This window comes from Streptomyces sp. NPDC001219 (assembly GCF_053597915.1).
Window position 1 is genome coordinate 1 of record NZ_JBSFJF010000002.1, and the last position, 113,609, is coordinate 113,609.

Genomic DNA, 113,609 nt, shown 5'->3' on the forward strand with positions numbered 1-113,609 from the left:
ATGATGCCGAAGAACGGCAGCGCGATGATGTACACCTCGGGATGGCCGAAGAACCAGAAGAGGTGCTGCCACAACAGGGCACCGCCGTTGGCGGCGTCGAAGACATGCGCACCGAACTTCCGGTCCGCCTCCAGCGCGAACAGCGCCGCCGCCAGCACCGGGAAGGCCAGCAGGACCAGCACACCGGTCAGCAGCACGTTCCAGGTGAAGATCGGCATCCGGAACATCGTCATGCCAGGCGCCCGCATGCAGATGATCGTCGTGATGAAGTTGACCGAACCGAGGATCGTGCCGAAGCCCGAGAAGGCCAGACCCATGATCCACATGTCGCCGCCGATTCCCGGGGAATGCACCGAGTCGGAGAGCGGCGCATAGGCGAACCAGCCGAAATCGGCGGCCCCCTGCGGTGTCAGAAAGCCGCCGACCGCGATCAGGGAGCCGAAGAGGTAGAGCCAGTACGCGAGCATGTTCAGCCGGGGAAAGGCGACATCGGGCGCGCCGATCTGCAGCGGCATGATCCAGTTCGCGAATCCGGCGAACAGCGGCGTCGCGAACATCAGCAGCATGATCGTGCCGTGCATCGTGAACGCCTGGTTGAACTGCTCGTTCGACATGATCTGGTGGCCGGGCCGGGCCAGTTCGGCGCGCATCACCAAGGCCATCAGTCCGCCGAGGCAGAAGAAGGCGAAGGCGGTGACCAGGTAGAGCGTGCCGATCGTCTTGTGGTCGGTGGTCGTCAGCCACCTCACGGGAAACTTCATGCCCGGTAGGTGTCCGCAGCCGCCGCGATCTTCACTGCCCGCGCGCCGAAAGGCCCGCCAAGGGGGGTGGCAAGTCTCACCCAAGAGGGTGTGAAGATCGGGGCCATGCCGGACACCAAGGGTTCATGAGCACGGACGACGCCTTCGCCGAGGCCTATCGCGCGCACTACTGGGCGGTCAGCCGCTTCGTGGCGCGGCGGCTGGACGGGCAGGCACACGAGGTCGAGGAAGTGGTGGCGGAGGTCTTCTCCATAGCCTGGAGACGCCGCGCCGAGCTTCCCGAGGCGCCGCTGCCCTGGCTGTACGGGGTGGCCCGGAACTGCCTGGCCAACACGGTGCGGGGGAGGGGCCGTTACCGGCGGCTGCTGCACCGGCTCGGCAACCACGAGGCGGCGCACCGCCGGCAGACCGTGGACAGCCCGGACGCCGAGGGGCCCGGCTCCTGGGTGCACGAGGCGCTGGCCCGGCTCTCCGCCGCCGACCAGGAGGTGCTGCGGCTGACCGCCTGGGAGGAACTGACCGTCGAGGAGCTGGCGGTGACCCTCGGGTGCGGCCGGAGCGCGGCGGCCATGCGGCTGCACCGGGCGCGCGGCCGGCTGCGTACCCAGATCGAGCGGATGCGTCCGCGCGGCACCGTCCCCTCCGACGCGCCTCCCCCACGGCCCGACGCACCCCCTTCGCCGCCGGCCCCCCGCCCGGCCGCTCCCCGTCCCCTCTCCCCCCAGCCCGTCACGACCCGCGCGGGAGGCCGCAGCCATGACTGAGGAACTGGAGCTGCTGCGCCAGGCCGACCCCGTCTCCGCCGACGAGGGGCCCTGGCGCGACCGCCCCCTGACCGCGCGGGCGGAAGCCGGGCTGGCGGCGCTGACGTCCGGTGCCGCACCGCCCGGCCGTCCGCGCCCGGTGCGCCGGCGCCGTCTGCTGATGGGCCTGGCCGCCGCCTCGTCGGCCGCGGCCGCCGCCCTGGTGCTCACCTTCTCCGGCGCCACCACCAGCCCCGCCGTCGCCGCGCCCGCCGCCCTCCCGGTGAAGGCCGGTGCGCCGTCCGTGTCACTGGACGTGCTCGCCCGCAGGGCGGAGGCCAGGGCGCGGGCGGCGAGTGCCCAGGACGGGCCACGACGGGGCAGCCATCTCCAGAGCTGGTACATGAGCATGGAGGCGGGCCCGGACGCCGCGCCCCCCGTGACCGTGCCCGAGGAGCGCATCACCAGCTGGAACGACGACGGCAGCGGCTCGGAACTGGTGGTGGCCACCGACCCGCGGCACCCGGGCCGTCCGGTGATCCACGACAACGACGGCGAGTGGCAGACCGTGAGCGACGGCAAGGTCCTGCACCGCAGGACCTATCCGGCGGGCTCGGAGGCCCTGCACAGCGGGCTGGCCGGCCGTACGAGGCCCGCGACGGACGCCGGGGCGCTGCGCGAACAGCTGTCGTGGCTGTACGGCGGGGCGAGCGGCACCCGCACGACGCCGGAGCTTCTCTCGGCGCTGTCCTCGTTCCGCCAGGAGTGGACGCCCGGGCCGCGGGAGACGGCCGCCGTCGTCCGGATGCTGGCCGGGGCGGACGGTCTGCAGCAGGCGGGGGTGGTCACCGACCGGCTGGGCCGGCGCGGGCAGGCGTATGTGTACGACGGCCCGGACGGCGCGACGAACTCCACCCGCCAGATGGTGATCCTCGATCCGCGGACCGGTGATCTCCTCGGCCTGGAGATCACCTTCACCAGGGACGAGCCGGAGTTCAGGATCACGTCGGGGGAGGTCATGTCGTACGAGGCGTGGATGCCGTGAGGTGACGGCGGGCCGGGGCGCCGGGCCGGGCCGCTCCCGAGTGGCGGGGCGGCCGGTCATGGCTGATCCTTGAGGGACGCGACGATCCACCTCGGCGCGGCGGTGCAGTGCGCCCGCCGCGCCGTTCCTCTGCCCGGCCGACCGCCCTCCGGCGCGTGGCACACCTCACAACCGGCCGATGGTTGCAGCAGAACTTCGCGATATGGATCACAGCAAGAGGTGCCGCGGAGTCTTTTACGAAATGACGTTTGCCCAGCCAGGAGCGGGTATACGGACGACTGCGCGGTCGTCCGCGCACTGTCCGTGATGATCCGGTCTGCCCCTATGGTCGACCTTTGCCCGTCGCGTCATGACGGGCCGTGCCCGCCTCCCACGGCGGGCGGTGTCATGTTGTCGTCCAAGAGAGCGCAGGCGAGCGAGCACGTGCCGACGCAGTCCCCCGTCGCACCCGGTCCCGATCATCCCGTCGGCAGTCGTGCCGACGCCGCATCCGGCCCCTCACAGGACCACGCGGCGGATTCCGCGCAGCACGCGCCGACCGAGGTGACCGTCGTCGATCCCGCGATGGTCAAGCGCGCGGTGTCGGCCGCTGCGCTCGGCAACGCGATGGAGTGGTTCGACTTCGGCGTGTACAGCTACATCGCGGTCACCCTCGGACATGTCTTCTTCCCGTCCGGGAACCCGACCGCGCAGTTGCTGTCGACGTTCGGGGCGTTCGCGGCGGCGTTCCTGGTACGCCCCATCGGCGGCATGGTCTTCGGGCCGCTGGGTGACCGGATCGGCCGTCAGAAGATCCTCGCGATCACCATGATCATGATGGCGGCGGGCACCTTCGCCATCGGTCTGATCCCGTCCTACGCCTCCATCGGCGTCGGCGCACCGATCCTGCTGCTCGTCGCCCGCCTGGTACAGGGCTTCTCCACCGGTGGCGAATACGGCGGCGCCTCCACCTTCATCGCCGAGTACGCGCCGGACAAGAAGCGCGGATTCCTGGGCAGCTGGCTGGAGTTCGGCACCCTGGCCGGCTACGTCGGCGGCGCCGGCCTGGTCACGCTGATGACCGCGCTGCTGTCCACCGAGGACCTGACCTCCTGGGGCTGGCGCATCCCGTTCCTGATCGCCGGACCGATGGGCATCATCGGCCTCTACCTGCGGATGCGGCTGGAGGAGACCCCGGCCTTCGCGCAGCTGGAGAAGGAGGCGCGGACGAAGGAGAAGGCGCGCCGCGAGGCCGAGAAGCGGATCGGCATCCGCGAGATGATCTTCGGTCAGTGGCGGGCGCTGCTGCTGTGCGTCGGACTGGTCCTGGTCTTCAACGTCACGGACTACATGCTGCTGTCCTACATGCCGAGCTACCTGACCTCGGAGCTGAAGTACGACGAGACGCACGGGCTGCTGGTCGTGCTGGCGGTGATGGTCCTGATGATGGCCGTCCAGCCGTTCGCGGGCCGGCTCACCGACCGCTTCGGCCGCCGCCCCATCATCGGCGCGGGCTGCCTCGGCTTCCTGCTGCTGTCCGTCCCGGCGCTGCTGCTGATCCGGCAGGGTTCGCTGGCCGCCATCGCCCTGGGCATGGCCGCGCTGGGGCTGCTGCTGGTCACCTTCACCGCGGCGATGCCGTCCACGCTGCCCGCGCTGTTCCCGACCAAGGTGCGCTACGGCTCGCTGTCGATCGGCTTCAACGTCTCCGTGTCGCTCTTCGGCGGTACGACGCCGCTGGTGGTCACCGCCCTGATCGGCGCGACCGGCAACAAGATGATGCCCGCCTACTACATGATGGCGGCGGCCGTGATCGGCGGTATCGCCGTCCTGCTGATGTCGGAGAGCGCCCGCAAGCCGCTCCCCGGCTCCCCGCCGGCCGTCGAGACCGAGGCCGAGGCGAAGGAGCTGCGGCGCGCGGCATGACGCGGACCTGCGCGGCGGTCTGACCCACGCACCGCCCGCACCCGGACTCCACGAGGGCCCGGCCGGACACTTCCGGCCGGGCCCTCGGCATGTGCGTATGCCTGCCGGTCGGCGGCCCCGCAGGAGCGCCACGCGACCTCAACGGCCGTGGCTCCGGGCCCTGGACTGCGTCCCTCCGGCACCGTGCGGCACGATGGTCGACATGAGCATCGTGAAGATCAATGTACTGACCGTCCCCACCGAGCAGCGCGAGGTCCTGGAGAAGCGCTTCGCGGCGCGGGCCGGGACCGTGGACTCCTCGGACGGCTTCGAATGGTTCGAGCTGCTGCGCCCCGTCGAGGGCACCGACCAGTACCTCGTCTACACCCGGTGGCGGGACGAGGAGTCGTTCCAGGCCTGGATGGAGGGGCCGATGAAGGCCGCGCACCAGCAGGGCGGCGGTGCCGAGGGCGGGGAGCGGCCCAAGCCCGCGGCGTCCGGTTCCACGCTGTGGTCCTTCGAGGTGGTACAGCAGGCCGCGCCGAAGCAGGGCTGACGGACGGCGGCGTCACCCGAAATGCGTTGCGCGGCCCGCCGGACCGGCCGCGACAATGGCGCCATGAGTGACGCCGCCACCCTCCGTCTCCCCTGGGCCGTCGCCGCCGAGCCGGCCGGTTCGGCGGATGCCGCAGCGCTGCTGCGCGAGTACTACACGGAGGTAGCCGACCGCTACTTCGCGCTCCACGAGAACCGCCGCGCCACACCGGAGGAGATCGCGGAGGGGGTGGCGGAGTACCCCAGCGCCGAGCTGGCGCCGCCGGGCGGTGTGCTGCTGGTGGCGCGCTACGGCGGTGAGGTGGCGGGCTGTGCCGGGGTGCGGTTGCTGGACGCGCGCACCGCGGAGCTGAAGCAGTTGTTCGTCCGGGCCGCCGTGCGCGGGCTGGGCGGTGCGGGCGCGCTGCTGTCGGCCGCCGAGGAGGCCGCGGTGCGGCTCGGCGCCGGGTGGCTGCGGCTCGACACCCGGCGGGACCTGGTGGAGGCCGTCGCGCTGTACCGGCGGCACGGCTTCGGGGAGATCGAGCGCTACCACGACGATCCGTACGCGGAGGTCTTCTTCGAGAAGCGGCTGACCGGGGGCCGTTGACCGGTGGGGGGACCCCTCCCCCGGCCCCACCGCCCCGCGCGCCGTGCTCACTTCGCCAGGTCCGGCGGCTGCGGCGTGGGCGGATGGGTGCGGGGCAGCGGCCGCCGGGCGTCGCCGTTGTGCGGCTCCTCCGCGTCCGAGCCGCACAGCTCCGCCGTCAGTTCGTGGACGAGTTCGGTGAGGTCGGTGGGCCGGTCCCGGGTCCACCAGTCGCCCAGCATCTCCGCGAGCGACTGTTGACGGGCCGCCGAGAGCCGCGCCGCGGTGTCCCGTCCGTGGTCGGTGAGCAGCAGCAACAGCCCGTCGCGGGTGGCGAGTCCGCGTACCTCGATCTGGCGGACGCCCTCGGAGATCACTCCCAGCGGCACGGTGCTGCGTTCGGCGAGCAGCCCCGGTTCCACCGAGCCGTAGCGGTGGATGCGCAGGATCAGCCAGGCGGCGGCCGGTTTGAGGTCCAGCCCGGCCCCCGCGACGATCTTCTCGTAGATGTGTCGGCGGCCTTCCCGGCTGCCGAGGATGGACAGGGCGCGGGCGACCTCGTCGCGGGAGGACCGTTCGACGGGGTTGGAGGAGAGCACCTCGCTGGTGTCGGGCGCGGTGACACTGCTGCGCAGCGGCTCCTCCCTGAGGAACCAGGCCAGCGCGAAGGCCACCAGGACCACGGGGACGGCGTAGAGGAAGACGTCGGTGATGGAGACGGCGTAGGCGTCGAGGACGGCGGTGCGCTGGCCGGGCGGCAGCCGGTCGACGGTCCGCGGGTCCTCGGCGATCCGGGCGGGGTCGATACCGGGCGGCAGTCGCTGTCCGGCGAGGGCGTCGGCGATCCGCGGGCCGAGGTGGCCGGCGAAGACCGTGCCGAAGAGGGAGACGCCGAACGAGCCGCCGATGGAGCGGAAGAACGTGGCGCCGGAGGTGGCCACGCCCAGGTCCTGGTAGGGCACCGCGTTCTGCACGATGAGCACCAGCACCTGCATGACCAGGCCGAGCCCGAAGCCGAAGACGAAGAAGCAGGCGCTCATCTCGGCGAGGCCGCTGGACCGGTCGAGATGGTGCAACAGCAGCAGCCCGAGCGCCACGACACCGGTGCCGGCGATCGGGAAGACCTTGTAGTGGCCGGTGCGGCTGACGATCTGCCCGGAGCCGGTGGAGGCCAGCAGCATGCCGAACACCATCGGCAGCATGTGCACCCCGGACACGGTCGGGCTGACGCCCTGTACGACCTGGAGGAACGTCGGCAGATAGGTCATCGACCCGAACATCGCGAAGCCGACGACGAAGCCGATGACGGCGGTGAGCGAGAAGGTGCGCAGCCGGAACAGGCGCAGCGGCAGCACGGGTTCGGCGGCCCGGCGCTCGATGAACAGGAAGGCGCCCAGCAGGACGACACCGAGCGCGCCGCACCCCACGATCTGCCAGGAGGCCCACGGGTAGGTGACGCCGCCGAACGAGGTCATCAGCACGAAGCAGGCGGCGACCGCGGCGATCGTGGCGGTGCCCAGGTAGTCGATCCGGTGCGGGGTGCGGCGGCGCGGGATGTGCAGCACGGTGGCGATGACGGCGAGCGCGACGATGCCGACGGGAACGTTGATGTAGAACACCCAGCGCCAGCTGAGATGGTCCACGAACAGCCCGCCGAGCAGCGGGCCGAGGACGCTGCTGGCGCCGAAGACGCCACCGAACAGGCCCTGGTATTTGCCCCGTTCGCGGGGCGGCACGATATCGCCGACGATCGCCATGGACAGCACGATCAGCCCGCCGCCGCCCAGCCCCTGGAGGGCCCGGAAGCCGATCAGCTCACCCATGTTCTGCGCGATGCCGCACAGCACCGAGCCGATCAGGAAGATCACGATGGCGGTCTGGAAGAGCTTCTTGCGGCCGTACAGGTCACCGAGCTTGCCCCACAGGGGCGTCGCGGCCGTCGAGGCCAGGAGGTAGGCGGTGACGACCCAGGAGAGGTGGTTGAGGCCGCCGAGGTCGCTGACGATGGTGGGCAGCGCGGTGGCGACGATGGTCTGGTCGAGCGCCGCGATGAGCAGGCCGAGCAGCAGCGCGCCGATCGCGACGAGGACCGTCCGCCGGGACCGGTCCTCGCCGGGGACGGGCGGCGCACCGGTGTCCTGCGCCATGAGCCTCTCCTCCGTTCCGGAGCGTCCCGTGCGGTGCCGGGCCCGGGTCGTCCCGTACGGAGCCGGGCCGTCCGTCCCGTCCCCGGGCCGCCGCCGGCCACGCTGCCGTTGTGCCCTCCTTCGGACTTCCATCCTGGGTGGTTCCGCCGGATATGGCCCGCCGAGTGGTGCGCCCCGGCAGGGGCCACTCGGGGCATGCCGGGCGGATGTCGTCGAGCGCCTGCGGGGACCGCGCGGCGTCTGGATAATCGCTGCCGGTTCGCTGCCTCCAGGGAGGGGAACACCCGTGACGGCACAGCCCTGTCCGCACTGCCACGCCCCCGTACGCGGCGACGGCCGGCCCGGCTGCCTGTGTGCGGCGGCCGAGGCGGACGACTTTGATCCGCTGCGCGTTCGGCCGTACGTGTCACTGCCCGACGCGGACGGGGACGAGGAGGAGCCCCACAGCGCCGGGGACGAGCCCGGAGGCACCGGCTTCGCCGGCCCCCTGGCGCCCCGTATGCGGCACCGACGCCCTCTCCGGTGGCCGGCGGACCCGGGCGACGGCACCCGACCACGGCACCACAACCCCCGGCGCCGCCCGCCCCACCCGCAGCGCCTCCTCCCCCGCGCCGACCGGCGCCGCCTCCCCGACCGCGCCCCGCTCCCCGTCGCCGGACGCGACCGCCCCCGAGGCCACCGCGCGGCCCCACCGAACCCCGGACCCGCGTCCCCCCGCCCCCACCCGGGCCGCCGGACAGGTCTCGGACGTCCCCGCCACCCACGGCCCCGGCACCCCGCCCACCGGGCCGATCGTGCTGCGCGAAGGGGCCGGAGGGCCCGAAGTGGCGGAGCTGCAGGCGCGGCTGCGCCGGCTGGCGGTGTATCCCGGCCCGGAGGACGGCCGCTACGACGCGGACGTACGGGAGGCCGTGTCGCGCTACCAGCGGGCCTACGGAGTGGCGGGCGATCCGGACGGCGTCTACGGGGCGCCGACCCGGGCGTCCCTGGAGTCCCGGACGGAGGAGCCCTGACCTGGCCGGCAGGGCTCTGACCAGGCTGGTTGTCGTCAGGCGCCGCGTTTTGTATCGTGAAGGAACAAAGTGGTTCCGCCCGCACTCCCTGACCGGCGGGCGGGACCGCTCTGTTTCTTCCGGGGTGCCCTCCGCACCGTCCGTCCGTAGCGCCCAGGAGCCCGCCGATGACGGCCGTCACCACGCTCACCGCCCGCGCCCTGCTGCTGGACATGGACAGCACACTGGTGAACTCCGAGGCCGTCGTCGAGCGCTGCTGGCGCCGCTGGGCCGCCGAACACGGGCTGGACGGCGACGAGATCCTCCAGGTCGTGCACGGCCGGCAGGGCTGGGCCACCATGGCCGCGCTGCTCCCGGACCGCCCGATGGAGCTCAACCTCGCGGACAACCGCCGGATGCTGGCGCAGGAGACCGCCGACATGGACGGCGTGGTGCCGGTCTCCGGCGCACCCGCCTTCCTGGCCGCCCTCGCCGCCCTCCCGCACGCCCTGGTGACCTCTGCGGACGTCGCGCTCTCCGACGCCCGGATGGGCGCGGCCGGGCTGCCGATGCCGGACGTGCGGATCACGGCGGAGAGCGTGAGCGCCAGCAAGCCCGATCCGGAGGGCTTCCTCAAGGGCGCCGCCGAGCTGGGCTTCGCCCCCGAGGACTGCGTGGTGTTCGAGGACTCCGAGGCGGGCATAGAAGCGGGCCGGGCGGCCGGGATGCGAGTGGTCGGCGTCGGTGACCGGGCCGCCGCGTTCGCGCCCACCGTGCAGGTCCCCGACCTCACCCGGGTCCGCGTCGAGGCGCTGGCGGACGGCGGCATCGCGGTCCACATCGAGGGCTGAGCACCGCCCCCGCACCCGCACGGCCCGAAGGGGCCGCGCCGCACGCCCAGAAGAAGGCACTGCCGCACGCCCCGAACGGGCCGCGCCGCACCCTTTCCTCCCCTCTCCACCCGCCCACCCCCCGAAGGGGGGTGGGCGGCGGGGAAAAAACTGCTACCCCGCGATCGCCTCATACAGGCTGAAGCCCGCCAGCAGCAGCATCACGCCCGCCGCGATCCTGGTGATGAGCCGGAGCGGCACGTACTTCATCAGCGTGCGGCCGCCCAGGATGCCCAGGCCGGCCACCGCCCACAGTGCCAGGACGGCGCCGACGCCGACCGAGAGCGGGTCGTCGTAACGGGCCGCGAGGTTGGCGGTCATGATCTGGGTCAGATCGCCGAACTCGGCGACCAGGATCATCATGAAGCCCGCCCCGGAGACCTTCCAGAAGCTCTGGTCGGCGGGCTTGCGCACCTCCTCCTCGTCGTCCCCCTTCCGGAACAGCAGCACTGCGGCGCCCGCCAGGAAGAGGACCCCGACCACGCCCTGTACCAGGCGGTGCGGGAGCAGGGTCAGCACGCTGCCCGCGGCGATGGCCAGGGCGACATGCACCAGGAAGGCGGCGGCGACTCCGGCGAAGACATAGGAGGCGCGGTAGCGGGTACCGAGCATCAGCCCGGCGAGGGCGGTCTTGTCGGGCAGTTCGGCGAGGAAGACGACGCCGAAGACGACGGCGGCGACGGTGAAGCTGAACACGGGGTGGGATACCTCGATCGGTCGGGCCGCACCAAAGGGGCCCGGGAAAGGGGTCGCTTCGGCACGGCAGCGTCAGACACTGCGGCCGAAGGTCTCGCTGGCGCGGTATGGCTACCTACCGCGCTCCGGGCGCCGGCTCACCACGTCGTCACAACGCGATGAACGCGCTCCACCAGGGGTGGTGGTCGGGCGACGGGCGGGCAGTATGTCGACGGTCCGGCAGAGAGCTACTCCCCTTCTGCTGCCGTCAAGGGTACGCGGTGCAGCCTTCCGCGCGCGACCAGCTCCAGCACCACCGCACAGGCCGTCGCCTGCACCGTCAGCAGGGCCACCAGCACGAACAGCTGCACCGCACCGGCCTGTACGGGCGAGGCCCCGCCCAGCAGCATGCCGACGAACGCGCCGGGGAGTGTGACCAACCCCACGGTCCGGGTCTGGTCCAGCCCCGGCAGCAGCGCGTCCGACGCGGCCGGGCGGGCGACCTCCATGCGTGCGTCGCGGTCGGGCAGCCCCAGCGCGAGGCCCGCCTCGAACTCACCGTGCCGGGTCTCCAGCTCGTCGAGCGCCCGCCGCCCGGCCAGCACGGTGGCGGTCAGCGCGCCGCCGATCAGGATGCCGGTGACGGGGATCAGGGTGAGTCCGCGCGGGGGCACCAGACCGGTGAGCAGCAGCAGCCCGACGACCGGGACGACCGCGACGGCGATCGGTACGGCGGCCCACCACCAGCTGCGGTTCTGCGTGATCCGGCGCCCGGCGGTCCGCACCGCCACCGCGAACATCAGCAGCAGGAAACCCAGCAGCCGGGGCAGGGCGTGCACCACCCAGCCGATGAGGTAGGAGACGGCGGCGAGTTGGGCGGCGGCGCGCAGGCCGGCGACGGCGACGGCCCGGGAGTGGCCGAGGCGGGCCAGTGCGGCGACGGCCACGGCGGCGGCCAGAAGGACGGCGAGGACGACCCCGAGAGTGGCGTTGACCGGCAGCAGCACGCGCTCACTGTAGGGGCGCCCGGGGCGCGGATACGTCCGGAGCGCCACAACCGGAGCGCCGTTGTGCATTTATGGCGCCCCGTCAGCCCTTGAACTGACGTGGGCATGTCGTCACTCTGTTACCTGGTGCCCATCTCAAGGAAACCCCACAGCGACACCATGAGCCGCGCACCGCACGTCAACTTCCCCCCACATCACGGGAGTTTCGATGAAAAAGGTCTACGCGCGTCGAGTTTCCGTCGCCGCGGGTTCGGCCGCGGCCCTGGTCTGCACACTGGCGCTCAGCGGCCAGTCCGCCCAGGCCGCACCGCCCAGCCCGCCGGACGCCGCCACCGCCCGCAAGTACCTCGCCGAGATCAAGGAACAGGCCGAGGGCCCGCAGGACGGCTACAGCCGTGACAAGTTCCCGCACTGGATCGACCAGGGCAAGAACTGCAACACCCGCGAAGTGGTGCTCAAGCGCGACGGCACGGACGTGAAGCAGGACGGCAGCTGCGCGGCGGTCAGCGGCAAGTGGGTCTCGGCCTACGACGGCAAGACCTGGACCCAGCCGGCCGACCTCGACATCGACCATGTCATCCCGCTGTCCGAGGCCTGGAAGTCGGGCGCCGCGAAGTGGACCACCGAGCGCCGCAAGGACCTGGCCAACGACCTCACCCACTCCCAGCTGATCGCCGTCACCGACAACCTCAACCAGGAGAAGGGCGACAAGGACCCGGCGAAGTGGCTGCCGCCGAAGACCTCGTACCAGTGCGAGTACGCCCGGATGTGGGTGTCGGTGAAGCATGAGTACGGCATGACCGCGGACTCCGCCGAGAAGGCCGCGCTGAAGAAGATCCTCGACGGCTGCTGAGCCCCGCTCCCCGGGCCGCCGCCCCGCGCCCGCCGGCCGGAACGCCACCGTCCGGCGGGCGCGCCGTCACCCCACCCGCCGTCGCGCCCGTTGTGCTCCTATCCTCTGACCACGACGAGGGGAGGCACCCGATGACCGGACTGCGCCTGGGGCCGCTGCTGCGGTATGCCGACGCGGACAGCGCGACGGTGTGGGTGGAGACCGACCGGCCGTGCGTGGTGCACGTCCGCTGCGAGGACGGGGCGGCCGGCGCACAGCACACCTGGCAGGTCGCCGGGCACCACTACGCGCTGGTCCCGGTGACCGGTCTGACGCCCGGCAGCGAGACGGCCTACCGGGTCCTGCTCGACGACGAGCAGGAGGTCTGGCCGCTGCCCGGCAGCCGCTTCCCCGCGAGCACCATCCGCACCCTCCCCGCCTCCCCGCAGGAGCCGCTGGAGTTCGCCTTCGGCTCCTGCCGCTGGTCCGCGACGCCCTCGAAGGCCGCGCACGACCCGGTCGGCCCGGACGCCCTGGACACCCTCGCCGCCACCCTGGCCGCCGGCTCCGGGCGGCGGCGCCCCGACGTGCTGCTCCTGCTGGGCGACCAGGTCTACGCCGACCAGACCTCGGAGGCGACCGCGCAGGTGCTGGCCGGGCGCCGCGACCTCACCGAGCCGCCGTGGAAGCAGGTCGCCGACTTCGAGGAGTACACCTACCTCTACTACGAGTCCTGGCTCGACCCCGAGGTCCGCTGGCTGCTGTCCACGGTCCCCAGCTGCATGATCTTCGACGACCACGACGTCATCGACGACTGGAACACCTCGGCGTCCTGGCTGGCCCGGATGCGGGCGACCCCCTGGTGGCGCGAGCGGATACTCGGCGGCCTGATGTCGTACTGGGTGCACCAGCACCTGGGCAATCTCTCGCCCGCCGAACTGGCCGCCGACGAGCTGTATGCGCGGGTGCGGTCGGTACCGGACGCGACGGACCTGGTGCGGGAGTTCGCGGCCGGTGCGGACGCCGATCCGGCGCACGCCCGCTGGAGCTACCGCCGCGACTTCGGCCGGGTGCGGCTGGTCATGATCGACACCCGGGCCACCCGTGTCCTGGACGAGGGCCGTCGCGCGATGCTCGACAAGACGGAGGGCGAATGGCTGCGGCATGCGGTGCTGGACGGGCGCGAGGGCTACGACCATCTGCTGCTCGGCAGTTCGCTGCCCTGGCTGCTGCCGCATCTCATCCATGCCGGGGAGGGCTGGAACGCCGCGCTGTGCGCCGGTGAACGGGGCCCGCGCTGGGCCCGCCGCAGCGAGTTCCTGCGCCAGCGCGCCGACTTGGAGCACTGGGCGGCGTTCCCCGGCTCGTTCACCGCGCTCACCGAGCTGATCGCCGAGGCCGGGTCCGGTGACCGGGCCCCGGCGACGGTCTGTGTGCTGTCCGGGGACGTGCACCACGCGTACGTCGCCGAGCCGCACTGGCGCGGCGCCGGTCCGCACCCCGCGAGCCGGGTGCTCCAGCTGACCTGCTCCCCCGTCCACAACAGCATTCCCGGCTCGCTGCGGGCCGGTTTCCGCTTCGGGTGGAGCCGGTCCGGCCGGTGGCTGGGCAAGCTGCTGGCGCGGCACGGGCGGCTGCCCCGGCCGGCGGTGAAGTGGCGGCGCACGGGCGGTCCCTGGTTCGGCAACCAGCTGATGACGCTGACGCTGGCGGGCCGTGCGGCGCGGCTCGCCCTGGACCAGACCCGCCGGGAGAAGAACGGCGGCGTCCGGCTCGTCACGGTCTGGCGTGCCGCGTTGACCGATGCGCGGGTTGGCGGCGAAAGCGGCGGTAAGGGCGGTCCGGCAGCGGGCACCTGACGGGCCACGTCCGGCTGAGGCGGGCGCCCCGGCGCCTGTAAACCTCCCACCGGGCACCGGAAGCCAGGATTCCGATCTGCGGTTTCCAGCGTATTTTTTGCCCACCCGGGTGCTCCGCGACGGGCCCGGGCGGTGATGATGGGGCGCACCTTCGTCGCCCGCCTTCCCGGGCGGCCGGGCCCGCCGGGCCGGCCGTCCGCCGCCCCAGGGAGAGCCCCTCTTGGCCGCCGACCACATCGCCGACCGCCGCCCCCGGCCCGCCCTCGCCCTCGTCGGGGCCGGGCCGCGCGGGACGAGCGTGCTGGAGCGGATCTGCGCCTCGGCCGCCGAACTGGCCCCGGGCTCGCGGCTGACCGTCCATGTCATCGACCCCGCCCCGCCCGGCGCGGGCCAGGTGTGGCGCACCGCCCAGCCGCCCGAACTCCTGATGAACACCGTGGCCTCACAGGTCACCCTGTTCACCGACGACAGCGTCGCGTGCGCCGGCCCGATACGCACCGGGCCGAGCCTGTACGACTGGGAGGGGTGCGAGGTCGGCCCGGACGACTATCCGGGGCGCGCGCTCTACGGGCGTTATCTGGAGTGGTTCTTCCGCCGCACGGTGCGCACCGCGCCCGAGGAGGTGACGGTCGTGACGCACCCGGCCCGCGCGGTGCGGCTGGCCGAGGCCCCCGACGGCACGCAGTCCCTGACCCTCGACGACGGCCGGACGCTGCACGGTCTGGGGGCGGTGGTCCTCGCCCAGGGCCATCTGCCGGCCGTCGCGGACGCGGAGCAGCGGCGCCTGGCCGACTACGCCGCCGGGCACGGGCTGCACTATCTGCCGCCCGCCAACCCCGCCGATCTCTCCGCCGCCCTGGAGGCGCTGGCGCCGGGCCGTCCGGTACTGCTGCGCGGTCTGGGCCTCAACTTCTTCGATCACATGGCGCTGCTGACGACGGCCCGGGGCGGCCGGTTCGTCCGCGGCTCCGACGGGGCGCTGACGTATCTGCCGTCCGGCCGCGAACCCCGGCTGTACGCGGGCTCCCGGCGCGGCGTTCCGTACCACGCGCGCGGTGACAACGCGAAGGGCGCGCACGGCCGTCATCTGCCGCTGCTGCTCACCGCGGACGTGATAGCGGCGTTCCGCAAGCGCGCGGACTCCGGTGAACTGCCCGACTTCCTGGCGGAGGTCTGGCCCCTGGTGGCCAAGGAGGTGGAGACGGTCCACTACGAGGCGCTGCTGGCGCGGCGGGGTGCCGGCGCGCCGGACCCCCTTTTCCGGGAGCGTTTCCGGCAGCGCTTCCTGGACAGCGCGCACCGCAGCCCCGAAGAGGCCGCCGTCCTGGACGCCTTCGGGATCGCACCGGCCGAGCGCTGGGACTGGGAACGGGTCTCCCGGCCGCACGGGGAGCGGTCGTTCGCCGGCCGTGCCGCCTTCCGGGGCTGGCTGCTGGACCATCTGCGGACGGATGTCGCGCACGCCCGCCAGGACAACGTGTCCGGCCCGGTCAAGGCGGCGCTGGACGTGCTGCGGGATCTGCGCAACGAGCTGCGGCAGATCGTCGATCACGGCGGGCTGGCCGGCGCGTCCCGCCGCGACCATGTGGACCGCTGGTACACCCCGCTCAATGCCTTCCTGTCCATCGGGCCGCCGCGGCGCCGGATCGAGGAGATGGCCGCGCTGGTCGAGGCCGGGGTGCTGGAGGTGGTCGGCCCCCGGATGACGGTGCGGCCCGGCGCGGCCGACGGCGGCGCGCCCGGTTTCACGGCGCACTCACCGGACGTGCCGGGCTCGGCGGTGACGGCGACGGCGCTGATCGAGGCGCGGCTGCCGGAACCGGATGTCCGGCGCACCACGGACCCGTTGCTGGCCCGGCTGCTGGCCGAGGGCGGCGGCCGGCCGCACACCGTGGACGGCTACGAAACGGGCGGGCTCGATGTGTCGCCGAGCCCGTACCACCTCGTCGGGGCCGACGGGCGGCGCCATCCGCGGCGGTTCGCGGTCGGGGTGCCGACGGAGGGGGTGCACTGGGTGACGGCGGCCGGGGCGCGCCCAGGGGTGGGATCGGTCACATTGGCCGACACGGACGCGGTGGCGCGGGCGGCGCTGCGGGCGGCGGCCCAGGGCACGGCCCCGGGTGCGAACGGGGGCGTGGGGGCAGGCGTGGCCCCGGCGAACGGCGTGGTTCCGGCGGCAGGTGCGGTTTCGGCGATGGGTGCGCCTTCTTCCGGCCAAAGGTCGCGTTTGGCCAGAGGTTGAACTTGCAAGTACAGATTAGGCGTCCCTAACCTGTCCCCTTCACGGTTCCCTCGTCCCCAGAAACCGTAGGAGTCCCCGCATGTCCGCACCGCTCACGACGTCCCTCCAGAGATCCACGCCGCACGCGCTCGCGCTCTTCCGCATCGTCATCGGCCTGCTCTTCGCCTGCCACGGCGCGTCCTCGCTCTTCGGCGTCCTCGGCGGCGCCATGGGCCAGGGCGGCACCGTCCCCACCGGCAGCTGGCCGGGCTGGTACGCCGCCGTGATCCAGCTGGCCGGCGGCCTGTTGGTGATGTTCGGCCTGGGCACCCGCGCCGCCGCGTTCATCAGCTCCGGCTCGATGGCGTTCGCGTACTTCACCGCGCACCAGGGCTCGGCGCTCTGGCCCATACAGAACGGCGGGGAGGCCTCCGCGATGTACTGCTGGGCGTTCCTGCTGCTCGTCTTCGCCGGCCCCGGCTCGTGGGCGCTCGACCGGGTGTTCTTCGGCGACCGCAGCCAGGAGGCGGCCCCGGCCGTCGAGCGGCAGCCCTCCGTCGCCTGACACCCCGCTGCCCGGCGGAGCCCGGGACCCCCCGGCTCCGCCTTCACGGCCCGTACGGCACCTCGCCGTACGGGCCGTGCCGCGTCCAGGGGCGCCGGACACCCCGGACGACGACCCGACACGCCCTTTCCGGTGCGCAGGGCATATCGCCTGCACTGGGCATATCGCTCATACACAGCGGAGGGTGCGCAGTGCCCCTATCCCTCGCATCCCACCCCCACCCTTTCGGCCACCCCTGCCAGGCGTACGCTGTATGGCTGTAGAGCCGCCCCTGCCGCACCGAGCGACGTCGCGGCGGGGTTCGGACCGGGAGAAGGACGTTGCTGGAAAGCCTGGGGTCCCTCAGCGGCACCCCTTGGGTGTATGTGATCGTCAGCCTCTCGATCGTTCTCGACGTGTTCGTCCCGATCCTGCCCAGCGGGGTCCTGGTGATCGCCGCGGCCACGACGGCGGCCGGCAGCGGCCCGGCGGCGGACGCGGTCGGTGCCGTCGAGGCCACCGCCGCCGCCGGCACCGGCGGCCACCTGGCCGAAATGTGCTCCCTGATGCTCTGTGCGGCCACCGCCTCCGTGCTCGGCGACATGGTCGCCTACCGGCTCGCCCGGCGCGGCGGCGACCGCTTCGACCGCGCCATCGGCCGCTCCCGCCGACTGACCACGGCGCAGCAGCGGCTCGGTACGGCGCTGACGCGGGGCGGCGGCGGCATCGTCGTCCTGGCCCGCTTCGCCCCGGCCGGGCGCTCCGTGGTCAGCCTGGGCGCCGGTGTCGCGCACCGTACGGTCCGCGAGTTCCTCCCGTGGTCCGCGCTGGCCGGTGTGGCCTGGGCGGCCTACAGCGTGAGCCTCGGCTACTTCGGCGGGCACTGGCTCGGCACCTCCTGGATGAGCACCGCCCTCAGCGTCGTCGCCCTGTTCGCCGCCGGATCGGCCGCCGTCTTCCTGATGCGCCGCCCGGACCGGCACACCGCGCACTGACCGGCCGGGCACGGACCGCCGCGGAGGATCATCCGCCGGACGCCGACGGCCCGTTGGCGACCGGCCGTTGGTGACCGCCTGTTGGCGACCGCTCGTTGACGACCGCTCGTTGTGGCGGCGGAGCGGAAAAGCCCTGGCCGTTCACCGGAGCCGGTGCGACGATGACGGACATGAGCGGTATCCACGCATCCCATGGCCCGCACGGGACCGGCGACAGCGGCGCCGGAGACCCGGCCGGGCCCGCCGGCGCCTGGCACCCCCGCCCCGAGACCGCCGCGGACACCGCGGCCGTCCGCCGGATCCACCTCGCCGCCTTCGAGACGTCCGAGGAGGCCGACCTCGTCGACGCCCTGCGCCGCGACCCGTCGGCCTGGCTGCCGGGCCTGTCCTACGTGGCCGACGCCCCGGACGGCACCCCGGCCGCCCATGCGCTGCTGACCCGCTGTCATGTCGACGAGGTCCCCGCCGTGGCGCTCGCGCCGTGCGCGGTGCTGCCCGCGCACCAGAAGTCCGGTGCGGGCGGTGCGGTGATCCGGGCGCTCCTGGAGGCGGCGCGGGCGGCCGGTGAGCGGACCGCGATCGTGCTCGGCCATCCGCCGTATTACCCGCGCTTCGGCTTCACCCCGGCCGCTTCCCGGTTCGGCATCCTGCCGCCGCAGCCCTGGCCGGACGAGGCCTTCCTCGCGCTGTCCCTGGACGGCTCCACACCCCCGCGCGGCACGGTGCGCTACGCCCGCGCCTTCGGCATCGACTGACCTCGGGCGCGGGCGCCGCCGCCGGCGGCCCGGTGAGCGGCCGGGGGCGACACCGAGACCGAGTAAAGTCAACGGTCACACCACCCGCCCACCGTCTCCTGCGAGCGCAGCACCGCTCCCCCGGCGCCGGACCGGCGCCGCCTCACGGGCGGCTCCCCTGGGAGGGCTCCCACCACACACACGAGGCACACTGCGGTGAACCACCCGCCGGTCGTCGAATGGACCGAGGCCGACCAGCCCCGCTCCGCCCGTTGGCGCTCCGAGAACGACGCCCCGCCGCCGCGCCGTATCGTCATCGCGGACGACCGGACGAAGGCCGACGACGCCTACAAGCTCGCCTGCGAGGGCACCGCGCTGTTGTGGCGCGGCGATTTCCACAACGCCCGTCAGCTGCTGACGGCGATGGCCCGCCGTATCGACCGCCGCCCGCGCAAGAAGCCGCCCACCGATGTCACCCAGGCGTTCCATGTGCACCGGGCCGCGCAGAACCACCGGGCCCGCATCCTGGGCATGCTGCTGGTCCCCCTCGACGACAGCTACGCCGTCCCGCTGCACCGCGCCCCCGACGTCCGCGAGGCCTGCACCCGGGCGTACGGCCCCGGTGAGCCCGCCCGGGGCGAGGCGTCCGGCGCCACGGACCCGACCGCCGCCCTCGTCTCCCTGCGCGAGCTCCTCGCCCTGATCGGCGCCAATGAGTGGCGCAGGAAGGGCGTCGAGATCCCGGCGCTCGGCGGCGACCGCATCCATCCGCACTACGGCGTCTTCTCCCCGGCCCGCGGCGAATACGTCGACCTGGTGGCGGAGGCACCGCTGCCCGCCGAGGAGCTGGCCTTCGACATCGGCACCGGCACCGGCGTGCTGGCCGCGGTGCTCGCCCGGCGCGGAGTGCGCCGGGTCGTGGCCACCGACCAGGACCCGCGGGCGCTGGCCTGCGCCCGCGAGAACACCGAACGCCTGGGCGTCGCCGGGCAGGTGGAGATCATCGAGGCCGATCTGTTCCCGGCCGGCCGCGCCCCACTGGTCGTCTGCAACCCCCCATGGGTGCCCGCGAAACCGACCTCCCCCGTGGAGCACGCGGTGTACGACCCGGGCAACCGGATGCTGTACGGCTTCCTGAACGGCCTCGCGGACCATCTGACCCCGGAGGGCGAGGGCTGGCTGATCCTCTCCGACTTCGCGGAGCACCTCGGCCTGCGTCCGCACACCGTGCTCGTCGACGCCTTCGCCGCGGCCGGCCTCACGGTCCTGGACCGGCTCGACATCACCCCGCGCCATCCGCGTGCCCGCGACACCTCCGATCCGCTCCATGTGGCCCGCGCGGCCGAGGTCACGTCCCTGTGGCGCCTGGGCCTCGCGAACCGGACCGCGTCCGCCCGCGGTTGAAGGGTCCCCGGCCGGCCACCCCATACGGCCGGGGAGCGCTGCCCCGGGCCCGTCCGGCCGAGGGGCCGCCGATCGGGCACGATGGACGCACCATGAACCCCCGGCACCTCCTCTCCCGCGCCCGGCGGCTCGCCGATACCGCGACTCCCGGCCGGCGTCGGCTGCTCGGTATCACCGGCCCGCCCGGCGCCGGCAAGTCCACCCTCGCCGCCCACCTCGTGGCGGAGCTGGCCGGGCAAGCGGCGCTCGTCCCGATGGACGGCTTCCACCTCGCCGGGGCGGAGTTGCGCCGCCTGGGCCGGACGGACCGCAAGGGCGCACCGGACACCTTCGATCCGGCCGGATACGCGGCGCTGCTGGCCCGCCTGCGCGCACCGGAGCCGGACTGCGCCGTCTACGCCCCGGCGTTCGACCGCCGTATCGAGGAGCCGGTGGCCGGCAGCATCGCCGTGGCACCGCACCTCCCGCTCGTCGTGACCGAGGGTAACTACCTCCTCCTCGACACCGGCCCCTGGGCGCGGGTCCGGGCGCTGCTCGACGAGGTCTGGTACGTGGACCTGGACACCCCGGAGCGGCTCCGGCGGCTGGTCGACCGCCATGAGCACTTCGGGCGTCCGCGCGCCGACGCCGAACGCTTCGTCCACACCTCCGACGAGGCCAACGCCCGTGTCGTGGCGGCCACTCGCGACCGCGCCGACCTCGTCCTCACCTTCACCCCCGACGAGGCCCCGCCGCCGACGGGCTTCTGACCTCCCGCCGCCCGCCGGCGAGCAGCCCGGCCACCGACAGCGCGCCCCACCCCACGGACACCGCCACCGCCGCGAGCTTCCGGTCGCGGCCGGGCAGCGTCGCACCGAGCAGGACCGCGTCCCCGAAGTCGGCCGCGATCCGTACATACGCGGCGGTACGCAGCGCCGGGCCCTCCGGAGCCGTCGCCAGGGCCAGCCCGCTCACCGCGTCCCGCCAGGCCAGCGGACGCAGCGAGAGGCGCGTCGCCCACACGGTGTGCCCCTCCTCGTCGACCAGCCCCGAGGGCCGTGCCAGCAGATCGGGCACCGCGGCCACCGCCGCCCCGTACACCGCCGTGGCGACCCCGACCGCACGCAACAGACCGACCTTCATCGCCGTCCACCTTCCTCGCCCACCGACCGCTCCGGCACTGACCACAGCTGACCACACACGTCTCATTCCTCCCCTCCGCCTCCTCAACTCCATTCCGCGGCAGACCTCTTCCCAAACGACATCAGCAGCGTCATCATGACATCACAAGTGTCATCGAGGAGGGGGTAGAGATGGGCGCCGAGAGGGATACGGACCGGGGTGCCGTGCGGGATGCCGAGCAGGACGCCGAGAGGACCCCGGAGTGGGACGCCGGCGCGGGAGAAGCGGCGGCCGCCGAGGATCTGCTGTACGGCGTCATCCGTCGCCTGTGGCCGCTGCACCGCACAGTCGTGCGCGCGGTGGAGCGCGAACTGGCGGACACCGGCCTGACCGCCGGTGAACACGCGTTGCTGGACGCGCTGCACACCGAAGGCCCGCGTACCGTCCCGCAGTTGGCGCGCGGAATGGGGCTCGACCGCCAGCCGGTGCAGCGCCGGGTGAACCACGCGGCGGAGCTGGGCCTGGTCGTCACGGCCCCGAATCCCGCCCACCGCCGCTCGTCGCTGATCCGGCTCACCGCCGAGGGCACGGCGGCGATACGCGGCATCCAGCAGTTCGAGGCGACGGAGCTGCGGCAGCGGCTGGCCGATCTGCCCGCCGCCGACGTCCGCACCGCGCTGCACGTACTCGACCGGCTCGGCGAGGAATTCCGGCACCTGGCGAACGGCTCGCGCGTTCCACGGGAGGAAACCGACAGTCAGGGCAGCCAGGACAGTCGTGATAGTCGTATCAATGAAGGCAGTAACGACGGTAACGGCAGTATCGGTAACGACGGTACGTCGGACGGCCGCGGTGGCAGACCCGCCCCGGCCCCTCTCATGCACGAAGGACGGTCAGGGGAATGACGCGGAGAATCACCGCCTGGTCCGAGATCGACAACGGCATCGTGCCGGTCGACGAGGGCGAGCTGTTCTACGAGACGGCCGGCTCGGGCCCCGCGGTGGTGCTGCTGCACGGCGGCATGCTCGACCAGCACATGTGGGACGAGCAGTTCACCTGGCTGGTCAACTCCGGCCTGCGCGCGATCCGTTACGACTTCCGCGGGCACGGCCTGTCCTCCACCGTGACCGGGGACTACGCCAACCACGACGACCTGTGCGCCCTGCTGGACTCACTCGACGTCTCCAGCGCCGTTCTCGTCGGCCTCTCCCACGGCGCACGGGTCGCGCTCGACACCGCCCTCGCCCACCCCGGCCGGGTGACGGCCCTCGCGCTGGCCTCACCGGGGATCAGTGGCCGGGCCTTCACCGACCCCTTCGTGCTGGAGCACATCAAGGAGCAGGTGGCGGCGATCGGCACACCGGACGGCGCGGAGTGGTATGTCGAGCACTTCCTGCGGATGTGGGTGGACGGGCCGCATCGTGAGCCGTCCGCGGTGCACCCGGGCTTCCGCGAACGGATGCGCGCCTCGGCAGCGGCCAATGTGGAGGTCCATGCCGACGGTATGGGTGCCGGTATACCCCTGGAGGTCGGCGCCGCCGACCGCCTCGGCGAGATCCGGGTGCCGACGGTCGTGCTCGACGGCGATCTCGACAGCAGGGACATCTCCGCCAACGCCCACGCGATAGCCCTGACCGTCCCCGGCGCCCGAAGAGTCCGCATACCGGGGGCGGCCCATATGGTCAATCTGGAGAACACCCCGCTCTTCGATCACGAACTGCACGCCTTCCTGTCGTCCCTGGACTACTGACCCACGGCGCACCGCTGCCCTCCGGAGGCGGCGAACCCCCACACCCCTCGTGCCTCCGGGGTGGCCGCTAGAGTGGCCGGGCCGTGGTGCTCGGGAATCCGGTGACGGACCTTGTGGTCCCAGTCCGGAGCGGCCCTCGCCACTGTGATCGGGAAGTTTCCACCCCTTCCGCGGGCGCCTGACGCGTCCGCGGCGCCACTGACCGCAGCCCGCGGCCGGGAAGGCGGGGGTGGAGACGGGCACCCTCCCCCAGGCTGCAAAGGGGCAGGGTGGTAACCCCAAGCCAGGAGACCGGCCACGGCATCTCACGAAGTGATCCACGAGGTGCTGGAGCGTGACCGTCCGGATGGCCCTGCCCACCAATACTCCCAAGTCCCCTGCCCCCGCCGCGTTCCGCTGGCGCCGGCAGGACACCCTCCGCACCGCGGGCCTGATGGCCGTCATAGCCGGGCTGCACGTCGTCGCCTTCGGCGTGCTCTTCCTGCTCGTGGTCCCGAACCACTACGCCGTCGGCAGCCAGGTCTTCGGCGTCGGGCTCGGCGTCACCGCGTACACCCTCGGCATGCGGCACGCCTTCGACGCCGACCACATCGCCGCGATCGACAACACCACCCGCAAGCTGATGGCCGACGGCAAGCGTCCGGTCTCGGTCGGCTTCTGGTTCGCCCTCGGCCACTCCAGCGTGGTCGTGGCGATGGCGGCCCTGGTGGCCGGCGGCGCCCAGCTCGCCGGCACCCTGCTCAACGACGAGTCCCGTACGCACCAGATCCTGGGCACCGTCGGCACCACGGTCTCGGGCACGTTCCTCTACCTCATCGCCGCCCTCAACCTCATCGCGCTGGCCGGGATCTGGCGGGTCTTCCGCGGGCTGCGCGACGGCCGCTACGACGAGGCCGAGCTGGAGCAGCGCCTCGACGCGCGCGGCTTCATGAACCGCTTCCTGGGGCGGTTCACCCGCTCCATCTCCCGGCCCGGCCAGATGTTCCCGCTCGGCTTCCTCTTCGGGCTCGGCTTCGACACCGCGACCGAGGTGACCCTGATGGTGATGGCGGGCAGCGGCGCCGCGGCGGGCCTGCCCTGGTACGCGATCCTGTGCCTGCCGCTGCTGTTCGCCGCCGGCATGAGCCTGTTCGACACCCTGGACGGCACCTTCATGAACTTCGCCTACCAGTGGGCGTTCGCCAACCCGGTGCGCAAGGTCTACTACAACCTCACCATCACCGGCCTGTCGATCGCCGTCGCCTTCTTCATCGGCACCATCGAGCTGGTGACCGTGCTGCACGACAAGCTCGGCCTCAACGACGCGCTGACCGGCTGGATTTCGGGCCTCGACCTCGACAACGTCGGCTTCATCATCGTCGGCCTGTTCGTGGTGGTGTGGGCCGCGGCGCTGGCGTACTGGCGGCTGACCGGCGTCGAACAGCGCTGGGCCGAGCGGGCGGAGCGGGCCGGGCAGGCGGAGCGGGCCGGGCAGACGACCGAGTCGGCGGAGCAGACCGCGCCGGGCGCCTGAGGCGGGGCGGACCGCGCCCAGTCCCTGAGGCGGAGCCCCACCCCGGCCCCGCCAGCCCCACAGGCTCCGCCTCCTCAGCGTCCGGGCCGGCCCGGCGTTCTCACGTGGCGGAGCCGGCCGCGGCGCCCGTCTCCCGGTCCGGCCCCCAGCGCTCCAGCGCCGCCGCCAGATCGAGGGGCAGCAGCCGGTCCGGCAGGTCCGGGCCCGGCCAGTCCTCCCGCGGCACCCGCCACATCACCTCGAACTCGTTGCCGTCCGGGTCCTTGGCGTACAGCGACTTGGCGACGAGATGATCGCTGGAACCCACCAGGGCGCCCCGCTCGGTGAGCCGGGTCCGGGCCTCGACGAGTGCGCGGAGCGTGCCGACCTCCCAGGCCAGGTGGTACAGCCCGACCTGCCCGGCCGCCGGCCCCGGCGCGTCCGGCGCCACCGCGAACAGCCCCAGATCATGGTCGTTGAGTGAACCGGGGGCGCTGAGAAAAGCGGCCCGCCCCGGCACCTCGACGTCCACCGTCAGCCCGAGGGTGTCGGTGTAGAAGGCCACCGACCGCGCCACATCGCGGACGTTGAGCACCGCGTGGTTCAGACGTCGTACGGACATGGAGCCCCTTCTCCCGTCTCCCGGCCGCGACACCGCCGTGGCGCCGCCGCCCTCCCCTGTCTCTGCTGTACCCCGCACACCCCGCCTCTGCCCAGGGCCGGCCGGCCCGGTATGCGGCCGCCGGACGTCCCGTCCGTGGCCCCCGGTGCGCGCGGGGCGAGGCGGCCACCCCCGGGGCCCGTGGTCACTTCCGGACCAGCAGCACCCCGCCGGCCAGCACCACCCCCAGCAGCAGCGCGAGCACTCCGTGCAGCGGCCGGGCGGACCGCAGACCGGGCAGCAGGCGGTCGACGGCGTAGCGGCCGGGCCCGGTCAGCGTCAGGGCCGCCGCACCGGCCGTCAGCAGCAACTCGTACTCGACCCCCTTGGGCGCGAAGAAGCCGCCGCCCCACTTCACGGCCAGCGCGTTGATCATCGTGCCGACGACGGCCGCCCCGGCCAGCGGCGTGAGCAGTCCGGCCACCAGCCCGAGCCCGCCGAGCGTCTCGCTCAGACCGGCGACGACGGCCATCGTCCGGCCCGCCGGGTAGCCGCTCATCGTGAAGAACTGCCCGGTCCCGTCCAGCCCCGGTCCGCCGAACCAGCCGAACAGCTTCTGGGCCCCATGAGCCGCCATGGTCAGTCCGAGCGCGAGGCGCAGCAGCAGGAGCCCGGCGTCGTAGCCGTGCGGAGAGGCGTCACGACGGGCGGGGAGGTCGATACGGGAGGACGCGAGAGTGCCGAGGGGGGACGTCATACAGGAGCCGCTCTTTCGCATGTCGGGTCCGGCCACACGAGGCCGCGAACAACTACTTGAAACTTCAAGTCACCCTCCCGACGATACACAGCACCCCCACCACGAACAACAACGCGCACGCCGGACTCCCCCGGGGCGCCCGGCGCCATGGCGACACCCGCCCTCCCCTCGCGGCACAGCCCCGGCCGTCAACTCCCCTCATCTACATGCGAGTTCGACAGAGGGGGCGCAGGGGACACCGACCTGCGCCCCACGCCGCGCGCCGCTCAGGCTTCGGCCGGGATGTGCCACAGCGGAGCCTGGTACTGCTCCGGGCGTCGGCTGAGCAACAGCGCTCTGAGCTCCTGACGTTGGCCGCCGCCGAGACCACAGCCTTCGGCGAGCCGCCGGAATGTGGTGTGGGTAATTCCGCGCGCCCGCGCACCGGCCTCGAATTCATCGAGCCGCCGGAGCACGAGTTCCGGGGTGAACTCCCCCGTGGGCTGCCGGCCGGCGTGGTGCCGTTCGTCGTCGATTTCCGAGAAGCCGCAGATCTCGCGGCTGTACCGCTCGACCTGGTGCAGGTTCTCCGTCGCGAGGACGGCGCCGGCGAGCTGGTTGCGGTCGAGGGCTGCGTCCAGGTCCGCCTCGTACACGACGGGACTCTCGTCGGTGAGCGGCACCGGCACCCCGCCACCTCCCCCTTCGCACCGGCCGCGCACGCCGCGCGCTGCGGCGGCCAGCATCGCCGTGGCCTCGGAGGGATGCCACTCCAGAACCGGGCCGACCGGGGCGACATGCCCGGCGTCAAGAGTCAGGACCACGGGCCCCAGACGGTCACGCAGGACGTCGGCGGGGAGTTCGCCGTCGAGGCCGGGTCCCGCGACCAGAAGCCGTACGGGGAAGTTGAGTTCGCAGCACGCCGCGAGGGTGAGGGCATCGGCGAGCGGGCTGCGGAGAGTGGGTTCGCCGCCTTGGGCGAGGATGTCGCCGCCGACATCCAGGAGGTCGACGGATTCCGGCTCCACGTATTGGACGAGTTCTTCGAGCTGGCGCACCATGCCCTCGGCGCCGTGATGCGGATCGATGAGCGCGAAGCTCTGCGGAAGCTCCGCGGCCAGCCCCGGAAGCGTCGAACCGGCGGGAGCGATCGCCGCCGCGTCGGCGGGGACCGTCCAGACACTGCGGGTGAGCGCGCGAAGCCCCGTGAAGTTGGCCGGCCCTCTGGGCCCCGGGACGGGATCGGTCACCGTCCGGTCCCACGCGTAGGTGAACACCACCGCAGGCGTCCCGCCACCGTGGAGAGCGCCGTCCAGCATCGCAGCGGCGACAGCATCACCGCCTCCGCCCGCTGCCACGATCACGCGCGTCATGCAGGCCAGCGTACGAGTACGTGGGCATACGGGGCAGAACCGGCGACCGAAGCGGGACCCGCGCCTGCCCCCGCCGCCTCGCCTCACTGCGCCGCAGAAAATGATCAAGGCCCAGGAATCCGAATTCACCTCGGATGACCTGGGCCTTTGTCGTTTCACGCAAGGAGTGGGCACAACAGGATTTGAACCTGTGACATCTGCTTTGTAAGAGCAGCGCTCTACCGCTGAGCTATGCGCCCTTGCCGAGCCGACAGACTACCTTGCCTCCGGGCCTGAACTGCAAACCAGTGCGCGAAGTGCGAACTTACCGGCCGGTGTGTTCGTTTCCGGTGAGTGGGAGAATGACATTCGGTCCTGGGGCGATCCGATCGGGAGAGGGAAGTGACGGCGACAGAGACTCAGCCGCATGAGCAGCGAGAACGCCGTCGCGCCCGTGGGGGCCCGGTCCGCGATGTGGTGGCGCTCATGTTGCTGCCGTTGCCGCTGATGGCGGCGATGGCGCCGTTGTCGTTCGCGGGCGGGGGGACCCGTCGCTGGTTCGGGCGCGGGGAGGGCCAGCGGGCCGATGCGCAGGCCGCGAAGGATGCCGCCGCGGCGGCGTTCTACGAGCTGGACACCGCCCACCGTGATCTGCGGATCTCGATAGAGACCATCACCGCCGTCGACACCTCGCCGCCCGCGCGGAAGGCCGCGGAGGAGTACGAGGGATTCGGCCGGCGGATCGACGAGGTCAGCCAGGGGTACATCACCGCGGTCGACTCCCACGATCTGGACCGTGACGACCTCGACGGCGCCGCGGTGGCGCGGGCGCGGGCCGATCTGACCCAGGCGAAGCAGGAGCTGGAGCGGGTCAAGGGCGAGCTGGACCGGTTCGCGCAGGGGCTGACGCCGCTGTTGCAGTCCGCCGAGACACAGCTGGCGCGGCTGGCGCCGGCCGTGGAGCGGGCCCGGCAGGGGCTGCTGGCGGCGAGCAACGCGCTGGACGCGGTCCGTGCGCAGGGCCTGCGGGCCGATGACCTCGCGGCCCGGCTGGCGGCGCTCGCGCCGGAGCTGACCAAGCTCAATCAGGGCGCGGGGCAGCACGGTGTGCAGGAGACGATCCGGCGGGCCGACGACATGCTGCGCCAGGCCGAGGGCGTACGGGCCGAGGCCGAGCGGCTGCCGGGGAAGGCCGCGGAGATCGACAAGCGGCTGGTGTCGCTGCGGACCCGGGCGCAGGCGATCACGACGCGGGCCGGCAAGGTCGACCCGGTCCTCAGCGAGCTGCGGCGGCGGTACAGCGCGGCGTGCTGGCAGGACCTCCAGCAGGTACCGGAGCAGGCCACGCAGTCCGTCCAGCAGGCCGAGGTCAAGCTGCGGGAGGCACAGCAGGCGCGGGACGAGCAGCGCTGGGCGGATGCCACGAGCCGGCTGGCGACCGCACGGGCGCTGCTGGACACCACCGATGAGGCGGTGTCGGCGGCCGGTGACCGGCTGCGGCGGCTCGACGCGGTGTCGTTCGACCGGCAGAAGGAGGTCGAGCGGACCCGTTTCGCCGTACGGGACGCGCAGCGGCTGGCGATGACCGGGCGCAGCACCCCCGATCCGCGGCACGCCGGCCCCCTGGACGAGGCGGTGGCGCGGCTGGACCGTGCGGTCGCGGGCCTGGAGGGGCGCCATCCGGACTGGTGGCACTTCCTGATGGAGACCGAGGCGGTACGGGAGACGGCGGCCCGGGTGGTGCAGGAGATCCGGGACGCCAGGGGCGGGACCGGCGGCTGAGGCCGCTGCGGCGGGGCGGCCCCGGGGTGTGGCGTGCCGGGGCCCGGCCGGGGTGCGGCCCGAAGCGTGGCCGGGTCGGTCCGGCCGCCCGGCCGGGAATCCTGCGGTGCGGTGGGAGCCCCTTCGTGCTCCCGCGTCCCTGGGTGCGATGGCGTGAACTGGCACCTGGGCGGATGCTGGAGGGAAGTACGGCCCAGTCGGCACCTGCGCGAAGGAGGCCGGACATGGCAACTGGGGCTACTGGCCAGACCCTGCACGGGCCCGCGAACCCGTTCCACCGGGCGAAGAGGAAGCACCGCACACGGCTCGACGAGCATCTGCCCGTGGACCACCGGCTCAGCAGGGTCTACCGCATCGGCGCCGGGCTGATGGGCCTGGTACTGATCGCGTTCGGCGTCCTCGGGCTGACCCACCACATCGGCTACTTCGACACCGGCGGCGACACCGTGGCCGGGCTCAACACCAACGGCACGCTGAGCGTGCTCTCGATCGTCGTCGGAGCCGTCCTCGTCGCCGGCATGGTGATCGGCGGGAACCTCGCCTCGACCCTCAACATCGTGCTCGGCGGCCTCTTCCTCCTGAGCGGATTCGTGAACCTGGCGCTGCTAGACACCGGCGCGAACTTCCTCGCCTTCCAGATCCAGAACGTCCTGTTCAGCTTCCTGGTCGGGCTGATGCTGCTGGTCTTCGGGATGTACGGGCGGGTCAGCGGCGGCCTCCCCCATGACAATCCGTACTGGCGCGCCCGGCACCCGGAGGAGGCCGAGCAGTTCGACCGCGGACAGTTGCGGCCCGTCTCCGGTATGACGGCCGCGCGACAGGCGGCGCGGGTCAAGATGCAGGGCGCCTCCCACGCCGGGCGCGGTTCGTTCGGCGCCGGGACCAGCGGGAGCAGAAGGCGCACCACCGCCCTCGGCTCCGGCACCCGCACCGGTGGCGACAGCAAGCAGCCCTGAGCCGGGGTGGACCCAGGGCGCGAGGGGGCCAGAAACGTCAGGGCGTACCGAGGTGGGAATGGGGTGCTCGGTACGCCCTGACGGCTGGGGTGGGGGCGAGTGAACGGGGGCCGTGGTTCCGTCGCCCCCACCGCGACCTGAGTGGGCGAGGCCGGACAGCGGGTTCGGATCAGCGGGTGCCGGCCGGACAGCAGGGGTACCGGGCGGGGAGCAGGGAGCAGCACGATGAGCGGTTCGGGGCACGCCGCCTCCTCCGGGCACGGGGCCCACCATGCGGCGGTCGAGAGGCTCGCCCAGCGGATCTTGAAGGGGACGTACGGGGAGGGCGAGAGCCTGGCGGTCCCGGAGGTGATGGCGGAGCTGGACGTGAGCCAGACCGTGCTGCGGGAGGCGGTCAAGGTGCTGACCACCAAGGGCCTCCTCGGGAGCGACCGCAAGCGTGGCACCTTCGTCCGCCCCCGGGAGGACTGGAACCTCCTGGACACGGACGTACTGCGGTGGAAGCTGGCGGCCGGCGTCTCCTCCGACTTCTTCGCCGACGTGCTCGAACTGCGCCGTTCCATCGAGCCCGCGGCGGCCGGGCTCGCCGCGGAACGCCGGACCGACGAGGATCTGGCGGCCCTGGACGCCGCGTTGAGCGCGATGGCCGCGGCCGAGGACGACCCGGTGCTGCTCGTACGCGCCGACGCGTCCTTCCACACGGCGATGCTGATCGCCTCGAACAACCGCTTCTACGCGCAGATGCACCGGGTGATCGTGCCGGTGCTGGTCCAGCGCGACCGGGCGGTGCTGGCCGCGGCCGGGACCTTCGAGGACCCTCATGCGCTGCATGCCACGGTCGTCGAGGCGGTACGGAACCGGGACGTCGACGGGGCGTACATGGCGATGCTCGAACTGCTCGATGTGTCCGCGCGCGAGCATCCGTAGTGGTGGCCGGGCGCCCTGGCGGGCCGGGAATCCGTGGCACCGGGGCATCAGGGGTAGCTGGGTATTCGTAGTGGCCGGTATCCGTGGGGGCCGGGCTCAGTGGAGAGCCGGTATCCGTGGGAGGCCGGAGCGAGCGGCGCTGCCACGTTCCGGGCTCGGTGCTCGGTGTCGGTTCGGGTGACGAGGTGGGTGGGCAGGACCTCGCGCACGAGCCCGGCACACGGGTGGCCGGGGACGCCCGGTCGGCACGGCCGCACGCCGAAAGGACGGACCGGTCCATGAAGATCAGCCGCATCGAGACCTTCCTCGCGCCGCCGCGCTGGCTGTTCGTACGGGTGGAGACCGATGAGGGCGTCGTCGGCTGGGGTGAGCCGGTGGTCGAGGGGCGGGCCGAGCCGGTCCGGGCGGCCGTGGAGGTGCTGTCCGAGTACCTCCTGGGGCAGGATGCGGCGCGTATCGAGGACCACTGGCAGGTCATGACCAAGGGCGGTTTCTATCGCGGCGGGCCCGTCCTGTCGTCCGCAGTCGCCGGGCTGGACCAAGCGCTGTGGGACATCAAGGGGAAGCGCCACGGAGTCCCCGTGCACCAGCTGCTCGGCGGGCCGGTCCGCGAGAAGATCCGCGCCTACGCCTGGGTGGGCGGCGACGAACCGCATGCCATCCGTGACGCGGTCACCGCACAGACCGAGGCGGGTTTCACCGCCGTCAAGATGAACGGCTGCGGCAGGATGACGCCGGTGGCGACCCGCGCCGAAGTACGCGCATGCCTGCTGCGCGCCGAGACCGCGCGCGAAGTCCTGGGCGACGAACGGGATTTCGGCCTGGACTTCCACGGCCGGGTCTCGCCTGCCAACGCCCGCAGGCTCCTCCCCCTGCTGGCCGACTACGCACCGATGTTCGTCGAGGAGCCCGTCCTCTGCGACTACATGGATGCCCTCCCCGGTCTCGTGAACGCCTCTTCCATCCCCCTCGCACTCGGTGAACGTCTCTTCACCCGGCGAGAGTTCCTGGCTCCCCTGCAAGCCGGGGTGGCGATTCTCCAGCCCGACATCTCGCATGCGGGCGGCATCTCCGAGCTGCGCCGGATCGCCGCCCTCGCGGAGGTGTACGGGGCGCAGCTCGCCCCGCACTGCCCCCTCGGCCCGGTCGCCCTGGCCGCCAGCCTCCAAGTCGCCTTCACCACACCGAACTTCCTCATCCAGGAACAGTCCCTCGGCATCCACTACCACCAGGGCGCCGAGCTGCTGGACTATGTCGCGGACCCGGAGCCGTTCCGCTTCCACGGCGGCTCGCTGCTGCGGACCGAGCGCCCCGGCCTCGGCGTGGAGGTGGACGAGGCCGCCGTGCGGGCGGCGGATCAGCGGGGGCACGTGTGGCGGAATCCGGTATGGCGCCATGAGGACGGGGCGTTCGCCGAGTGGTAACAGGTCCCATGCTCCACACCCCTCACGCCCGCCCATCCGGCCCGGAATAATCAGAGGTGTTACCCGTGCGCCCGAACGGCCCGGTCGCGCAGTACGCACGCGGCGGGGAGCAGGAGAAAGCAGGAACGCCATGGACTTCAGCACAGCGCTCCGGACCGAACGGCTGGTCGCCATCATCCGGGGCAGGGATGCGGAGGCATCCTTCCGTACGGTCATGGCGCTCGCGGAGGCGGACCTTCCGTTGATCGAGGTCTCGCTCAGCGGACACGACGCCCTGACCGTCATCCAGCGGGCCCGTGCCGAGCTGGGCGATGCGGCCTGGCTCGGCGCCGGCACCGTCCTGACCGCCGCTGACGCCCGGCGCGCCGCCGAGGCCGGGGCCAACCTCATCGTCACACCCGGGCTGGGGCCCGGTCTGGAGGAGTCCGTACGGCAGGGGCTCCCGACACTCGCCGGCGTGCTCACACCGTCCGAGGTGATCGCCGCCGACGCGCTGGGCGTCTCGGCCCTGAAGCTGTTCCCGGCGTCCGTCGGCGGGCCCGCGTACCTGCAGGCGCTCCGCGGTCCCTTCCCCGATCCGGCGTTCGTGCCGGTCGGCGGGGTGGACGCGGCCACCGCGCCGGCGTACTTCGCCGCCGGAGCGGTGGCGGTGGGCGTCGGCTCCCCGCTGATCGGGGACGCGGCGGACGGCGGCGACCTGGACGGGCTGCGCAAGCGGGCGGCGGAGTTCAAGGCAGCGTGCGCACAGTGACGGGGCAGCCGACTGCCTCGCGCGGCACGGACCGGCAAGGCACCGCCGCCGCCCGTCCCGGGGCGGCGCCCGGCCGACCGCTGCTCCCGGGGCGGCCCGGCCGCCCGGACGTCCTCACCTTCGGCGAGACGATGATCGCCCTACGGGGCAGCGGCCCGCTGAAGCTCGGCGGCACGATGAACGTCTCCGTCGCCGGGGCGGAGAGCAATGTCGCGATCGGCCTGGCCCGGCTCGGGCACGAGGTCCGCTGGGCGGGCGCGGTCGGCGACGACGAGGCCGGACAGCTGGTGCTGCGTACGCTGCGTGCCGAGGGCGTCGAGGTGTCCGGCGCCTCGGCCGATCCGGGCGCCCCGACCGGGCTGCTCGTCTTCGAGCCGCGGCTGCCCGAGGTCACCCGGGTGCACTACTACCGCGCGGGATCGGCCGGCTCCCGGCTCACCCCCGACGTGATCCAGCACGCCTTCGCGGCCGCCCCGCCCCGCGTCCTGCACCTGACGGGCATCACCCCGGCCCTGAGCCCCACGGCCCGCTCGGCGGCCCTGCGCGCCCTCCAACTGGCGCGGGAGCACGGCACTCTGGTCTGCCTCGATGTCAACTTCCGCGCCCGCCTGTGGACCGCCGAAGAGGCCGCCGAGGTACTTCGCGAGTGGCTTCCCGCCGTGGACGTCCTGATCGCCTCCGACGACGAGCTGCCGTTGTGTCTGCCGGGAGGAGGCGGCGGCCGGGACGGGGACCAGGGCGGGGAGGGCTCGCCAGGTGGGGACGACGGGAGCCAAGGGGCTGAAGGAGCGGAGGGGGTTGAGGAGCGAGAGGGGGTTGAGGAGCGAGAGGGACCCACGGCGGCCGGCGCCCGTGCATGGGGTGATGCCGTGCCCCTGCCGTCAGAGGAGGGCGCGGGCGACCCCGCGGCCGCCGTGGCGACGCAGGCCGGGCTCCTGCTGGACCAAGGCATCGGCGAGGTCGTGGTCAAACTCGGGGCGGCGGGGGCGACGGCCTTCACCGGCAGCGGCGCCCTCCACCGGCCCGCCAAGCCCGTACGGGCCGTGGATGCCGTGGGCGCCGGCGATGCCTTCGTGGCGGGCTATCTGTCGGCGCTGCTGGACGGTGAAGGGCTAGCCGGACGTCTGGAGCGCGCCGTCACCACCGGAGCGTTCGCGGTCGCGTCGCCGGGCGACTGGGAGGGCGCGCCGACCCGCTCGGAGCTGGGCATGCTGGGCGCGCCGCCCGGCACCGTCGTGCGCTGATCGGCGCCGCGGCTAACCTGTGCCCATGCCTCGTTACGAATACCGGTGCCGCCCCTGCGACTCCACCTTCGAGCTGAACCGGCCGATGGCCGAGTCCTCCGCCCCGGCCGTGTGCCCCGAGGGCCACGAGGACACCGTGAAGCTGCTCTCCACGGTCGCCGTCGGCGGCTCCGCCACCGCCCCCGCCCGCGCCCCGAGCGGTGGCGGTGGCGGCGGCGGTTGCTGTGGAGGCGGCTGCTGCGGCTAGCGCCTGCCGGGCGTCACCACGTCACGGAGCCGGGTCAGAGCGGGGGGCCGGTGGCCGGTCCGGTGGCCGGTCCGGTGGCCGGTGAACGCTATTGCTTGCGCGCCAGCGTCACACCGTCCGCCACGGTGAGGATCACCGCCTCCATACGGGGGTCCGCCAGCACATGGTCGTTGAAGGCCCTGATGGCCAAGGCGGACCCGGTGGCTGCCGGGTCGGCGACCTCCCCGTGGTACAGGACGTTGTCCGCGATGATCAGGCCGCCCGGCCGCAGCCGGGGCACCAGCTCCTCCCAGTAGGCGATGTAGCCGCCCTTGTCCGCGTCGAGATAGGCGAGATCGATATGCGGCTCGGCCGGCATCGACCGCAGCGTCTCCAGCGCGGGCGCGATACGGAGATCGATACGGTCCGCGACCCCGGCCTTGGCCCAGCACTCCCGGCCGTAGGCGGTCCACTCCTCGGACACGTCGCAGGCGATCAGCGTGCCGCCCTCGGGCAGCGCCTGAGCCATGGAGAGCGTCGAGAAGCCGGTGAACGTCCCCACCTCGACGACATGCCGAGCCCCGGTCAGCCGGACCAGGAACGCCAGCAGCGGCCCCTGCTCCTCCGCCGACTGCATCCCCGCCGCTTCGGGGAACTGTTGGTGCGTGAGCTCCACGATGTCCCGCTGCGCGGCGTTCAGCGGCGGATTGTGGGCGAGGACGTAGGCGTACATCTCCGCTGTGATCGGCGTGCTCTTGGACTCAGCCACTGGCTCTCCTCTTGGTCAAGGATCGTGGTCCCGGCGGATCACCGGACAGTGCGGCCAACCGCCTCGGCGACACTAGTCGAGCCCGTCGCCCACCGTTCGCAGATATTCCACTCCCCCGACGAGCCGTCACTCGGACGTTGCCCCTGGGCTGCCCAGCGGCGGGGGCCTCCCCACACGACGTTGCCACGCCGAGTGGCCCCCTGTCCCCGTCACCTCCACCCCGTCCGTTCCGCCCGTCACCTCCTTCCCTCCCTCTCCTGGCCTCTCGCCGCACCAGCCACCTCCCGGTCCGGTCTCGTGCTCCCGCCCTTGTGTGGCCGCCTTGTTGTGACCGGTCTGGTGTACCGGATCTTGTGTACCGGACCTCGTGCCATAGACCTCAGGTCCCCAAGTACCGCAATACCGCCAGGACCCGGCGGGAGTATCCGGAGGTGCCGGTCAGGCCGAGTTTCTCGAAGATCGCGTTGATGTGCTTCTCCACGGCACTCTGCGAGATGTGCAGCCGGACCGCGATGGCCGCGTTGGTGTGGCCCTGCGCCATCTCCCGGAGCACCTCCTGTTCACGTGTGGTCAGTGTGCCCAGCGGGTCCGAGCGGCGGCTGCGCATCAGCAGCTGCCGTACGACCTCGGAGTCGAAGGCGGCCTGGCCGGCACTCACCCGTTCCAGCGCGTCCAGGAACTCGTCCACCTGGACCACCCGGTCCTTGAGCAGATAGCCCACCCCCTCACTGTCATCGGTCAGCAGCTCGGTCGCATAGCGGCGCTCGACATACTGCGAGAGCACCAGCACGCCGATATCGGGCCAGCGTTCCCGGATCTGCACTGCGGCGCGCAGACCCTCATCGGTGTGCGTGGGCGGCATCCGGACATCCACGACCACCGAGTCCGGCTTCTTCCCCTGCTCCTCCGCCTGCTCCAGCACGGCGATCAGCTGCTCGGCGTCGCCGACCGCGGCCGCCACCTCGTGCCCCTCCTCGGCGAGGAGCCGTACCAGGCCCTCGCGCAGCAGGGTCGAATCGTCGGCCAGTACTACGCGCACGGCAGCTCCGCGGTGATGATGGTCGGTCCGCCGGCCGGGCTGTCCACCCGGAACCGGCCGTCGAGGGCGGCGACCCGGCGGGCCAGGCCGAACAGGCCACTGCCGGTGGAATCCGCGCCGCCCGGTCCGTCGTCCTCGATGCGCACGAGCACGGCGTCCTCGCCAGGGGCGACGCGGACCGATATCCGTCCGGCACCGGAGTGCTTGACGGCGTTGGTGACGGCTTCGGAGACCACGAAGTAGGCGACCGTTGCCAGGGCGGTGTCGGGTTCGGCGGCGAGGTCGTAGTCGAGGCGTACGGGGATGGCCGAGCGTTCGGCCACCGTTTCCAAAGCGGCGCGCAGCCCCGCTTCGTCCAGCACGGTCGGGTAGACCCGCCAGGCCACTTCGCGCAGCTCGGTCAGGGCCCGGCCGCTCTCTTCATGGGCCTGGCGCAGGAGTTGTTCCGCCCGCTGCACGTCCTGGCTGCGCAGCGCGCGGCCGAGCAGCATCCCCAGGGCCACCAGCCGTTGCTGCACACCGTCGTGCAGATCGCGTTCGATACGGCGGCGCTCATCGCTGACCGCGGCGATCACGCCGGCGCGGCTGGCGGCCAGTTGCTCGATGCGGCGCTCCAGCGCTTCCTGATGGCTGGGGCCGAGGTAGTACCGCGCGAGCCTGATCTCCAGCCCGGCGACCCCGAAGGTGCCCTGCAGGCTGAGGAACAGGAGGAAGAGGCCGCCGACGCTCGAGAGCACGACGGTGCCGGGATAACGGACGTCGGTGAGCGGCAGGATGAAGATCCAGGAGATGCCGTACGCCGTTCCGATCAGCGCCGCGCCCAGCACGAGGGCGCCCAGGAGGCCCAACCCCCAGCGCAGGGAGAGATATTGCAGGGCACGGTGGTCCGCGTACGCGTCCGACGTGTCGGCCGCGACATAGCTGCGGAGACGGCGTCGATGGGTCTCGGTCAGGGCCCGTGCGGTGGCGACCACGGGTTTGAGGACCGCGCGGCGGCCACGCGGCCAGGCGACAACGCACAGCAGGGAGAGGCCGGAGAGCACGACGAAGGGGAGCTCGGCCGCCGCGATCACGGCACCGACCACCAGACCTGTCACGAGGCGCAATCCGCGCCGTGCAATCCCCCACATGATCAAAACGCTAGCGGCACCGCGCGTCCGCGCACACTGCGGAAAACCGCACTCTTTCGTGCGGTGTACCGCAATGTGCCGCGAGCCGAGAATTCATAGCGTTGAAAACATGATCGAGAGCATCGAAAGCACCGCACCCGGCTGGATCACCGACCTCATGGACACGCTCGGCGCGCCCGGCGCGGCTGTGGCCATCGCCGCAGAAAACCTCTTCCCGCCGCTGCCGAGCGAGGTGATCCTGCCGCTGGCGGGCTTCGCCTCCGCCCGCGGCAGCATGCCTCTGGTATCCGCGCTCGCGTGGACCACACTCGGCTCCGTGACCGGCGCCCTGGCGCTGTACGGCGCGGGCGCGTTGCTCGGGCGCGAACGTACGCTCGCGATCGCGTCGAAGCTGCCGCTGGTCAAGGCCCCGGACATCGAGAAGACGGAACGCTGGTTCCGGCGGCACGGGACGAAGGCGGTGTTCTTCGGCCGGATGATTCCCCTCTTCCGCAGCTTCGTCTCCATACCCGCCGGAATCGAGCGCATGCCGATACCGGTCTTTCTCGCCCTGACCACACTCGGCAGCCTCATCTGGAACGCGATCTTCGTCTTCGCGGGCTATCTGCTCGGCGACAACTGGGAGGAGGTGACGGGGTATGTGGACGTCTATTCGAAGGTGGTCCTTGTGTCAACTGCGCTGGCGGTGGCGGTCTTTGTCGCTCTCCGGGTCAGCCGGCGTGGCTCGGGGGCACGGCGCCGCGGATGAAGGCCCGCACGATTTCCTCGCCCGCGGCGACACCCCGCTCGTCGAGCGCGGTGACGTGGGACGCCTGCCAGCCGGAGTCCGCCAGCTCGCCGTGTCCGGGCCGCCATCCGCGGTTCGCGGCCATGAGCAGATCGGCGTCGAGGAGGGAATCACCGGCCGCGAGGATCTCGGACGCCCCGGTGCGGCGCGCCACCTCCGCCACGGCCGCACTCTTCGTCAGCGGCTGCGGCACGGCATAGATCTTGCGGCCCTGCAGCGAGACGGTCCAGCCGCGCTCGTGCGCCCAGCCGGTGAGGTCCTGCACCCAGGTGTCCGGCAGCAGCGGTCGCTCCACGACGAGATAGGCGAAGAGGTCCTCCGCGACCCGCTCCTTGAGCAGCCAGGCCGGGTCGGCGGCACGGACGAGGTGAGCGCGGACCTCGTCCAGGGGCGCGCACTGCGCGGCGAGCCGCTCGGCGACGGTGCGCTGCCAGTCCGGGTCCGGCTCTCCGCGGACGAGCAGCTGGCCACCGTTGGCGCAGATGGCGAACTCCGGTGCCGGTCCGGGGAGATGAATGCGGTGGTACTGCTCGCGGGTGCGGGTGGTGGCCGGCACGAAGGTGGTCTTGCCGGCCAGTTCGGCGAGCAGGCCGGCGGCCGTCTCCGTCATGTAGGAGAGCGGCTTGCGCTCGTAGGTCTCCACGCACAGGAGCCGGGGCGCCTCGGCGTCGGGCATGGCGAGGCCCAGGGCCGCCGCCGAATAGATCAGGGTGCGGTCGAGGTCGCTGGCGACCAAAAGAGGGGCAGCGCGCAGCGCTTCCGGGGAAGGGTGGTGGTGGGCGAGGGGCCGGCCGCTCATCAGAAGGCCACCGCCTTGCCGTCGGCACCCGTCGCCCCGCGAGTGAAGCGGGGGTGGATCAACCCCACACAGGTGTAGGGCAGTTCGTCGACCTCTTCGACGGGCACGCCCCGTTGTTCCGCCAGGAGGCGCACATGATCGAGGTCGGTACCGGCCCCCCGCCGGGCCAGGATCTTCCAGGGGACCCGCCGCAGCAGTACCCGGGTGGTCTCCCCGACACCGGGCTTCACGAGGTTCACATCGTGGATGCCGTACTCCTCGCTGATCCGCTCGACGGCCGCCCAGCCTTCCCAGGTGGGGGCCCGGTCGGCGGTGCCCAGGGCCTTCACCTCGTCGGCGACGTCCGCGGCGACCTCGTCGAAGCGCGCGCTGATCGCGTCGAGGAAGGCACGCGACAGATCGGTGGGGGCCAGCTCGCGGTAGAACTTCGCGCCGTGGAAGTCGTCCGGGCCCACGAGGTCGTCGCGCAGGACGGTGCGCGATATCAGGCCGGAGACGGTGGAGTTGAGGCAGGCGGACGGAATGAGGAAGTCGTCGCGGGTGCCATAGGTCTCGACGCAGCCGCCGGGGTCGGCGAGCACGGCGATCCTCGGGTCGAAGCCCGGGAAGTCCTCCAGGGCCTGGGCGAGTTCGCGGGTGATGGCGCCCTTGCCGGTCCAGCCGTCCACGAAGACGACATCCGCCGGGTCGTGATGGGCGGCCAGCCACCGGAGCGCCGTGGTGTCGATGCCCCGGCCGCGGACGATCGAGACCGCGTAGTGCGGCAGCTCCAGACCGTGCGCATGCTGCACCCAGCGGCGCATCAGCACCCCGACGGGTGTGCCCGCCCGTGCCAGCGAGACCAGCACGGGGCGGGGACCGCGTTCGGCGAGCACGGACTCGGTGACGGTCCCGACCGCCCGCGCGATCCGGCTCGCGGAGGTCTCCAGCGCCTGGTGGAACAGCGCCTGGTACGCCTCGCTCGGCTGGTATTCGACGGGCAGCGACTCAGCGTAGTGGGCGCCGCCGCGCTGAATCGCCTCCTCGCGTTCCTCGGTCGGCGCTTCCAGGGTGACGTCGGAGAGATCCTGCAGCAGCCAGCCGACCTCGTCGGCGGTGTAGGAGGAGAAGGCGGGGCCGCGCAGCGGCTCGGGGAGGGGCATGGGTCCGGCCTGTGGTTGCGGGGCGTAGGAGGGGATGACGGCGAGCAGCAGGCGGTCGGTGTGCCGGGCGAGCCGGTTCAGCAGACCGTCGGCGGCGTGCAGTTCGGGGAGGTCGCCGTGCGAGTCCACGACGGCCACGATGGCGTCGAAGCGGCGTTCCGGGTCGGCGCCGGCCGCGACGTTGTAGGCGTACCGCTCCCCCGGCCCGTCGGCGGGATCGTCGTGGGCGGGGAAGGAGAGCCGGGTCCGGATCGCGTAACCGGGGTCGTCGACGGCGAGCACCGGCGACCGGGTGGTGGTGGAGAAGAAGGCACCCGCACCTCCGGCCGGCGCGGACAGCTGACCGCCCCCTGGCGCGAAGGCAGCGTCCCGTGGTGCCGGAGATCCCCCGGGAGATCCGTCCCCCGCTCCGATGCCGTCGTGGGCCGGCCTCGTCTCGGCACCGCCCTCTTCCCGGGCGACAAGAGCGTCCAGGGCCTCCGCTATCCGCAGCGGCGCGTACATCAACTCCTCGTTGCCGAGGACGAGAACGCGGCGGGCACCGTCCAGGCGCTGCGCGAGACGGGCCGCCATGCCCGGCAGCCCGGCTTCCAGCCGCTCCCGGTGCGCCGGGGTGAAGCCGTGGCGGCCGCCGTCCGGCAGGCCAGCGGGCCAGCCGAGGTCGACCCGTATGACGTCCGCGCCGTCACCGCCGGGCACCGGGGCGGCCCCCGGTACCTGTGCCGCGGTGGCCTCCTGTGCGGCGACGAGTTCCTGGCCGCGGGTCAGCACGTCCTCGGGCAGGCGTACGCCGCCCGCGGCCAGCGCGACGAGGTCGATGCGGGCGCCCAGTTCCGCCGCGAACTTCTCCAGACGGCTGCGGTCAGCGTCGGAGCGCATATCGACCAGGGCGACGACCACGTACCGCTCGCGCGGGAAGCGCGCATGCAGCGCCTTGATGGTGTTCAGGACGGTCCTGCCGGTGGAGAACTCGTCATCGACGAGCACCAGCGGTCCGTCTCCGGCGAGCAGTTCCCGGTCCTCGGGGAGCAGCAGGTGGGAGGTGGCGTGGCTGTGCTCCTCCTCGAACCCGCCCACCTGCGCCACGCCCGCGACGGGACGGCGGGTGGAGTGCAGATACGGCGCGAGGGCGAGTCCGTCGGCCACCGAATGCCCCAGGCCGGTGGCGGTCTCGGCGTACCCCAGGACGACGGACCGGGCAGCGGCCTCGTCACCCAGCAGCTCCCGCACCCGGCGCCCCAGCCCGAGGCCGGCGCCATGGACCACGCCCGGTCGCTGCGGCACATGCTTGCCGAGCACGTTCGACACGAGCAGATGGGCCCGCTTGGGATTGCGCCGCAGCGCCAGCCCGAGCAGTTCCGGCAGCTCGTCCCCGCCGCTCAGCGAGACCCCGAGCCGGCCGGCGACCCATTCCCCTGTCCAGACCACGCGTTCCGTCTCCTCCGTCGTACCGTCCATACCGATCACCGCAGATCAGGTCTGCGGCACGCTCGCTGTCAGCAGCTCCACGAATCCGACGCCCTCCCGGGCGACCCCGAAGGCCTCGGCCCGCAGCAGGGTCCGCTCGGCCCAGGCGCGATGCGGCTTCACCTCGTTCATCTTGTTCGTGTACGAGGAGCGCAGCACACCGCCGTCGCCCTGCTCGGGACGCAGGATGTCGATCGCGTCGCTGAACTCCTCGTGGCTGACGACCGAGAGGGCGTGCACCGGCGCGACGTGCGAGGGGTGGATGCAGGTCTTGCCCTGGAGGCCGTTGGCGCGGTCGAGTTCGATCTCGCGCAGCAGGCCGTCCATGTCGTGCTCGATCAGGGCCGTCCGCAGGTCCTCGGCGCGTCCGAGGAACGGGCTGCGCCGCAGCTGCGGCTTGAACATCCGCTCGTGCTGCCGGAAGTACTCCCACACCGGCCCGGTGACGGTGAAGCCCGTGCCGTCGGCCCGGCCGAGCACATTCACCACGTCGGCGATCACGGAGGCGACGATCTGGACGTCGTAAGCCGTCATATCGGGCGGTCTGCGCAGTCCATAGGCGGAGCAGAAGTCCGTGACGCCGAGCCGCAGGGCCAGCACCCGGTCCCGGTATTTGTCGACGGTCCTGGCGATGCCCTGCAGGGTCTCGGCGCGGCTCTCCAGATGCAGCAGCTCGGGGGACTCCAGCACCGGCATCGCGAAGAGCCGGCGCGAGCAGACGGACTCGGCCGTCGTCAGCGCCTCAAGGAACGGGATGCCACGCTCCTCGGCGAATTTCGGAAGTACAAATCCAGACAGTCTGTGGACGGCGGAGCCCATCCGGCGCACCAGGTCCGGAATCTGACCGGGGGCGCGGACGCGGACGAACAGCAGCGGGAGAACAGTTCCGGCGGCCGCCGCCTCGTCGAGGAGGCCGAGCTGCCGCACGAGATTCTCCTCGCCGGCCTCGACATCCGCGTCCCCTATGGAGTCCTCCAGACAGAGCACCATGGACATCACGCCACGCCCGGCCTGTTTGATCACGTCGGCGGCGAGGCGCGGGCGGGTGGCGGGGCTGTAGAGGGTGGCACCCAGAGCGACCGCGAGCGTGCGCGCCGGAGAATCGGCGGTGAACTCCACCGGCTCCTGATGGAACAGCGTCCTCCGGATATCGGGCGCAAGATGCCCAAAATGCCGCATATATCCCCCCGTCTACCTGCGGGTCTCGGGCACCCCCGCTGCGCCTCGCTGTCTCGATCCAGCCGGTAATCGTACGTGCGCGGGGGTGTGGTTAGTTCCCGCGTGCATGAAAATCACGTAACCCCCACGAGTCACCCAGGAGTCCCCGGAAAGCCCGCTGCACCCCACCGGGCCCCCGCGTTGTCCCTGCGACCTCAGGGAAGGCAGGATTACGGCATGACGCACGCGATGCCGAAAGGGTCGAACGTACCCCTCGATGCCACGGCTGTCCGGGCCGTCCTGCGCTGGACGGCCGGCACAGGTGTTCCCGATGTCGACGCCTCGGCCCTGCTGGTGGGGCCCGACGGAAGCGTGCGCTCCGACGAGGACTTCGTCTTCTACAACCAACCACGCCACCCCAGCGGCCTGGTACGGCATCTCCCCAAGAGCCAGGCCGGCGACCAGCTGACCGACACCATCGAGGCGGATCTGGCGGCGCTGGAGCCGTCGGTGGACCGGGTCGTGCTGGCCGCGTCCTCGGACGGCGGCGCGTTCGCGGGCGTCACGGATCTGCAGGTCCGGCTGTACGACGCGGCGGCGAGCGACGGTGAGCCGCTCGCGGTCTTCGACGTGGTGCCGGAGACGGGCGATGAGACGGCCCTGATCTGCGGGGAGTTGTACCGCCGCGCGGAGTCCTGGAAGTTCCGTGCGCTGGGGCAGGGTTACGAGACCGGACTGGTCGGCCTGGCGACCGAGTTCGGGATCTCGGTGGACGAGAACGATCCGGACACCGCACAGGCCGACGCGTCGGCCACGGAGGCCACGGTGGCCTCGCCCGGCCCGGAGCCCGCGACGGCCAACGCCCCGTCCCCGCAGGCCGAGCCCGGCCCCGCCGGCTCCCCCGTGACCCCGCCGCCCAGCACCTGGCCGGAAGAGGCCTCGGGCCCGCCCTCCGCGGCCGACCCGCAGGCCTACCCGGCGTCGGACCCCGATGCCGTCACCCAGCACGTGGCCGACGCTCCGCCGGAGCAGGCCCCGCCCACGCCGCAGCCCGCCGCCGCGGCGGTTTCCGCGGCACCCCCGCCCACCAGCGGCGGCTACGGCTACCCGCAGAACGTTCCGCCACCGCCGGCCCAGCCCCCGGCCCAGCCCGCCTACGGCTACCCGGGACCGCCGTCCCAGTACCAGCCCCCGCAGCAGCCGGCCCCGTACGGCGCCCCGCAGTCCCAGCCGCACCCGGCCTCGACGTACGGCTATCCGGTGCAGCAGCCCTTCGTGCCGGACCCGTCCTTCGTCCTGCCGCCCCAGGGACCGCAGTTCCAGCGCCGGTAACGGACCACCGGCGGGTGCCCTGACCACCACGGCACAGCCCCGCGGCGCCCACCCCGTACCACGCCGGGTGGTGCGCCGCACCGGGCGGCTCACACCTTGGACTTGTAGCCCCGCCCCCACTGGAGCCCCCAGCCGTACAGCCGGTCGAGCTCCGCCTGGAAGCCGTAGACGTACTTCACCTCGCGGCGCACCGTCAGCTCGCCCTTGACGTTCTCGAGCATGAAGACGGCGCAGGAGCGCGCCTGTGGCGCCCGCTCGTCCAGCTTGACCTCCACCCGCGGTCCGCTGCTCGGGTAGAGCGTCACGACCGCATGCGTACGGTCGAAGGCCGGCGTCCCGTCGTAGATGTAGACGAAGATCAGCATGCGCTTGATCTCGTCGCGGTGGTCCAGGTTGATGTAGAGCGTCTCGCCGGACCCCGAACCGAAGCGGTCGTCACCGCTGAGCTTGACGAAGGGCGGCCCGTTGAGGTCGCCCAGGAAGTTGCCCAGCGGCTGCGCCACGCCCCGGGTGCCGTCCTTGAGCTCGTACAGACAGGCCAGGTCCAGGTCGACGTTGACCACGGCCGGCCCCTGCGCCTGTACGACTTCGGGCTTGAACAGCTTGCCCGGATGCCGCAGCAGGCTGCCCTTGCCCCCGCTCCGCTCATGCAGGTCCGACGTCCTCATCTGCCAGTGCAGATTGACCCGCAGATGCCCGGTGGCGGCCCCCTGCTTGGTCAGTGAGACGACCGGATTCCGCTTCGTCAGCTCGACGACGTACGACGCGCCTCCGCTGTCGAAGTCCATCTTCTGCGCGCCACCGCGCCACAGGTTCCCCAGGAACGACACCTTGCCCACCCCATCGCTCGGCCCCAACTACCAACGGGGCGGCCCGAGGTCCGCACCTCAGGCCGCCCCGCAGAGAGCGTTCCTCAATCAGCGTCGCGTCACACTCCGGACGCGACTTCCGCCTTGTCGTCCGAGGTGGCCCCGGGCCTGCCCTCGCGCCGGTTCCGGATCACGGAGGAGGCGAACGAGAGGGCGATCAGCACGATGCCGACCAGGCCGGTGATGACCTCGTTGATCTCGTACTTGATCGTGATCAGCAGGATGACGGCCAGCGCGCCGATCGCGTAGTGGGCGCCGTGCTCCAGGTAGACGTAGTCGTCCAGGGTCCCCTTGCGGACCAGGAAGACCGTCAGCGACCGGATGTACATCGCGCCGATGCCCAGGCCCAGCGCCATCATGAAGATGTCGTTGGTGATCGCGAAGGCACCGATGACGCCGTCGAAGGAGAAGGACGCGTCGATGACCTCGAGGTAGAGGAACATGAAGAACGCGGCCTTGCCGGCCAGGCCCACGGCCGAGCCGTTGCCCTTCGTGGCGGGCGCCGCAGCGGCCTCGCCGTCCTCCGCGTCGTCCTCTTCGTCCTCGTCCTCCAGCTTGCCTTCGAAGTAGCCGGAGATACCGCCGACGACGAGGTAGGTGATGAGGCCCGCGACGCCGGACAGCAGCACCGTGGCGCTCTTGTCACCGCCGCCGTGCCCGACGCTGGTGGCCACCGTCATCGCGGTCACCAGCAGGACGGCCAGCGCGATGATGATCGACAGGGTGTCCAGCTTGCCCATCTTGGCCATGGGCTTTTCGATCCAGGACAGCCACTTGTAATCGCGCTCCTCGAATATGAAGTCGAGGAAGATCATCAGCAGGAAGATCCCGCCGAAGGCCGCGATGGCCGGATGGGCGCTGGTGACCAGTTCCTGGTATTGCGCCTTGTCATTGATGGCGAGGCTGACCGCCTCGATCGGCCCCAGCTTCGCGGTGATCGCGACAATGACGACCGGGAACACCAGCCGCATGCCGAACACGGCGATGAGGATGCCGAGGGTGAGGAAGATCTTCTGCCAGAAGGCGTTCATCTTGCGCAGGATGCCCGCGTTGATGACGGCGTTGTCGAACGAGACGGAGATCTCCAGGACGGACAGGATTCCGACAATCGCCAGCCCCTGCCACCCCCAGAGCACGCCCGCCAAGGCGAGGCCGAGCGCCGTGACGGCGAACGACCAGCCAAAGGTTTTCAGGAGCACTGCCTACCCAATCCCTCGCTGTGTGGGTCCCCCGCGCGCAGCGCGCGGCGCTTTACGAAACGTTGACCCCGAAGTCTAGAGCGATGCCCCGGAGACCCGACGCGTACCCCTGCCCTACTGCCCGGAACTTCCATTCGCCCTTGTAGCGATACACCTCGCCGAAGATCATCGCGGTTTCGCCGGAGGCGTCCTCGCTGAGGTCGTAGCGGGCGAGCTCGCTGCCGTCGGCCTGGTTGACGATGCGGATAAAGGCATTGCTGACCTGGCCGAAGCTCTGGCCACGCAGATCGGCGTCATGAATGGAGACCGGAAAAACGATCTTGTCGACCTGCTCGGGCACCTGGGAAAGATCGACCAGAATCGACTCGTCGTCGCCCTCACCCTCGCCGGTGAGGTTGTCCCCGGTGTGCTCGACGGAGCCCTCCGGGCTCTTGAGGTTGTTGTAGAAGACGAAGTACTCGTCCCCCAGCACCCGACCCGACTGGCACAGCAGTGCGCTGGCGTCCAGGTCGAACGGCGCGCCGGTCGTGGACCGCGCGTCCCAGCCGAGGCCCACCATGATCTGTGTCAGATTCGGAGCGGCCTTGGACAGGGAGACATTGCCCCCCTTGGCAAGCGTGACGCTCATCGTTCGCTTCCTCCCCGGTGTCGGTGCGGACCCGCCCGGCCCGCCCCCTCGTTCACGCGCGTCCGGCGCCGCACTCCCCGGGCAGGGACGTACGGCGCCGGACGCGGTCGTTCTGGGCTCGGGCGGCCGCCGCTATGGCGCCGCCCGGCCGGTTGCCGACGATCGGACCTCGAATCCGGCCGGTCAGACGTTGACGCCGAAGTCCTGCGCGATGCCGCGCAGGCCGGAGGCGTAGCCCTGGCCGATGGCCCGGAACTTCCACTCCGCGCCGTTGCGGTACAGCTCGCCGAAGACCATGGCGGTCTCGGTCGAGGCGTCCTCGCTCAGGTCGTAGCGCGCCAGCTCATTGTTGTCGGCCTGGTTGACCACCCGGATGAAGGCGTTGCGGACCTGGCCGAAGCTCTGCTGGCGGGTCTCGGCGTCATAGATCGACACCGGGAAGACGATCTTGGAGACATCGGCCGGCACGGAGGCCAGGTTCACCTTGATCTGCTCGTCGTCGCCCTCGCCCTCACCGGTGATGTTGTCACCGGTGTGCTCGACCGAACCGTCCGGGCTCTTCAGGTTGTTGAAGAACACGAAGTTCTGGTCGTTGCCCACCTTGCCCTGGTCGTTCGTCAGCAGGGCGCTGGCGTCCAGGTCGAAGTCCGTACCGGTGGTGGTACGCGCGTCCCAGCCCAGACCGACGATGACGGCGGTCAGATTGGGGGCTTCCTTCGTCAGCGAGACGTTGCCGCCCTTGCTGAGGCTGACTCCCACGAGTCCTCCCATAGATTCGAGGGGTACCTGCGCCCCCATCGTGCATGGCATCGGATCAACGAATTGATCCTAGTGACCGGTTCCCACCGATTGCAGATATCGCACCTGGATCATGCGGATGTCGGCCCGGTGGGCGCAGCGGTACCCGGGAGTGCGCCGGCTCAGAGGGTGCCGAGCGCCTTGAGGTAGTCGTTCAGGTCGCGGGCGTCGGGCAGGCCGTTGACGACCGTCCAGCGCACCACGCCCTCCTTGTCGATGACGAACGTGCCGCGCACCGCGCAGCCCTTCTCCTCGTCGAAGACGCCGTACGCCCGCGAGGCCTCGCCGTGCGGCCAGAAGTCGGACAGCAGCGGGTACTCCAGGCCCTCCTGCTCGGCGAAGACGCGCAGCGAGAACGGGGAGTCGTTGGAGACGGCCAGCAGCTGGACGTCGTCGTTGACGAACTTCGGCAGCTCGTCACGGAGCGCGCAGAGCTCGCCGGTGCACACCCCGGTGAAGGCGAAGGGGTAGAAGAGGAGGACGACGGCCTTCTCGCCGCGGAAGTCGGAGAGCTTGACCAGTTCGCCGTGCTGGTTCTTCAGCTCGAAATCCGGAGCCTTCGTGCCGACCTCGATCGCCATGGGGTGCTTCCCTTCCGCTCACTCTCAACAGGACGCGACCAACCCTACGCGCCGGGGTGCACCTCCGGGGAACCCGTCCTGAACAGGGCCGAGCCCCCTCCGGAACAGGCGGAGGGGGCTCGGTGGCGAACGTCGGGTCGGTGTGGCTCAGCGCTTGCCGGACTTGGGGGTGACCAGGCGGCTGCCGGTCCAGTCCTTGGCCGCGTTGATGCTCTTGGTCTGGGACAGACCCGCGGTCTGCGCGGCCTCATTGATGTCGCTCGGCTCGACGTAGCCCTCACGGCCGGTCTTCGGGGTCAGCAGCCAGATCTGCCCGCCCTCGTCGATCAGGCCGATGGCGTCCACCAGCGCGTCCGTGAGGTCGCCGTCCTCGTCGCGGAACCACAGCACCACGACGTCACTGACGTCGTCGTAGTCCTCGTCGACGAGATCCTGGCCGATCACGGTCTCAATGCCTTCGCGGAGATCCTGATCGACGTCGTCGTCGTAACCGATCTCCTGGACCACCTGTCCGGGCTCGAACCCCAGCCTGGCGGCAGGGTTGGTCCGCTCCTCCGCGTGGTCCGCGGTCGCGCTCACGGATTGCCTCCTGTCATGTTTCGGAAATGCTCGGGGACCCCGCGCGTGCGCGGAGCATTGGGCGTAGTCCACACGGGCCGGGCGGATCGCGCAAGTACCCGGCGGTCCAGACCGCCGAAACGGTGACGTTTGGCGGCGTCTCGCCGCAACCGCGACCCCGCCGGGACAGGCTGAAGTGATTCACGACACAGCTTTCTGCAGGGTTTATCGGTCATCTGCGCACGACTGGTCCCTTCGGGGGGCGGCCGTGGCTCGCGGACCTGATTTCGGGGTCCGTACGTCCGTACGCGAAGCACTTTCGACATGGGCGTATGGTTGCGATTTGGCCGACGCGAGAAATCGGCCTTTTCAGCGCCATCTCTCTACGGACGGGTTACCCATCAGTAGAGGTGACGTATCCCTGTGGCTCGGTACACGATGGAAGACGGCGCGACACCAAGGCAGAGACAGCATTCGTCCCGTGCGCAGCAGCAATCCCTTGCAGGGCACGACACGAACCGAACACGAAGGAACAGCGTGGCTTCCGGATCAGATCGAAACCCGATCATCATTGGCGGCCTTCCCAGCCAGGTCCCGGACTTCGATCCCGAAGAGACCCAGGAATGGCTCGACTCGCTCGACGCGGCCGTCGACGAGCGCGGCCGGGAACGTGCCCGCTACCTCATGCTCCGCCTGATCGAGCGCGCCCGCGAGAAGCGTGTGGCCGTGCCCGAGATGCGCAGCACGGACTACGTCAACACCATCGCGACCAAGGACGAGCCGTTCTTCCCGGGCAACGAGGAGATCGAGCGCAAGGTCCTGAACGCGACCCGGTGGAACGCCGCCGTGATGGTCTCGCGGGCACAGCGTCCGGGCATCGGCGTCGGCGGGCACATCGCCACCTTCGCCTCCTCCGCCTCCCTCTACGACGTGGGCTTCAACCACTTCTTCCGGGGCAAGGACGAGGGCGACGGCGGCGACCAGATCTTCTTCCAGGGCCACGCCTCTCCCGGTGTCTACGCCCGCGCCTACCTCCTGGACCGGCTGAGCGAGAACCAGCTCGACGCCTTCCGCCAGGAGAAGTCCAAGGCCCCCAACGGTCTGTCCAGCTACCCGCACCCGCGGCTGATGCCGGACTTCTGGGAGTTCCCGACCGTCTCGATGGGTCTCGGCCCGCTCGGCGCGATCTACCAGGCGCGGATGAACCGCTACATGGAGGCGCGCGGTATCGCCGACACCTCCAAGTCGCACGTCTGGGCGTACCTCGGCGACGGTGAGATGGACGAGCCCGAGTCGCTCGGCCAGCTGTCCATCGCCGCGCGCGAGGGCCTGGACAACCTGACCTTCGTCGTGAACTGCAACCTGCAGCGCCTCGACGGCCCGGTCCGCGGCAACGGCAAGATCATGCAGGAGCTGGAGTCGCAGTTCCGCGGCGCCGGCTGGAACGTCATCAAGCTCGTGTGGGACCGCAGCTGGGACCCGCTGCTCGCGCAGGACCGCGACGGCATCCTGGTCAACAAGCTCAACACCACCCCCGACGGCCAGTTCCAGACGTACGCCACCGAGACCGGTGCGTACATCCGTGACCACTTCTTCGGTGACGACCAGCGCCTGCGCGCGATGGTCGAGGGCATGACCGACGACCAGATCCTGCACCTGGGACGCGGCGGTCACGACCACAAGAAGATCTACGCGGCGTACGCGGCGGCCAAGGCGCACAAGGGCCAGCCGACGGTGATCCTCGCCCAGACCGTCAAGGGCTGGACGCTCGGTCCGAACTTCGAGGGCCGCAACGCGACCCACCAGATGAAGAAGCTGACGGTCGAGGACCTCAAGGGCTTCCGTGACCGGCTGCACCTGCCGATCCCGGACAAGGACCTGGAGGACGGCGTACCGCCCTACTACCACCCGGGCCGGAACTCCGAAGAGATCCAGTACATGCACGACCGCCGCAAGGGCCTGGGCGGTTATGTGCCCACCCGTGTCGTGCGTGCCGAGCCGCTGAAGCTGCCGGACGACAAGGCCTACGCGGGCGCCAAGAAGGGCTCGGGACAGCAGAAGATCGCCACGACCATGGCGTTCGTCCGCATCCTGAAGGACCTCATGCGGGACAAGGAGATCGGCAAGCGCTTCGTGCCGATCGCGCCCGACGAGTACCGCACCTTCGGCATGGACGCGTTCTTCCCGTCGGCCAAGATCTACAACCCGCTGGGCCAGCAGTACGAGTCGGTCGACCGCGAACTGCTCCTGGCCTACAAGGAGTCGCCGACCGGCCAGATGCTGCACGACGGCATCACCGAGGCGGGCTGCACGGCCTCGCTGATCGCGGCGGGTTCCGCCTATGCGACGCACGGCGAGCCGCTGATCCCGGTCTACGTCTTCTACTCGATGTTCGGGTTCCAGCGCACCGGTGACCAGTTCTGGCAGATGGCCGACCAGCTCTCCCGCGGCTTCGTGCTCGGCGCCACCGCCGGCCGCACCACCCTGACCGGTGAGGGTCTGCAGCACGCGGACGGCCACTCGCAGCTGCTCGCCTCGACCAACCCGGCCTGTGTCTCCTACGACCCGGCCTACGGCTACGAGATCGCGCACATCGTCAAGGACGGTCTGCGCCGGATGTACGGCGAGAACTCCGAGGACGTCTTCTACTACCTCACCGTCTACAACGAGCCGATCCAGCACCCCGCGGAGCCGGCCGAGGCCGACGTCGAGGGCATCCTCAAGGGTCTGCACCGGGTCAGGCCCGGCGAGAAGGGCGAGCACAGCGCCCAGATCCTCGCCTCGGGTGTCGCGGTGCCGTGGGCGATCGAGGCCCAGCAGATCCTCGCGGACGAGTGGAACGTCAAGGCCGATGTCTGGTCGGCGACGTCCTGGAACGAGCTGCGCCGCGACGCGGTGGACGCCGAGGAGCACAACCTGCTCCACCCGGAGGAGGAGCAGCGCGTCCCGTACGTGACGCAGAAGCTCCAGGGTGCCGAGGGCCCGAAGGTCGCGGTCTCGGACTGGATGCGGGCCGTTCCGGACCAGATCGCCCGCTGGGTTCCCGGCACGTACCAGTCGCTGGGTGCCGACGGCTTCGGCTTCGCGGACACCCGTGGCGCGGCCCGTCGCTTCTTCCACATCGACGCGCAGTCCATCGTCCTCGGCGTGCTCACCGAGCTCGCCAAGGAGGGCAAGGTCGACCGGTCGCTGCTGAAGCAGGCGATCGACCGCTACCAGCTCCTGGACGTGGCGGCCGCCGACGCGGGCGAGGCCGGCGGCGACGCCTGACCTCCCCGCGGCCTGCCGCCGCACCGCTTCCACCGCGCCCCCCGACCCGCGTCTCACGCCGGTCGGGGGGCGCGGTGCTGTGCGCCGGAGGCCATGGGCACGCGGCGGCGCGTCCGTGGGCGGCCGGTTCAGCGTTCCCACACCTTGAACGCCCGGACCCGGTACGGGGACCGGGGCACCCAGCTGCCGCCGCCCGGGTAGGTGTCGAACTCGGCGGTCTCGGCGCATTCCCCGCTCTGGTAGGTGGTGACCGGCCGGCCCGTGCGGTTGGCGAGGGCAGCGGCGCCGCTCCCCTTGGGCAGCGGGACACAGCTCTCGATGTCGGTGCCGGACAGTTCGTAGGTCCGCCGGACGCCGCCGAAGCCGGCCTTGGCCCAGAGGCAGAGCTGGCCCGCGTCGCAGGCTCCGGAGGCGGCGGTGCGGCCGCCGGCCGCGTGTGCTGCCGGGGTGCCGAGGGTGGGCGGGACGGCGAGGGCGGTGGTCAGGACGGCCAGGAGGCCGGTGAGGAGCACGGTGGTCCGGGATGTACGCAGGCGCATGGGAATCTCCCCCGTGGAGTACGACGCTGAGGTCCCGCCGCGTGCCGGTCGGCCGCGGCGGTTCGTCATCGAGCTTCGCGAGGGCGGTGCGCGGCTGCCAAGCCCGTGGCGGCACTGCCACCCGGATCAGGTATGTGGACAGCCGTCCGCGCCGGGGCGAGGCGGCCGGTGCGCGAGGTTGACGCGGGCCGGGACGGCGCGGGCGGGCTGCGGAAACCGTTCCTCCCGGTGTCCGCCGGGTGCGGTGCCCGCGGGTGGTGCGCCATGGCCGTAGGGGAGGCGGCCGGGTTCCCGGGCCGGCTCATCCGGATGAGGGATTCGGCCCGCCGGGCCGGACCAACTGCCGCAAGGGACAAGGCGGATGGGGCCCGGCGAGGGGCCGGGACGGGTGGTTGACGGCGGAGCACGGTCCGTACGGCCGATGGGCGGGGTGCGGTGACGCCGTGCTGGGGGCGACACACGACGGCGCGCGGCCGGACGAGGGGACCTCGTGCGGCCGCGCGCCGGGCGCTGCGGGCAGGCGGGGAGGGCCGGCCGGTCGTACGGCGCTCCGCGGGGCGGGTGCCGTACGGCCGCGCCGGTCAGATGTGGCCGACGCCGGCGCCCGCCTCGGCGTTCTCGCCGCGCTTGGTGAAGATCGCGACGACCGCCGCGACGACCGCCACCCCGCAGGCGACCGTGAAGGCCTCGCCCATGCCGGAGACGAAGGTGTCATGGGCGGCGGAGGTGATCTTCTGGGCGATCTCCGGCGGGGTGCCCTTCGGGACCGGGGAGATACCGGCCGAGACGGCGTCGGAGAGCTGGGACGCCTGCGCGGGCGGGACCGGCGGGAGGCCGGCCGACCGCCAGTTGTCCGGGAGGTCGCTGTCGACGCGGGAGGCCATCACCGCGCCGAGCACGGCCGTACCGAGGCTGCCGCCGACCTGCATCGCGGCCTGCTGGAGGCCGCCGGCGACGCCGGAGAGCTCCAGCGGGGCGTTGCCGACGATGACCTCGGTGGCGCCGACCATGACGGGCGCGAGGCCCAGGCCGAGCAGCGCGAACCAGAGGGACATCGGGCCGGTGCCGGTGCCGGTGTCGAGGCCGGACATGCCGTACATGGCGACGGCGGTCAGGACCATGCCGCCGACGAGCGGGATGCGCGGGCCGAACTTGGTGATCAGGGCGCCGGCGAGCGGCGAGCCGACGATCATCATGCCGGTGAGCGGCAGCAGGTGGAGTCCGCTGTCGACGGGCGTCATGCCGTGCACGTTCTGCAGGTAGAACGTCACGAAGAACAGGCCGCCCATGAAGGCGAAGGCCATCAGCACCATCAGGATCGTGCCGGCGGTCAGCGGCAGCGAGCGGAACATCCGCAGCGGGATGAGCGGTTCGCGGACCTTGCTCTCCAGGAGGGCGAAGAGGGCGAAGAGCACCACGGAGGCGATCAGGAAGCCCCAGGTCTTCATGCTGTCCCAGTGCCACTCCCCGGCCTTGATCAGCGGCCAGATGAGGCAGAACATCGCGCTGGAGAGCAGCACGATGCCCGGGATGTCGAACGAGCGGGGGGCGTTCTCCGCGCGGTGGTCCTTGAGGATCACCAGGCCGAGGACCAGGGCCAGCACGCCGACCGGGACGTTGATGAAGAACACGGACTGCCAGTTGACGTGCTCGACCAGCAGTCCGCCGACTATCGGGCCGCCGGCGGTGGAGGCGCCGATGACCATGCCCCAGATGCCGATCGCCATGTTGAGCTTCTCGGCCGGGAAGGTGGCCCGCAGCAGCCCCAGCGCGGCGGGCATCAGCAGCGCGCCGAACAGGCCCTGGAGCACCCGGAAGGTGATCACCAGCGCGACCTCGTGGGAGAAGCCGATGGCCGCGGAGGCGGCGGCGAAGCCGAGGATGCCGATCAGGAAGGTCTGGCGGTGGCCGAAGCGGTCACCGAGCTTGCCCGCCGTGATCAGCGCGATGGCCAGCGCGAGCATGTAGCCGTTGGTGATCCACTGCACGTCGGCGAGGGAGGCGCCGAGGTCCTGCTTGATGGCCGGGTTGGCGATGGCGACGATCGTGCCGTCCAGGGCGACCATCATCACGCCGATGGCGACGGAGAAGAGGGTCAGCCACGGATGACCGCGCAGCCCCTTGGGGGCGTCCGGTACGGGAACTTCCGGCGCGGCTTCGGCGACCGGGGTGTGAGAACTCATACCGGGAGGCTAATGTCAGCCACTGACAATTGACAAAGGGATTCATGAGTCGGTAACTGTCATCTCGCTCACAGGTAACCTGAGCAGCGAGAACACCATGGAAAGGCGGCTCAGGATGGCGACCCCGACGCCGCAGACAGCCCTCGCGGGCCTGCGGGAACGCAAGAAGCGGCGCACCCGCGACGCCCTGATCCGCGCGGCGCTGGAACTGTTCACGGAGCAGGGGTACGAGGCGACGACGATCGACGAGATCGCGGAGGCGGTGGACGTCTCCCAGCGGACGTACTTCCGCTACTTCGCGAACAAGGAGGACGTCGCCTTCGCCGTCCAGGAGATGGTCGAGGCCCGCTTCGTCGAGGAACTGCTCGCGCGGCCCGCGGCGGAGGCGCCGCTGACCGCCCTGCGCACCGCCGTGACGAGGGCCTGGGACGGCATCGCCGGCACCATCGAGTCGGTGATCCCGGTGGAGCTGTACATGCGCTCGTTCCGGATGATCGAGTCGACGCCCGCGCTGATCGCCGCACATCTGCGGCGGTCCTCCGGGCTGGAGGAGCAGATAGCGCGGCTGATCGCCCGGCGCGAGGGGCTGGACGTGGACACCGACCCCCGGCCGCGGGTGCTGGTCGCCGCGTTCGGCGGGGTGATGCGGGTGGCCGGCCAGGTGTGGGGCGAGGGCCAGGAGTGCAGCGTGGCCTCGATCCGCGAGATGACCCAGTCCTACATGGACCACATCGGGCCGGCGATGGAGGACGACTGGGGGACGCGCTGACCCCGGGTCCGCGCCTCACCCGGCCCGGCGGAGCGGCTCGCTCCGGTCCGGCCTCCACACGGGCACCCTTGCCGCGAAATCGCCACCCTGCGTGACGAAAGCGCACCTCTAAGCGATCATGAAGGGCACCCCCTGAGATCGAGCCTGCACGGCTGAGCACCGGAAACCGATGACAGGTGTCCGTTTTGGTCGAAATACCCACCGGGAAACGTGAGATCACTCACGGTCACAGCGGACGCCCCGTCATGTCTCCTAGGGTGGCTCGCGGTGAATTCGTTCTCGGGCCTCGGCCCCTCCTCCGGTTTCCTTCAGTCCACGGCCTGGCGTGCCGCTCTCGCTCTGGCGGTGGTCTTCGTCATGCTCGCCATAACCGGCTGGACGGCGGTCAGAGGCACCAACGAGGACGCCAACCCCTTGGCCACCGCCAGGACGTCCTGGCAGCACGCCACCTTCCTCGGACGCCCGCTGCCCGACCCCCAGGGGCCGCCGGCCGCGCTCCGGGCCTTCTTCGCCAAGCTCAGCCGGGCCGAGAAGCAGCAGCTCGCCGCCCGCTACCCGCTGGTCGTCGGCAACATGGGCGGCGCCCCCGTGAAGCTGCGCTACAAGGCCAACCGGATGGCCATCGACGACGCCCGCCACATCGAGAAGCGCCGGATGAACGACCAGCGGCTCACGCCCGTCGGCCGCCAGGAGGCGGGCCGGCTGATGCACCGCCTCTCATCGATGAGGTCGCCGGGCCGGCAGATCCTGGCCTTCGATCCGGCCGGCGGCGGCCGGGCCGCCGAGGTCTTCGGCAACCTCCCCGCGGCCCAGCGGGTGTCCGTCGTGGTGCCCGGCGTGGACACCAACCTGTCGACGTTCGAGCGCACCGCGCGGGCGACCACCGCCCCGGTCGGTATGGCCCGCGCCCTCTACGGCGCCGAGCGGTCGGCCCGGCCGAGCGCCCGTACGGCCGTGATCGCCTGGGCCGACTACACCTCGCCGTCCGGCGTCGGCGTCGAGGCCGCCACCGGGCAGCTCGCCGCGGCCGGTGCGGACCGGCTGCGCGCCCTGGTCGACTCGCTGCCCTCCTCCGACGCCGTCTCGCTGTTCTGCCACAGCTACGGCTCCGTGGTGTGCGGTGTCGCGGCCCGGGACCTGCCGTCCAACGTCGAGGACATCGCGGTGGCCGGGAGCCCCGGCATGCGGGCCAACAGCCGCTCGGGGCTGGGCACCCAGGCCCGGGTCTGGGCGATGCGGGACGCCGACGACTGGATTCAGGACATCCCGAACCTGGAGGTCGGCGGGCTCGGGCACGGCGCCGACCCGGTCGACCCGTCCTTCGGCTCGCGCATCCTGTCGGCCGACGGCGCCGTCGGGCACGCCGGATACTTCGCGCCGGGCACCGGCAGTCTGCGCAACTTCGCGCTCGTCGGGGTCGGCGCGGCGCACACCGTCAACTGCGCGTCCGACGACCCGCAGTGCGGCACCCGTCCGGTCTGAGGGCCACGGGGCCACAGGTCGGCGGGCACGGCCCGGCGCCCGGGGACGGGCCGTGCCCGCCAACCGCACCCGTCCGCCGCGACGCCCACGAGACGGGAGGCGGCGCAGGTGACCGGAGTGACAGGCACCGCTTCGGCGCGCGCTCCCGAGGTACCCGGAAGGGGGACGGGCGGGCGACCGCCCGCATACGATGAGCCGCATGGGTGATGTGCTGGCCGGTTTTCATGCCGTCTGGGAGTTCGACACGGACTCCGTACTCATCCGCTTCGAACGGGGGATACGCAGGCCGAAGCTGTTCCAGGCGCTCGGTGAGCGACGCATTCCGTACGAGGCGCTGAGCTCCGTGGAGGTGACCGAGGGCAGACGTGGCACGGTGGTGCTGCACGCCGTGCCCCGACATGGCGCCGATCCCCTGATGGAGGCGGCGAACGGGCAGCTCAAGGAGGACTCCGACCCCTATCGGCTGGTGCTGCCGGCCGACCGCGAGACGCTGGCCGAGTACTACGCCGACGAGCTGCGCACGGCGCTCGGCCCCGACGCCAAGGAGCCCGCCGACCGCCATCTGGTGGCCGCGCCGGAGCCCCCGCTGCACTTCAAGGCGTATGACGGCAAGGCGTCCTTCGACGGGCGTGCGGTCGCCTTCCGGTGGTTCTGGACCGGCGCCTCCTCGGCCAAGTGGAAGTGCGGCGACCAGACCTTCTCCGTCGGCGAGTTGGCCGGGGTCGAATGGCGCTCGCCGGAGATCCTCAACGGCTATCTGCGGCTGCTGGAGCGCGGGGCGCGCGAGCCCGGGACGGGCGAGGCGGACCAGGACCCGGCCGCCGTGGTGTTCGGGCTGGGCTACGGCCCCGTGCACGAGTCGCTGCCGTTCGCGGCCTCGGTGCTGCAGGCCGTACGCTCCGCCGAGTCGGCGCAGGAGACGGCGGACGGTGCGCCGGTACGCCACCGGACCGGCGAGACGCGCCGCGATCCGGCGGACATCGCGGACCGGATACGCCACCTCGGCGAGCTGCACGGTGCCGGACTGCTGACCGACGACGAGTTCAGCACGAAGAAGGCCGAGCTGCTGGCGGAACTCTGAAGCGCCCGCCGGTTCACGCGGACCGGGGCGGGAGCGCGGGCCGTTGACCGGGCCGGGACTCATACCGTGGTACGGGGCGAAAGCCCGGCCCCAGGTATGACGCACCCGCCCGCGTGCTCCGCTTAGATAGAGGCGCGATGAGTGGACGAGGTGCCGAAACCGAACACGAGCCGGCGCACGGGCCCGTGCGTGAGACGGCCGGGCAACGGGCGCTGCGCGCCGCACGGCAGGCGCTGCGCCTCCTGGCCGTGGAACTCGGCACCCCGACCGAGCCCGGCACCCCGCTGCTGGGCAGCGTCCGCAGTCCCTGGCTGCGCCGGCTGCCCTACGTCCTCGCCTTCGGCTTCGCGGTCTCCCTGCTGCCGACGACCATCACCGTGCTCAGCAACGACTACGGCCTCACCGGCCGGCTGGCCGGCGCGCTCGCCACCGCGCAGACCGTGCCGCTGCTGCTCGCGGTGACCCGGCCGCTGCAGGCCTGGTGGGTGATCTTCACGGCGGATGTCGTCGGTGCCGTGGCACTGGCCGGTGCCGACGGGGTCGCGGGGCGCGCCTGGCCCTGGCCGCCGATGGAGATCGTCGGCTATCTCGCCCTGATGCTGGCGCTGTCGCTGCGCGAGCGCCGCCGCACCCTGACCGCCGTCTGGCTGACGACCGGAGTGGCAGGCCTGCTCTCCGAGCCGTTCAGTCCCGACGGCGGCGACAACACCTGGGTGCTGCTGTTCGTCCTCACCGGTGTGGTGCTGATGATGGGCGCCACGCTGCGCGAACGCGGCGACGCCCAGCGCAAGTTGATCGAGCAGGAGACCATCAGCGAGGCCGAGCGCGCACACCGGACGCTGCTGGAGGAGCGCGCCCGGATCGCCCGTGAGCTGCATGACGTCGTCGCCCACCACATGTCGGTGATCACGGTCCAGGCGGCCAGCGCCCCGTACCGCATCAGCGGGATGCCCCGGGAGGCCGAGGACGAGTTCGGCGCGATCGCGGCGACCGCCCGGGAGTCGCTGGCGGAGATGCGCCGGCTGCTCGGGGTGCTGCGCAGCGAGGAGGCGGAGCAGCACAGCGGCCCGGAGAAGACCCCGCAGCCCGGGATCGGCATGCTGCCGAAGCTGGTCGAGGGGACCGTACGGGCGGGTGTGCCGGTCGAGTTGGCGCTGCCGGAGGAGCCGGTGGCGCTGGAACCGGCGGTGGACCTGTCCGCGTACCGCATCGTGCAGGAGGCGCTGGCCAATGTGGTGCGGCACGCCCCGGGGGCGCCGACCCGGGTGTCGGTGACGCTGGCCGCGGACGGCGCGCGGCTGACCGTGCTGGTCGTCAACTCCCCGCCGTCCGCGCCGTCCGCGCCGCTGGAGACCAGCGGCACCGGCCACGGCCTGGTCGGGATGCGCGAGCGGGTCCGGCTGGTGGACGGTTCGCTCGACACCGGGCCGCTGCCCGACGGCGGATTCCGGGTCGCCGCCCAGCTCCCCCTCGCACCACCGCCCTCCCCGGCCTCATCCCTCTCCGCAAAGGACTCCCACTCCGTATGACCACGCGCGTGATCATCGTCGACGACCAGGCCATGGTGCGTGCGGGCTTCGCCGCGCTGCTCGCCGCGCAGAGCGACATCGATGTGGTGGGCGACGCCCCGGACGGGGTGCAGGGCGTGGCCCTGAGCCGCCGGACGCACCCCGACGTGGTGCTGATGGATGTGCGGATGCCGGAGATGGACGGCCTGGAGGCGGCCCGTCAGCTGCTCGAACCGCCCGCCGGGGTCACCCACCGTCCGAAGGTGCTGATGCTGACCACCTTCGACGTCGACGACTACGTCTACGAGGCGCTGCGCGCCGGGGCGTCCGGCTTTCTCCTCAAGGACGCGCCGCCGGCCGATCTGATCTCCGCGGTCCGGGTCGTGGCGGCCGGTGAGGCGCTGCTCGCGCCGTCCGTGACCCGGCGGCTGATCGCCGACTTCGCCCGCTCGGGGCCGGTGGCCCGGAAGGGCCGCCCCGCGCTGCGGCTGAACGGGCTGACCCCGCGCGAGACGGAGGTCCTGGAGCTGATCGCCCGCGGGCTGTCCAACCAGGAGATCGCCGATGCCCTGATCGTCGCCGAGCAGACAGTGAAGACCCATGTCAGCCGGGTGCTGGCCAAGTTGGCGCTGCGGGACCGCGCGCAGGCCGTGATCTTCGCGTACGAGTCGGGGCTGGTCTCGCCCGGCGAGCGGTAGCGCCCGGCTCCCCGGGTGTCTCTCCTCCGGGAGGAGGAGCGCGGCGCGAGCCCCCTACCCCCGTAGCCCCCGGGAGTCGGCTCCCCGGGGTGACGCCTCGTCATATCCCCTCTTCCTAGGTTTCCCTCCGGCGCATCCACGGGAGAGGGAGACCCCACCATGTCCAGGCTGTGCACCAACGCCCGCGGCAGACGCACGCGCACCGGCGCCGCCCTGGCGGCCGTGGCGGCGCGCACGCCCCCGGACCGCGACCGCGCGCTCGACGGTCTGCGGGCGCTGGCGCTGCTCGCCGTCCCCACCGGCCACTGGCTGGTGGGCGGCTTCACCCTCGACGCCGTGGGCGCGCTGCACAACGCCAGTCTGCTGACCTCCGTCGGCCAACTCGCCCCGGCCAGCTGGGTCCTGCAACTGCTCGGCATCTTCTTCCTGGTCGGCGGGCACGCGTCGGTGCTGTCCCTGCGGCGTGCCACCGCACGGGGCGAGTCCACCGGGACCTGGCTGCGCGGCCGGCTGGTGCGGCTGGGCCGTCCGGTGCTGGGGGTGACGGCCGTATGGGCACTGCTGCTGCCCCTCCTGTACGGACTGGGCGTGCCCGAGGCGACGCTGCGGACCGGGGCGACGCTGGTGATCCAGCCGCTGTGGTTCGTCGGCGTCTACGCGGTGATCACCGCGCTGACGCCGTTCTGCCGTCGCGCCGCCGGGTGGCTGGGCGTCTGGGCCGCGGCCCCTCTGGCGGTGTCGGTGGCCGTGGTGGACTTCCTGCGCTACGGGCCGTACGCCGACGCCGTTCCGCCGTGGCTGAGCCTGCTCAACCTGCTGCCCGGCTGGATGTTCGCCTATCAGCTCGGCGTCTCCTGGGGCGAGCGGCGGCTCGGCCGACGGGCCGCCTGGTCGCTGCTGCTGGGCGGCGCCGCGGTGTTCGCCGCGCTGCTGCTGTGCTTCCACTACCCGGCGAGCATGGTCGGCGTTCCCGGGCAGGACCGGACGAACTCCCACCCGCCGTCGCTGCTGGTCCTGGCGCTGGCCGCCGCCCAGTCCGGCGCCGCGGTGCTGCTCCGTGACCGGCTCGCCCGGCTGCTGCGCCGGCCCGCCCTGTGGGCGCCGGTGGCGCTCGTCAACCTCTCCGCGCTGACCGTCCTGTGCTGGCACCAGACGGCGATGCTCTCGCTGGCCGTACCGGCGTCCTTCCTGGGGCAGGTCCCCGGGCTGACGACGGCCCCGGACGCCCTCGGCTGGCTGCCGCTCCGGCTCGCCTGGCTGCCGGTCTTCGCCGTCGCGCTGCTCCTCATCGGCCGCACCACCCACCGCTTCGAGGCCCCCTGGACCGGCGCCACCCGCCTCCGCCGCATCGCCACGGCACTCCTGGCCGCCGGGTTCGGGGCCTTCGCGCTGGGGCTGGCCTAGTTGGGGCAGGGCCTCCCGGCCCTGCCCCAACGGCACTACTCCCGTCCGGCCGAGGTGAGCGTCATGTCCGCGTACCGCTCCCCCGCGACCTGCCCGGCGATCGGCTCCAGCCGGGCCAGGTCCTGCTCGGTCAGCCGGATGCGGGTCGCCCCGGTGTTCTCCTCGATCCGGCTGCGCTTGCGGGTGCCGGGGATCGGGACGACGGCCAGGCCGCGCGCCGTGGCCTGATGGTGCAGCCAGGCCAGCGCGATCTGGCCGGGCGTGGCGCCATGGGCGTCGGCGATCGCGCGGACCGGCTCCAGCAGCGCGGCGTTGGCGGCCGCGTTGTCGCCGGTGAAGCGGGGCTGCGTCCGCCGGAAGTCGTCCGCCGCCAGCTCCTTGTCGGCGCTCACGAACGCACCGGTCAGGAAGCCCCGGCCGAGCGGGGAGTACGGCACGAGGCCGACACCCAGCTCGGCCGCGGTCTGCACCACCCCGTCCTCGATGTCCCGGCTGAACAGCGACCACTCGGACTGCACCGCCGCGATCGGGTGCACGGCCTGCGCCGCGCGCAGTTCGCTGCCGGTCACCTCGCTCAGCCCCAGGTGCTTGACCTTGCCCTCGGCGACGAGTTCGGCCATGGCGCCGACCGACTCCTCGACGGGGACGTTCACATCGCGCCGGTGCATGTAGTACAGGTCGATCTCGTCGACGCCCAGGCGCTTCAGGCTGCTCTCGACGGCCTGGCGGATGTACGGCCGGTCGTTGCGGATGACGCGCTTGTACGGGTCGTCCGGGTGGTCCGGGTCGGGCGAGATCGCGAACTTGGTGGCCAGCACGACCTCGTCGCGGTGGGCCCGGACGAAGGGGCCGATGAACTTCTCGTTCTCCCCCATGCCGTACATGTCGGCGGTGTCGAAGAGCGTCACACCCAGTTCCCTGGCCCGCTCCAGCGTGGCCAGCGCCTCGTCGGCGTCCGTCGGGCCGTAGGCGAAGCTCATGCCCATACAGCCCAGACCCTGCACCCCGACACGCGGTCCGCCGGTGCCCAGCTCGACCGTCTCGATCTTCTCGCTACCCATGGAGACCTCAGAACCTCTCGGACGCCCGCCGGGCGTCGGCATAGATGTCGATCTTGTAGTCGAGTACGTCCAGCGTGCTCCGCAGCTCGGCTATCCGCTGCCGGACGTCCTCGCGGTGTGCGGTCAGCAGCTGCTCCCGCTCGGCGAAGGTGCACTCCCCGGCCCGCACCAGCTCGGCGTAGCGGACCATGTCCGCGACCGGCATACCGGTCAGCCGCAGCTTGGTCACCAGGCCCAGCCAGTCCAGATCGCGGTTGGTGAAGCGCCGCTGCCCGGTGTGGGTGCGGTCCACGTGCGGCATCAGGCCGATGCGCTCGTACCAGCGCAGGGTGTGGGCGCTGAGGCCGGTGTGCTCCGCGACCTCGCTGATCGTGTACCGGTCGCGGCCCGCCGGCCGTGGATGCGGGGGCGCGGCGCGGCATTCGTGCACCGCCGCCGGCAGCTCCCTGGTCGCGGTCGCGCCGCTCACCGCCGGTCCGCTCTGCATCACCGTCATGCCCCGTCTCCCCTGTCGCGCCGGACGTCTGCCGGCGGTGTCGCCGGATGCCTCTCGACGGCTTCAACGCTAGAGAGTTCGAGTGCACTCCAGGCAAGCGCCGATCAAGGGAAGACTTGACCGGATTTTGGGGCGCCGGGGCCGGACCGGGGGATCGGGGCCCCGGCCGGGCGCTTGGGGGCAGGCCCTAAGCTCGTGGGCATGCAGAGCCTGCGGATGATCGAGAACTGGCCGGTACCGACCGCTGCGGCCGCCGTCGTGCGCGCCGACGGATCGGTGGCCGGCGCCTACGGCCCCCTGGAGCAGCGCTTTCCGCTGGCGTCCGTGACCAAGCCGCTGGCCGCGTACGCCGCGCTGCTGGCCGTCGAGGAGGGTGCCGTCGAGCTGGACGAGCCGGCCGGGCCCGAGGGGTCCACGGTGCGTCATCTCCTCGCCCACACCTCGGGGCTGGCCTTCGACGAGCCGCGCCCGATGGCCGCGCCGGGCACCCGCCGGATCTACTCCAACGCCGGTTTCGAGGCGCTGGGCGACCACATAGCCAAGGCCACCGACATCCCCTTCGCGCAGTACCTGCACGAGGCGGTGCTCGCGCCGCTCGGGATGACCGCGACGGAGCTGCCCGGTTCGCCCGCCAAGGACGGGGTCTCCACGGTCGCCGACCTGGTCCGTTTCGCGGCCGAGCTGCAGGCGCCACGGCTGCTCGCGCCGGAGACCCTGGCGGCGGCGACCCAGGTCGTCTTCCCCGGTCTGACCGGTGTGCTGCCGGGCTACGGGCACCAGAAGCCCAACGACTGGGGGCTGGGCTTCGAGATCCGTGACGGCAAGTCCCCGCACTGGACAGGCGCCGCGTCCTCGCCCCGCACCTTCGGGCACTTCGGACAGTCCGGGACGTTCCTGTGGGTGGACCCGGACGCCCGCGCGGCCTGTGTGGCGCTCGCCGACCGGGCCTTCGGGCCGTGGGCGGTCGAGGCCTGGCCGCCGCTGACCGACGCGGTGCTGGCCGAGCTGGCACAGACGGCCTGACCCGGCGGGGCCGCGCCGGACGGCTCCAGGCCGGACCGGCCGCCCGCCCCGCACCGGCTCACCCGTACGCCGGTTCCGGCCCCATCTCCCACACCAGGCACTCCGCCGCCGCCAGCCCCCGCAGCTCCAGCCCCGCCGCGTCGGTGATCCGCGCCGCGTCACCGGCCTCCAGCCGCTCGTCGCCGAGCCGTACGGCACCGCGCACCACCTGCACATACGCCCGCGCGGCATCCGGGACCGCGGTCCGTTCGCCGTCGGCGAGGCGGCGCACGTGCAGCAGGGCACCGGCCCGCGGCACCGCGTACGGGGTGCCGTCGGCGATCCCGCGCACCACCTCGTACGACGGCTCCCCGCCGGCGTCCTGCGGCGTCAGCCACATCTGGACGAAGCACAGCGGCCGGTCGCCGTCGTTGCGCTCCACGTGCCGGACGCCGCCCGCCGCGCTGAGCCGCTGGAGATCCCCCGGGCGGACGGTGGTCTCGTGGCCGGCCGAGTCGCGGTGGGTCAGCTCCCCCTCGACCACCCAGGTCACGATCTCCGTGTCGCGGTGCGGGTGCTCGTCGAATCCGGAGCCCGCCGCCAGCCGCTCCTCGTTGCAGGCGATCAGCGGGCCGAAGCGCAGATTGTCCGGGTCGAAATGAGGCCCGAAGGAGAACGCGTGCAGCGACTCGATCCCGGCCTCCGCGTCCCCGCCCGGATACCGTTCATGGCCTCTGCGCACCTGAATCATGGGCCCACCGTAGCCCCGCCCCCGCACCTCCCCGCCCCGATAGTGCAGGCTTGTCCCGTGTCTGAACCCGCATCGCGCGACGCGCACCCGCACTCCGCCACCCTCCGGCGCCTGGAGAACTCCTCCGGCAAACTGGCGGCCGCGGCCATCGCCCGCATGGACGCCACGCTGCCGTGGTACCGCGCGATGCCCCCGGAGAACCGCTCCTGGATCGGCCTGGTGGCACAGGCCGGTATCGCCGCTTTCACCGAGTGGTTCCGGCATCCGGAGACCCCGCAGGCGATCAGTACCGATGTCTTCGGCACGGCGCCGCGCGAACTGACCCGGGCGATCACCCTGCGGCAGACCGTGGAGATGGTGCGCACCACCATCGAGGTCATGGAGTCCGCGATCGACGAGGTCGCGGCGCCGGGCGACGAGTCCGTGCTGCGCGAGGCGCTGCTGGTCTACGCCCGGGAGATCGCCTTCGCCACCGCCCAGGTCTACGCCCAGGCCGCCGAGGCCCGCGGCGCCTGGGACGCCCGGCTGGAGTCGCTGGTGGTCAACGCGGTGCTGTCGGGCGAGGCCGACGAGGGCGCGGTCTCCCGTGCGGCGGCGCTGGGCTGGAACTCCCCCGAGCATGTGTGCGTGGTGCTGGGCACCGCGCCGGACGGGGACAGCGAACTGACCGTGGAGGCCATCCGGCGCGCCGCCCGGCACGCCAAGCTCCAGGTGCTGACCGGTGTGCTGGGCTCCCGCCTGGTGGTGATCGCGGGCGGCTCGGACAATCCGCTGAAGACCGCGAAGGCGCTGATCGGCCCGTATGCCGCCGGTCCCGTGGTGGCCGGTCCGGTGGTCGCCGACCTGCTGGCCGCGACCCGCTCGGCGCAGGCCGCGGCCGCCGGGCTACGGGCCTGTGCCGCCTGGCCGGACGCCCCGCGGCCGGTGCTCGCGGACGATCTGCTGCCGGAGCGCGCGATGGCCTCGGACCCGGTCGCGCGCGAGCAGCTGGTGGAGGAGATCTACAGACCGCTGGAGGAGGCCGGGTCGGCGCTGCTGGAGACACTGAGCGTCTATCTGGAGCAGGCGAGCAGTCTGGAGGGGGCCGCCAGGATGCTCTTCGTGCACCCCAACACCGTGCGCTATCGGCTTCGACGTGTGACCGACGTCACCGGCTGGTCACCCTCCGATGTGCGCTCGGCGTTCACCCTCCGTATCGCGTTGATCCTGGGGCGCCTGGCTGACGGTGAGGCACAACCCTAGACTTTTGTCGGACACCAACAATTCCCCCGATGGTTCTTCGTCCCTGTCCCCACGGGCGGGCGGAACCACCCACAAGAGAGAGTGTGAGGGTGCTCGTACTCGTCGCTCCCGGCCAAGGCGCTCAGACGCCCGGCTTCCTGACTCCCTGGCTCGACCTTCCCGGTGTCGAGGACCGGCTCCGTGCCTGGTCGGACGCCATCGACCTGGACCTGGTCCACTACGGCACCAAGGCGGACGAGGAGGAGATCCGCGACACCTCGGTGGCGCAGCCGCTGCTGGTGGCCTCCGCCCTGCTCTCCGCCCGGCAGCTGTTCCCGCAGGCCGACGCCGTCGCCGCACAGGCCGGCGCGGTGGCCGGCCACAGCGTCGGTGAGCTGGCCGCCGCCGCGCTGGCCGGCACGCTGTCCGACGAGGACGCGATGGTGCTGGTGCGCCGCCGCGGTCTGGCGATGGCCGAGGCCGCCGCCGTCACCGAGACCGGTATGGCCGCGCTGCTGGGCGGCGACGAGGCCGTCGTCATCCCGCACCTGGAGCAGCTGGGCCTGACTCCGGCGAACGTGAACGGCGCCGGCCAGATCGTCGCCGCGGGCACCGCCGAGCAGATCGCCGCGCTGGTCGAGAACAAGCCGGAGGGCACTCGCCGGGTCGTACCGCTGAAGGTGGCCGGCGCGTTCCATACTCACCACATGGCTCCCGCCGTCTCCGCCCTGGAATCCGCGACCGCCCAGCTGCCGGTCGCCGATCCGCACACCCGTTACGTCTCCAACAAGGACGGCGCGCTGGTCTCCTCCGGCCAGGAGCTGGTGCAGCGGCTGGTGGGCCAGGTGGCCAACCCCGTGCGCTGGGACCTGTGCATGGAGACCTTCAAGGAGCTGGGGGTCACCACCCTCATCGAGGCGGCCCCCGGCGGCACGCTCACCGGCCTGGCCAAGCGCGCACTGCCCGGCGTGCGGACCCTCGCCCTCAAGACGCCCGATGACCTCGACGCGGCCCGCACGCTGATCGCCGAGCAATCCGCACCGGCCGAATAGGAGTCCGCAGCGCATGACCTCGAAGATCAAGCCCTCGAAGGGCGCCCCGTACGCGCGGATCATGGGCGTCGGCGGCTACCGCCCGACCCGTGTCGTGCCGAACGAGGAGATCCTCAAGCACATCGACTCGTCCGACGAGTGGATTCGTTCGCGGTCCGGTATCGCGACCCGCCACTGGGCGGGCCCCGAGGAGACCGTGGCGACCATGTCGGTCGAGGCGTCCGGCAAGGCCATCGCCGACGCGGGGATCACGCCCGAGCAGATCGGCGCCGTGATCGTCTCCACCGTCTCGCACTTCAAGCAGACCCCGGCGGTCGCGACGGAGATCGCGCACCGGATCGGCGCCGGCAAGCCGGCCGCGTTCGACATCTCGGCGGGCTGTGCGGGCTTCGGCTACGGCCTGACCCTGGCCAAGGGTCTGGTGACCGAGGGCTCGGCGGAGTACGTGCTGGTCCTCGGTGTGGAGCGGCTCTCGGACCTGACCGATCTGGAGGACCGTGCGACGGCCTTCCTCTTCGGTGACGGGGCCGGCGCGGTGATCGTCGGTCCGGCCGACGAGCCCGCCATCGGCCCGACAGTCTGGGGGTCGGAGGGCGACAAGTCCGAGACCATCAAGCAGACCCTCGGCTGGGACGTCTACCGCCCCACCCCGGTGCCCGGAGGGGACGCCCCCGAGGGCCGTCCGGCTCCGGAGGAGATCCGCTACCCCGCCATCACCCAGGAGGGCCAGGCGGTCTTCCGGTGGGCGGTGTTCGAGATGGCGAAGGTCGCCCAGCAGGCGCTGGACGCGGCCGGCATCAGCCCGGACGACCTGGACGTCTTCATTCCGCACCAGGCCAACATGCGGATCATCGACTCGATGGTGAAGACTCTGAAGCTGCCGGAGAGCGTGACGGTCGCCCGCGACGTGGAGACCACCGGCAACACCTCGGCCGCCTCCATCCCGCTCGCCATGGAGCGGCTGTTGGCGACCGGACAGGCCAAGAGCGGCGACACCGCGCTGGTCATCGGCTTCGGGGCGGGTCTCGTGTACGCCGCTACGGTCGTTACCCTCCCCTAGGCAGATCTGCGCAGCACCGTACGTCTCCGGACGTCTCGGCCGTCGCAAGGATCTTCACCGCAAGTAACGCAGTTTCCCCATAAAATGACCGAAGGAGCGCCATCATGGCCGCCACTCAGGAAGAGATCGTCGCCGGTCTCGCCGAGATTGTGAACGAGATCGCCGGGATTCCCACCGAGGACGTCCAGGTGGACAAGTCCTTCACCGACGACCTGGACGTCGACTCGCTGTCCATGGTCGAGGTCGTCGTCGCCGCCGAAGAGCGCTTCGACGTGAAGATCCCGGACGACGACGTCAAGAACCTCAAGACGGTCGGCGACGCGACCGACTACATCCTCAAGCACCAGAGCTGATCCAGCTTCTGCGCAGTCGCCACCCCGCGGTGGCGCCGTCGATTCAGACCCCTCTACCCGTGGAGTAAGAATTCCCGTGAACGCGACCAATCGCACCGTGGTCGTCACCGGTATCGGCGCAACCACACCGCTGGGTGGCGACACCGCTTCGACCTGGGAGGGCCTGCTGGCCGGACGCTCCGGCATCAGCACCCTCGAACAGGAGTGGGCCACCGATCTGCCGGTCCGTATCGCCGGTCAGATCGCCGTCGAGCCCTCCGAGATCATTCCGCGCCCGCAGGCCCGCAAGCTGGACCGCTCGGCGCAGTTCGCGCTCGTCGCGGCCCAGGAGGCCTGGAAGGACGCGGGCTTCACCGCCAAGGCGGGCGAGGACACCGCGGTCAACCCCGACCGCCTGGGCGCCGTCATCGCCTCCGGCATCGGCGGCGTGACGACCCTGCTCGACCAGTACGACGTGCTCAAGGAGAAGGGCGTCCGCCGCGTCTCCCCGCACACCGTGCCGATGCTGATGCCGAACTCGCCGTCCGCGAACGTCGGTATCGAGTTCAACGCCCGCGCCGGTGTGCACACGCCGGTCTCGGCCTGTGCGTCGGGCGCGGAGGCCATCGGCTACGCGATCGAGATGATCCGCTCCGGCCGCGCCGACGTCGTCGTCGCGGGAGGCACGGAGGCCGCCATCCACCCGCTGCCGATCGTCGCGTTCGGCAACATGATGGCGATGTCCAAGAACAACGACGACCCGCAGGGCGCCTCGCGCCCCTGGGACGTCGACCGCAACGGCTTCGTGCTCGGCGAGGGCGCGGGCGTGATCGTCCTGGAATCCGAGGAGCACGCCAGGGCCCGCGGCGCCAAGATCTACGCGGAGGCCGTCGGCCAGGGCATCTCGGCCGACGCGCACCACATCACGCAGCCCGAGCCGTCCGGCAACGGCATCGCGGCCGCGCTGCAGAACCTCCTCGACAACACCGACCTCCAGCCCGCCGAGATCGTGCACGTGAACGCGCACGCGACCTCGACGCCGGCCGGTGACGTCGGTGAGCTCCGGGCGCTGCGCAAGGCGTTCGGTGACGACGTCGACCACATGGCCATCACCAGCACGAAGTCGATGACCGGTCACCTCCTGGGTGGCGCGGGCGGTGTCGAGACGGTGGCCACGGTCCTCGCGCTCAAGAACCGCGTCGCCCCGCCGACGATCAACATCGACCAGCTCGACCCGGAGGCCGACGCCGACATCGTCCGCGGCGAGCCCCGGCAGCTGCCGGCCGAGGGCCGGATCGCGGCCCTGAACGACTCGTTCGGCTTCGGCGGCCACAACGTGGTCCTGGCCTTCCGTACGGTCTGAGGCACGTTCGGCACACCCTGAGGGCCCGCCCGGTGGACACCCACCGGGCGGGCCCTCGGGCGTGTCAGCCGTCTGCGCCGCCGAAGCTCGCGAAGTACGCCGCCACGGCGTCCTCTTGGCCGTGCCCCTGCTCCTCGGCCCGGCGGAGGCGTTCCGCGCCGGCGGCCACCAGATCCATCCGTACGCCGGCCTCCCGGGCGGCCTCGGTGCTGAGCACCGTCAACTCGCCCTTCTCCGCAGGCGCCTTGGTGCCCAGTACGGGGGCGTCCACGAAGCGCAGGCGGTGCGCGTCGGCGAAGCGGGCGAGCGCGGCCGGCCCCTCGGCCCCGACGGCGCCCATGATTCCGGTGCCGAGCACCGCTACGGAGAGAGTGTCGGAAGACGTGTTGTCGGCCATGACGGCACGCTAAGGGCTGTCGCGCAGTCCCTGGAGCGGGCGCGAAGGCGAGCGCCGCCCGCGTGTCGGGGCGCGCCGGGTCCGGTCCGAACGGCGGGCCCTAGACGACCTGGTGGAGCCAGCGGACGGGGGCGCCCTCGCCCGCGTACCGGAAGGGTTCCAGTTCGTCGTCCCAGGGTTTGCCGAGGAGCTTGGCGACCTCGGCGGCGAGTTCGGTCTCGCCGCCGGCCGCGCGGACGACCGCGGCGCGCAGCCGGTCCTCGGGGATGAGGATGTCGCCGTGGATGCCGGTGACGGCGTGGAAGATCCCCAGTTCGGGGGTGGAGCTGTAGCGCTCGCCCTCGGCGGTGGAGCAGGGTTCCGCGGTCACCTCGAAGCGCAGCAGGTGCCAGCCGCGCAGCGCGGAGGCCAGCTTGGACGCCGTGCCGGCCTCGCCCTGCCAGGAGAACTCGGCTCTCCACGTGCCGGGGGCCGCCGGCTGGCGAATCCAGTCGAGGTTGACGCGCACGCCGAGGACGCCCGCCACGGCCCATTCGACGTGCGGGCACAGCGCGCGCGGAGCGGAGTGGACGTACAGAACTCCACGTGTCGTCACCGGGACCTCCAGTGCGGTTCGAGGTTCGCCTTCCCCAGCGGCCTCGTGCCCGTTCCGGTTGCGGCCGGGACAGTTGTCATTCTGCCCCGGTGATCGCTTCGGCACCAGCATGCTGGTGACCTACAGTAAACACCATTGGGCGGAATTTGCCGCAAATGGGACAGGAAATGACGTGATGCAATTTGTCTGTGCCGACTGCACTCGCCACTTCGGGTCACCGCCCGGCAAGCACGGGGCAAAGCTATCGCGCGGTGCCGGTCGAGGGGGTGACGTACCGTCGGTACCCGAAGAGATATCACTCGCACGCCGGAGGGGACAGGGGATGACGCGGATCGATCGGCCCTTTCGCCCGTGGCGGAGCCGCTTCGGCCGCCGTTCCTCACGTACCGTCGCCCTCGGTTCCGCACTGGTGATCGCCCTCACCGCCTGTAGTGGTGGCGGCTCCGCTCCGCAGTCCGGCGCGGCGGGCAAGCGGAAGGCCGCGAAGGCACCCGTCTGGCGCACCCACCCCCGCTCGATCGCGGCCCTCGGCGACTCCATCACCGTCGGCTTCGACGCCTGTACGGTCCTCTCCGACTGCCCGCAGGTCTCCTGGTCCACGGGCACCAGCCCCAAGGTCGACAGCCTGGCCCGACGGCTCGTCAAGAACCCCGCCAGGCAGAGCTGGAACCTCGCGCGCGCCGGTGCGCTGATGACCGATCTGCCGGACCAGGTCACCGCGGCCGCCGACCGGAAGCCGGAGCTGGTCACGGTGCTGATCGGCGCCAACGACGCCTGCCGGCGCGAGGTGCGCTCGATGACGCCGACGGACGCCTTCCACGCCGACTTCGCGCGCTCCATGAAGTACCTGCGGCGCGCGCTGCCGCACACCCAGGTGTATGTCGCGGCGGTGCCGGATCTGCTGCGGCTGTGGTCGGAGGGGCGCAAGAACCCGCTCGGCAAGCAGGTGTGGAAGCTGGGGATCTGCGGGTCCATGCTGCGCGATCCGGACGATCTGACGCAGGCGGCACAGGACCGGCGGGAGCAGGTCCAGGACCGGGTGCGGGACTACAACTCGGCGCTGGCGGAGGTGTGCGGCAAGGACCCGCTGTGCCGGTTCGACAGGTCGGTCTTCGACTACCGCTTCACGGGGCGGCAGTTGAGCACCTGGGACTGGTTCCACCCGGGCACCGGCGGCCAGAAGCAGCTGGCGGAGCTGGCGTTCCGCACCATCACCCGGCCCGGCCGCGGCGGTTGACCGCGCTCCCCGGGCTCCGTCCCGGCGGCCGGCGGGCATAGGGTCGCTGCCATGACGACGCAGGTCAGCAGGGAAGCCTTCGGCGCACTGGACGACGGAACGCGGGTCGACCGCTGGACCCTGGATTCGGGGCCGGGCGGGGTGCGGGTCCGTGTCCTGACCTACGGCGGCATCATCCAGACGGTGGAGGCACCGGACCGGGACGGGGAGCGGGCGCAGCTGGCGCTGGGGTTCGCGGACCTCGGCTCGTATGTCGCGCACGGCGGGTCGCACTTCGGGGCGCTGGTCGGGCGGTATGCGAACCGGATCGCCGGGGCCGCGTTCCGGCTCGACGGCCGGACCTGGCCGCTGACGCCCAACGACGGGCGCAACAGCCTGCACGGCGGGGCGCGGAACTTCTCCCGGGTGGTGTGGGACGCCCGGCCGGTCGACGGCGGGGTGCAGCTGCGCCGGGTCAGCCCGGACGGGGAGGAGGGCTTCCCGGGCGCGCTGGACGTGCGGGTGGCGTACGCCCTCTCCCGCGATGGCGCGCTGCGGATCGTCTCCCGTGCGCGGACCGACGCACCGACCGTCGTCAACCTCACCAACCACACGTACCTCAACCTGGGCGGGGACGGCAGCGGTAGTGCCGCCGGCCACCGGCTGCGGCTGGCGGCGTCCCGGTACACGCCCTGCGACGACAGCGGCATTCCGCTGCCCGGCGCGCCGGCCGAGGTCGCCGGTACCCGCTTCGACTTCCGGGCGGCGCGCGCGGTGGACGGGGCCTACGACCACAACTTCGCGCTGGACGGCGGGGTGTGCCACGCGCTGCGCACGGTCGCGGAGTTGCACGACCCCGTTTCCGGCCGCGCCCTGGAACTGGCCACCACCGAGCCCGGACTGCAGCTCTACACCGCCGGCCATCTCGACGGCACCCTGACCGGCGCCTCCGGCGTCCCCTACGGGCCGGCGGCCGGACTGGCCCTGGAAACCCAGCACTTCCCGGACTCGCCGAACCGGCCGGACTTCCCCAGCACGGTGCTGCGGCCCGGAGAGACCTACCGGTCGGAGACCGTGTACCGCTTCTCGGTGCGGGCGGGGAGTGCGGGAGCCCCCTAAGGGCACGGCCGTGTGAGGTCATCCTGTGCGGCGACGCCGTGGGGCGGGGCGGCGCGGAACGATGTCGGTGATCGGTTGTCCGGTCCGTTCCGTTTCCGTCCGTTGCCTGTCCGGGAGACCTCTCACCATGGCCCGCCTGCGTACCCCTCATCTCGTACTGTCCTGTGCGGCGTTGGCCGTCATCGCGGCCGGCTGTTCGCTGGCGGACCACGGCCCGGTGAAGAAGGCGGAGCGCACGTACACCGTGGACGGCAGGATCGCCGCACTGTCGGCGACGACGCACGGAGGGAACATAGAGGTCGTCCCGGTCGGCGCGGGCGGCCCGGTCAGGGTGACGGAGAAGTACGTCTACAACGACAGCAAGCCGAGCCCCGAACACCGCGTCGAGAACGGCACGCTGAAGCTCACGGCCGAGGAGTGCGGCATGGGGCGCCGGTGCGAGGTGGCCTACCGGGTGCTGCTGCCGCGCGATGCCCGGGTCGACCTGCGGACCAGCGGCGGGGACATCACCGTCCGCGGCGCCACGGGCGGCATCGCCGCGGAGACCAGCGGCGGCGACATCACCGTCAAGGACTCCACGGCCCGCGCGATGAAGGCGAGGACCAGCGGCGGCAACGTGGATCTCGCGCTGTCCACGGCCCCGGACGAGGTGTCGGGCCGCACCAGCGGAGGCAATGTCACCATCCGTCTGCCGAAGGGCACCTACGCCGTGGAGGCCACCACGAGCGGCGGCAACCGCAAGGTCTCCGTCGCGACGGACGAGAACTCCGCGCACAAGGTCACGGCACACACGAGCGGCGGTGATGTGACGGTGGTGCCCTCATGAAGCGACGGCGGGACCGGCGGGGGCGTCCCTGGGGAGGAGCGCCCCCGCCCATGGCCCGGTCAGCCGACGGTGACCTCCGCGGTCAGCCTGCGGTCGTCGACGCTGTGCGCCGCCTCGACGAGGTAGACGCCCTTGACCCGGTGCCAGCCGTCGCCCTCCGCGTCCCAGACGGCGAACGCCCGGTCCGGCAGCGGGATCTCGGCCTCGGCGCTCTCACCGGGACCGGCCTCGACGACGGAGAAGCCGGCCAGCCAGCGCTCCGGGCGCTCCGGAGCATCCGGGGCGGCGTCCGCGGTGGGCGCCAGATAGATCTGGACGACCTCGCGTCCGGGCCGGTCCCCCGCGTTGCGGACCCGCACCCGCACCGAGTCCGGGGTGGTGTCCAGCGACTCGTACTCCCAGTCGGTGTAGCCGAGGCCGTGCCCGAAGGGGTAGGCGGGGGCGGCAGCGGACCGCTGCCAGCCGCGGTAGCCGACGAACACCCCCTCCGCGTAGTCGAGTTGCCCGTCGTCCGGGGTGACGGTGGTGACCGGGGCGTCGTCGAGGCGGGCGGGCCAGGTGGTGGGCAGCCGGCCGCCCGGCTCATGGGTGCCGAGCAGCACGTCCGCCAGCGCCGCCCCGGCCTCCTGGCCGGGGAACCAGCTCAGCAGCACGGCCGCGACCTCCTCGCGCCACGGAAGCTCCACCGGGGAGCCGGAGTTGACGACCACGACGGTGTGCGGGTTGGCGGCGGCGACCCGGCGCACCAGCTCGTCCTGGCGGCCGGGCAGCCGCAGCTCGTCCCGGTCGAAGCCCTCGGACTCGGTCTCCTCGGTGGTGCCGACGACGACGAGCGCCACATCGGCGCCGGCCGCGGCGCGGACCGCCTCGGTGAGCTCCGCGTCCGCGTCGCCCCGCGGCGCCCGGTGGCCGAGGGAGAACGCCAGCGCGGCCGGCCCCTCGCCGCGGTCCGTCCCGTCCGGGACGTACCGCAGGCCGACCTCGACCGGCTCGTCCGCCGTGAGCTGCGCCGTCACCCGTCGTTCGGCGGGGTTCAGGAACGCCTCGAAGGGGTCACCGCCCGCCGGTGCGCACCGTCCGTCGAAGAGCACCGCGCCGCCGACGGTCAGCCGCAGCTCACCGGTGCCGGTGACGGCGAGGGTGTGGCGGCCGGTGTGCCGCGGGGTGAAGCTGCCGGTCAGTTCGACGGCGCTCAGGTTCTGCCGGGTGACGCCCTCGGGGAAGCGGCCCATCACCTGCACCCTGCCGTCGTGCTGCGCGGTCTCGGCGAGCGTCCGGCCGTCCGCGGCCAGGTAGCGGGCGCGCAGGGCGAAGCCCTCACGGGCGTGCGGGACCCGGCAGCGCGGATCGGCGCCGGCCGCGAAGGTGATCTCGACGTCGTCGGGCAGCGCGGCGCGCAGCCCCTCCAGCGGGGAGACGACCGCCTCGGGGAAGACGGTCGCCGACCCGCCGCCGAGCACCCGTGCCTCGCGCGCGGCCCCGCCGATGACGGCGACCCTGCGGACCGTGGCGGCGTCGAGCGGCAGCGCCCGCCGCGCGCCGTCCACCGGCTCGTTGCGCAGCAGGACACACCCCCGCCGGGCGATCTCACGGGCCAGCGCCCGGCCGTCGATCCCCCGCGGGACCTCGTCCGGGCCGACCGCGGCCGGCACCCCGTCCAGACACCCGGTGCGGGCGGCGAGCAGCAGCACCCGGCGCACCGCGTCGTCCACCTCCGACTCGGCCACCTCCCCCCGGCGGACGGCCTCGGCGAGCGGCGCGCCGTAGACCGTACGGGGCCCCGGCATGGCCACGTCCAGGCCGCCGCGCAGGGCGCGCACGGTGTTCCTGGCGGCCGTCCAATCGGAGACGTTGCAGCCGTCGAAGCCCCACTCACCGCGCAGGACGCCCTGGACGAGGTCCCGGTGTTCGGTCATCGTCGCGCCGTTGACCTGGTTGTAGGCGGTCATCACGGCCCAGGGACGGGCGTTTTCCACGAGGTGCTCGAAGGGCGCGAGATAGAGCTCGCGCAGCGGGCGGGGGGCGATGCGGTTGTCGACGGTGAGCCGGTCGGTCTCCGCGTCGTTGCCCACGAAGTGCTTGACGGTCGCGCCGACGCCGCCCTCCTGCACCCCACGGACATATCCCGCCCCGATCTCGCCGGTGAGCAGCGGGTCCTCCGCATAGCACTCGAAGTGCCGGCCGCCGAGCGGTGAGCGGTGCAGATTGACCGTCGGCGCCAGCAGGACGTGCACGCCCTTGCGGCGGGCCTCCTGGGCGAGGAGCTGACCGGCCCGGCGGGCCAGATCGGGGTCCCAGGTGGCGGCCAGCGCCGTGGGGCTGGGCAGCGCGACCGAGGGGTCCGCGGCGTTCCACTCCTGGCCGCGCACCCCGACCGGGCCGTCCGACATCACCAGCGACCGCAGGCCGATCGCGGGCACGGCCGGCAGCGTCCACATGTCCTGGCCGGACAGCAGCCGGGTCTTGGTGTCGAGGTCGAGCGCGGCGAGGGCCCGCTCGACGGCCGCGGTGTGCTCCTGTGTGCGGCCGGGGGCATGATGGTGGGCGGCGTCAGCGGTGGGGCCGTGGGGATGGTGGTCGGTCATGCGGCTCTCCGGTGTTCCCTGGGTGGACGTGCGAACCCCCGTGTCCGGATTCTTGTCGGCCTGCCTCCCAACCGGTAGGCGCCGTTACCTTTCCGTTACATCAGTCGTACGGGATCTCCACGGGAGGGTTACGCTCGGCCGGTGACTGCACGAGACCAGGACGGACACCACGGCGGCGGGCCGGGCGCACGGCGGACCGGCGGCGGGCGCGAGGCCCAGCGCGCGGAGCGGCGTGCGGCGATCCTGGAGGCCGCCATGGAGCTGATCGCCGAGCGCGGCTACCGCCGTACCTCGCTCGCCGCCGTCGCCGAACGCGCCGGGCTGACCCAGCAGGGCCTGCTGCACCACTTCCCCTCCAAGGAGCTGCTGCTGGCGGGGGTGCTGGAGACCCGCGACCGCTGGGATCTGGCCTCGGCCGCCGCGGCGGCCGGCGCCCGGCACACCGACACCCTCGCCCAGCTCGTCGACTACAACGCCACCCGCCCCGGCCTCGTCCGGACCTACACGGTGCTGTCCGCCGACAGCGTCACCGAGGAGCACCCCGCCCGCCCCTTCTTCGAGTCCCGCTTCCGGGCCGTGCGCGCGGCGATGGCCACGGTGCTGCGGACCGAGTGCGGCGAGGACCTGCCCGGCGGGCTGACCCCGGAGCGGGCGGCGCCGCTGATGGTCGCCGCGATGGACGGGCTGCAGCTGCAGTGGCTGCTGGACCCGGACGAGGTGGACATGCCGGCGGCCTTCCGGGACTTCCTGGCGCTGCTCGGGTGCGGCCAGGCGCGGGCCGGGGAGACCGGTGACGGCCCCGGGGAGGAGCCGGGCGGGGAGACCGGCGAGGGGCCGGATGAGAGGCCGGGCGAGCGCTGACGCCCGGAACCCGTGGGCCGGAAGGGCCCGTTGGCCCCGCGCGTCCCCGACACCGCCTCTACCGCCCCCGCGCGCGCCCCGCTTTACTCGCCCCATGACACGCATACGTACCAGGATGGGCGCGCTCGGTGTCGCGCTGCTGGCCGTCGCCCCGCTGGCCCTGACGGCCCCGGCCACCGCGGCCCCCGGGGCGGACAGCACGGTGGAGGAGGGGCGGCTGACGCAGGCGGCGCCGCGGGAGATCCTGCGGCGCAGCGGATTCGACGTGTGGGAGCGGGACTTCGCGCGCGGTCTGGCGCGGGTGACGAGCTACCCGGAGGCCCGGCGCCATGTCGCGGACGAGGCGCGGGCGCTGTGGCGGCGGGCCGTGGACCGGGCGCAGGGCCGCGGGCCCGCCGGGGGCGATCTGAGCCGGGACGACGACCGTCCGCTGTACTGGGCGCGGCTCGGGATGACGAGGGAACTACGGCAGTGGCGGCCCGAGTTCGGGCTGACCGAGAGTGAGCGAGACGCCCTGCTCGGGTCGCTGGAGCGGGGCTCGCGCGGACAGGACTCGCTCGCGCTGCCCGCCGGGAAGGAGGTGCTGCGGGTCGTGGTGACCGGCTTCGACCCGTTCCAGCTGGACGACGACGCCCGGCGGAGCAATCCGTCGGGGGCGGCGGCGCTCGCGCTGGACGGGACGACGGTGCGGACCGCCTCCGGGAAGCCGGCCCGGATCGAGACCGCGGTCTTCCCCGTACGGTGGGCCGACTTCGCGGCGGGCACGGTGGAGCGCACCCTGCTGCCGCACTTCCGGGGCGGGCCACGGCAGGCCGACGTGTTCACGACGGTCAGCCAGGGGCGGCCCGGACGGTTCGACGTCGAGCGGACCAACGGGGCCTGGCGGGGCGGCTATCCGGACAACGCCCGGGAGTCCCGTACGGAGGTCGTGCCGATTCCCGCGGGGGTGCCGACCGTACGGCCGCAGCCGCAGTGGACGGCCACCAGCCTGCCGTACGCGCGGATCGTGGCGGCCGGCACCGGGCCGTATCCGGTGGTCGACCACACCGCCGTGACCGAGATCCCGGCGGGCGGCGGCGCACCGGTCGACCGGCCGGACGGACCGACCCCGGGCTCCACGGCGCGTTCCGGGGGCGGCGGCGACTATCTGTCCAATGAGATCGCCTACCGGGCGACGCTGCTGCGGGACGCGGTGCGGCCGGCGATCCCGGGCGGGCATCTGCACACTCCGGTCCTGGAGTTCGGCCCCGGCAACACGGACCCGGCGCACGGCCAGGTCACCGACCCCGCCTTCGTACGGAACCGGATCGCGATCACCGGGCAGGTGCGGGCGGTCGTGACGGTGGCGGCGTCGGAGGCGGCGGCTCAGGCGGCGGCCCGGAAGTAGGAGGGCCAAGAGACAGCGGTTCACGACGCAGACGGTTCAACGGGCGGGCCGGGGAGGGAAATTCCGCCGGGTCCGCCCGTGCCGCCCGGCATCATGGGCGGATGATCATTGCTGCCGCACAATTCCTCCCGGTGCCGGGCGACATCGAGGCCAACGCCGCCCGGATGGCCGGGCTTCTCGCCGAGGCCGCCGGACGCGGCGCCGGGCTGGTGGTCTTCCCCGAACTCACGCTGACGCACTACGACCTGGCCCTGATAGCCGCCGATCCCGTGGGCTTGGCCGTCACGGCGGACGACGCCCGGCTGGCGCCCGTACGGGAGGCCTGCCGGGCGCACGGGGTCGCCGCGGTCGTGAACGCGCCGGGCCGCACCACCGGGGGCAACTCCCGCCCGGCCATCTCCTCGTTCGTCTTCGGCCCGGACGGCGCCCCGCTCACCCGCTACGACAAGGTCCACCTCTTCGAGGGCGAGGACGCGGTCTTCGCGCCGGGCACCGCCGAGGGCCGCTTCACCCTGGGCGGCATCCGGTTCGCGCTCGCCACCTGCTTCGACAACAGCTTCCCCGAGGTCCCGGCGCGCGCCGCGGCGGACGGCTGCCGGGTGTACCTCGCCAGCTCCTTCCACGGCACTCCGGAGCGGGTGGCGCGGTACGCGCGGGCGGCCCGGGACCACGGGCTGCACCTGGTGCTCGCCAACGGGCTGGGGACCGGCGGTTCCGCCGCGGGGTGCGGTCTCAGCGGCGCCTGGCTGCCGTCGGGCGAGCGGGCGGTGACGGCCGCCGAGTGGACCGGGGCGGAGCCGGGGGACCGGGCGGAACTGGTGCTCACCGACGTCCGCGACCGGATCACGCTGATGTCGGACCCGGCGGTGGCCGCGATCCCCGTGAAGGAGTGCGGTGAGCCGCTGGTGGACGTACGGACCGCGGCGCCCGGACTGCTGGTGGCCGCGGACCGGCAGGACGCGCCGGGCGACTTCGCCTTTCTGCGGGAAGGCGTGCTCCAACGGCTGCTGGCGGCACAGGAGTCACTCCCGGACGGGCTGCGGCTGCAGTTCGTCGAGGGCTACCGGCCGCCGGGGCTGCAGCGCCGCTACTTCGAGGAGTACACCGGCGAACTGCGCGCCGCCCACCCGGACTGGGACGCCGAGCGGCTGCACCGGGCCGCCAGCCGCTATGTGTCGCCGCCCGGGATCGCACCGCACAGCGCCGGCGGCGCGGTGGACCTCACCCTCGTGACCGCCGACGGGGGACATGTCGACATGGGGACACCGATCAACGCCAGTCCTGAGGAGAGCGAGGGGGCCTGCTACACGGGCGCGCCGGACCTGACGCCCGCCGCCCGCACCCACCGCCGGGTGCTGAACGCCGCGCTGACCGCCGCCGGTCTGGTCAACTACCCCACCGAGTGGTGGCACTGGTCCTACGGCGACCGCTACTGGGCGCTGGCGACCGGCGCGGACCGCGCGCTGTACGGGCCGAAGGAGCGGGACGGGCGCTGACACCGGTGGCCGTCGGCGCGCCCGGCCGCCGCGCAGGACGCGGTGCGGCCGGGCGGTGCCGGGGCCTCAGCCCTGCGGCTGCTCCGGCGCCAGCAGCTCCAGCTCCGCCCGGGTCGGGTAGGACGGCTGGGCGCCCGGCTTGGTGACGGCGGCGGCGCCGACCCGTACGGCGAAGCGGGCCGCCTCGGGGAGCGCGTCGCCGCGGGCCAGGCGGGTGGCGAGGGCACCGGTGAAGGCGTCGCCGGCGCCGGTGGTGTCGACGGCGGTGACGCGTACGCCCGGGACGTTCTCGGCTCCGGAGGCGTCCAGGACCAGCGCGCCGTCGCCGCCGAGGGTGACCACGACGGAGCGGGCGCCCTGGTCGCGCAGGGCCCGCGCCCAGCGGTCGGGGCTGCCGTCGGTCAGCCCGGAGAGCTGCCGCGCCTCGTGCTCGTTGACCACCAGCGGGTCGGCCACCGCGAGGAGTTCGGGGGCCAGCGCGGCGGCGGGGGCCGGGGAGGGGTTGAACACGACGCGGGCACCGGCCTGTTCGGCGGCAGCGGCGGCGGCCCGTACGGACTCCATGGGGATCTCCAGCTGGAGGGAGACCACGGCGGAGGCGGCGATGGTGTCCTTCGCGGCGGCCACGTCCTGCGGGGTGAGCGCGGCGTTGGCGCCGGGCGAGACCACGATGCTGTTGTCCCCGTCCGGGTCGACGATGATCATCGCGGTGCCGGTGCGGGCCGTGTCGTCCACGATGACCGGGGAGACATCGGTGCCCGCCGCGCGCTGGGCGCCGAGCAGCAACTGCCCGTAGGCGTCGCCGCCGACCCGGGCCAGCAGCGCGGTGCGCCCGCCGATCCGGGCCGCGGCGGCCGCCTGGTTGGCGCCCTTGCCGCCGGCCGACTCGACCAGGTCCGTGCCCAGCACCGTCTCGCCCGCGCCGGGCCTCCGGTCGACCCGTACCGTCAGATCCGCGTTGGCCGAGCCGACCACCAGGACGTCATACATGCACCGCTCTCCCACTTCTTCTCATCTGTCGTTGTCCGGCGGTCCGCCGGATGTGCCGGGCCGCGCGTCAGCCGTCGAACTTCGCGGCGTTCTCCGCGGTCACCAGTACCACCGGCACCCTGACCGACTGCGGCAGCTTCTCACCGCGGGAGGCCTTCAGCGCCCAGTCCACGGCCTGTTTGCCGAGGAGTTCCGGCTGCTGGGCGACGGTGGCGGTCAGGGTGCCGCCCCGGACCGCCTTGACGCCGTCCGGGGTGCCGTCGAACGCCACCACCTTGACGTCCTTCCCGGAGCGGCCGCCCAGCGCCTTGGACGCGCCCAGCGCCATCTCGTCGTTGGCGGCGAACACCCCGCCGATGTCGCGGTGCGCCTGGAGCATGTTGGTCATCACGTCCATGCCCTTGGTGCGGTCGAAGTCCGCGGGCTGGCGGGCGACGACCTCGATGCCGGGGTACTTCCTGATGCCCTCCTCGAAGCCCTTGCCGCGCTCGCGGGCGGCGGAGGTGCCGGCCTGGCCCTCCAGGAAGGCCACCTTGCCCTTGCCGCCGAGCGAGTCGGCCAGCGTCTTCGCGGCGAGCCGGCCGCCCGCGACGTTGTCGGAGGCGATGGTCGAGCCGACCGTGCCGCCGTTGACACCGCGGTCGATGGAGATCACCGGCACCTTCGCCCGGTTGGCGACGCCGACGGCCGGGACGGCGGCGTCGGAGTCGACCGGGTTGATGATGGCCGCCTTGACGTTCTGGCTGGTGAACGTCTCCATCTGGTTGATCTGCTGGGTGGGGTCGTTCTGCGCGTCGGTGATGTTGAGGTGCAGTCCGCGGGCGTCCGCCTCGGCCTGGGCGCCTTCCTTGATGCCGACGAAGAACGGGTTGTTCATCGTGGACAGCGCCAGCCCCAGGTCGGTGTCGCCGCCGCGGTCGCAGCCGGCCAGGCCCAGGGCGGCGGTCGCCGCCAGCCCGGCCGCCAGCGCGGCCCTGATCCGGGTGGTCCGCCGGGCGCTCATCGCGCGCTCCGGCGGCGCAGCGTGTCCAGGAGCACCGCCAGCGCGATGACCAGTCCGGTGGCGACCTGCTGCCAGAACGCCGAGACGCTCAGCAGGTTGAGGCCGTTGCGCAGGACGGCGAGGATCAGCGCGCCGATGAGGGTGCCGGAGGCCTTGCCGGAGCCGCCGGAGAGGCTGGCCCCGCCGATGACGACGGCGGCGATGGCGTCCAGCTCGTAGCCGGTGGCGGCCTGCGGCTGGGCGGAGGTGAGCCGGGCGGCGAGGACGATGCCGGCGACCGCAGCGAACACACCGGACAGCGCGTAGATCGCGAGCTTGCGGCGCCTGACGTCGATCCCGGAGAGCCGGGCCGCCTCCTCGTTGCCGCCGATCGCGAACATCGCCCGGCCGGCGTGCGTACGGGCCAGGACCAGCGCCGCGATCAGCCCCATCGCGATCATCACCAAGACCGGCACCGGCAGCCAGCCGCCGAGGGTGTCACCGAGCGCGCCGACCGAGGCGGGCAGGGCGATCGGGGAGCCGCCGGAGATGACCAGGGCCAGGCCGCGGCCGACCGACAGCATCGCCAGGGTGGCGATGAACGCGGGCAGTTTGCCGTAGGCGACCAGCGCGCCGGAGACCAGGCCGGCCGCCGCACCGACCGCCAGGCCGAGCAGGACCGCCATCCACACGGGCAGGCCCTCGTTGGTGGCCGCCCAGGCCATGACGGTGGCGGAGAGCGCGGCGACCGAGCCGACGGACAGGTCGATACCGGCCGAGACGATCACGAAGGTGACGCCGAAGGCGAGGATCGCGGTGACCGACGCCTGGACGCCGACATTGAGGAGGTTCTGCCCGTTGAGGAAGTCCCTGGACAGCACCGCCATCACGACGACCAGTGCGATCAGCCCGCCGAGCGGGCCGTTCCTGAGGACCGCCCGGGAGAACCACGGCCCGAAGCCGTCCCGGTCCGGTGCCTGTCCCACCGCCTCTGCGGCGGCTCCTGTCTTCACCTCAGTGGACATCGGAGCCCTCCATCGCGCTCTCGTCGTGGTGCCTGGTGCTCTTGGGGGAGCCGGGGGTCTGGCTCTTGGGGGAGCCGGGGGTCTGGAGCGCCAGCTCCATCACGGCGTCCTGGGTGGCCTCTTCGGCCGACAGCTCACCGGCCAGCCGGCCCTGTGCCATCACCAGCACCCGGTCGCTCATCCCGAGGACCTCGGGCAGATCGCTGGAGATCATCAGGACCGCGCGGCCGGACGCCGTCAGCTCGTTGATCAGCTGGTAGATCTCGACCTTGGCGCCGACGTCGATACCGCGCGTCGGCTCGTCGAGGATCAGCAGCCGGGTGTCCGTCAGCAGCCACTTGCCGATGACGATCTTCTGCTGGTTGCCGCCGGAGAGGGTGCGGGCGCTCTGGCCCAGGCCGCTCATCCGGACCTTCAGCTGTGCGGCCACCGCGGCCGCCTCGCGCCGCTGCGCGCCCCGGTCCACCAGCCCGCCGCGGCTGTCGCGGTCGAGCCGGGCGAGGGTGAGGTTGTCCTGGAGCGAGGCGTCCAGCACCAGGCCCTGGCCCTTGCGGTCCTCCGGTACGAGGCCGAGCCCGGCGCGCATCGCGGCCCGGACGTCGCCGCGGGCCAGCTCCCTGCCGTCGATCTCGACGGTCCCGGCGTCATAGCGGTCGACGCCGAAGATCGCCCGGACCACCTCCGTGCGGCCCGCGCCGACCAGTCCGGCGAGGCCCACGACCTCACCGGCCCGCACCTCGAAGTCGATGCCCTCGAAGACCGGCCCGGCAGCGGCGCCGTCGCGGCTCAGCCCGCGGACGCGCAGCAGGGGCGCGCCCGGCGCCTCGGGGCGCTGCCTCGGGTACTGCTCGGCGATGTCCCGGCCCACCATGAGGCGGATCAGCTCGTCCTCGTCCGTCGAGGCCGGCACCTGGGCGACGGAGCGGCCGTCCCGCAGGACGGTGACCCGGTCGCCGAGTGCGCCGATCTCCTCCAGGTGGTGGGTGATGAAGATGATGCCGACGCCGCTGTCGCGCAGTTCGCGGACGATCTCGAAGAGGGTCTCGACCTCCTCGGACGTCAGCACCGCGGTCGGCTCGTCCATGATCAGGACCCGGGCGTCCAGGCTGAGCGCCTTGGCGATCTCGACCATCTGGAGGCGGGCGATGCCGAGTTCGGAGACCGGGGTGTCGGGGGACACGTCGAGCCGTACCCGCCGCAGCAGGCCGGCGGCCCGGGTCCGCATCGCCTTCCGGTCGACCAGCCCGAGCCGGGTGCGCGGCTGCCGGCCCAGGAAGAGGTTCTCGGCGACGGTCATCCCGGGGACGAGGTTGAACTCCTGGTAGATGGTGGCGATGCCGAGCCGTTCGGCGTCCTGTGCCGAGCGGATGGTGGCCTCGTCGCCGTCCACGAGGAGGCGGCCCGCGTCGGGGCGGTGGGCGCCGGAGAGCATCTTGATGAGGGTGCTCTTGCCCGCACCGTTCTCGCCGAGCAGGACATGCACCTCACCGGTGCGCAGGGTGAGGTCCACGCCGTCGAGCGCGCGGACACCCGGGAACGACTTCGTCACCCCCTCCACGCGCAGCAGTTCGCGGCCGCCCGGTACGTCGTCGTTGACGCCGGTCATGCGCTGCCCCTCTCTTCCTCGGGTGGCTTGTGTGGTGGCTGACTGGGGTGGGGTGAGGGTGGGGGTGGGTGGCCCGCCCGGACGGGGAAGCCGTGTCGGCATGCCGGACACGGGCACCGGGCGGGCCGGCTCAGGGGGCGGGTACCTCGCCGCAGGAGCGGCGGGCGACCAGCCGGGCGGGCAGCAGCACCGAGCCGGCGGGCCGGTCCTCGATCCGCGCCAGCAGGGTGTGTACGGCGGCCCGGCCCAGTTCGCGGGTGGGCTGGGTGATGGCGGTCAGCGGCGGATCGGTGTGCGTGAACCACGGCACGTCGTCGTACACCACCAGCGCCATGTCGTCGGGCACCCGCAGCCCGCGGGCGCGGAGTTCGTCCATCGCGCCCAGGGCCATCAGGTTGTCGGTGGCCAGCACCGCGTCCGGCGGCTCGGCGAGGTCGAGGAAGTCACTCATCACCTGCCGGCCGCCGGTGTGCTGGAGGTCGGGGGTGGAACCGACCCGCTCGTCGGGCAGGGTCAGGCCGTATCCGGCCAGCGCGGTACGGAACTGGCGCAGGCGCTCGTCACCGGTGGGGGTGCCTGCCGGGGCGACGATGATCGCGGGGCGGCGGCGGCCGTGGGCGGCGAGATGCGCGGCCAGCTCGGTGAGCGCGGTACGGCCGTCGGCGCGGACGCAGGGGGCGTCGACACCGGGCACGGTGCGGTCCAGCAGCACCAGCGGGGTGCCGGACGCGACCACCTCGCTGAGCATCGTCGAACCGGTGCCGGCCGAGCTGACCAGCAGGCCGTCGATCCGGCGGTCGAGCAGGGTGCGGATGTAGTCGTCCTGCTGGTCGGGGCGCTCGCCGGCGTTGCCGATGACCAGGCTGTAGCCGAGGCTGCGGGCCTCGTCCTCGACGGCGTCGGCCAGCTCGGTGAAGAAGGGGTTGGTGAGATCGCTGATGATCAGGCCGAGCGCACCGGTCCGTGCGGTGCGCAGCGCGCGGGCGACGTTGTTGGGGCGGTAGCCCAGCTCCCGTACGGCGGCGAGCACCCGCTCACGGGTCTCGGCGACCGGGCTGTGGCCGTTGAGGACCCGCGACACCGTGGCGACGGAGACCCCTGCCCGCTCTGCCACATCCTTGATGTTCGCCATGGCACCGTCGCCGTTCCGTTCGCTGTTCCGTCTGTCCGTGCACCGCCTCCGGTACGGGGGCGGGTTCGCTGCGCGCGATCGTCGTGTAATCGATTCCGTGGGGAATGCGCGGAGGCTACGAAATCGATTACACGGGGGGTGCGTCAAGACGGGGTGAATGTTGCCTGCGTCACATGGGCGGGGGTGGGGAGGGTGGCGTGCGGGGTGCGGGAGGGGCAGAACCGAGGGAAAGGCGCGAAGGCCTGGGAGGGCGGGCACAGCCACACATAGGGTGCGGCGCGTGGTGCACGGCGAGCCCGGGCACTCCCCCGTTGACCGTCCCGCCACGAGGACGTCCGCCAGCCGTGTCCGGACCCATGGGGCCGGTCCCGTCACCTACCGGGCGAACTGCCCCACACAAGCGACGATCGCCACCAGCAGACCGAGCGCCCCGATGACGACCTGCCATCTGTCAGACGGCGCCCACCGGTTGCTCTGCTGCTCCGTGTCCTGATCGTCCATCACTCCTCCTCGCTCCTCCGGACAGGCCCCGGAGACCAGGGCCCCCGCCGGCCGGGCCGCCGACGGAGCTGTGGGGAGGAACGCGGTGAAGCGCCGCCAGAATAGCGCGAGTTGAGCCCGTACACAGGGGACGACAGCGCCGCGCCGTGGACAGCGCGCGGCCGCGTCGTGGACAGCGCGGACAGCGCAGGGGCCGCACCCCGTCGTGGGATGCGGCCCCTGTGGAAAGCCCCTGGCACCGGCGACGCCGGTGACGCTACGGATCAGCCGGTGGCGCCATGGGTCAGGCGACGGTCAGCTTGACCTCGATGTTGCCGCGGGTGGCGTGGGAGTACGGGCACACCTGGTGCGCCTTCGCCACGAGGTCCTGGGCGGTGGCCGCGTCGGCCTGCGGGATCGAGACGATGATCTCGGCCGTGAGGCCGAAGCCGCCGTCCGAGGTCTTGCCGATGCCGACCTCGGCGGTCACCCGGGAGCCGGAGACATCGACGTTCTCCCGGCGGGCGACGACGCTCAGCGCGCCCTGGAAGCAGGCGCTGTAACCAGCCGCGAAGAGCTGCTCGGGGTTGGTGCCGGCGCCGCTTCCGCCCTGCTCCTTGGGCGGGTTGACGACCACGTCGAGCTTGCCGTCGTCGCTGGCGACGCGGCCGTCACGGCCGTTCTCAGCGGTGGCGACGGCGGTGTAGACGACGTCGACGGTCTGGATGGACATACCGAATCCTCCTGTGGTTCGCCGCGACTCGCGCCCACGGATCACGACGGCGTGCCCCGAGCCTAACGGGCGGGGCAAGGGGAGCGGGGAGTACACAGTTCTCCGGCTTCCCCCCCCACCCCACCCCGCCCCCGGTGCCGGCCGGAGGGCTGAGGTCAGCTCTCCGGCCGGGGCCGGACTCAGCCCTCCAGGCTCACGATCATCTTGCCCGTGTTGTCGCCGCGCAGCAGGCCCAGGAAGGCCTCGACGCCGTTCTCGATGCCGGAGACCTTGGTCTCGCCGTACTTCAGCTCGCCGGAGCGAATCCAGGCGGAGACCTCCTCGACGAACTTCGGCTGCAGCGCCGCGTGGTCGCTGACCAGCAGGCCCTGGAGGCGCAGGCGCTTGCCGATCACCATGGCGAGGTTGCGGGGCGCCGGGGTCGGCTCGGTGGAGTTGTACATCGAGATCATGCCGCAGATGGCGGCCCGGCCATGGACGTTGAGGGAGCTGATGGCCGCCTCGAGGTGGTCGCCGCCGACGTTGTCGAAGTAGACGTCGATGCCGTCGGGGGCGGCCTCCCTGAGCTGCTTGCCGACGTCGCCGTTCTTGTAGTTGAAGGCGGCGTCGAAGCCGTACTCCTCCACCAGGAGCTTGACCTTCTCGTCGGAACCGGCGGAGCCGATGACCCGGGAGGCGCCCTTGAGCTTGGCGATCTGGCCGACCTCGCTGCCCACCGCACCGGCCGCGCCGGACACGAAGACGGCGTCGCCCTCCTTGAAGGACGCCACCTCCAGCAGGCCCGCGTACGCGGTCAGGCCCGGCATGCCCAGCACGCCGAGGTAGGCGGTGAGCGGGGCCAGCGACGGGTCCACCTTGGCGGCGCGCTTGGCGTCCAGGACCGCGTACTCCCGCCAGCCGAGGCCGTGCAGGACGTGGTCACCGACGGCCACGGAGTCGTCGCGCGAGGCGATGACCTCGCCGACCGCGCCGCCGTCCATCGGCTGGTCGAGCTGGAAGGGCGGGACGTAGGACTTGACGTCGTTCATCCGGCCGCGCATGTACGGGTCGACGGAGAAGTGCTGCGTACGGACGAGGATCTGACCCTCGCCGACCTCGGGCACCGCGACCTCGCGCAGCGCGAAGTCCTCCGGAGTGGGCCAGCCGTGGGGGCGGGCGACGAGGTGCCATTCGCGGCTGGTCGTGGGCAGTGCGGACATAAGCGCGATCCTCCTAAATGCTTCAGGTGCTGAAACAACCATGCGCCTCGATATTTCATGTTGTCAAGTAAATGGGTATCCTCGTGTGCATGACCCCCCGCGCAGACCCCCTGACCGTCGAGGTCGTCGACCTCATCGGCACCGTCGTCTCCCGTTACTACGAGGAGTACGAGCAGGCCGCCACCGAGCACTCCCTCACCGGTGCGCAGGCCAGGGTGCTCAGCCTGCTCTCGCTGGAGCCCCTGCCCATGCGCAAGGTCGCCCAGCGCCTGAAGTGCGAGCCGTCGAACATCACCGGGATCGTGGACCGCCTGGAGTCCCGCGGCCTGGTCGAGCGCCGCCCCGACCCGGCCGACCGCCGCGTCAAGCTCGCCGCCCCCACCGACGAGGGCGCGCGGCTGGCCCAGGCGCTGCGGACGTCCCTGGACTTCGCCCGCGAGCCCCTCGGCCGCCTGACGGTCGCCGAACGGACACTGCTGAAGGAGCTGCTGCAGCGGATGCTGGGCGTCGCCCCGGAGTGAGCCGGAGGGGCACAGGAGCGAGACGGACAGGCACCGGCGAGACCCGGAGGGGCGCCGGCGAGCCGCACCGCGCGGCGCCGCCCACGGCCGCCATGACCGCCCGGGAACCACTCCGGCGCCCCGCCCCGCAACTGCCTGACGCCTAGTCAACTCGCTTACCCATCACCGCATGACGGCAGCGCCGCACCGGATGAAATTCGCTTGCGCTTACGGAGCGGGCATATTGCACTCGGTGACATGACTGTTCGTCACACCCTCCCCCGGAAGGGGACCGCGCCGCGGCTGCGGACCCTGTGGTCGTTCGCTCAGCCGCACAAGGGTGCGCTGGTGGGGGCGCTGCTTCTGGGGCTGGTGGCGTCGGCGCTGGGGCTGGCCACTCCGATGGTCACCAAGTGGGTGCTCGACGCCCTGGGCACCTCGTCGTCGCTGAAGGGGCCGGTGGCGGCGCTGCTGGTCCTGCTCGTGGCCGGCGGAGCCGTCCGGTTCCGGCAGTGGACCCTGCTCGGCACCGTGGGGGAACGCGTGGTGCTGGAGGCCCGCGAGGCGATGGTGCGGCGGTTTCTGCGGGCCACCGTGCCGGCCGTGACGCGGCGCCCGAGCGGTGAGCTCGTCACCCGCGTCACCTCCGACACGGTGCTGCTGCGCGAGGCCGCCACCGGCGCGCTGATCGGGCTGATCAACGGGACGGTCATGCTGCTGGGCACCCTCGTCCTGATGGGTGTGCTCGATCTCGTGCTGCTCGGCACCACCGTGGCGGCGGTCGCGGTGACCGGGGTGCTGTTCGCGGTCCTGATGCCCGGTATCGCCGCGGCGCAGCAGCGCGCCCAGGAGCACCTCGGCCGGCTCGGTGGCGTCCTGGCGGGCACCCTGCGTGCCATCAGAACGGTGAAGGTGAGCCGTGCCGAGGACCGCACGGCCGAGCGCATCCTGGCCGAGGCGCGCTCCTCCGCCGAGTACGGCATCCGCGCCGTCCGCCGCGAGGCGCTGGCCTGGACGATCTCGTTGTCGGGCATCGAGCTGGCGACCATCGCGATCCTGGGGGTGGGCGCCTGGCGGGTCGGCGAGGGGCAGATGGAGGTCTCCAGCCTGATCGCCTTCCTGCTGTACGCGTTCGGGCTCATGGAGCCGGTCACCGAGCTGAGTGCGAACGTCAGCGCGCTGCAGTCGGGCATCGCCGCGGCGGAGCGCATCCGTGAGACCGCCGGTCTGGCGACCGAGAGCACCGCGGAGCCGGCGCCCTCTGCCGGCCCCGCGCCGCAGCGGGAGCACCGGCCCGACGTGCCCGTGCTGGCGCTGAGGCAGGTCACCGCGGCCTACGGCCCCGACGCCGAACCGGCCGTACGGGACATCGACCTGGCCGTCCCCCGGCGCGGGCACACCGCGATCGTCGGCCTGTCGGGAGCCGGCAAGACGACTCTGTTCTCCCTCTTCCTGCGCTTTCTGGAGCCGACGCGGGGCGAACTGCTCCTGGACGGCCGCCCGTACCGCGACCACACCCACGAGGAGCTCCGGGCGCGACTGGCGTACGTGGAGCAGGACACCCCGATCGTGCCGGGGACGCTCCGCGACAACCTGCTGCTCTCCCGCCCCGACGCGTCGGACGGGGAGCTGCGCCGGGTGCTGTGCGACGTCCGGCTGGCCGAGAAGGTCGAGGCGCTCGACGACGGCCTCGACACACCGCTGTCCGACACGACCGTCTCGGGCGGCGAACGCCAGCGCGTCGCCCTGGCGCGGGCCCTGCTCCGCACCCCCGACGTCCTGCTCCTGGACGAGGCGACCGCTCAGCTCGACGGGCTGACCGAGGCCGCCGTCCACGACTGCGTCCGCGCCCGCGCCGCCACGGGTGCGGTGGTCACGATCGCCCACCGGCTGTCGACCGTGATCGACGCGGACTCCATCGTGGTGATGGAGGCGGGCCGCATCCGCGTCCAGGGCGGCCACGAGGAACTGCTGGCGAAGGACGCCCTGTACCGCGAGCTGGTGAAGTCCCTGCGCATCAGCGGGGACACCGCCCCGGCCCCGGAGGCCGTCCCCGCCGCGGCCCGGCCGGCGGCCCCCTGACGGGACCTGTGGTGCCCTGGCGGCACGCGAACCCGCGCCGCCTCCGCTAGGGCGCGGCGGAGGTGCCGGTCGTCTCCGCGCCCGCCGGCGCGACGGAGCCCTCCGGTACCCCCGGCGCCCCGGCGGCGTCCGCTTCCCCGACGGCTCCCGCCGTCCGCACCCCCCGCAGCAGCACCGGCGCCAGGACCGCGGCGCAGGCCATCACGCTCGCGGCGGTCAGTACGGCCGACTGGAAGCCGTCGGTGAAGGCGGAGCGGGCCGCGGTCAGGAGCGCTTCGCCTGCCCGGCCCGGGAGTTCGGCGGCCACCGCGGCGGCGCCGGCCAGTGTTTCCCGGGCCGCGTCGGCCGCGGGTGCGGGGAGGGCGGCGGGCAGGGCGTCGGCCATGCCGGTGCGGTAGACCGCGCCGCCGATGCTGCCCAGGACGGCCATGCCCAGCGCGCCGCCCAGTTCGGTGCCGGACTCCAGCAGGGCCGAGGCGGAGCCGGCGCGCTCGGGCGGGGCGAGGCCGATGGCCAGTTCGTTGCCGAGGGACATCACCATCACCAGGCCCGCGGCGTAGACCGACGAGGCGACCAGGACGAACCACAGGGCGGAGTCCGGTTCCAGCCGGGACAGCCAGACGAAGCCGCCGGCCGCGAGGACGAAGCCCAGGGCGACGACGCGGGCCCGGTCCATGCGCTGGGCGAGGGTGGCGGCCAGTGGTGCCATCCCGCCCACCGCGAGGGTCGGCAGCAGGTTCCACAGCGCCGCCTCCATGGGGCTCATGCCCCGTACGGACTGCAGGTACTGGGTGAAGAAGACCGCGCAGCCGACGACAGCGAACATCGCCAGCAGGTTCATCAGGACCGAGACGCTGAACCCGCGGCGGCGGAACAGCTCCAGGTCGAGCATCGGGTGGCGGGCGGTGCGCTGGCGGTGGACGAAGGCCGCGGCGGCCAGCAGTCCCGCCATGAGGACGAGGACGGGCCGTGGTGCCAGGCCGTCGCGGGCGATCTCCTTGACGCCGTAGACCGTCGGCAGCATCGCGAGCAAGGACAGCAGCGCGCCGGGCAGGTCGAAGCGTCCGGCCGCCGGGTTCCTGAACTCCGGCAGCAGCAGCGGCCCGCAGACCAGCAGCAGCACCATCGCCGGGGTGTTGATCAGGAACACCGAGCCCCACCAGAAGTGCTCCAGCAGCGCCCCGCTGAGCACCGGGCCGACCGCGATGCCGCCCATCATCGCCGACGACCAGATCGCGACGGCCCTGCCGCGCTGCCGGGCGTCATGGAAGAGGTTGCGGATCAGCGCGAGCGTGGACGGCATCAGGGTCGCGCCGCCGATGCCGAGCAACGCCCGTGCGGCGATGAGGGTTTCCGCGCTCTGCGCGTAGGCGGCGACGCCGGAGGCGAGGCCGAAGAGGAGGGCGCCGGACAGCAGCAGCCTGCGGCGGCCGATACGGTCGCCCAGTGCGCCCATGGTGATCAACAGGCCGGCCAGGACGAAGCCGTAGACGTCCAGAATCCACAGCTGCTGGACGCTGCTGGGCTCCAGTTCGGCGGTCAGGAACGGCACCGCGAAGTAGAGCACCGAGACGTCCATCGAGACCAGGAGGCAGGGCAGCAGAAGGACGGCCAGGGCGGTCCACTCCCGGCGGCCGGCCGACGGCCGGGGTGTGTACGGAGTAAACGACATGAGTGACACGGTAAGCAGGGCGCGCTTACGGCGCAAACAGCTGGAGCAGTAAGGGAGTTGGAGGTGCATCACACTAGTGCACTACCGCAACGCCCCGCCCTGGCGAGGTGCGCTGGTACGCTCGCGAGCCTGGTAGAAGCCCCTGGTGCACTAGTACGGAGGTCGTCCCGTGGAGCAGTCGGCAGCCCCGCCGCCCTACCGGCGGATCGTCGAGGAGATCCGGAGCCGCATCGACGCCGGCACGCTCGCACCGGGCGACCGGGTGCCCTCGACCCGGCGGATCACCCGGGAGTGGGGGGTGGCGATGGCGACCGCGACCAAGGTGCTCACCACGCTGCGCCAGGAGGGCGTGGTCCGCGCCGTGCCGGGTGTGGGCACGGTGGTGGCCGCGCCGCAGCCGCAGCGGGCCGCGCGCCCCGGACTCGCGCGCGAGCGGCGGCCGCGGGAGACGGACAGCGGGCTGAGCCGCGAGCGCGTCGTCCGGGCCGGACTCAGGATCGCCGACGCCGAGGGGCTGCGGGCGCTGTCGATGCGCCGGGTCGCCGCCGAGTTCGGGGTGTCCTCGATGGCGCTCTACCGCCATGTGGCCAACAAGGACGCGCTGGTGGTGCTGATGGCGGACGCGGCGTTCCACGACATCGTGCTCCCGGACCCGGCGCCGGACGGCTGGCGGGCGCGGATGGAGGCGGGCGCGCGGCTGCAGTGGCAGCTCTACCGGCGGCATCCGTGGCTGGCGCACTATCTGTCGATCACCCGGCCGCAGCCGATGCCACGGGCGATGGCGCTCATCGAGTGGACCATGGCGCGGGTGGAGGGCGTGGACCCGGTGACGCTGATCCACATGGCCGTGACACTGCTGAACCACGTCCGCGCCACCGCCGCCGGCTTCGAGGACGACCTGGAGGCCGAGCAGGAGACCGGGATGGACCAGAGGCAGTGGATGGCCTCCATGGAGCCGGTGTTCGAGGGCATCGTCACGTCGGGCTCCTATCCCATGTACGGGGGGATCTCGGGGCACGACGAGGACGTGGTGACGCTGACCTCGCTGTTCGAGTTCGGGCTGGCGCGGCTGCTGGACGGGATGGCGGCGCTTGTGGAGGGCAGGGCCCCGGGCTCCGGCGAGGTCAACTGAGTTCCCCGCGCAGCCGGCGGGCCCGTAACACCAGCTCCAGTTCGAAGCGGCGGTCCGGGTCGTCGATCTCCGTGCCCCATAACTCCCGTATCTGGCGCAGCCGGTAGCGCACGGTCTGCGGGTGGACGCCGAGCCGTGCGGCGACCTCGGGGGCGCCGCCGCGGGTCTCCAGCCAGGCGAGCAGGGTCTCCGCGAGGCGGCGGGCATGGGCCGGGCCGCAGCTGTCCAGGGGGGCGAGGCGGCGGCGGGTGAGGTCGCCGATCAGCTCCTCCGGCGGCAGCAGGACCAGCGCCTCGGTGTGCTCGGTGCACTGCAGCAGCTCACCGGCGGGCAGCAGTCCGCGCTCCGTCAGGTCGACCGCGGCCCCGGCCCAGCGCAGCGACTTCGCGGCGTCCAGCAGCGGTACGGCGGGGCCGATCGCGCCCGACCAGCCGGCCGCCGCGCGGGCCAGCAGCTCACGCCGTCCGGGGGCGTCGGGGTCGGGCACCACCATCCGGGGCCGTTCGCTCTCCATGTCGAGCAGGACGTCCGGGGCGACGGCGGGCGCCACCGCCTCCCGGTCCGGTCGCAGCAGCACCGCGACCGCGACCCGCTCGGGCAGCGTCCAGCCGATGCCGGCGGCGCGCTCGGCGAGGGCCGGCGGCACGTCCGCCCCCGCGCCGCGCCGCCGCTTTCCCGGGGCCGTGAACAGCTGCTCCATCAGGCGCCGTTGCCGGCGCAGCCGCTCACCGGCCTGGCGGGCGGCGGCCTCGGCGTAGCCGCGGACGGACTCGGCGACCAGGCCGTCCAGGTACTCGTAGCCGGACTCGGCCAGCTCGTACATCGCGGGCGCCGGGATCGCGACCTGCTGGCCGATCTCGGCGAGCCGCCGCCAGGCCAGCCGGACGCCCAGCCGGTAGACGGCCTGGAGGACGTCCAGGCTGCGGCCCTGGAGGCCCTCGCCACGGCCGAACTCCTGGAAGACCCGCGGGTGGACGTGCGGCCGGTCCGGGCCGGCGGTCAGACGCGCGACGAAGTGCTCCAACGACTGGCGGATTCCCACCAGCGCCCGGGGCTCCCCGAACTCGTCCGGGATCACCGGGAGTTGTGGGTAGGTACGGCGGATCTCGCGGAGGATGTCCTGGGCGAGGGTGGGCACCTCCTCCAGTGCCAGGGCGGCGAACTGCCGTACCTGATAGGGCGGGACCTCCCGCCAGGCCGAGCGGACGGCCGTCACCATGAAGCGGACCTCCTCAGCACGCCCCGTCTCCCCGGCCCCGCCCGCTAGTCACCACCCCGGTCGAAGGTCACCAGCGGAACGTTCGGCTGCTCGGGGGTGGTGTCCAGGGCGGCGACGATGCCGAGCGCGATGCCGGTGGCGAGGGCGGCGGCGGTCAGCACGGTCAGAGCGGCGGCGAGCGTTCGGTGCATGGCGCGGCGAGCCCTTCGTCGAGGCGGAGTCCGTCGGCGGTCTCCGTCGGGGTTGGCGCGGCACCCGGCACGGCCTCCCGGGCCGGTTCGGTGCCGCGTCCCACAGCGCGGCACCACTGGGGTCGTGGTGCCTGCCGAGTGTGGAAGGGCATTGACGCCCTGTCAAGAGTTCCCCTACGTTCCCGGCCCATGGCGCCTCGGGGCGCCGCACGTGCACCAGAGCGTGATTCCCCCACCGCTTCCAGGAGTGCCCGTATGCCCGTATCCGGCAAGTCCGCCCCCTCCCCCGCCGTGGCCACCGCCGCCCCGCCGCTGTCCCTGGCCGTCCTCGGTCTCGGCGTCTTCCTGCTGGTCCTGGCGCCCCTGCTGGCCTGGTACGTCGCGCCACGAGCCAAGGTCACACCGGTCGACGTCGATGTCACCACCGTCTTCACCGGCGAGGGCGGCTACTTCGACACCGCGGCGCTGAAGACCCGTGACCACCGGCGGATCACGATCACCCGGCACGTCCTGGGCGATGTCGCGGCGAGCGAGAGGAGCGGGCGGGCGGTGTGGGACGTCTCCACCACCGTCGACACCCCGCAGACGCTGGCCCTGAAGGACCCGCGGCGGGCGTTCCAGTGGACCACCGAGCGCTGGGTCACCGACCGGCGCAGCAACGCGCCGGTGCACTGCTGCGCGGAGGCCCCGACCCGGTTCGACGGCGACGCCTACCTCAAGTTCCCCTTCGATGTGCAGAAGAGGGGCTACCGCTGGTGGGACAACACCCTGGGTGCCGCGGTCCCGCTCCGCTTCGCCGGTACGCGGGAGGTCAGGGGCTACCCGGGCTACCGCTTCACCGGGACGGTGCCGGCCACCAGGACCGGCAGCCGGCAGGTGCCCGGCCGGCTGGTCGGACGGCCGCGGCAGGGCCAGATCCAGGCCGAGGAGTGGTACGCCAACTCCGGTATCGAGCTGGTCGTCGAGCCGCGCACCGGCCGGATCATGAACGCGGTGCTCTCGCCGGTCAAGACGCTGCGGGCCCCCGGCTCCCGGCGCACCGCGGTGACGCTGCTGCGCGGTGAGCGGCTGGAGTTCACGCCCGCGACGCAGCGGGCGCAGGTGCGGCTGGCGAAGGCGGACAGCGACAGGCTGGTGCTGGTGGGCCGGACGCTGCCGGTCACGGCCGCGGCGGCGGGCGCCGTGCTCGTGCCGGCGGGGGTGGTGTGGGTGGTGCGCGGCAGGCGGACACCGGACGGGTCCTGAGCGAAGTGATGAACCGTCAGTCGAATTCGGGGCCGTTTTTGTCACGCCGGTGAGTAGCCGCGGCGAACGCGGCGGGCGAACACTGTCCACCCCACAACGCAGCCGGCCGGCGCACGTCCGCCGCACCGCACCCCGTCACCGCACCCCGGGCGCCGGGCGGACCGCCGCCCGGCGCGACCGCACCACCGCATGCTGCCGCACGGCCCGCACGACTCAGTACGCAGTACGTCCCCCACCGCCGGTACCGCACCCTGAGACGAGTTGGATCGGACATGCCCCAGCACGTACAGCCGTCCCCGCCTCCCGCAGTGCCCGCCGCCGGCCCCGCGGCGTCCGGGCCGCCCGGCTCCGGGCCGCCGCCGCTCCCGCGCCGGATCGTCTTCCTCGCCCGCCGCGATCTGGGCAACCCCGCCGCCGGCGGCTCCGAGCTGCTGGTGCACCGGATCGCCGAGGGGCTCGCCGCCCACGGGCACCAGGTCACCCTGCTGTGCGGCGGGCCGCCGTCCTCCGGGCTCCCGGCTCCTCCCGCGCAGGGCGGGGCGCCCGCCCGCGGCTACCGGGTGCTGTCCGCGGGCGGCGACGCCGGTCACTTCCTGCGCGTGCCTCAGGTGGCGCGCCGGGCCGGCCCCTGCGATCTACTGGTCGAGGTCTGCAACGGCATGCCGTACCTGGCGCCGCTGTGGCACCGCGGCCCGACGCTGTGCCTGGTCAACCACGTCCACACGGATCTGTGGCGGCTGCGCTGCCCGGGGCCCGCCGCCCGGCTCGGCCGCCGCCTGGAGCACTGGGCGCTGGCGGGTGCGCACCGCCGCGGCCTGATGGTGGCGGTCTCCGGCTCCACGGCGTCCGCGCTGCACGGCCTCGGTGTCGACCCGGACCGCATCCGGCTGGTGTACAACGGCGTGGCGGAGCCCGGCCCGCTGGCCCCCAAGGCGCCCGAGCCGCTGTTCCTGGCCATGGGGCGGCTGGTCGAGTACAAGCGCATCGATCTGCTGCTGCGGCTGTGGGAGCGGGTGCGGCCGGTGACCGGCGGGCGGCTGGTGATCGTCGGCGACGGCCCGGAGCGCGCCCGGCTGGCCGCGATGGCCGGCCCCGGCGTCACCTTCACCGGCCATGTCTCCGAGGAACGCAAACACCAACTCCTCTGCTCCGCCTGGCTGTTGCTGCACCCCTCGCTGGTCGAGGGGTGGGGGCTGGTGGTGATGGAGGCCGCCGCCCGCCGCACCCCCGCCGTCGGCTTCGACATCCCGGGCCTGCGGGACTCCGTGGAGGACGGCAGGACGGGGCTGCTGGCGCGCGGCGAGAGCGCGTTCGCCGCGCACTGGTGCGCCCTCGCGCTCAGCGCCCGGCGCCGCGACGCCCTGGGCCGCGCCGCCGAACGGCGCGCCGCCCGCTTCCGGTGGAGCCACACCGTGCAGAGCTTCCGCGCGGTCGCCGCTGAGGCCGTCCTCGACCCGTTGTCCGGGCGGTGACGGACCGGTGCGCGATCCCTCGCTGCGCAGGTCGGCCGCCCTCTTCCGGGCCTTTCTGCGGGAGCGGACCGACCCCGGGCACTGCTACCGGCTGCTCGCCCGGGACGCCGCCGACCAGATCGAACGGTATGTGCCGCTGCGGGGCGCGGTGGTCGCCGATGTCGGCGGCGGCAGCGGCTACTTCACCGCGGAGTTCCGCCGCCGCGGCGCCGCCGGCTGGCTCTTCGAACCCGACGCGGCGGAGCTGACCGCGCACGGCCCGCCCCCCGAGGGCGCCGTGGTCGCCGACGGCTACCTGCTGCCGCTCGCCGACGGCGCCGTCGACATCTGCTTCTCCTCCAACGTCCTGGAGCACGTCGCCGACCCGCAGACCTTCCTCAGCGAGCTGATCCGGGTCACCCGCCCCGGCGGGCTGATCTACGTCGCCTTCACCAACTGGTTCTCCCCCTGGGGCGGCCACGAGACCGCGCCCTGGCACTACCTGGGCGCCGAGCGGGCCCGCGCCCGCTACCTGCGGCGCACCGGCCACCCGGCCAAACACACCCTGGGCGTCAACCTGTTCGCGGTGCACATCGGCCGCACCCTGCGCCAGGTACGGGCCCGGGACGACGTCGCCGTGGTCAGCGCCCGCTCCCGCTACGCGCCGTTCCTCGCCGAGGCCCTCCCCCGCCTCCCGGGCGTCCGGGAGGTCGCCACCTGGAACCTCCTCCTCATCCTCCGGCGGTTGCCATGACCCAGACCCTGAGGCCGTTCCCGTCCCCCGGTTCGCCCGACACCGGGGGACGGCCGGTGCCCGCGCCCGCCCCGCCGCCCGGCCGTCCCCGGCGCAGACGCTGGCTGTTCGCGTTCTGGGCGCTCGCCCTGGCCGGCTTCCTCGCGCCGGCGCCGGGGAAGATGACGTTCGAGACCAAGCTGGGGGTGGCCACCGACCCGTGGCGGTTCCTCGCCGACCTCGGGCAGCTGTGGCACGACCGGGCGGGCTTCGGCGGTATCGCCGACCAGTACATCGGCTACGCCTTCCCCACGCTCCCCTACTACGGCCTGGCCGATCTCGCCCAGGTCCCGGTGTGGCTGGCCGAGCGGCTGTGGATGTCGCTGATCGTCACGGCCGCGTTCTGGGGTGCGCTGCGGCTCGCCGAACGGCTCCGCGTCGGCACCCCGCCGGCCCGCCTCCTGGCCGCCGCCTGCTACGCCCTGTGGCCGACCTTCACCCTCGTCATCGGCTCCACCTCCGCCGCCGCACTGCCCGGCGCGATGCTGCCCTGGGTGCTGCTGCCGCTGACCCACGCGGGGGTCGGTGCGCGCATCGCGGCCACCCGCTCGGCGCTGCTGATCCCCTTCATGGGCGGGGTCAACGCGGCCTCGACGCTGGCCTCGCTGCTGCCCGCCGGCCTGTATCTGCTGTCGCGTACGGGGCCGCGCCGGGCGAGGCTGCTCGCCTGGTGGCTGCCCGGCGTCGTGCTGGCCACCGCCTGGTGGGTGGTGCCGCTGCTGCTGCTCGGCCTGCACGGCGAGAACTTCATGCCGTTCATCGAGCAGGCCGACACCACCACCGGCACCATGTCCGCCACCGAACTGCTGCGCGGCGCCGGCAACTGGGTCGGCTACCTCAACTTCGGCGAACCCTGGCTGCCGGCCGGGTGGACCATGACGGCCCGGCCGTACGCGGTGCTCGGCTCGGCGCTGGCCGCGGCGCTCGGCCTGGCCGGGCTCGCCCGCCGGGATCTGCCCGAGCGGCGCTGGCTGCTGCTGACCGTGCTGGCCGTGGCGCTGATCGCGCTGGCCGGGTACGGCGGTGCGCTGGGCGGGCCGCTGCACGACCTGTGGCAGGACTGGCTCAACGGCTGGCTGCGCCCGTTCCGCAACATCTACAAGTTCACCCCGGGCCTGGCGCTGGCGCTCACCCTGGGCCTGGCGCATCTGCTCGCCATCGCCACCGAACGCCGCGGCACCCGCCGGCTCCCCGCCCGCCGCCGCCTCCCGCTGCTCACCGCGCTCCTCGTGCTGCCCACCCTCGCGCTCCCCTTCCTCACCGGCACCGTCCTCCAGCCCGGCGCCTTCACCGGGCTGCCCTCCTCCTGGCAACGGGCCGCCGCCTGGCTCCAGAAGCACTCCCCGCACAGCCGCGCCCTGGTCGTCCCCGCGACCGCGCACGGCCTCTACACCTGGGGCTCCCCCATCGACGAACCGTTCGACGTGCTCGCCACCTCCCCCTGGGCGCAGCGCGACTTCGTCCCGTTCGGCACCCCGGGCGCCCGCCGCACCCTGGACGCCGTCGAACAGGCCCTGCTCACCGGCGCACAAGTGCCGGGCCTGCGCGACTACTTGGGCCGGGCCGGACTGCACGACGTGGTCGTCCGCAACGACCTCGACCCGGACCAGATCGGCTACGTCCCCCCGCAGACCGTCAAACGCACCCTCCAGGCCTCCGGCTACCGCAAGGCGGCCGCCTTCGGCCCGCTGACCACCGGCGGCCGCATCCCCTCCGGGGCGCCCCTCCAGGTCCAGGGCCTCTACCCGCGCCAGCGCGCCGTCGAGATCTACCGGCCGGCCGACACCCCCGAGCCCGGCCCGGTCACCACCCGGGCCGTCGCGGACACCGCCCAGCTCAGCGGCGGCCCCGAAGCCCTCCTCCAGCTGTCCGCCGACCCCGCGCTGCGCCGCCGCGCCACCGTGCTGACCGGTGACCGCCACCCCGGCCTCGGCACCCCGCCGCTCCAGCTGACCGCCGACGGCCTGCGCCGTGCCGACACCCGCTTCGGGCTGGTCAACAGCAACACCTCGTACACCTACACCGCCGGCGAGCGGAACCACCCCGGCAGCGTCCAGGACCCCGGCCGCCCGCCCCGGCAGATCCTGCCGACCACCGGCCCCGGCCACCAGACCACCGCCGTCCTCCGCGGCGCGTCCTCGGTCACCGCCTCCACCAGCGGCAACTGGCTCTTCCACCTGCCGCAGTACGACCCCGTCAACGCCTTCGACGGCAACCCGGACACCGCCTGGGCGGAAGGCAGCGCCGGGGCCCCCGTCGGCCAGTGGGTGCGGGTCGCGTTCACCCGGCCCGTCACCCTCCCGTCCGCGCTGTCCCTCACCCCGCTGCCCGGCGACGGGCTGCGCGCCGCCCCGACCTCCGTACGGGTGGAGACCGACCACGGCAGCACCACCGGCACCCTGCGCCCCGACGGGACGCCCCAGCGGGTCAAGGCCCCGGCCGGGCGGGCGGCCTGGCTGAAGGTGACGATCCTCGGCTCGCAGACCCCGCGCGCCGGGCTCTCCGGCGCCGGCTTCCGGGAGATCTCCGTACCCGGAGTCCAGGTCACCCGGCTGCTGCAGCTCCCCACCGACGCCGAGCGGTCCGGCGCACCCGCCGAGATCCTCTCGCTGCACCGCGGCAGCGACCCGGGCGGCCTCTCCCCGGTCTCCGCGGAGACCGGACTGCACCGCCAGTTCCGCACCGGCGCCGCCGCCCCGTACCGGATCTCCGGTACGGCGCTGCCCGTACCCGGCCCCGAACTCGACCGCCTCCTGGACCGCATCGCACCCGAACAGCGGGACCGGATCACCGCCACCGCCGACTCCACCGGCTTCGGCTTCGGCCGGTCGCTCAGCCCCCGCAACCTCGTCGACGGCGATCTCACCACCGCCTGGATCGCCGGTGACCGGCCGACCCTGCATCTGCGCTGGCCCGGCCGGAAGAAGATCGACCAGATCGTGCTGGCCGCGGCCGGCGGCCTCGCCACCCGGCCGGAACAGATCCTCGTCAACTCGCCGGACGGGGCGGCCACCGCGGGCGTCGACGAGAACGGCCAGGCCCGCTTCGACCCGATCACCACCGACCGCCTCGACATCACGATCAGCAAGGTCACACCGCTGACCCTGCACAACCCGGTCGCCGGCCAGGCACTCCAGCTCCCGGTCGGACTCAGCGAGATCCACCTCCCCGCACTCGACGGCTACCGCACCCCGCGGCCCGCCGCCGGCGCCCGCTTCTCGGTCGACTGCGGCCAGGGCCCGATGCTCGCCGTCGACGGCGTACTGCACACCACCAAGGCCTCCGGCTACGTCCGCGACCTCGCCGAACGCCGCCCGGTCACGGTCCGCCCGTGCGCCGGCCCGGCCCGCGACGGAAGCCTGCACCTCCCCGCCGGACGCCACCGGGTGGAGGCGGGCGACCAGGGACCGCTGGCACTGACCGAGGTGACACTGCGACGGGGAGACGCGCGGGCCGTTGGCGACGGGGCGGAGGGAGAGCCCGCGACGGCCGCGGAGCGGAAGGGCTCCCCTTCGGAGCGGGGAGCTGCCGCCCCGGAGCGAAAGGTCACCGTGAAGGACTGGGCGGGCGACCGCCGCAGTATGACGGTCGGCGCGGGCCGGGCCGTCTACCTCCAGCTGCACGAGAACGCCAACGACGGCTGGCAGGCCACCCTCGACGGCCGCCCGCTCACCCCGCTCCGGGTGGACGGCTGGCAGCAGGCCTTCCTCGTCCCGGCCGGTTCCGGCGGGACCGTCACCCTCTCCTACGACCCGGCCGTCACCTACGAACTGGGCCTGGCCGGCGGCGCCCTCGGGCTCGCGCTCCTGCTCGTCTCCGCCCTCGTCCGCCGCACCCCCCGCACCCCGCAGCGCGCACCGGCGCCCCCGCCCGCCCCGTCCTGGGTCCTGGGCGTCCTGGCACTCACCTCGGTACTCGCCCTGGCCTCCGGGCCCTACGCCCTGATCGTGCCGGCCCTGGCCCTGCTGGCCCATTTCCGGCCACACCTCCTGCTCCCCCTGGCCCTGCTGGCGATGGTGACCGCCGGCATCGTCGCGGCCCTGGGCGCGGGCGAACCCCACGCCACCGGCCAGGGCGCCTTCAGCGCCACCGCACAGGCAGCGGCCCTGCTGGCCCTGGCGGCAGCGGTGGTCACGCTGCCGGGCGGGGCACCGCGGGAGCCGGTGCTGCGGGAGGGGGCGGGGCCCGATACGGACGAGGCGGTGGAGGGCTCGTCCGGGGTGTCTGGGGTGTCCGGGGAGTCCGCTGCCTCTGAGCCGTCGGGGTCGTCGGGGTCGTCGGGGCCAGTTGATCCGGCCGGCCCGGGCGAGCCGCCATCGCCACCGCTTCCGCGCCGGGTGCGGGACGGAGGTGGGGGCCGGGACGGGGACGGGAACGGCGGCCCGGTAGCTGTCGGGCGTCCCATCGTGGCCCGGGGACGAACACCGGGCGCCGGGCCGAACTGGGCCGAGCGGAAGGGACCTTGGCCGGGCGGTCCCGTACGACCGGCTGAGCGCGGGGACGTATCGGCGACCGACGGCGGGGAACCCCCGACGGCGGCCCCTGGACCCGTTCCCCCGTTCAGCAGCCCGCCCGTACCGCCGACCGGCAACCCGCCCGTACCGCTCGGCGGCAGCGGGCCCACACCGTCGGGCGGCAGCGGGCCCCTCCCACCGACCGGCAGCGGGCCCACGCCGCCGAGCACCGACACGCGCGTGCCACCGGCCAACCACGGCCCCACACCGCCAAGCGGCAGCAGGGCCACACCGCCGCCCCACAGCGCTCCCGCACGGCCGACCCACAACAGCGGGAAGGACACCACCCGATGACCGCACTGCAACCGGCCGGGCACGAACCGCCTGGCCGACGGGGCGAACCGTCCAAGGGCCAGGCCGAACCGCCCACCGGACGGAGCACCCCACCGGACGGCCGAGGCACCCCGCCCAACGACCGGCACGAACTCCCCAACGGCCGGGGCGAACCCGCCCACAGCCGAGGCGAACCGTCCGACGAGCGCCGAGAACCATCCGACGACCGAGCCGCCCCGACCAACGACGGGCAGCAACCACCCGCCCGCCGCCACGCCCCACCCACCGGTCACGACACACCCCCCAACAACCACCGCACACCCCCCAACGGCCCCGCCGCGCAGTCCCCCGCGCTCTCCCCCGCCCCCTCCCCCTCTCCCCCTTCGGGGGAGGGGGCGGGGGGTGGGTTCGGGGGTGGGGGGGAGCAGAGCCGCGGCATCGTCGTGGCCCGCGTCCCCTTCCCCGTCGTGGACGAGGTCTCCCGGCACTGTCTGGACGAGGGCCATCCGGAGACCGTGCACATCGAGGTGCACCTCCCCGGGCGGGTCGATCCCGCCCGGCTGCGCACCGCGTTCCACCGGGCGCTCGCCCGCCATCCGCGCGTCCTGATGCGCCAGGCGCCGGTCCGCTGGTGGCACCGCCGTTACATCTGGCAGCTGACCGCCGCCCCGGACATGGACCCGGTCGACTTCCCGCCGCCCGGCCCTGACGCGCTGGCCCGCGCCCGGCAGCGCGCGCTCGACGACAGCCCGCCGCTGCACGCCTCGCCCCCCGTACGGCTGGCGGTGATCGAACAGGCGGACGGCGGCACCGTCCTGCTCCTCACCCTGCACCACACCGCGCTGGACGGTCCGGCCTGTCTGCGGGTGCTGGCCACCGCCGCCGAGCTGTACGGCGGCGCCGACAACTCCCCCGCCCCGTCGCCCGTACGCGCCGCCGGTCCCCGTACGGAGCGGCCGCAGGCCGACGACGTGCCGGACGCCGGGCCGCGCTTCTCCCGGCCGGCCCGTATCGCCGCCGCCCCCGGCCACGTCCCCCGCACCGGCCGGCCGGGCAACGGCATGCTCCTGACCGAACTGCCGATTCCGGCCCGGCCGCCGCGCACGCCAGGACGGGTGGCGCCGTACACCGTCAACGACCAACTCCTGGTCGCCACCTGGCTGATGGTGGCCCGCTGGAACCGGCTGCACGCCCCGGGCGGCCCGCACGGCCCGGCCGCCGCCCCCGTCGTCCTCACCATGCCCGTCGACGACCGGCCGCGCGGCGCCGAGATGCCCATCGGCAACGGCACCCGGCTGCTGACGGTCGGCTTCGGCCCGGAGGAGCGCCGGGACGCCGGGCCGCTGACCGCCGATCCGCCCGACCCGGAGGCGGTGGCCCGGCTGCTGCGGCGCACCGCCGCCCGCACCCGCGCCCTCAAGGCCGCACCCCCGGGACGCCAACTCGGCTTCGCCTCAGTGGTGTTGACGGCACCCGTCCTCCCGGTCGGGCTGCGCGGCGCGGTCACCCGTGCGCTGCGCGCCGCCGCCGCGCCCTGGACCTCCACCACCCTCCTGTCCAACATCGGCCGGATTCCCTACCCGCTGGACTTCGGGGAGGCCGGCCGCCCGACCGCGGTGTGGTTCTCCGCCCCGGCCCGGATGCCGCGCGGCCTCACCGTCACCACCGTCTCCGTGGCCGGCCGCATCCAGCTGGCACTGCGCTGGTCCCCGGCCCTCCTGGACGACGCGGCCGGCGCCCGGCTCGGCGCCCTGTTCCGCTCCTCGCTCGCCGCCACCGCCTGGACCGGCGGAGCGGCCCGGTGACCCGGCCCCCCGCCACGCTGCGGGACTTCTACGAGAACCCCGCCGTGCCGGTCGCCTCCGGCGCCGCCCGCAGCCGGCGGCAGGCCCGGCTGCTGGCCCGCGCCCTGGGCCCCGTACGGCCCGGCGCCCCGCCCGCCACCATCCTGGACATCGGCTGCGGCGACGGCTCGGCGGCGGCCACCGCGGCGGAGCTGCTCACCGGTCACCGGCTGGTCGGCGTCGACTGGTCGCAGGACGCCCTGCGCCGCGCCCGGACCCGGCTCCCCTGTGCGGTGCGCGGGGAACTCACCGACGGGGGGCTGCCGTTCGCGTCCGGCTCAGCGGACGCCGTCCTCCTCAGTGAGGTCATCGAGCATCTCGTGGACCCCGACGCCGCCCTGGACGAGCTGCGCCGGGTCCTGCGCCCCGGCGGCCATCTGCTGCTCTCCACCCCCAACCTCGCCGCCTGGTACAACCGCGGGCTGCTGCTCGCCGGGGTCCAGCCCGTCTTCTCGGAGGTGAGCATGCGCCGCATCCACGGCCGGCCGGGCACCCAGGTCGTCGGCCATCTGCGGCTCTACACGGCCCGTGCGCTGCGCGGCTTCCTGGCCGCGTCCGGGTTCGAGGCCGTACGGCTCGCCGGTGCGCCGTACCACGATGTGCCGCGGCCGCTGCGCCCCGTGGACCGTGCCGCCTGCCATGTCCCGTCGCTGGCCTCCATCCTGCTCGCGCACGCCCGCCGGGGAAGGGAGTAACGCGGTGCCGTGGTGGGGCGTGGCGTCCGCGCTGCTCGCCAACGTCCTGTACAGCACCGGCTTCGTGCTGGAGAAGCGCGCGCTGGCCGGACTGCCCGCGCTGAGCACCCGGCAGCCCGTACGGGTCGTCGGCCGGCTGCTGTCCAGCCCGCTGTGGCTGGCCGGTTCGCTCGCCCTGGCCGCCGGGTTCGCCGCCCAGCTCGCCGTGTACCGCACGCTGCCGCTCGCCGCGGCCCAGGGCCTGTTCGTCTCCGGCCTGGTGCTTCTTCTGCTGCTGTCGTCGGTGGTGCTGGGCGAGCGGACCAGCGGCCGGGAGCGGCAGGGCATCCTGGCGATCCTGGTGGCACTGGCGCTGGTCGTCGCCTCCCTCCGGGGCGAGGGCGCCGGGGCCGTCGCCCGCACCGCGCCGCCCGCCACCCTGCTGCTGATCGCGGTGCCGTCGCTGGCCGCCGGGCTGCTGCTGTACCGCTCGGCGGAGCGGCGCGCCCGCCGCCGTCACCGGCTGCCGACGGCGGGTGTCCCCTACGGGGTCGCCGTCGGCCTGCTCTACGGGGTCAGCTCGCTGGCCATCAAGGGTGTCTCCGGGCTGCTGACCACCCGGGACATCCCGGCCGTGGCCGGGCGGCTGTTCGGCTCGCCCTACCCGTACCTGCTGCTCGTCACCGGGGCCGCCGGTCTGGTGCTGTCCCAGACCGCGCTGCAACGCTGCCGGGCCTCCGTGATCGTCCCTGTCTGCACCACCGTGACCTGTGTGTTCACCGTCGTCTGCGGCACCGTGGCGTTCGGTGAGCCGCTGCCCGCCGATCCGCTGCGCCGGGCGCTGCGGCTGGGCGGCACCGCGGTCGCCGTGGCGGTCCTGCTCGCGCTGCCCCGCCACGACCCGCCCGCCCCCGCGTCCCCCACCGGAACCCCGGAGTTGCGTGATGACACCCGATGACCCGCTGCTGAAGATCCTCGTCTGCCCGCTCGACAAGGGCCCGCTGTCGCTGCTCGCCCCCGGTGACGCCCTCTACAACCCCCGGCTGCGCCGCCGCTATCCGATCCTCGACGGCATCCCCCAGCTGCTGCCCTCCTCCGGCGAACCGCTCACCGACGCCGAGCACACCCGCGCGCTCGGCCGGCTCGCCGACCGCGAGCCGGGGTCGTGACGCTGGCCGCGCGGCTGGGGCCCCGGCTGCCGGCCCGGCTGGTGTCGGCGCTGGCGGCCGGGCTCTATCCGCGGTTCGAGCCGGAGCTGCGGCGGCTCGCCGACTTCTGCCCGCCCGGCGGCACGGCCGTCGACGTCGGCGGGTGGTACGGCCCGTGGACCCGGCGGCTGGCCCGGCGCGCCGACCGGGTCGTCACCCTCGAACCGGTGCCGCACCTGGCGCGTCTGCTCGCCTCGGTCACTCCCCCGCATGTCGAGGTGGTGTCCGCCGCGGCCACCGACCACACCGGGTGCGCCACCCTCTGGCTGCCCGCGGACGGCCGCGGCGACCGCGGGGTCTCCTCGCTCGTACGCCGTGAGCTGCACACCGCCGCCCTGGAGGTGCCCTGTCTCCCGCTGGACGCGCTGCGGCTGGCGTCCGTCACCCTCATCAAGATCGACGCGGAGGGTGCGGAGCTGTCGGTGCTGCGCGGCGCCGCCGACACCGTCGAGCACCAACTCCCGGCGCTGTTCGTCGAGTTGGAGACCCGCATCCAACCGCTCGGGCCCGTGCTGGACTGGACGGCCGCCCGTGGCTACCGCGGCTGGGTCCTGCCGCACGACCGCTGGCTGCCGCTGGACGCCTTCGACCTGCCCGGCCACCAGTCCCGCACCTGCCATGTCGCCGAGCACGGGCTGCTGCGCCGCTCCCTCGCCCCGCACCGCCGCTACGTCAACTCCGTACTCTTCCTGCCGGACGGCGAGCGACCCGGCCGCCCCGCGGCCCGCGCCGTCCCCCACCATGTCCCTCATGGACCCGACCACGGACACTGACCCGCCCGCCGGTCCGCCCGGACCGGTCGCCTTCCAGCTCGTCCTGCTGCGCAGGATGGCCGACCACCACCCCGGGCTGGTCGAGGACGCGCTGCGCACCCTGGGTGTCTCCCGCGCCACGATGCGCGAGGCCAACCGCCGCTGGCAGGCGCGGATGCACGCCCCGCGCGCGCCCGGCGGCCTCCGGCCGTATCGTGCGCTGCTCGGCACCCCGGAGAGCGTGACCGCCCGCCGGATCGGCGATCTGCGCTGCGAGGCCCTGACCTGGCCGGTCCCGCTCTGGCCCGGCCTGAGGTTCGAGGTCCTCACCGGCGGCCGGGGCGCCGTCTGGAACGCCTGGCTCGTCCGGGCGCCCGGCGCCACCGGCCCCGACCTGCGCACCACCGCGGATCTGACGCCCTGGTCGTGCACCGTCGACGAGGTCGCCCGCGCCTTCGCCCCGGCCCGCCCCATGGAGGGCAGTGCCCCCACCCGCTGGCGGCTGGCCTGCACCGCGCCCGGCCCCGACGGCACCCCGCGGGAGATCGTCCCCGAGTTCACCTGGGGGCTGTACCAGCGGCTGACCGGCTGAGGGGCCGCCGCACCGGCTTCTCCCCGCCGCGTCACCCCTTCGCCGCAACCGCCCCGCCCCCGTCCCCCGGGCGGACCTGTCCAGCGGGCGGCGCCCCGCGCGCGACCGGAGGATGGCGCTCGAGCGGTCCCTGCGAACCGGCCGCGCGAGCGCTTCGTCCACACCGGCCCATCGGGGAGGAATCACCCATGACCATCAGCCTCGCCCAATTGCGGCGCTGTTCGGCCGCCATCGACATCGGCGCGGCCCGGACCAGGGTGTATGTGAAGAACCATGGGCTGGTCGTCGACGAACCGACCGTGGCCGCCATCAACACCCGCAGCGGAGCGCTGCTGGCCGTCGGCGCCCAGGCCGAGGTGATGGACGGCCGCACCCCCGACTACATCCGCGTGGTGCGCCCGGTCTCCAACGGCACCATCGTCGACATCGACATGGCGCAGCGGCTGCTGCGGACCCTGGTCGGCGACAAGCTGCGCCGGACCTGGCGGCGGCGCCCCTCGATGCGGGCCGCGATCTGTCTCCCCTACGGCAGTGAGCCGCTGGCCCAGCGGGCCGCCGTGGAGACGCTCACCGGGCTCGGGGCGCGGCGGGTGGAGCTGGTCGACACCCTGGTCTCCGCCGCGGTGGGGTCGGGGCTTCCGGTGGAGCAGCCCGAGGCGACCATGATCGTGGTGTGCGGCGCCGGAACCACGCAGGTCGCGGTGCTCTCGCTCGGTTCGATCGTGTCGGCGGAGACCGTACCGGTGGGTGGCAACGCCATCGACCACGCGGTCGTCCAGCATCTGCGGCTGCACCACGAACTGATGCTGGCGGGGCAGGCGGTACGCCCGCTGCAGCTGATCCTCTCCGGTGGCGACGGGCTCACCCCCGGCTCCACCGAGGTGCACGGCCGGGACGTGGTCAGCGGGATGGCGCGCTCCGTGCATGTCGACACCGAGCGGGTGCGGGACGCCATCACCACCCCGCTGACCTCGATCCTCGACGGCATCGGGGCGGTGCTGCGGCGCTGCCCGCCGGATCTGGTGGCCGACCTCGGGGAGCGCGGCATCGTGCTCGCGGGCGGCAGCGCCCTGATCCCCGGCCTGGAGCCGATGATCCATCAGGCCACGAACATGCCGGTGCACACCGCGGACCACCCCGACACCTGTGCCGTCATGGGCCTCGGCGCCATGATCGAGGGCAAGGTGCAGCCCCTGCACCTCGACCCGATGGACCCGTAGCCGTAGCCGGCCGGCGGCCCTGAGGGCCACGGTCTCCGGGCACACGGCCCGGCGCTCACGGCCCCGGGCCCGCCGGCGCCGGCGTCACAGGCTCCGGGCGTTCCAGGCGACCACCGCGGGCCGGTCGTGCTCGGTTCCCAGAATGCCGACCGTCGCGGTCTCGAAGGTGAAGAGGCCTCCGGCGGCGGGCGGCAGCCCGAGCCTGCGGGCGGCCAGCACCCGCAGGAAGTGCGCATGCGCCACCAGCGCCACATCGCCCTCGTCGGCGGCGAGCTGTGGCGCGAGCCGCGCCAGTACCCGGTCGGCGCGCGCCCCGACCTGCTCGGGCGACTCCCCCGGATGTTCCGCCGGCCCCTCGGCGACGCCGTCGGAGAACAGATACCAGCCGGGCCGGCTGCGGTGGATCTCGGCGGTGGCGATGCCCTCATAGCCGCCGTAGTCCCATTCCCGCAGGTCGGCGTCGATCTGCGGGCGGGCGAGGCCCGCCAGCTCGGCGGTGCGCAGCGCCCGCTCCATCGGGCTGGCGTACACCTGCCCGATCTTCCGGTCCGACAGCAGCGGCCGCAGTGCGCGGGCCTGCTCCTCACCGGTGGCGGTCAGGGGCAGGTCGGTCCAGCTGGTGTGCCGGCCGTCCCTGCTCCACTCGGTCTCGCCGTGCCGGACCAGAAGGAGGTCGCTCACGAGCCCTGCGCCTGCTGCCCCTGCCCGGCCTCGGCCTGCTCGGCCTGCTGGGCCTCGGCGACCGAGGCGCGGACCTCGTCCATGTCCAGGGCACGGGCCTGGCCGATGACGTCCTCCAGGGCCTCCGCGGGGAGCGCGCCGGGCTGCGCGAAGACCGCGATGTTCTCCCGGACGATCATCACGGTCGGGATGGACTGGATCTGGAGGGCCTGCGCCAGCTCGGGCTGCGCCTCCGTGTCGACCTTGGCGAAGACCAGGTCTTCGTGCGTCTCGGAGGACTTCTCGAAGACCGGGCCGAACTGCTTGCACGGCCCGCACCACTCGGCCCAGAAGTCGATCAGGACGAAGTCGTTGGCGGAGACGATTTCGTCGAAGTTTTCCTTGGTGAGCTCGATGGTGCTCATGCCTGTTTCCCTGCTTCCGGTCTGTCGACGCTTGTCAGTCGGTCTCCGGCTGCGGCAACGGGATCACCCCGTGAGGTATTCCGCAGGCCGGACCGTCCCGCACCCCTGCCCACCGATCGCGTTCCTAGACATACGGATCTGCGTGGCAAACCACACTCCACCCGGCCGGCCGACGCGGCGGCCGCACACCGCGCCCCGGCCCCGCCCCGCACGCTCTCTGCCCGGCTCGTCCGGGCCGTCTCAGGCGCTTCCTGCCCCTTCGCTTCCTAGCCCTTCGCCTTGCCGTAGTCCTTCGCCATCCCGCCCGCGAAGTCGTACACGATGCACTGCTCGTCCCCGACCACCCAGGCGTCGTGACCGGGCGGGCAGACGAAGACGTCGCCGGGCCCGACCTCGGACTCCGCGCCGTCGTTCATCCTGATCCGCATCCGGCCCTGCACCACGAAGCAGTTGTGGTGGACCTCGCAGCTGTCCGTCCCGGCGAGCGGGCGTACCGACTCCGACCAGCGCCAGCCGGGCTCGAAGGTGGCCACGGCGAAGTCCAGTCCGGTGAGGTGCAGGGCTTCGAGGTGACCCCGGGGAAAGTCGCGCCGTTCATCCGGCTTGTCGACCGTCTTGACTTCCATCATGAGGGCTTCCTCCATCCACCCCCCTCGGCATCCAGGCGAACCCCCCGGCCCTTCCATGGTGCGCCGGTCCGGCACCCCCGGCATCCGCGGGCGCCCCGCCCGCGGCGCGGATGTTCCCCAGCGTTCAGCGGCCGGATGTCGCCGGGGCAGCGCCGTGGCACGCGGTCGCCGCACCCGGCGGTTAGCATCCCGACAAGACCGCCAAGAACGGAGCAAACTTCTGTGCGTCATCTGCGCGTAGGCGTCGCCATCTTGACCATGGGGAACCGTCCCGCCGAGCTGCGGGCGCTGCTGGACTCGGTCGCCAAGCAGGACCTCCAGCCCGCTCACCTCGTGGTCATCGGAAACGGCTCCCCGCTGCCCCCGCTGCCGCACGGCGCCCTCGGCGTCGAGCTGAGTGAGAACCTGGGGGTCTCGGGTGGCCGCAACGTCGCCCTCGACGAGCTGCGCAAGCTCGGGGACCTCGACGTGGTGGTCGCCCTGGACGACGACGGTCTGCTGACCGCCCCGGACGTCTTCAGTCGGCTGGCGGAACTGTACGCCGACGAACCGGAGTTGGGGATCGTGAGCTTCCGCATCGCCGACGAGCGGGGCCGCACCCAGCGCCGCCACGTCCCCCGGCTGCGGGCCGGCGACCCGGCGCGCGGCGGACTGGTCACCACCTTCCTCGGCGGCGGGCACGCGCTGTCCGTACCGATGCTGGACCGGATCGGCGGCTGGCCCGACGACTTCTTCTACGCCCACGAGGAGACCGACCTCGCCTGGCGCGCCCTGGACGACGGCTGGCACATCCGCTACGCCCCGGAGCTGGTGCTCCAGCACCCCTACACCTCACCGACCCGGCACGCGGTCTACCACCGCATGGTCGCCAGAAACCGCGTCTGGCTGGCCCGGCGGCACCTCCCCGCCGTCCTGGTGCCGCTCTACCTGGGCGTATGGGCCGCGCTGACCGCCGTCCGCAGCCCTTCGGCGGCGGGCCTGCGCGCCTGGGCCGCCGGTTTCGCCGAGGGGGTACGGACCCCGTGCGGCCGACGCCGTCCGCTGCGCTGGCGCACGGTGTGGCGGATGACGAGACTGGGCCGCCCGCCGGTCATCTGAGGCGCGCCCCTCGATGGCGCCGGCTCAGCCCTGCTCGTGCCGCAGCTGGGGGTCCGTCACCCCGCCCGGACAGGCGAGCCCCTCGACGTCCCACCCGGCCAGCCCGGCACCGGCCCGGTAGGCACTCCCGTAGAACGCGAGCACGGCCGCACGGGGGTCCGCCTCGGCGCGCGCGTCGTCGTACCGCAGCACGGCCAGGTGGCTGCCGCCGCGCTCCGCCCAGCGCGCCTCCTCCGGCCACAGCGGCTCTTTGTCCAGGTCAGCGGGCTCCGGCGCGGTGTAGGAGTAGAACGCGGGCTCGGGGAAACCCTCGTCCCCGAACCAGAAACCGAAGCTGACCACCTCCCGGGAGTACGCCTCCCGGGTCACCGGGTCCGTCTGCCGGGGCTGGTCCACGCGGCGCCCGGAGAACCGGGTGTGGGCGATGTCGAAGGTGTGCCAGAAGTGGTGGACCGGGCTGACCTTCCCCTCATAGCCCGCGGCGAACTCCTCCAGCACCGCCGCCACCTGGCTGAGCACCCGCCAGTAGCGGTGGGCGTGCCCGGGATCGTAGACCGCGTGCTCGGTGTCCTCGGCGAACGGCCGCCCGGCGTCGGGCAGATCGAACGGCCTGGGAACGGCGAGCCGCACTCGGATACCCAGCCCGGCCAGCACCTCCATCAGGGTGTCGTGGAAGGCCGCCACGGACCGCCCGGCGAGCGGAAACGAGACCGTCCGGCCGTCCAGCACCGCCACGACCAGCTGATGCCCGACGAAGTCGAAGTCGATCGTGAAGAGCGGATTGCCGTCGACCTGCCCCATCGGCCGCGTGGTGATGCCGCGCCCGGTGAGATGGAAGGGCACGTTCCACCAGTGGTTGCGCCGCGGCCCGGCGGCCAGCCGCACCTTCCCCACCACCTGCGCGAAACGATGAACCGTCTCTTTGGTGTCCCGCCACTCCGCATACGGGATCGCCGGAAACAGCTCCATCGTCCACACCCTGCCCTTCGCGCCCCACCCTCCCGACGGCCACCGGCCCTGAACGACCATGATGACCACGCCGAAAGACATCCGGCACGTCGACCCGAAGCACACCCCACA

The 113,609-nt window shown here is 72.8% G+C and carries 101 protein-coding genes, 1 tRNA gene, 2 pseudogenes and 1 riboswitch; of the genes and pseudogenes, 61 read left to right on the forward strand and 43 right to left on the reverse strand.

From position 1 onward, the window contains the following. The coding region (locus ACWC9R_RS01480) for a cytochrome c oxidase subunit I (RefSeq protein WP_450727902.1) at positions 1-761 on the reverse strand (761 nt) is incomplete at its 3' end. Between the two features lie 125 nt (positions 762-886). On the opposite strand from ACWC9R_RS01480, the gene ACWC9R_RS01485 reads away from it, so the two are divergent. From ACWC9R_RS01485 to ACWC9R_RS01505, 5 genes are all read left to right on the forward strand, one after another. Next, positions 887-1,525 (forward strand): RNA polymerase sigma factor, encoded by a 639-nt coding sequence (locus ACWC9R_RS01485; RefSeq protein ID WP_450727904.1) that lies wholly within the window; start codon positions 887-889, stop codon positions 1,523-1,525. Further along, positions 1,518-2,549 carry a CU044_5270 family protein gene (locus ACWC9R_RS01490; RefSeq protein WP_450727906.1) on the forward strand — a complete coding sequence of 344 codons (1,032 nt, stop codon included), beginning with the start codon at positions 1,518-1,520 and terminating at the stop codon, positions 2,547-2,549. The genes ACWC9R_RS01485 and ACWC9R_RS01490 overlap by 8 nt, the downstream gene beginning before the upstream one ends. A 423-nt stretch (positions 2,550-2,972) precedes the next feature. Next, positions 2,973-4,454 carry a glycine betaine/L-proline transporter ProP gene (proP, locus tag ACWC9R_RS01495; RefSeq protein WP_450727908.1) on the forward strand — a complete coding sequence of 494 codons (1,482 nt, stop codon included), beginning with the start codon at positions 2,973-2,975 and terminating at the stop codon, positions 4,452-4,454. Between the two features lie 202 nt (positions 4,455-4,656). After that, positions 4,657-4,989 (forward strand): antibiotic biosynthesis monooxygenase family protein, encoded by a 333-nt coding sequence (locus tag ACWC9R_RS01500; protein WP_450727910.1) that lies wholly within the window; start codon positions 4,657-4,659, stop codon positions 4,987-4,989. 63 nt (positions 4,990-5,052) lie between these two features. After that, positions 5,053-5,577: a GNAT family N-acetyltransferase gene (locus ACWC9R_RS01505; protein WP_450727912.1), complete on the forward strand. Its 525-nt coding sequence runs from the start codon at positions 5,053-5,055 to the stop codon at positions 5,575-5,577. Positions 5,578-5,624: 47 nt separating this feature from the next. Here the strand turns inward: ACWC9R_RS01505 and ACWC9R_RS01510 are convergent, their stop codons facing one another. Continuing rightward, on the reverse strand, positions 5,625-7,703 hold the full coding sequence (locus tag ACWC9R_RS01510) for a DHA2 family efflux MFS transporter permease subunit (protein WP_450727914.1): 2,079 nt from the start codon (positions 7,701-7,703) through the stop codon (positions 5,625-5,627). An 824-nt stretch (positions 7,704-8,527) separates the two neighbouring features. On the opposite strand from ACWC9R_RS01510, the gene ACWC9R_RS01515 reads away from it, so the two are divergent. After that, the gene (locus tag ACWC9R_RS01515; protein WP_450727916.1) at positions 8,528-8,716 is read left to right on the forward strand and encodes a peptidoglycan-binding domain-containing protein; all 189 of its coding nucleotides are present in this window, start codon (positions 8,528-8,530) and stop codon (positions 8,714-8,716) included. A 167-nt stretch (positions 8,717-8,883) separates the two neighbouring features. Then, positions 8,884-9,546, forward strand: coding sequence for an HAD-IA family hydrolase (locus ACWC9R_RS01520; protein WP_450727918.1), 663 nt, complete (start codon positions 8,884-8,886; stop codon positions 9,544-9,546). Positions 9,547-9,699: 153 nt separating this feature from the next. Here ACWC9R_RS01520 and ACWC9R_RS01525 read toward each other — a convergent pair whose 3' ends face one another. Together ACWC9R_RS01525 and ACWC9R_RS01530 are read right to left on the reverse strand one after the other, a co-directional pair. Continuing rightward, entirely contained in the window at positions 9,700-10,281 is a 582-nt protein-coding gene (locus ACWC9R_RS01525) for a TMEM165/GDT1 family protein (RefSeq protein WP_450727920.1), read from the reverse strand. Between the two features lie 227 nt (positions 10,282-10,508). Then, entirely contained in the window at positions 10,509-11,267 is a 759-nt protein-coding gene (locus ACWC9R_RS01530; RefSeq protein WP_450727922.1) for an ABC transporter permease, read from the reverse strand. 208 nt (positions 11,268-11,475) lie between these two features. On the opposite strand from ACWC9R_RS01530, the gene ACWC9R_RS01535 reads away from it, so the two are divergent. From ACWC9R_RS01535 to ACWC9R_RS01570, 8 genes are all read left to right on the forward strand, one after another. Continuing rightward, positions 11,476-12,120: an HNH endonuclease family protein gene (locus tag ACWC9R_RS01535; RefSeq protein ID WP_450727924.1), complete on the forward strand. Its 645-nt coding sequence runs from the start codon at positions 11,476-11,478 to the stop codon at positions 12,118-12,120. Positions 12,121-12,251: 131 nt separating this feature from the next. Then, entirely contained in the window at positions 12,252-13,958 is a 1,707-nt protein-coding gene (locus ACWC9R_RS01540) for an alkaline phosphatase D family protein (RefSeq protein ID WP_450727926.1), read from the forward strand. A 220-nt stretch (positions 13,959-14,178) separates the two neighbouring features. Further along, positions 14,179-16,200 (forward strand): FAD/NAD(P)-binding protein, encoded by a 2,022-nt coding sequence (locus tag ACWC9R_RS01545; RefSeq protein WP_450727928.1) that lies wholly within the window; start codon positions 14,179-14,181, stop codon positions 16,198-16,200. 79 nt (positions 16,201-16,279) lie between these two features. Next, the gene (locus ACWC9R_RS01550) at positions 16,280-16,744 is read left to right on the forward strand and encodes a DoxX family protein (RefSeq protein WP_450727930.1); all 465 of its coding nucleotides are present in this window, start codon (positions 16,280-16,282) and stop codon (positions 16,742-16,744) included. A gap of 320 nt (positions 16,745-17,064) precedes the next feature. Further along, the gene (locus ACWC9R_RS01555) at positions 17,065-17,718 is read left to right on the forward strand and encodes a DedA family protein (protein WP_450727932.1); all 654 of its coding nucleotides are present in this window, start codon (positions 17,065-17,067) and stop codon (positions 17,716-17,718) included. Between the two features lie 170 nt (positions 17,719-17,888). Then, positions 17,889-18,473: a GNAT family N-acetyltransferase gene (locus tag ACWC9R_RS01560; RefSeq protein WP_450727934.1), complete on the forward strand. Its 585-nt coding sequence runs from the start codon at positions 17,889-17,891 to the stop codon at positions 18,471-18,473. 195 nt (positions 18,474-18,668) lie between these two features. Continuing rightward, positions 18,669-19,856 (forward strand): methyltransferase, encoded by a 1,188-nt coding sequence (locus ACWC9R_RS01565; RefSeq protein WP_450727936.1) that lies wholly within the window; start codon positions 18,669-18,671, stop codon positions 19,854-19,856. Positions 19,857-19,948: 92 nt separating this feature from the next. Then, positions 19,949-20,605 (forward strand): nucleoside/nucleotide kinase family protein, encoded by a 657-nt coding sequence (locus tag ACWC9R_RS01570; protein WP_450727937.1) that lies wholly within the window; start codon positions 19,949-19,951, stop codon positions 20,603-20,605. On the opposite strand, the gene ACWC9R_RS01575 is transcribed toward ACWC9R_RS01570, so the two are convergent. Then, positions 20,568-20,978 carry a hypothetical protein gene (locus ACWC9R_RS01575; protein WP_450727939.1) on the reverse strand — a complete coding sequence of 137 codons (411 nt, stop codon included), beginning with the start codon at positions 20,976-20,978 and terminating at the stop codon, positions 20,568-20,570. The genes ACWC9R_RS01570 and ACWC9R_RS01575 overlap by 38 nt on opposite strands. A gap of 170 nt (positions 20,979-21,148) precedes the next feature. Here ACWC9R_RS01575 and ACWC9R_RS01580 point away from each other — a divergent pair, with 170 nt between their 5' ends. The 3 genes and pseudogenes from ACWC9R_RS01580 (at position 21,149) to ACWC9R_RS01590 (ending at position 24,220) form a co-directional block, all read left to right on the forward strand. Further along, positions 21,149-21,862: a MarR family winged helix-turn-helix transcriptional regulator gene (locus ACWC9R_RS01580; protein ID WP_450727941.1), complete on the forward strand. Its 714-nt coding sequence runs from the start codon at positions 21,149-21,151 to the stop codon at positions 21,860-21,862. Continuing rightward, complete coding sequence (locus ACWC9R_RS01585) at positions 21,859-22,707, forward strand: alpha/beta fold hydrolase (protein WP_450727943.1); 849 nt, start codon at positions 21,859-21,861, stop codon at positions 22,705-22,707. Before ACWC9R_RS01580 ends, ACWC9R_RS01585 begins: the two co-directional genes overlap by 4 nt. 67 nt (positions 22,708-22,774) lie before the next feature. Continuing rightward, positions 22,775-23,021: riboswitch (cobalamin riboswitch) on the forward strand. After that, a pseudogene (locus tag ACWC9R_RS01590) lies at positions 23,020-24,220 on the forward strand (HoxN/HupN/NixA family nickel/cobalt transporter). (Overlaps the previous riboswitch by 2 nt.) A gap of 100 nt (positions 24,221-24,320) precedes the next feature. Here the strand turns inward: ACWC9R_RS01590 and ACWC9R_RS01595 are convergent. The 4 genes from ACWC9R_RS01595 to ACWC9R_RS01610 all read right to left on the reverse strand — a co-directional run bounded on the left by ACWC9R_RS01595 (position 24,321) and on the right by ACWC9R_RS01610 (position 27,148). After that, positions 24,321-24,821, reverse strand: coding sequence for a VOC family protein (locus tag ACWC9R_RS01595; RefSeq protein ID WP_450727945.1), 501 nt, complete (start codon positions 24,819-24,821; stop codon positions 24,321-24,323). Between the two features lie 184 nt (positions 24,822-25,005). Beyond that, complete coding sequence (locus ACWC9R_RS01600; RefSeq protein WP_450727947.1) at positions 25,006-25,557, reverse strand: DoxX family protein; 552 nt, start codon at positions 25,555-25,557, stop codon at positions 25,006-25,008. Between the two features lie 266 nt (positions 25,558-25,823). Further along, complete coding sequence (locus ACWC9R_RS01605; protein WP_450727949.1) at positions 25,824-26,909, reverse strand: DUF1152 domain-containing protein; 1,086 nt, start codon at positions 26,907-26,909, stop codon at positions 25,824-25,826. Between the two features lie 167 nt (positions 26,910-27,076). Beyond that, positions 27,077-27,148: transfer RNA gene (locus tag ACWC9R_RS01610), tRNA-Val, on the reverse strand. 142 nt (positions 27,149-27,290) lie between these two features. Here ACWC9R_RS01610 and ACWC9R_RS01615 point away from each other — a divergent pair. From ACWC9R_RS01615 to ACWC9R_RS01645, 7 genes are all read left to right on the forward strand, one after another. Continuing rightward, a complete protein-coding gene (locus tag ACWC9R_RS01615; protein WP_450727951.1) occupies positions 27,291-28,670 on the forward strand; it encodes a hypothetical protein in 1,380 nt (459 codons plus the stop codon). Between the two features lie 224 nt (positions 28,671-28,894). Then, entirely contained in the window at positions 28,895-29,626 is a 732-nt protein-coding gene (locus ACWC9R_RS01620; protein WP_450727953.1) for a DUF4383 domain-containing protein, read from the forward strand. 225 nt (positions 29,627-29,851) lie between these two features. Then, on the forward strand, positions 29,852-30,553 hold the full coding sequence (locus tag ACWC9R_RS01625) for a FadR/GntR family transcriptional regulator (RefSeq protein WP_450727955.1): 702 nt from the start codon (positions 29,852-29,854) through the stop codon (positions 30,551-30,553). Between the two features lie 278 nt (positions 30,554-30,831). Beyond that, entirely contained in the window at positions 30,832-31,977 is a 1,146-nt protein-coding gene (dgoD, locus tag ACWC9R_RS01630) for a galactonate dehydratase (RefSeq protein ID WP_450727957.1), read from the forward strand. Between the two features lie 130 nt (positions 31,978-32,107). Further along, positions 32,108-32,728, forward strand: coding sequence for a bifunctional 4-hydroxy-2-oxoglutarate aldolase/2-dehydro-3-deoxy-phosphogluconate aldolase (locus tag ACWC9R_RS01635; RefSeq protein WP_450727959.1), 621 nt, complete (start codon positions 32,108-32,110; stop codon positions 32,726-32,728). Positions 32,729-32,859: 131 nt separating this feature from the next. Further along, positions 32,860-33,972, forward strand: a complete 1,113-nt coding sequence (locus tag ACWC9R_RS01640) for a sugar kinase (RefSeq protein ID WP_450728271.1) — start codon at positions 32,860-32,862, stop codon at positions 33,970-33,972. Positions 33,973-33,997: 25 nt separating this feature from the next. After that, positions 33,998-34,219 (forward strand): FmdB family zinc ribbon protein, encoded by a 222-nt coding sequence (locus ACWC9R_RS01645; protein ID WP_450727961.1) that lies wholly within the window; start codon positions 33,998-34,000, stop codon positions 34,217-34,219. 88 nt (positions 34,220-34,307) lie between these two features. Here the strand turns inward: ACWC9R_RS01645 and ACWC9R_RS01650 are convergent, their stop codons facing one another. The 3 genes from ACWC9R_RS01650 to ACWC9R_RS01660 all read right to left on the reverse strand — a co-directional run bounded on the left by ACWC9R_RS01650 (position 34,308) and on the right by ACWC9R_RS01660 (position 37,136). Further along, the gene (locus ACWC9R_RS01650; RefSeq protein ID WP_450728273.1) at positions 34,308-34,931 is read right to left on the reverse strand and encodes an O-methyltransferase; all 624 of its coding nucleotides are present in this window, start codon (positions 34,929-34,931) and stop codon (positions 34,308-34,310) included. A 415-nt stretch (positions 34,932-35,346) separates the two neighbouring features. Then, a complete protein-coding gene (locus tag ACWC9R_RS01655) occupies positions 35,347-36,006 on the reverse strand; it encodes a response regulator transcription factor (RefSeq protein WP_450727963.1) in 660 nt (219 codons plus the stop codon). After that, the gene (locus tag ACWC9R_RS01660; protein ID WP_450727965.1) at positions 35,997-37,136 is read right to left on the reverse strand and encodes a sensor histidine kinase; all 1,140 of its coding nucleotides are present in this window, start codon (positions 37,134-37,136) and stop codon (positions 35,997-35,999) included. Before ACWC9R_RS01660 ends, ACWC9R_RS01655 begins: the two co-directional genes overlap by 10 nt. Positions 37,137-37,245: 109 nt before the next feature. Between ACWC9R_RS01660 and ACWC9R_RS01665 the strand changes: the two genes are divergently transcribed. Beyond that, on the forward strand, positions 37,246-37,884 hold the full coding sequence (locus ACWC9R_RS01665) for a DedA family protein (RefSeq protein ID WP_450727967.1): 639 nt from the start codon (positions 37,246-37,248) through the stop codon (positions 37,882-37,884). On the opposite strand, the gene ACWC9R_RS01670 is transcribed toward ACWC9R_RS01665, so the two are convergent. The 3 genes from ACWC9R_RS01670 to ACWC9R_RS01680 are packed head-to-tail and all read right to left on the reverse strand — an operon-like array spanning position 37,847 to position 42,510. Continuing rightward, positions 37,847-38,722 (reverse strand): HAD family hydrolase, encoded by an 876-nt coding sequence (locus tag ACWC9R_RS01670; protein ID WP_450727969.1) that lies wholly within the window; start codon positions 38,720-38,722, stop codon positions 37,847-37,849. The genes ACWC9R_RS01665 and ACWC9R_RS01670 overlap by 38 nt on opposite strands. Further along, entirely contained in the window at positions 38,722-41,322 is a 2,601-nt protein-coding gene (locus ACWC9R_RS01675; protein WP_450727971.1) for a phosphoribosyltransferase, read from the reverse strand. Before ACWC9R_RS01675 ends, ACWC9R_RS01670 begins: the two co-directional genes overlap by 1 nt. A 15-nt stretch (positions 41,323-41,337) precedes the next feature. Continuing rightward, positions 41,338-42,510: an HpcH/HpaI aldolase/citrate lyase family protein gene (locus ACWC9R_RS01680; RefSeq protein ID WP_450727973.1), complete on the reverse strand. Its 1,173-nt coding sequence runs from the start codon at positions 42,508-42,510 to the stop codon at positions 41,338-41,340. A gap of 216 nt (positions 42,511-42,726) precedes the next feature. Between ACWC9R_RS01680 and ACWC9R_RS01685 the strand changes: the two genes are divergently transcribed. Then, a complete protein-coding gene (locus ACWC9R_RS01685) occupies positions 42,727-43,821 on the forward strand; it encodes a TerD family protein (RefSeq protein ID WP_450727975.1) in 1,095 nt (364 codons plus the stop codon). Between the two features lie 89 nt (positions 43,822-43,910). On the opposite strand, the gene ACWC9R_RS01690 is transcribed toward ACWC9R_RS01685, so the two are convergent. The 6 genes from ACWC9R_RS01690 to ACWC9R_RS01715 all read right to left on the reverse strand — a co-directional run bounded on the left by ACWC9R_RS01690 (position 43,911) and on the right by ACWC9R_RS01715 (position 48,475). Next, positions 43,911-44,651, reverse strand: a complete 741-nt coding sequence (locus ACWC9R_RS01690; protein WP_450727977.1) for a TerD family protein — start codon at positions 44,649-44,651, stop codon at positions 43,911-43,913. Between the two features lie 98 nt (positions 44,652-44,749). Next, on the reverse strand, positions 44,750-45,889 hold the full coding sequence (locus tag ACWC9R_RS01695; protein ID WP_450727979.1) for a DUF475 domain-containing protein: 1,140 nt from the start codon (positions 45,887-45,889) through the stop codon (positions 44,750-44,752). 52 nt (positions 45,890-45,941) lie between these two features. Then, the gene (locus tag ACWC9R_RS01700; RefSeq protein WP_450727981.1) at positions 45,942-46,517 is read right to left on the reverse strand and encodes a TerD family protein; all 576 of its coding nucleotides are present in this window, start codon (positions 46,515-46,517) and stop codon (positions 45,942-45,944) included. A 183-nt stretch (positions 46,518-46,700) separates the two neighbouring features. After that, on the reverse strand, positions 46,701-47,276 hold the full coding sequence (locus ACWC9R_RS01705) for a TerD family protein (protein WP_362608456.1): 576 nt from the start codon (positions 47,274-47,276) through the stop codon (positions 46,701-46,703). A 161-nt stretch (positions 47,277-47,437) separates the two neighbouring features. Next, complete coding sequence (locus ACWC9R_RS01710; protein ID WP_450727983.1) at positions 47,438-47,896, reverse strand: peroxiredoxin; 459 nt, start codon at positions 47,894-47,896, stop codon at positions 47,438-47,440. A 147-nt stretch (positions 47,897-48,043) separates the two neighbouring features. Continuing rightward, positions 48,044-48,475, reverse strand: a complete 432-nt coding sequence (locus ACWC9R_RS01715; protein WP_109889470.1) for a DUF3052 domain-containing protein — start codon at positions 48,473-48,475, stop codon at positions 48,044-48,046. A gap of 516 nt (positions 48,476-48,991) precedes the next feature. Here ACWC9R_RS01715 and aceE point away from each other — a divergent pair. After that, a complete protein-coding gene (aceE, locus tag ACWC9R_RS01720; protein WP_450727986.1) occupies positions 48,992-51,724 on the forward strand; it encodes a pyruvate dehydrogenase (acetyl-transferring), homodimeric type in 2,733 nt (910 codons plus the stop codon). A 128-nt stretch (positions 51,725-51,852) separates the two neighbouring features. On the opposite strand, the gene ACWC9R_RS01725 is transcribed toward aceE, so the two are convergent. Continuing rightward, the gene (locus ACWC9R_RS01725) at positions 51,853-52,263 is read right to left on the reverse strand and encodes a peptidase inhibitor family I36 protein (protein WP_450727988.1); all 411 of its coding nucleotides are present in this window, start codon (positions 52,261-52,263) and stop codon (positions 51,853-51,855) included. 581 nt (positions 52,264-52,844) lie between these two features. Beyond that, positions 52,845-54,332: an MFS transporter gene (locus tag ACWC9R_RS01730; protein ID WP_450728275.1), complete on the reverse strand. Its 1,488-nt coding sequence runs from the start codon at positions 54,330-54,332 to the stop codon at positions 52,845-52,847. A gap of 229 nt (positions 54,333-54,561) precedes the next feature. Between ACWC9R_RS01730 and ACWC9R_RS01735 the strand changes: the two genes are divergently transcribed. The 6 genes from ACWC9R_RS01735 (at position 54,562) to ACWC9R_RS01760 (ending at position 61,388) form a co-directional block, all read left to right on the forward strand. Beyond that, positions 54,562-55,215, forward strand: coding sequence for a TetR/AcrR family transcriptional regulator (locus ACWC9R_RS01735; protein WP_450727990.1), 654 nt, complete (start codon positions 54,562-54,564; stop codon positions 55,213-55,215). 267 nt (positions 55,216-55,482) lie between these two features. Next, positions 55,483-56,697 carry an alpha/beta hydrolase gene (locus ACWC9R_RS01740; protein WP_450727992.1) on the forward strand — a complete coding sequence of 405 codons (1,215 nt, stop codon included), beginning with the start codon at positions 55,483-55,485 and terminating at the stop codon, positions 56,695-56,697. Between the two features lie 199 nt (positions 56,698-56,896). After that, complete coding sequence (locus ACWC9R_RS01745) at positions 56,897-57,778, forward strand: DUF4429 domain-containing protein (protein WP_450727994.1); 882 nt, start codon at positions 56,897-56,899, stop codon at positions 57,776-57,778. A 137-nt stretch (positions 57,779-57,915) separates the two neighbouring features. Continuing rightward, positions 57,916-59,307 (forward strand): sensor histidine kinase, encoded by a 1,392-nt coding sequence (locus tag ACWC9R_RS01750; RefSeq protein WP_450727996.1) that lies wholly within the window; start codon positions 57,916-57,918, stop codon positions 59,305-59,307. Further along, a complete protein-coding gene (locus tag ACWC9R_RS01755) occupies positions 59,304-59,984 on the forward strand; it encodes a response regulator (protein WP_450727998.1) in 681 nt (226 codons plus the stop codon). Before ACWC9R_RS01750 ends, ACWC9R_RS01755 begins: the two co-directional genes overlap by 4 nt. Positions 59,985-60,143: 159 nt before the next feature. Then, positions 60,144-61,388, forward strand: coding sequence for an acyltransferase family protein (locus ACWC9R_RS01760; protein ID WP_450728000.1), 1,245 nt, complete (start codon positions 60,144-60,146; stop codon positions 61,386-61,388). 35 nt (positions 61,389-61,423) lie between these two features. Here ACWC9R_RS01760 and ACWC9R_RS01765 read toward each other — a convergent pair whose 3' ends face one another. Next, entirely contained in the window at positions 61,424-62,449 is a 1,026-nt protein-coding gene (locus ACWC9R_RS01765; protein WP_450728002.1) for an aldo/keto reductase, read from the reverse strand. A 7-nt stretch (positions 62,450-62,456) separates the two neighbouring features. After that, positions 62,457-62,945: a MerR family transcriptional regulator gene (locus tag ACWC9R_RS01770; protein WP_450728004.1), complete on the reverse strand. Its 489-nt coding sequence runs from the start codon at positions 62,943-62,945 to the stop codon at positions 62,457-62,459. A gap of 201 nt (positions 62,946-63,146) precedes the next feature. On the opposite strand from ACWC9R_RS01770, the gene ACWC9R_RS01775 reads away from it, so the two are divergent. Continuing rightward, positions 63,147-63,968, forward strand: coding sequence for a serine hydrolase domain-containing protein (locus ACWC9R_RS01775; protein WP_450728006.1), 822 nt, complete (start codon positions 63,147-63,149; stop codon positions 63,966-63,968). A 58-nt stretch (positions 63,969-64,026) separates the two neighbouring features. On the opposite strand, the gene ACWC9R_RS01780 is transcribed toward ACWC9R_RS01775, so the two are convergent. Further along, positions 64,027-64,698 carry a pirin family protein gene (locus ACWC9R_RS01780; protein ID WP_450728008.1) on the reverse strand — a complete coding sequence of 224 codons (672 nt, stop codon included), beginning with the start codon at positions 64,696-64,698 and terminating at the stop codon, positions 64,027-64,029. 57 nt (positions 64,699-64,755) lie between these two features. On the opposite strand from ACWC9R_RS01780, the gene ACWC9R_RS01785 reads away from it, so the two are divergent. The 5 genes from ACWC9R_RS01785 to fabF all read left to right on the forward strand — a co-directional run bounded on the left by ACWC9R_RS01785 (position 64,756) and on the right by fabF (position 69,726). After that, entirely contained in the window at positions 64,756-65,940 is a 1,185-nt protein-coding gene (locus ACWC9R_RS01785) for a PucR family transcriptional regulator (protein ID WP_450728010.1), read from the forward strand. A gap of 89 nt (positions 65,941-66,029) precedes the next feature. Further along, positions 66,030-66,971 carry an ACP S-malonyltransferase gene (locus tag ACWC9R_RS01790; protein ID WP_450728012.1) on the forward strand — a complete coding sequence of 314 codons (942 nt, stop codon included), beginning with the start codon at positions 66,030-66,032 and terminating at the stop codon, positions 66,969-66,971. A gap of 13 nt (positions 66,972-66,984) precedes the next feature. Beyond that, the gene (locus ACWC9R_RS01795) at positions 66,985-68,031 is read left to right on the forward strand and encodes a ketoacyl-ACP synthase III (protein WP_362608488.1); all 1,047 of its coding nucleotides are present in this window, start codon (positions 66,985-66,987) and stop codon (positions 68,029-68,031) included. 104 nt (positions 68,032-68,135) lie between these two features. Further along, positions 68,136-68,384 (forward strand): acyl carrier protein, encoded by a 249-nt coding sequence (locus ACWC9R_RS01800; protein ID WP_006605825.1) that lies wholly within the window; start codon positions 68,136-68,138, stop codon positions 68,382-68,384. 76 nt (positions 68,385-68,460) lie between these two features. After that, on the forward strand, positions 68,461-69,726 hold the full coding sequence (gene fabF, locus ACWC9R_RS01805) for a beta-ketoacyl-ACP synthase II (RefSeq protein ID WP_362608490.1): 1,266 nt from the start codon (positions 68,461-68,463) through the stop codon (positions 69,724-69,726). Between the two features lie 64 nt (positions 69,727-69,790). Here fabF and ACWC9R_RS01810 read toward each other — a convergent pair whose 3' ends face one another. Then, on the reverse strand, positions 69,791-70,123 hold the full coding sequence (locus tag ACWC9R_RS01810) for an NAD(P)-binding domain-containing protein (RefSeq protein WP_450728015.1): 333 nt from the start codon (positions 70,121-70,123) through the stop codon (positions 69,791-69,793). A gap of 100 nt (positions 70,124-70,223) precedes the next feature. Continuing rightward, positions 70,224-70,718: a DUF3145 domain-containing protein gene (locus ACWC9R_RS01815; protein ID WP_393359658.1), complete on the reverse strand. Its 495-nt coding sequence runs from the start codon at positions 70,716-70,718 to the stop codon at positions 70,224-70,226. Positions 70,719-71,040: 322 nt separating this feature from the next. Between ACWC9R_RS01815 and ACWC9R_RS01820 the strand changes: the two genes are divergently transcribed. From ACWC9R_RS01820 to ACWC9R_RS01830, 3 genes are all read left to right on the forward strand, one after another. Further along, positions 71,041-71,955, forward strand: a complete 915-nt coding sequence (locus tag ACWC9R_RS01820; protein WP_450728018.1) for an SGNH/GDSL hydrolase family protein — start codon at positions 71,041-71,043, stop codon at positions 71,953-71,955. Positions 71,956-72,006: 51 nt separating this feature from the next. Further along, on the forward strand, positions 72,007-73,053 hold the full coding sequence (locus ACWC9R_RS01825) for an aldose epimerase family protein (RefSeq protein WP_450728020.1): 1,047 nt from the start codon (positions 72,007-72,009) through the stop codon (positions 73,051-73,053). A gap of 127 nt (positions 73,054-73,180) precedes the next feature. Further along, on the forward strand, positions 73,181-73,879 hold the full coding sequence (locus ACWC9R_RS01830) for a DUF4097 family beta strand repeat-containing protein (RefSeq protein ID WP_450728022.1): 699 nt from the start codon (positions 73,181-73,183) through the stop codon (positions 73,877-73,879). A 59-nt stretch (positions 73,880-73,938) separates the two neighbouring features. Here the strand turns inward: ACWC9R_RS01830 and ACWC9R_RS01835 are convergent, their stop codons facing one another. Next, a complete protein-coding gene (locus ACWC9R_RS01835; RefSeq protein WP_450728024.1) occupies positions 73,939-76,464 on the reverse strand; it encodes a beta-glucosidase in 2,526 nt (841 codons plus the stop codon). Between the two features lie 141 nt (positions 76,465-76,605). Here ACWC9R_RS01835 and ACWC9R_RS01840 point away from each other — a divergent pair, with 141 nt between their 5' ends. The 3 genes from ACWC9R_RS01840 to ACWC9R_RS01850 all read left to right on the forward strand — a co-directional run bounded on the left by ACWC9R_RS01840 (position 76,606) and on the right by ACWC9R_RS01850 (position 80,208). Next, positions 76,606-77,325, forward strand: a complete 720-nt coding sequence (locus tag ACWC9R_RS01840; protein WP_450728026.1) for a TetR/AcrR family transcriptional regulator — start codon at positions 76,606-76,608, stop codon at positions 77,323-77,325. A gap of 94 nt (positions 77,326-77,419) precedes the next feature. Continuing rightward, entirely contained in the window at positions 77,420-78,712 is a 1,293-nt protein-coding gene (locus ACWC9R_RS01845) for a pyroglutamyl peptidase (RefSeq protein ID WP_450728028.1), read from the forward strand. 101 nt (positions 78,713-78,813) lie between these two features. Beyond that, complete coding sequence (locus tag ACWC9R_RS01850) at positions 78,814-80,208, forward strand: nitrilase-related carbon-nitrogen hydrolase (protein WP_450728030.1); 1,395 nt, start codon at positions 78,814-78,816, stop codon at positions 80,206-80,208. 66 nt (positions 80,209-80,274) lie between these two features. Here ACWC9R_RS01850 and ACWC9R_RS01855 read toward each other — a convergent pair whose 3' ends face one another. The 7 genes and pseudogenes from ACWC9R_RS01855 to ACWC9R_RS01885 form a co-directional block, all read right to left on the reverse strand. Further along, entirely contained in the window at positions 80,275-81,198 is a 924-nt protein-coding gene (locus ACWC9R_RS01855) for a ribokinase (protein WP_450728032.1), read from the reverse strand. Positions 81,199-81,265: 67 nt separating this feature from the next. Beyond that, positions 81,266-83,166, reverse strand: a pseudogene (locus tag ACWC9R_RS01860) (ABC transporter permease/substrate-binding protein). Between the two features lie 28 nt (positions 83,167-83,194). Then, positions 83,195-84,811: a sugar ABC transporter ATP-binding protein gene (locus ACWC9R_RS01865; protein ID WP_450728034.1), complete on the reverse strand. Its 1,617-nt coding sequence runs from the start codon at positions 84,809-84,811 to the stop codon at positions 83,195-83,197. 130 nt (positions 84,812-84,941) lie between these two features. After that, positions 84,942-85,943: a LacI family DNA-binding transcriptional regulator gene (locus ACWC9R_RS01870; RefSeq protein ID WP_450728036.1), complete on the reverse strand. Its 1,002-nt coding sequence runs from the start codon at positions 85,941-85,943 to the stop codon at positions 84,942-84,944. Positions 85,944-86,318: 375 nt separating this feature from the next. After that, positions 86,319-86,444, reverse strand: coding sequence for a hypothetical protein (locus ACWC9R_RS01875; protein WP_362612174.1), 126 nt, complete (start codon positions 86,442-86,444; stop codon positions 86,319-86,321). A 283-nt stretch (positions 86,445-86,727) separates the two neighbouring features. Further along, the gene (locus tag ACWC9R_RS01880) at positions 86,728-87,156 is read right to left on the reverse strand and encodes an organic hydroperoxide resistance protein (protein ID WP_450728038.1); all 429 of its coding nucleotides are present in this window, start codon (positions 87,154-87,156) and stop codon (positions 86,728-86,730) included. Positions 87,157-87,335: 179 nt separating this feature from the next. Next, positions 87,336-88,355 carry an NADP-dependent oxidoreductase gene (locus tag ACWC9R_RS01885; protein ID WP_450728040.1) on the reverse strand — a complete coding sequence of 340 codons (1,020 nt, stop codon included), beginning with the start codon at positions 88,353-88,355 and terminating at the stop codon, positions 87,336-87,338. Between the two features lie 89 nt (positions 88,356-88,444). Here ACWC9R_RS01885 and ACWC9R_RS01890 point away from each other — a divergent pair, with 89 nt between their 5' ends. Continuing rightward, positions 88,445-88,876, forward strand: coding sequence for a MarR family winged helix-turn-helix transcriptional regulator (locus ACWC9R_RS01890; protein ID WP_450728042.1), 432 nt, complete (start codon positions 88,445-88,447; stop codon positions 88,874-88,876). 237 nt (positions 88,877-89,113) lie between these two features. Then, entirely contained in the window at positions 89,114-90,937 is a 1,824-nt protein-coding gene (locus tag ACWC9R_RS01895) for an ABC transporter ATP-binding protein (protein WP_450728044.1), read from the forward strand. Between the two features lie 46 nt (positions 90,938-90,983). Here ACWC9R_RS01895 and ACWC9R_RS01900 read toward each other — a convergent pair whose 3' ends face one another. Beyond that, positions 90,984-92,609: an MFS transporter gene (locus ACWC9R_RS01900; RefSeq protein WP_450728046.1), complete on the reverse strand. Its 1,626-nt coding sequence runs from the start codon at positions 92,607-92,609 to the stop codon at positions 90,984-90,986. Between the two features lie 169 nt (positions 92,610-92,778). Here ACWC9R_RS01900 and ACWC9R_RS01905 point away from each other — a divergent pair, with 169 nt between their 5' ends. Continuing rightward, on the forward strand, positions 92,779-93,741 hold the full coding sequence (locus ACWC9R_RS01905) for a TetR/AcrR family transcriptional regulator C-terminal domain-containing protein (RefSeq protein WP_450728048.1): 963 nt from the start codon (positions 92,779-92,781) through the stop codon (positions 93,739-93,741). Here the strand turns inward: ACWC9R_RS01905 and ACWC9R_RS01910 are convergent. Both ACWC9R_RS01910 and ACWC9R_RS01915 read right to left on the reverse strand, forming a co-directional pair. Further along, on the reverse strand, positions 93,734-94,960 hold the full coding sequence (locus tag ACWC9R_RS01910; RefSeq protein ID WP_450728050.1) for a PucR family transcriptional regulator: 1,227 nt from the start codon (positions 94,958-94,960) through the stop codon (positions 93,734-93,736). The genes ACWC9R_RS01905 and ACWC9R_RS01910 overlap by 8 nt on opposite strands. Before the next feature lie 44 nt (positions 94,961-95,004). Beyond that, positions 95,005-95,151, reverse strand: a complete 147-nt coding sequence (locus tag ACWC9R_RS01915; RefSeq protein ID WP_450728052.1) for a hypothetical protein — start codon at positions 95,149-95,151, stop codon at positions 95,005-95,007. 255 nt (positions 95,152-95,406) lie between these two features. Between ACWC9R_RS01915 and ACWC9R_RS01920 the strand changes: the two genes are divergently transcribed. The 11 genes from ACWC9R_RS01920 to ACWC9R_RS01970 all read left to right on the forward strand — a co-directional run bounded on the left by ACWC9R_RS01920 (position 95,407) and on the right by ACWC9R_RS01970 (position 109,717). Further along, positions 95,407-96,396, forward strand: coding sequence for a DUF3068 domain-containing protein (locus ACWC9R_RS01920; protein ID WP_450728054.1), 990 nt, complete (start codon positions 95,407-95,409; stop codon positions 96,394-96,396). Positions 96,397-96,668: 272 nt separating this feature from the next. Then, the gene (locus ACWC9R_RS01925) at positions 96,669-97,868 is read left to right on the forward strand and encodes a glycosyltransferase family 4 protein (RefSeq protein WP_450728056.1); all 1,200 of its coding nucleotides are present in this window, start codon (positions 96,669-96,671) and stop codon (positions 97,866-97,868) included. A gap of 7 nt (positions 97,869-97,875) precedes the next feature. Next, a complete protein-coding gene (locus ACWC9R_RS01930; RefSeq protein WP_450728058.1) occupies positions 97,876-98,601 on the forward strand; it encodes a class I SAM-dependent methyltransferase in 726 nt (241 codons plus the stop codon). Then, complete coding sequence (locus ACWC9R_RS01935; protein ID WP_450728060.1) at positions 98,598-103,448, forward strand: alpha-(1->3)-arabinofuranosyltransferase domain-containing protein; 4,851 nt, start codon at positions 98,598-98,600, stop codon at positions 103,446-103,448. Before ACWC9R_RS01930 ends, ACWC9R_RS01935 begins: the two co-directional genes overlap by 4 nt. Positions 103,449-103,864: 416 nt before the next feature. Continuing rightward, a complete protein-coding gene (locus ACWC9R_RS01940; protein ID WP_450728277.1) occupies positions 103,865-105,232 on the forward strand; it encodes a condensation protein in 1,368 nt (455 codons plus the stop codon). Beyond that, complete coding sequence (locus ACWC9R_RS01945) at positions 105,229-105,966, forward strand: methyltransferase domain-containing protein (protein ID WP_450728062.1); 738 nt, start codon at positions 105,229-105,231, stop codon at positions 105,964-105,966. Before ACWC9R_RS01940 ends, ACWC9R_RS01945 begins: the two co-directional genes overlap by 4 nt. Before the next feature lie 4 nt (positions 105,967-105,970). Continuing rightward, on the forward strand, positions 105,971-106,903 hold the full coding sequence (locus ACWC9R_RS01950; RefSeq protein ID WP_450728064.1) for a DMT family transporter: 933 nt from the start codon (positions 105,971-105,973) through the stop codon (positions 106,901-106,903). Next, a complete protein-coding gene (locus tag ACWC9R_RS01955; RefSeq protein WP_362606528.1) occupies positions 106,890-107,114 on the forward strand; it encodes a Trm112 family protein in 225 nt (74 codons plus the stop codon). The genes ACWC9R_RS01950 and ACWC9R_RS01955 overlap by 14 nt, the downstream gene beginning before the upstream one ends. Beyond that, complete coding sequence (locus ACWC9R_RS01960) at positions 107,111-107,926, forward strand: FkbM family methyltransferase (protein WP_450728067.1); 816 nt, start codon at positions 107,111-107,113, stop codon at positions 107,924-107,926. Before ACWC9R_RS01955 ends, ACWC9R_RS01960 begins: the two co-directional genes overlap by 4 nt. Beyond that, positions 107,904-108,497: a hypothetical protein gene (locus ACWC9R_RS01965; protein ID WP_450728069.1), complete on the forward strand. Its 594-nt coding sequence runs from the start codon at positions 107,904-107,906 to the stop codon at positions 108,495-108,497. The genes ACWC9R_RS01960 and ACWC9R_RS01965 overlap by 23 nt, the downstream gene beginning before the upstream one ends. A gap of 188 nt (positions 108,498-108,685) precedes the next feature. Continuing rightward, a complete protein-coding gene (locus tag ACWC9R_RS01970) occupies positions 108,686-109,717 on the forward strand; it encodes a rod shape-determining protein (RefSeq protein WP_450728071.1) in 1,032 nt (343 codons plus the stop codon). An 84-nt stretch (positions 109,718-109,801) separates the two neighbouring features. Here ACWC9R_RS01970 and ACWC9R_RS01975 read toward each other — a convergent pair whose 3' ends face one another. The 3 genes from ACWC9R_RS01975 to ACWC9R_RS01985 form a co-directional block, all read right to left on the reverse strand. Beyond that, positions 109,802-110,398 carry a histidine phosphatase family protein gene (locus ACWC9R_RS01975; protein WP_450728073.1) on the reverse strand — a complete coding sequence of 199 codons (597 nt, stop codon included), beginning with the start codon at positions 110,396-110,398 and terminating at the stop codon, positions 109,802-109,804. Then, complete coding sequence (gene trxA, locus ACWC9R_RS01980) at positions 110,395-110,802, reverse strand: thioredoxin (protein WP_450728075.1); 408 nt, start codon at positions 110,800-110,802, stop codon at positions 110,395-110,397. Before trxA ends, ACWC9R_RS01975 begins: the two co-directional genes overlap by 4 nt. A 266-nt stretch (positions 110,803-111,068) precedes the next feature. Then, entirely contained in the window at positions 111,069-111,431 is a 363-nt protein-coding gene (locus ACWC9R_RS01985; RefSeq protein WP_450728077.1) for a cupin domain-containing protein, read from the reverse strand. A gap of 222 nt (positions 111,432-111,653) precedes the next feature. Between ACWC9R_RS01985 and ACWC9R_RS01990 the strand changes: the two genes are divergently transcribed. Continuing rightward, positions 111,654-112,529, forward strand: a complete 876-nt coding sequence (locus ACWC9R_RS01990; protein WP_450728079.1) for a glycosyltransferase family 2 protein — start codon at positions 111,654-111,656, stop codon at positions 112,527-112,529. A gap of 24 nt (positions 112,530-112,553) precedes the next feature. Here the strand turns inward: ACWC9R_RS01990 and ACWC9R_RS01995 are convergent, their stop codons facing one another. Further along, positions 112,554-113,498: a DUF5996 family protein gene (locus ACWC9R_RS01995; RefSeq protein ID WP_450728081.1), complete on the reverse strand. Its 945-nt coding sequence runs from the start codon at positions 113,496-113,498 to the stop codon at positions 112,554-112,556. Positions 113,499-113,609 lie beyond the last annotated feature (111 nt).

Bases quoted from the DNA above. Each gene is read 5' to 3' on its own strand.
- ACWC9R_RS01920 (WP_450728054.1), top strand. From the start codon at position 95,407: ATGCCCGTATCCGGCAAGTCCGCCCCCTCCCCCGCCGTGGCCACCGCC.
- ACWC9R_RS01485 (WP_450727904.1), top strand. From the start codon at position 887: ATGAGCACGGACGACGCCTTCGCCGAGGCCTATCGCGCGCACTACTGG.
- ACWC9R_RS01665 (WP_450727967.1), top strand. From the start codon at position 37,246: ATGATCGAGAGCATCGAAAGCACCGCACCCGGCTGGATCACCGACCTC.
- ACWC9R_RS01650 (WP_450728273.1), bottom strand. From the start codon at position 34,931: ATGTACGCCTACGTCCTCGCCCACAATCCGCCGCTGAACGCCGCGCAG.
- ACWC9R_RS01490 (WP_450727906.1), top strand. From the start codon at position 1,518: ATGACTGAGGAACTGGAGCTGCTGCGCCAGGCCGACCCCGTCTCCGCC.
- ACWC9R_RS01800 (WP_006605825.1), top strand. From the start codon at position 68,136: ATGGCCGCCACTCAGGAAGAGATCGTCGCCGGTCTCGCCGAGATTGTG.
- ACWC9R_RS01760 (WP_450728000.1), top strand. From the start codon at position 60,144: ATGTCCAGGCTGTGCACCAACGCCCGCGGCAGACGCACGCGCACCGGC.
- ACWC9R_RS01865 (WP_450728034.1), bottom strand. From the start codon at position 84,811: ATGACCGGCGTCAACGACGACGTACCGGGCGGCCGCGAACTGCTGCGC.
- ACWC9R_RS01965 (WP_450728069.1), top strand. From the start codon at position 107,904: ATGGACCCGACCACGGACACTGACCCGCCCGCCGGTCCGCCCGGACCG.
- ACWC9R_RS01870 (WP_450728036.1), bottom strand. From the start codon at position 85,943: ATGGCGAACATCAAGGATGTGGCAGAGCGGGCAGGGGTCTCCGTCGCC.
- ACWC9R_RS01505 (WP_450727912.1), top strand. From the start codon at position 5,053: ATGAGTGACGCCGCCACCCTCCGTCTCCCCTGGGCCGTCGCCGCCGAG.
- ACWC9R_RS01585 (WP_450727943.1), top strand. From the start codon at position 21,859: ATGACGCGGAGAATCACCGCCTGGTCCGAGATCGACAACGGCATCGTG.
- ACWC9R_RS01825 (WP_450728020.1), top strand. From the start codon at position 72,007: ATGACGACGCAGGTCAGCAGGGAAGCCTTCGGCGCACTGGACGACGGA.
- ACWC9R_RS01600 (WP_450727947.1), bottom strand. From the start codon at position 25,557: ATGACGTCCCCCCTCGGCACTCTCGCGTCCTCCCGTATCGACCTCCCC.
- ACWC9R_RS01540 (WP_450727926.1), top strand. From the start codon at position 12,252: ATGACCGGACTGCGCCTGGGGCCGCTGCTGCGGTATGCCGACGCGGAC.
- ACWC9R_RS01835 (WP_450728024.1), bottom strand. From the start codon at position 76,464: ATGACCGACCACCATCCCCACGGCCCCACCGCTGACGCCGCCCACCAT.
- ACWC9R_RS01550 (WP_450727930.1), top strand. From the start codon at position 16,280: ATGTCCGCACCGCTCACGACGTCCCTCCAGAGATCCACGCCGCACGCG.
- ACWC9R_RS01500 (WP_450727910.1), top strand. From the start codon at position 4,657: ATGAGCATCGTGAAGATCAATGTACTGACCGTCCCCACCGAGCAGCGC.
- ACWC9R_RS01660 (WP_450727965.1), bottom strand. From the start codon at position 37,136: ATGTGGGGGATTGCACGGCGCGGATTGCGCCTCGTGACAGGTCTGGTG.
- ACWC9R_RS01880 (WP_450728038.1), bottom strand. From the start codon at position 87,156: ATGTCCATCCAGACCGTCGACGTCGTCTACACCGCCGTCGCCACCGCT.
- ACWC9R_RS01700 (WP_450727981.1), bottom strand. From the start codon at position 46,517: ATGAGCGTCACGCTTGCCAAGGGGGGCAATGTCTCCCTGTCCAAGGCC.
- ACWC9R_RS01510 (WP_450727914.1), bottom strand. From the start codon at position 7,703: ATGGCGCAGGACACCGGTGCGCCGCCCGTCCCCGGCGAGGACCGGTCC.
- ACWC9R_RS01765 (WP_450728002.1), bottom strand. From the start codon at position 62,449: ATGGGTAGCGAGAAGATCGAGACGGTCGAGCTGGGCACCGGCGGACCG.
- ACWC9R_RS01795 (WP_362608488.1), top strand. From the start codon at position 66,985: ATGACCTCGAAGATCAAGCCCTCGAAGGGCGCCCCGTACGCGCGGATC.
- ACWC9R_RS01670 (WP_450727969.1), bottom strand. From the start codon at position 38,722: ATGAGCGGCCGGCCCCTCGCCCACCACCACCCTTCCCCGGAAGCGCTG.
- ACWC9R_RS01885 (WP_450728040.1), bottom strand. From the start codon at position 88,355: ATGTCCGCACTGCCCACGACCAGCCGCGAATGGCACCTCGTCGCCCGC.
- ACWC9R_RS01730 (WP_450728275.1), bottom strand. From the start codon at position 54,332: ATGATGGTCGCCCTGGACGGCACGATCGTCGCCATCGCCAACCCGGCC.
- ACWC9R_RS01890 (WP_450728042.1), top strand. From the start codon at position 88,445: ATGACCCCCCGCGCAGACCCCCTGACCGTCGAGGTCGTCGACCTCATC.
- ACWC9R_RS01575 (WP_450727939.1), bottom strand. From the start codon at position 20,978: ATGAAGGTCGGTCTGTTGCGTGCGGTCGGGGTCGCCACGGCGGTGTAC.
- ACWC9R_RS01725 (WP_450727988.1), bottom strand. From the start codon at position 52,263: ATGCGCCTGCGTACATCCCGGACCACCGTGCTCCTCACCGGCCTCCTG.
- ACWC9R_RS01995 (WP_450728081.1), bottom strand. From the start codon at position 113,498: ATGGAGCTGTTTCCGGCGATCCCGTATGCGGAGTGGCGGGACACCAAA.
- ACWC9R_RS01640 (WP_450728271.1), top strand. From the start codon at position 32,860: ATGATCGCCCTACGGGGCAGCGGCCCGCTGAAGCTCGGCGGCACGATG.
- ACWC9R_RS01635 (WP_450727959.1), top strand. From the start codon at position 32,108: ATGGACTTCAGCACAGCGCTCCGGACCGAACGGCTGGTCGCCATCATC.
- ACWC9R_RS01895 (WP_450728044.1), top strand. From the start codon at position 89,114: ATGACTGTTCGTCACACCCTCCCCCGGAAGGGGACCGCGCCGCGGCTG.
- ACWC9R_RS01935 (WP_450728060.1), top strand. From the start codon at position 98,598: ATGACCCAGACCCTGAGGCCGTTCCCGTCCCCCGGTTCGCCCGACACC.
- dgoD (WP_450727957.1), top strand. From the start codon at position 30,832: ATGAAGATCAGCCGCATCGAGACCTTCCTCGCGCCGCCGCGCTGGCTG.
- ACWC9R_RS01910 (WP_450728050.1), bottom strand. From the start codon at position 94,960: ATGGTGACGGCCGTCCGCTCGGCCTGGCGGGAGGTCCCGCCCTATCAG.
- ACWC9R_RS01645 (WP_450727961.1), top strand. From the start codon at position 33,998: ATGCCTCGTTACGAATACCGGTGCCGCCCCTGCGACTCCACCTTCGAG.
- ACWC9R_RS01770 (WP_450728004.1), bottom strand. From the start codon at position 62,945: ATGACGGTGATGCAGAGCGGACCGGCGGTGAGCGGCGCGACCGCGACC.
- ACWC9R_RS01830 (WP_450728022.1), top strand. From the start codon at position 73,181: ATGGCCCGCCTGCGTACCCCTCATCTCGTACTGTCCTGTGCGGCGTTG.
- ACWC9R_RS01710 (WP_450727983.1), bottom strand. From the start codon at position 47,896: ATGGCGATCGAGGTCGGCACGAAGGCTCCGGATTTCGAGCTGAAGAAC.
- ACWC9R_RS01625 (WP_450727955.1), top strand. From the start codon at position 29,852: ATGAGCGGTTCGGGGCACGCCGCCTCCTCCGGGCACGGGGCCCACCAT.
- ACWC9R_RS01580 (WP_450727941.1), top strand. From the start codon at position 21,149: ATGGGCGCCGAGAGGGATACGGACCGGGGTGCCGTGCGGGATGCCGAG.
- ACWC9R_RS01810 (WP_450728015.1), bottom strand. From the start codon at position 70,123: ATGGCCGACAACACGTCTTCCGACACTCTCTCCGTAGCGGTGCTCGGC.
- ACWC9R_RS01535 (WP_450727924.1), top strand. From the start codon at position 11,476: ATGAAAAAGGTCTACGCGCGTCGAGTTTCCGTCGCCGCGGGTTCGGCC.
- trxA (WP_450728075.1), bottom strand. From the start codon at position 110,802: ATGAGCACCATCGAGCTCACCAAGGAAAACTTCGACGAAATCGTCTCC.
- ACWC9R_RS01745 (WP_450727994.1), top strand. From the start codon at position 56,897: ATGGGTGATGTGCTGGCCGGTTTTCATGCCGTCTGGGAGTTCGACACG.
- ACWC9R_RS01985 (WP_450728077.1), bottom strand. From the start codon at position 111,431: ATGATGGAAGTCAAGACGGTCGACAAGCCGGATGAACGGCGCGACTTT.
- ACWC9R_RS01845 (WP_450728028.1), top strand. From the start codon at position 77,420: ATGACACGCATACGTACCAGGATGGGCGCGCTCGGTGTCGCGCTGCTG.
- ACWC9R_RS01675 (WP_450727971.1), bottom strand. From the start codon at position 41,322: ATGGACGGTACGACGGAGGAGACGGAACGCGTGGTCTGGACAGGGGAA.
- ACWC9R_RS01855 (WP_450728032.1), bottom strand. From the start codon at position 81,198: ATGTATGACGTCCTGGTGGTCGGCTCGGCCAACGCGGATCTGACGGTA.
- ACWC9R_RS01605 (WP_450727949.1), bottom strand. From the start codon at position 26,909: ATGACGCGCGTGATCGTGGCAGCGGGCGGAGGCGGTGATGCTGTCGCC.
- ACWC9R_RS01970 (WP_450728071.1), top strand. From the start codon at position 108,686: ATGACCATCAGCCTCGCCCAATTGCGGCGCTGTTCGGCCGCCATCGAC.
- ACWC9R_RS01750 (WP_450727996.1), top strand. From the start codon at position 57,916: ATGAGTGGACGAGGTGCCGAAACCGAACACGAGCCGGCGCACGGGCCC.
- ACWC9R_RS01570 (WP_450727937.1), top strand. From the start codon at position 19,949: ATGAACCCCCGGCACCTCCTCTCCCGCGCCCGGCGGCTCGCCGATACC.
- ACWC9R_RS01560 (WP_450727934.1), top strand. From the start codon at position 17,889: ATGAGCGGTATCCACGCATCCCATGGCCCGCACGGGACCGGCGACAGC.
- ACWC9R_RS01620 (WP_450727953.1), top strand. From the start codon at position 28,895: ATGGCAACTGGGGCTACTGGCCAGACCCTGCACGGGCCCGCGAACCCG.
- ACWC9R_RS01735 (WP_450727990.1), top strand. From the start codon at position 54,562: ATGGCGACCCCGACGCCGCAGACAGCCCTCGCGGGCCTGCGGGAACGC.
- ACWC9R_RS01520 (WP_450727918.1), top strand. From the start codon at position 8,884: ATGACGGCCGTCACCACGCTCACCGCCCGCGCCCTGCTGCTGGACATG.
- ACWC9R_RS01875 (WP_362612174.1), bottom strand. From the start codon at position 86,444: ATGGACGATCAGGACACGGAGCAGCAGAGCAACCGGTGGGCGCCGTCT.
- ACWC9R_RS01915 (WP_450728052.1), bottom strand. From the start codon at position 95,151: ATGCACCGAACGCTCGCCGCCGCTCTGACCGTGCTGACCGCCGCCGCC.
- ACWC9R_RS01685 (WP_450727975.1), top strand. From the start codon at position 42,727: ATGACGCACGCGATGCCGAAAGGGTCGAACGTACCCCTCGATGCCACG.
- ACWC9R_RS01755 (WP_450727998.1), top strand. From the start codon at position 59,304: ATGACCACGCGCGTGATCATCGTCGACGACCAGGCCATGGTGCGTGCG.
- ACWC9R_RS01775 (WP_450728006.1), top strand. From the start codon at position 63,147: ATGCAGAGCCTGCGGATGATCGAGAACTGGCCGGTACCGACCGCTGCG.
- ACWC9R_RS01595 (WP_450727945.1), bottom strand. From the start codon at position 24,821: ATGTCCGTACGACGTCTGAACCACGCGGTGCTCAACGTCCGCGATGTG.
- ACWC9R_RS01820 (WP_450728018.1), top strand. From the start codon at position 71,041: ATGACGCGGATCGATCGGCCCTTTCGCCCGTGGCGGAGCCGCTTCGGC.
- ACWC9R_RS01680 (WP_450727973.1), bottom strand. From the start codon at position 42,510: ATGCGGCATTTTGGGCATCTTGCGCCCGATATCCGGAGGACGCTGTTC.
- ACWC9R_RS01850 (WP_450728030.1), top strand. From the start codon at position 78,814: ATGATCATTGCTGCCGCACAATTCCTCCCGGTGCCGGGCGACATCGAG.
- ACWC9R_RS01955 (WP_362606528.1), top strand. From the start codon at position 106,890: ATGACACCCGATGACCCGCTGCTGAAGATCCTCGTCTGCCCGCTCGAC.
- ACWC9R_RS01925 (WP_450728056.1), top strand. From the start codon at position 96,669: ATGCCCCAGCACGTACAGCCGTCCCCGCCTCCCGCAGTGCCCGCCGCC.
- ACWC9R_RS01780 (WP_450728008.1), bottom strand. From the start codon at position 64,698: ATGATTCAGGTGCGCAGAGGCCATGAACGGTATCCGGGCGGGGACGCG.
- ACWC9R_RS01900 (WP_450728046.1), bottom strand. From the start codon at position 92,609: ATGTCGTTTACTCCGTACACACCCCGGCCGTCGGCCGGCCGCCGGGAG.